This is a genomic window from Mesorhizobium sp. M1078, assembly GCF_040318615.1.
In the GTDB taxonomy this organism is placed as follows: Bacteria; Pseudomonadota; Alphaproteobacteria; order Rhizobiales; family Rhizobiaceae; genus Mesorhizobium.
Window position 1 is genome coordinate 56,356 of sequence record NZ_JAMYMP010000009.1, and the last position, 113,904, is coordinate 170,259.

Below are 113,904 nucleotides of genomic sequence, written 5' to 3' on the forward strand. Positions count from 1 at the left end.
GCGCTTGGAGAACATGCGCCAATAGCCCCCGTGGATGAACATGTGCACCGGCAGGCGGTCCCGTTTGCCCTCGGGAAAGAACAGATCCATGGTTTCGGTGCGTCAGCCCCGTAGGCGACATCGGCGACCACGGGAACGTTCGCCCTGGTCTCCTCGCTTCTGCGAACGATCTCGGCGACGATGTCATCGAACTCGACCACATGATCGCGAATGCGAAACGGATCTTTGGCGTGATGTCCGCTCACAGGGTCACGGCGATGTACTTGGCCTCCATGAACTCGGCAACGCCGTGCTTCTGACCGCCTTCGCGGCCCAGCCCGCTCTGCTTGACACCGCCGAAAGGCGCCGCCGGATCCGACATCAGGCCGCGGTTGAGCGCGATCATGCCGGACTCGATCTTCGATGCCACGCGCATCCCCCGGCCCAGGTCGCGCGTATAGATGTAGGCAGCGAGACCGTATTCGGTGTCATTGGCTTTGGAGATGACATCCGCCTCGCTTTCGAAGCGACTGATCGGCGCCACGGGACCGAAGATCTCCTCGTGAGCCATGGCAACGTCGGCCGGCACGTCCTTGAGCACCGTTGGCGGATAGAAAAAGCCTCTGCCTTCAGATACGCCGCCACCACACAGGATTTTGGCGCCGCGGGCAACGGCGTCCTGCACAAGCCGGTCGATCTTGTGCACAGCCTTCCTGGTGATCATCGGCCCGCATTCTGTGTCTGAGTCTGTGCCCGGGCCCACGGTGAGTGCCGCCATGCGTTTGCTCAAGCCTTCCGCGAAAGCATCATGGATGCCGGCCTGGACGTAAAGCCGGTTGGCGGCCGTGCAGGCTTCGCCGGCGTTGCGCATCTTGGCAACCATCGCGCCGTCGAGGGCGGCTTCCAGGTCGGCGTCGTCGAAGACGATGAAGGGTGCGTTGCCGCCAAGCTCCATGGAGCAGGAGATGACGTGTTTCGCGGCTTCGGCCAGCAGCACGCGGCCGACGCCGGTCGAGCCGGTGAAGGACAGCTTTCGCACGCGTGGATCGGCGAGCATGGCCGCCGTCACCGGCCCGGGGGTCGAGGTCGTCAGGACGTTGACGACGCCGGGCGGCACGCCGGCTTCCTCGTAGAGCGCCGCAAGCGCATAGGCCGTCAGCGGTGTCTCGCTGGCGGGCTTCAGGATCACCGTACAGCCGGCCGCCAGCGCCGGAGCGATTTTACGTGTCGCCATGGCGGCTGGGAAATTCCATGGCGTGATGAGCACGCAAATGCCGATGGGCTGGTAGTCGACAATGATCCGGTTCGCGCCCGAGGGTGCAAGGCCGAACTCGCCGCTGATGCGGACCGCCTCCTCGGCGTTCCAGCGGAAAAACTCCGCGGCATAGGCGACTTCACCCCGCGCATCGCGCAGCGCCTTGCCGTTCTCCAGCGAGATCAGCGCAGCCAACGTCTCCATCCGTTCGGTCATCAGTTCGAAGCAGCGCCGCAGGATTTCCGATCGCCTGCGTGGCGGGGTCTCGCGCCAGCCGGCCGCCGCATTCGCGGCAGCGTCGACGGCGGCGGCGGCATCAGTGAGCGTTGCATCGGGAACCGCAGCGATCACGGCTTCAGTCGAGGGATCGACCACTTCGATCACGCGGCCCTCCGATGAGGGCCGCCAGCGTCCGCCAATGTAGAGACTGTGCGAGACCGTGGCGTAGTCGAACATATCTTGATCCTCGTCGGATATGCCTGCGGCAATGTTCATTGGATGAACTCCTGGTCGATCACATCATGGTGGCGGACATGTCGCCGTCATAGGCAGCCCTGACCAGCCGTCGCATCGCGGCGCGGTCGAACGGACGCGGATTGTTCTTGATCAATCGGTCGATGCCGAGCGCCTGCTCGGCCGTCCAGTCGATCTTGTCTTCGGGAAGACCCAGTTCGGCCAATGTCGGCGTGATGCCGATGGCGCCAAACAGCCGGCTCACCTCCCGGATGGTGGCGTGCGCCAAGGCATCGGCGCCGCCGCCCTGAAGGGAAAGGCCAAGAGCAGTGCCGACTTCCGCAATCTCCGCGGCTGCTGCGGCCAGGTTGTAGGCCATCACATAGGGCAGCATGGTGGCGACCCCCAGACCATGCGGGGTGTGGGTAAGCGCACCGACGGGATACTGCACCGCATGGGCGGCGGCCGTTCCCGCCGTGCCGAAAGCGCAACCGGCGGCCAGCGCTCCCATCATCACGTCGGCGCGCGCATCCTCGTCCGATCCGTCGCGATATGCCTTTTCCAGACTGCGGCCGAGCAGCCTGATGGCCAAAAGCGCGAAATGGTCGGTCAGAGCGCTCTTGCCGATGAACACGTGCTGTTGCGGCAAATGAGGGTCCGCGCCGCGTTTGGCCGCTGTGAAGGCCTCGATTGCGTGCGTCAGCGCGTCGGCGCCGGCGATCGCCGTCAAGGACGGTGGACAGGTCACCGTCAGATCCGGATCGCAAAGCGCCACTGCCGCGATGAGATGCGGACTGGCGATACCCACTTTCAGCGTCCGATCTGGGTCGGAGATCACGGCGACGGGGGTCACCTCGGAGCCTGTTCCAGCCGTCGTCGGCACTGCGATTACCGGAAGGGTAGGGCCGGGTACCTTGAACTCGCCATAGTAGTCCTCGAGCTTGCCGCCATGGCTGAGCAGAAGTGCAGCGCATTTGGCCATGTCGAGGCAGCTGCCGCCCCCGATTCCGATCACCATGTCGGGCTTGAAACCCTTCGCCTGCGCAATGCAGGTGGCGACGCTGTCGCGCGGCACATCCGGCAGCGTTCGGTCGAAGACCAGCGCCTCGATCGCCGCGTTGTGCAAGCCAGCCAGAATCTCGGCGAACTGCGACGTCGCCGCGAAGCGCTCATCGGTACAGACGAACGCACGCCGCCCATATTTGGTGGCAATGGCAGGCAGGACATGGCGCTGGCCTTTGCCAAACAGAATCTCGCTCGGCAGGCGCGCCGCTGCAAACAAGCTCATGCACAAGATCCTGCGAAGACGGATTGGAAGCCGACAGGCTTGGCTTCGTGCCAGAGGCCGACCTCGGCGCTGCAGGTCATGATCATGCGATATCCCCATAAAATCGTATAGGATATAGGATTGAGTTTCGCGAAGCATCATGTTAGTGGGTGGTTCTGTCAAGAGGCAAACGATGCAGAACACGGACCTGACGGTTGACAATGAAGCCCGTGCGACCCGTCGTATTCAGCGCGCCAACAGCCTGGCTGGCGACGTTTACGAAGCAATATTCGCGCAGCTCATGTCTTTGAGGATTGCTCCGGGATCGCGCATCACCGTCGACAATCTCGTCAAGGAATTCAACGTCTCGCATACCCCCATTCGTGAAGCGCTTGGCAGGCTGGAGGGGGAAGGGCTGGTTCTGAAAACCCACCTGATCGGCTATCGCGCCGCCCCACAAATCACCCGCCGGCGCTTCGACGAGCTTTACGAGCTGCGTCTATTGCTTGAACCTGCCGCCGCGGCCAAAGCCACCGCAACAATGGACGGCGAGCGCCTTGCCGCGCTGCAGGAGGCGGCCGGCGTCATGGCTCGGCGGGTGGGGAAAGACGAACGCCTGCGCTATTCGAACTTCGCCCGTCAGGATGCCATCTTCCACGACAAGATCGTCGAGTTCGCCCAAAACGAACTCATTCGCGAGACACTGAATCACCAGCATACCCACTTCCATATCTTCCGGCTGATGTATCACTCCAGGGTGACCGAAGAGGCGCTCGACGAGCACGAGGCTATTCTCGCTGCCTTTGCCGCGGGCGATCCGGACGCCGCCGAAAAAGCCATGCGTGCGCACATCGAAAATTCGCGGGACAGGCTCCTGCCTGCGTTCGAGTAGCCTGGCGATGTTGCTTGTCAGAGGCACCCTCAAGCGCGGCGCGCCGCTGTCCGCCCAGCCTGCCGCCTACGAATTCTATTCCCCGTTCTGAGCCGATTTCGATCCCGGGAAGCGAGGCGCGCAGTGCACCTCGCCCCTGAAACAAGCCGAGAGGAAAAGACATGCCAGCCAAAAAAATCCTGATGCTGACCGGTGATTTCACCGAGGAGTATGAAATCTTCGTCTATCAGCAGGCGATGGAAGCGGTGGGACACACCGTTCATGTCGTGTGCCCCGACAAAAGCGCCGGAGACATGATCAAGACATCGCTGCACGATTTCGAGGGCGATCAGACCTACACCGAAAAGCCCGGCCATAACGCGCTGATCAACAAGACCTTCGCCGACGCCGAGAAGCAGCTGAGCCAGTACGACGCTGTCTATTGCGCCGGCGGTCGTGGCCCCGAATACATCCGCACCGACAGGCGGATACAGGCAATGGTGCGCCATTTCCACGAGGCGAAAAAGCCGATCTTCACGATCTGCCATGGCGTCCAGATTCTGATCGCGGTCGACGGCGTCGTGCGCGGCAAGAAGGTGGCGGCGCTCGCCGCTTGCGAGCCGGAGGTGACGCTTGCCGGCGGCACTTATATCGATTTGTCTCCCACCGACGCCTATGTCGATGGGACCATGGTTTCAGCCAAAGGCTGGACCGCGCTTGCGGCGTTCATCCGTGAATGCCTGAAGGTGCTGGGAACGGAAATCCACCATTCTTGAACCGTTTGTCCCGGCGCATCCCTGAGGGGATGCGCCGGCTCCCTCAACGGCGCGGCGACTTCCGTCATTTCATCAAGTTCAGATCAGGAACCTGCGGCAGGTGTGCTCCAGAACCTTGTGCCATCATCACCTCGGACGCCTTTAAGGCGCTGTCGCATCGCGTGCGTGCACAGCGCGCCATCCTCGTTGACCTTTCCCAGCTTGACGGGTCCGAACCCGAGTTGATGGACTCAATGGGAGGTTGACATGAAGTCGGCGCCCGGGAGCTGTCAGGGCTTCACGAACCGAAACGCGAAGCGATCGGTCTCGCCCTTGATCGCGGGATCGAACACCTTGATCGAGTGCGGGTCATCCTTGTTCGCGAGCACGGTGCTTTCCGCGTCCAGTACGAAGCCGGCCGCCTCCACCTCCTCGCGGACGAATGCAGGGTCGATCCGATGCAGCGACCGGGTGTCGCTCGTGCCCGACCCAGTGGCGGCGGCGTGGTCGACGATAACGTAGGACCCACCGGGTTTCAGCCGCTTGTAGACAGCTCGATTGAAGTCGGCCGCCGTCGCACCCTTCTTCTGGATCAAGGCGGTGTGAAGATCGTGGTAGAACAGGTGCAGCCATAGGACATCGGCTGGCTGCGTAATCTCCGGCATCGCGACGAGATCCGCCGAGGTGGCTTCGACGTTCTCTCGGCTCGGCTCCTTCGCGAGCGTTCGCATGAGGCCGACCGGATCGTTCTTGAAGTGGGCGACTTCGGCCGGCACGAAGCTGTAGACCCGCCCCTCTGATCCGACGATGTCGGAGAAGAGGCGCGTCCAGTCTCCGTCGCCAGGGTAAACGTCGATCACGGTGGAGCCCGCCTCGATTCGTGCGAACCGGATTAATTCGGACACCTTGGATTGGTCGTACATCGAAATCTCCTTAGGAGTGGATATTCTTCTCGGTGCTCATAGTGATTTCTCCATTTGCTCGGATCGGATCGAGCTTGATCCGATCCGAGTTCCGATCGCGTGCGTCGTCTCTTTGCCGAGGACGTCGCGCTCGTCAGTCGAATTTGACCAAGTCCTTGAAGATCAGATGGCCCCATCTGTTTCCGCGCGCCTGGACCAGCAGGCCACCTTCCGACACCCCGCCAAGGTTGATCGGCGCGAAACCGAGATTTTCCGCAAGCTCCCCAATCCGTGTTGCGGCAGCGTCATCGTCGCTTGCCAGGAACACGACCCTCCGGCCACCATGTACGGCCGGATCCTGATCAAGCACCGGGGCGACCAGATGGTTGAAGCCCTTGACCAGTTTTGCGCCAGAGAAGGCCTGCGCGATGAACTTGGAAGAAGGTTGTCCTCCCAGTTCCTCCGGGGGCACGCCATAGGCATTGGTCACATCGATGATCGTCTTCCCCTGCCAGGAAGGGAGCGCCTTCGCGACATTCGGGTGCGCCTCGAAGCGGACAGCCAAAAAGATGATGTCCGCCTTGATGGCTTCCGCCAGTTTTTTGGGGATGATCGTGGGTCCGATCGCGGCCGCATCGGCGGCAAAGCTTTCCGGGTCGCGTGTGGTTGTAACGGAAACTTCGATGCCGTTTCGGGCAAACGCCTTGGCAAGGGCTTGTCCGATATTGCCGAATCCTACGATTGCATAGTTCATAGTACTTCTCCGATCTGGTGCTAATGCCGGGGTCAGACTTGCGCCATGCCTCCGTCGACGGCGAGATCCACGCCGGTGACGAAAGAACTTTCATCGGAGGCGAGGAACGTTACGGCAGCCGCGATTTCCTCTGGTTTGCCCCTGCGACCCATTGGGATCTGTGACGCAAACTGGGCGGCCGCTTGCTCGGCTTGCTCAGGGGTAAGGCCAGTCGTTGTCTCCAAGGCCGGCGCCTCGATTGGTCCCGGACTCATTGCATTGACGCGGATTTTGCGGTCTTTGAATTCCAGTGTCCAAGCGCGCGCGAAGTTGCGTACAGCCGCCTTGCTCGCGGCGTAGGTACTAAACCCTGGAAGCCCCAACACGTTCGACACTGAAGAATTCAGGATGATCGAACCGCCGTCTTTGAACAGGGGAAGGGCCTTCTGCACCGTAAAGAACAGACCCTTCACGTTCACATCGAAGGTCTGATCAAAATGTGCCTCGGTAGCGACGGCGAGCGGTGCGATCGTCCCCGCGCCGGCGTTGGCGAAGAGAATGTCGATATGACCATGTTTCACCTTCACGACGGCATAGAGGCGATCCAGATCTTCCAGGAGCGACACGTCACCCACGACCGTCGTAACGTTTTTCATGATGAAGGCTGCGGCCTCCTTCAACTCCTTCTCTCTTCGCCCGGTAATCACGACGTGCGCTCCTTCTTCTACGAAGCGCTTGGCTGTGGCCAATCCGATCCCGCTGCTTCCGCCCGTGATGACTGCGATCTTGCCTTCGAGTTTTTTCATAATTCTTTGTCTTTCGTTGCGCGCGGCCCAGGTACGGACCGCGCTGGGGGTCAGAGTTGAGCCAGGCCGCCGTCGACGGCGACCTCGCTGGCGGTCATGAAGCTGCTGTCCGGCGACGCGAGGAAGGCGGCCGCGGCGCCGATCTCCGCCGGATCGGCCATGCGCTGGAGCGGGGTCATCGCGCCGTAGGCCTTCTGGCCTTCCTCGCCTAACGCCTCCTTCGCGAGTTCGGTCGCCGTCGCTCCGGGCGACAGCACGTTTACGCGGATGCCGGTGCCCTTCAGGTCTTCCGCCCAGGTCCGCGCCAGGTTGCGCACTGCCGCCTTGCTCGCGCTATAGGCAGTGAACCCCGGAGCGCCCGTGGTGCCGGCGCTCGACCCGGTCAGGATGATCGAACCGCCCTGGCTCATCAGCGGCAGCGCCTTCTGGACCGTAAAGATCGTACCCTTCACATTGGTGTCGAAGGTTTCGTCAATGTGCCTGGCGGTGATCTGGCCGAGCGGAAGCGGGCTTCCCGCCCCGGCATTGGCGAAGACGATATCGAGGCTTCCGCGCTCGGCCTTCACCGCAGCGTAGAGTCGGTCGAGGTCGGCCTCATCCGAGACCGAGCCCTTAACGGCGCGGGCACCAGGCCCAAGGTCGGCCACGGCTGCGTCGAGCGCTTCCTGCCGGCGGCCAAAGATGAAGACGAAGGCGCCCTCCTCGATAAAGCGCTTGGCTGCGGCGCGGCCGATGCCCGTAGCGCCGCCGGTTATCACAGCGGTCTTTCCATTCAGTCTGTTCATGCCATGCATCCTTCGTTTCGCCGTCTCGTGTCTTTGGCTGCACGGGAAAGCCCCGCGAGAGCCTCAAGATGGGTTCGCCGAAGTCGGGCGGTGAGTGCACAATCGCGCACATCGCTGGTGCGAAAACGATCCAGCTAGATGATTGAAGGCCACGATGACCGCACGAACTACGGCTGATCGTGTTAGTATGGGCTTTGCAAGCCGCACTGCGCTGCGCGGGAATGCACCATGATCGACTGGGATGACGTTCGCTACTTTCTTGCCGCCGCGCGCGGAGGCTCGGTACGTGCCGCCGCCGCGCGCCTCGGTGTGAACCACTCGACCGTGCTGCGACGCATCGCTCAGCTCGAGGAACGCCTCGGGGCGCAGGTGTTCGAAAAGCTGCCTTCCGGCTACCGCCTGACGGCTGCGGGCGAAGAGGTCCTCGATCTCGCGACCCAGATGGAAGCGTCGTCGCACCAGCTGGAGACGCGCGTCTTCGGTCGTGACCAGAGCGCGCGCGGACTTTTGCGGGTGACGCTTCCACCGTTCCTCGCCACACACCTGCTCATGCCGGATCTCGCCGACTTCGCGCGTCTGCATCGCGACATCGAGATGGAAATCTTGTCGTCCGGTGAGCTGGCAAATCTGACCAACCGAGAGGCCGACGTCGCGATCCGCATTGTCGCCGACCGCAAGACCCTGCCGCTCAATCTTCACGGCCTGAAGGGACCGGAGCTGTTCAGCGGCGTCTACATGTCTCGCGATCGACTAGCCGCGTGGCGTGCGGGCACGCCTGATCCCATCCGGTGGATAGGCATAGACAATCATGGAATTCCGGACTGGGCGCGCGAGGGAGAAGTTCAAGTCACGGGAGTACCGTTCAGGACACCTGACGCCGAGACGCAGATCATCGCGGCGCACCAAGGGATTGGGATAACGAAACTGCCGTGCTTCGTTGGAGATGCCGACCCCCTGCTGGTGAGGGTGCCGGGGATCGACGTGCCCATGCATGGGACACTGTGGCTTCTCACGCAAGGCGAGACACGCAAGACGAAGCGGGTGCGGCTCTTCACGGAGTTCGTATCCCGCAGGCTCGCCGCGTACGCTCCGCTTCTCTCGGGGCTGTCCATATCGCGCGACTGACGCCCGGCAGGTCCGCCGCCAACGCTTCCCGCAATCCGGGTGGAAGCCGAGCTGCGATCGCCTGAAGCGGCGTGTTCAATCCGCGAATCCAGTGGGAGTAGGGAAACGGCGGGAGTAGCGCAGAGGTACCAGCCTAAGTTCGACCTCTTCCCACACCATGATCAGACAACGATGCCACCGTCTTCAGCGCGCCATCGAGCATGTCGCCTTTCTCGTCTTTCAGCGCAGCTTCGCGCAACCGCCTGATCCAGTCGGCAGCGTCATCGCGGCCCTTGACCAGATCGAGCGCCGACAGCACGCGATCGAATTTGGACTGGGCGCGGAGGTGGGTGTCGCTGTAGCCCTTGATCAGCCGGCGGCAGTTCAAGATTTCGACGGCGAGCGCGTAGTCCTGAGGCGCGTGGCTGAGCGCCAGCGCATACCAGCGCTCCAGATGCGCCGTCTCGACCTTGTGGCGCAACAGGCGCCGCCGCCAGCGGCGCAGGCCGCCAATCAACCAGAGGACCGCAAAGCCGGCAAAGCTGTCGGTGCGGATGCGCCGGCCATGATTGATGCGCCGGTCGAGAAAGCCTGCAAGTTTCGGTCGGTTCTCGATGTAGCTGCCCAACCCCGCCGGCAAAGTGCCGCAGAACTCCTCGATGCGCGGATGGAAATACTCGGTCACCTGCAGGATGGAGCCGTACTTGACGCCCACCTCCTTGCGCACCCGCCGGTCACGCGTCGAACGTGTCTTGAGATCGGCGACGCGGATCATGTCGTCGTAGCACAGCGCGTTGGCCAGATGCTTGGCGGCAGCGATGGACAATGCATGGGCATGGCCGGGATCATCAAGCGCAACGGCCTTGTCCAACCGGTCGAGATAGTCGCGGCCAAAGGCGATGTCCTGGTAGTCGACGACCTTTCTCAGGCCCCGGAGCGCCATGTCGCGCACCGCCGCGGGCATCAGGTCGATGCGGGCGGCCAGCGCCTGCCAACCCTGCAGCAGGTTCTGCGGACCGCTCACGCGCCCTGCACCCGGAGCGGGGTCGACCGTGGCCGGTTCTGCCGGCTCTGGCGCGGGGGCCGTCGTACCGCGCGCGCGGTCGTAGGCTACGGCGAAGGCAGCGAGGCTGGCTTTCGCGCCTCGGCCGCCGGCGCCGATCGCTTGCTCATAGCTTTCACGCCTGAACGGCAATGCGTCGGAGCCGGCCAGCGCGCCAAGCAGGCTGGCGGAAATCATCGAGCCATTGTCGGCGGCGATCTTTTCCATGTCGAAGGCGATGAAGCGTTTCGATGCAGCTTCCGCCGTCGCGTGTACCTTGGAAGACGAGGCCCGGCCGTCACCCGGCTCGATCTTTTCCGACACCGCCGCAATGCGATGTGAAGAAGCAATGAGCGTGGTGCGATCGGGCGTGACGAAGCCCCTGATGATGGCGCGGCCGGCTTCCATCAGCTCGGCGGCGATCAATATGTCGACGTCGCCCTGCGAAGGCGACAGGGCAAAGACCGGCAGCCGGCCGGTGTCGCGGGCCATCTCGACGTAATAGATCGTAGCGCCGGTGCGCTGGGCGACGCCGGCGACGGAGGTCGATTGCGCGACGTAACCATTGCGCTCGGCGACATCGGTGATCCAGTCGGCGAGCACGCCCCCGCCCTGGCCGCCGACCGCGAGCAAAGCGAGTTTGATCACCGGCTCGGTATCGGCGGCACCGGATTTCGGGCGCAAGGGCGAAGCCTGGTCAAGCATCGGCGAACGTCAACCTACGGCTCTCGCGGCGGCGCTGCATCAGGCCGATCACGGCGCGGCGAGCGCTTTCCAGGAAACGGTCCCAGCGGCCCGGATTGTGCACGACATCGGCGCGGTAGAAGGATGGGCACAGCACGGCGGCGTCCGCCACCTCCCCGCAATTGCCGCAGCCGACGCAGCTCTGGTCGATCGATGCCACCGGATCGTCGCGCAAGGGATCGTCGAGCGATTTCACCGACAGCGACGGGCAGCCGGACAGCCGCATGCAGGCGTGGTCGCCGGTGCAGATGTCCTCGTCGACGCCGAATTTCGGCTTGACGACACGGGTCCCTCCCTTGATCGCCTTGTCGACCAGCGGCTTTTCGCGACGCTGGCGGTTGAGCATGCATTCGGAAGAGGCGACGATGACCTTTGGTCCCTTTTCCTCCGTCGTCAGCGCCTCGCGCAGCGTGTCCTGCATCTTGCCGACATCGTAGGTGCGGTCGATGTGGCGCAGCCATTTGACGCCCATGCCCTTCACCGCTTCGGTGATCGGATGCTTGGTCGACTTGGTCTTGTTGCCCGCGCGCGACGACAGGATGTCCTGCCCACCGGTGGCGGCGGAGTAAAAATTGTCGACGATGACGATTACGCCGTCATTCTTGTTGAACACCGCGTTGCCGATCGAGGAGGTCAGGCCGTTGTGCCAGAAGCCGCCATCGCCGACGAAGGAGATCGACCTCCGTTTGGCGTCGGGCGAATTGAACGCCGATGCCGATGCCGGCCCCAGCCCATATCCCATGGTGGTGGCGCCGAGCTCGAAAGGCGGCATGATCGAGAACAGGTGGCAGCCGATGTCGGAGGCGATGTGGTGGTTGCCGAGTTCCTGCTCGACCAGCTTTGTCGCGGCAAAAATCGGCCGCTCCGGGCAACCGATGCAGAAGCCTGGCGGACGTCCCGGCACGACGTTGATCAGGTCGGCGGTGTCGACGCCGTCGCCGACCTTGTTGGGTGCTCGCACCTCGCCAGGCAAGAGATGGGGGGCCTCGGCGCGCAGGAAAGCGCCGATGCCATCGAGCATGACTTGGCCGGTATACTCTCCGGCCATCGGCAGATATTCCTTGCCGACGAGCCTGGTGCCGCGCCCGGCCTTGTGCAGCATGGCGGCAAAGGCTTGCTCGATGTAGTTGGGCTGGCCCTCCTCGACCACGAGCACCGCCTGCTTGCCTTCGCAGAAAGACAGGAACTCATCGTCTATCAGGGGATAGACGGCGTTGAGCACATAGAGCGGCACATCCGTCTCCCCGTAGGTGTCGGCAAGGCCGAGACGCTGCAAGGCGCGGATGACCGAATTGTACATGCCGCCCTGCATGACGATGCCGACCGAACCGTGATCCGAGCCGAAGAATTCGTTGATCTTGTTCCTCGCGATGAAATCGACAGCCGCCGGCCAGCGTTTTTGCACCTTCTCCTTCTCGTGCAGGAAGGAGGCGGGTGGCAGCACGATGCGGCCGGTGTCGCGGCGCGGCGCGTCGAGCGCATCGGCCACCGTCATCGGCGGGCGCTTGTTGTCCTTGGCGATGAAATGGCCGTGGACGTGGCAGCAGCGGATGCGCACCTGCAGCATCACCGGCGTATTGGACGCCTCGGATAGCTCGAAGCCATCCTCGACCGCCTTGACGATCGAAGGCAGGTTGGGGCGCGGGTCGAGCAGCCAGACCTGGCTTTTCATGGCGAAGGCATGGCTGCGCTCCTGCATGATCGAGGAACCCTCGCCATAATCCTCGCCGACGATGATCAGCGCGCCGCCGGTAACGCCACCGGAGGCAAGGTTGGCGAGCGCGTCGGACGCGACATTGGTGCCGACAGTCGACTTGAAGGTCGCCGCGCCACGGATCGGATAATGGACCGAGGCAGCGAGCATGGCGGTGGCGGTGGCTTCCGAGGCGCTCGCCTCGAAATGCACCCCGAGTTCGCCCAGAATGTCCTGTGCGTCGGCCAGCACGTCCATCAGATGGCTGATCGGCGCGCCCTGGTATCCGCCGACATAGCCGACGCCGCATTGCAGCAGCGCCTTGGTGATGGCGAGAATGCCTTCGCCGGCAAATTCCTCGCCATCGCCGAGCCTGAGTTTTTCGACTTCCTTGGTAAAAGACCGTTCGGCCATTTTTCCAACCTTCCGTTGCCGGCGGTGCGGCCGGCGCCTGCGTCTAGATGTCGTGCTTGCGAATGTTCTTCAGCATCTTCTGCAATGTGGCGATCAGAGCCGCGTATTCGGCGTCGTCGACATCGTCGAACATCGCCTCGAACGCATCATGCATGGCCGGCCAGGCGCGGGTGAACTCGGCGCGGCCGTCATCGGTCAGGAAGACATGGCGGATGCGGCTGTCGGTGACGCCTTGCTCGCGCCGCACGAAACCTTGCCCTTCCAACGTGTCGAGCGTGCGGCTCAATGTCGACTGCTCGATGACGGTGTAGACCGAGAGGTCGTTGACGGTGACGCCGTCGGTGACCGACAGCACGGCCAGCGTGCGGACCTGCGGAATGGTCAGGCCCTGCTTGCGGAAATCGTCGCGCAAGGTGGCGTTGTAGCGCCCCATGATGCGGTTCATCAGATAGGGCGCGAATTGCTGCAGGCCGATCTGGCCAAGCGTCGAAATGCGCTGGCGCTTTTCCGGAACCTTCTGCTCCATCAAAGCCTCCCCGCCAGCAGAAAACCGGAACCGCCGCCGAGGCCCGCGCCCGGATGGGTGGACGCGCCGATGTGATAGAGGTTTTTGATGCCGGTCTGGTGGTTGCGGCTGGTCTTGAATGGGCGCCACAGGAACGACTGGTCGAGGGTCGAGGACCCGCCATAAGGATCACCGCCGACCAGATTGATGTTCATCGCTTCCAGATCGGCCGGCGAATAGGCGCGGCGCGCAATCACGCTGCCCTTGAAGCCATCGATGTGGCTGGCGAGAATGGTTTCGACGCGGTCGGCGTAGGCTTCACGCAGCGCCTCGGTCCATTGTCCGTCAGCCGGCGTCTGCAGCTTGCCGGCGGCGTCACCCTTGATGTGCCGGGGCGCCTCGGGCAGTTGCAGCCACAGGATCGCCTTGCCTTCCGGGCAGCGCGATGGATCGAGCGCATGCGGCTGGCCGACGCAGATGGTCGGCACTTCCGGCAGCATCCCGCGCGCCGCCTCGTTGCAGGCTTTCGAGACGCCATCGAGCCCCGGCGTCAGGTGCAGCAGCGCCACCTTGTCGAGGCCTTCGCCGCGCCATGCCGGCGGCTTGGCCAGCGCATAGTGGATCTGGAAATTGCCTTTGCCGTAGCGATATTTCTGTGTCGCCTCGACCTCGGCTTTGGGAGCATCCGCGCCGAGCAGCCGGCCGTAAAGCTGCGTCGGCGTGACCGAGCAGATGACGCTCTTGTTTGCTGTAATCGTTTCGGCGGATGCCAGCCGCACGCCGGTCGCGCGGCCACCGCTCTGGACGATCGAGGCGACATCGGCGCCGGTGCGGATTTCGCCGCCGCGTTCACGGATCAAGGCTTCGAAGGCGGCGAGCAGGTTCTTCGCCCCGCCCTTGACGATCGGCGCGCCGGCCGCTTCCAGCGCGAAGGCAATGACCTTGGCGATCTGCCCTGAGAAAGCATCTTCCGGTCCAAGCCCGGCATGCAGCACCCAGGGCGCCCACAGCGCGCGGATTGTCTCGGACTGATAGGTGCTTTCCAACCAGCTGCGCGCCGGCACCAGTGCCTCACCCAGAAAAGCGGCAAGGCCACGCGGGCTGCGCCGCCAGGCATCGCCGGCCAACAGCTTGGCTGTCGGATAAGACCACAGGCTGCCGCCGAGCAGGCCGAACAGCAGGCCGGCATTGCGCTCGATGCTGCCGACATCGTCGGCGTGCCGGTCGCCATCGCCGGGGGCGATCGCATTGATTGCAGCGACGTTGGCGGCGCGGTCGGTGGTGAGCACGGCATGGCTGCCGTCCGGCCGCAGCACGCCGGTTGGCGTGCCGGTGTGACAGAACTCCAGCCCGTGCCGCGCGAGATCGCTGCCCAATGCCGCAAAGGCCGGCGAGGTGATGAACAGCACGAAGGTGGTCGCCATCACGTCATGGATGAAGCCGGGCGCGGTGATCTCCTCGGTACGCATGCAGCCGCCGATGCGGTCGTTGCGCTCGAGGACGAGCACCTTCGCGCCCTTGCCGCCAAGCATCGCCGCGCAGACCAGCGCGTTGATGCCGCTGCCAACGATGATGTGATCCGGCTGGCTCACCTCAGCGTGCTTTCTCAGCCTTTCGACACCAGCGCCAGCGCGCGGATCGGGCTGCCGGTGCCATGTTCGATCTTGAGCGGTGCGGCGATCAGGATGGCGCCTTTTGGCGGCAACTGGTCGAGGTTGCAGAGGCTGGCAAGGCCATAGCGGTTGGCCTTGTGCATCAGCGTGTGCGCCGGGAATGGCGGCTCCATGCCGCCGGCCTTGCCGGCATCGGTGCCGATCGTCTCCGAGCCCCAGCCCTTGATGTCCTTGCTGATCAGATACTGGATGGCTTCGGCCGTCGGACCTGGCGTATGCGGGCCGGTCTCATTGGCGTTGAGGAACTCAGCCTCCGAACCATTGCGCTTGTACCAGTCGGTGCGCATCACCACCCACTCGCCAGGGCTGATGGCGCCATGCTTGGCCTCCCACGCCTTGATGTGGTCGACGGTGAGCAGGAAATCGTGATCGGCGGCGGCTTCCTTCGAGCAGTCGATGACATTGACCGGGCCGACGAAGTTCTGCGCCGGAATGGTGTCGGTGGCGCCGTCCGGATAATCCTTGCCGCTGATCCAATGCTGCGGCGCATCGAAATGCGTGCCCGAATGCTCCCCAAGCTTCAGCCAGTTCCATGCCCACCACGGGCCGTTCTTGTCATAACGGGAGATGTTATGGATCTCGACCTTTGGCGTGTCGACGGCAAGCTCCGGCGGCAGCTTGATAAGAGGCGTGTCGGGTCCGAGTTGCGCAGAGAGGTCGACCACCCTGATGGCGCCTGAAAGCAGCTGGCCGGCGACTTCGCCGAGGAGTTTTTGCGTGTCCATGGTCTGAAGTTCCCTCTTTATGGTGAAGATCAAGGCTCGTCTCGGCCCTTAATATCCTACTAGACGAAAACATATGCATCTGCAATTATCTTTAAGCATAAAGGAAATGGGAACGGGGCGTGAGCGAGTTTGACGCCATATTCGTCGGGGCGGGCCACAACAGTCTGGCATGCGCCGCGCATCTCGCGCTCAAAGGCTGGAAAACCGGGATTTTCGAGCGCAGCGCAGCAATCGGTGGCGCCGTCCAGACCCACGAATACACGCTTCCCGGCTTCCGGCACGATTTCGGTGCAATGAATCTGAGCCTGTTCGCCGGCTCCGCCTTCCACCGGAAATATGCAAATGAATTGAAAGCACAGGGTCTTGAGTTCGCGCCGGTCGCCGACTGTTTTGCCAGCGCCTTCCCGGACGGACGCTGGTTCGGCGTCAGCAACGATCTGGAAAAAACCACCGGCCGCATGGCCGCTTTCTCCGCCGCCGATGCCGCGACCTGGCGTAGACTGGTCGCCGCCTTTCCGGGTGAAGCCGAGCACCTGTTCCGGCTGCTGGGATCGCCGATGAGTGCGCGTGCGCTTGCCGGCACCGCCTGGAACCTGTGGCGCAAGAAAGGCATGTCCGGCGCGCTCAATACGGGACGGCTGCTGTTGTCATCGCCTCGCGCCTGGCTGGAGGAAAATTTCGAGTCCGCGCATGTGCGGGCAACGCTTGCCACCTGGGGCATGCATCTCGACTTCGCCCCCGACATCGCCGGCGGCGCCGTATTCCCCTATCTTGAATCGATGGCCAACCAGAGCTTCGGCATGGTGCTGGGCAAGGGTGGCGCCGACACCATCATCCGCGCGTTGTCGGGCATGGTGGCGTCGGCCGGCGGCACGATCGTCACCGGGGCGGAAGTTGCCGAGATCACCGTTGCCGGCGGCAAGGCATCGGGCGTGCGACTCGCTTCAGGTGAGACACATACGGCCACCAAGGCAGTGATTGCCGGCGTCGCGCCCAAGGCGTTGAGCGGCAGGTTGCTACCCAACGGTTCGGGCGACGCCGGCTTCGACACGGCGATGCAGAAATTCCGGCACGCGCCGGGCACGATGATGATCCATCTGGCGCTCGACGACCTGCCCGATTGGCGCGCCGGCGCGGAGCTTCGGCAGTTCGCTTATGTGCATCTGTCGCCGTCGCTCGACGCGATGTCGCGCACCTATCAGCAGGCGATGGCGGGCATGCTGCCGGACGAACCGGTGCTGGTCGTCGGCCAGCCGACCGCGATCGATCCGTCGCGCGCGCCTCAGGGCAAACATGTGCTGTGGGTGCAAGTGCGCATGCTGTCTGCCGAAATCCTGGGCGATGCGGCAGGCAGGATACCTCACGCGCATTGGGATCAGGTCAAGGATGCCTACGCCGAGCGCGTGCTCGACATCATCGAGATATACGCACCCGGACTGCGCCCGAAAATCCTCGGCCGTGCAGTGTTCTCGCCAATCGACCTCGAGCGTGAGAACCCCAATCTCGTCGGCGGCGACCAGGTCTGCGGCAGCCACCATCTGGCACAGAATTTCCTGTTCCGCCCGGCGCGCGGTTATGCCGGCTGGAACACGCCGGTCGGCAATCTGCATCTCATAGGCGCCGCGACATGGCCCGGCGCCGGCACCGGCGCGGCCTCCGGCTTCATGCTCGCGCAACAGCTTGGCGGGAGGTAGCTCGCAAGATTTCATGAAGGCGACGAGAGGCAAGGCGCTGCTGCCCCACGAAGCCTGAAGCTATGAACTGGTAGTGCCGCGCAAAGACAACAAACAACAAGGGGAACGACCATGACAATCAACAGACGCGAATTGCTGGGATACAGTGCCGCGGCACTTGGTGCGGCCGCAATCGGCCTGCCGCAGATCGCCAAGGCAGCGGGCGAACTGACCATCGCCTATAACGTCAACCTGCCGTCCTGGGATCCGACCACCGGACCCTCGGCCGTCAACCCGACGATCCAGGGCCTCTACCAGTCAGTGTTCGACCAGTTCATTCCGCAAAAGCCGGACCTGTCCTTTGCGCCTGGCCTGCTCACCGAATGGGGCTGGAACGAGGATCGCACCAAGGTGACGATGACGGTGCGCGAAGGCGTGACCTGGCATGACGGCTCGCCCTTCACGCCCGAGGACGTGGTCTGGTCGCTGCAGCGGGCGGGCGACGAAAAGACCGGCAATCCGATCCAGTTCGTCTGGAAGAACGTCAACAATTTCAAGATCGACGGCAACAAGATCACCGGCGACGTCGTGCAGTTCGATCCGGTCTACTTTAAATGGATGTCGTTCCTGACCGGCTACATCCTGCCGAAGGCCTATTATGAGAAGGTCGGCGCCGAAGGTTTCGAGAAGGCGCCGATCGGCACCGGCCCTTACATGGTGGAAAAATTCGAGCGAAATGCTTTCCTCCGACTGAAGGCCAACCCGCACTATTGGGGCGACAAGCCGGCCTTCGAGAATGTGACGATCAAGTTCGTCACTGATGCGGCGAGCCGCGTTGCCGAAATCGAATCCGGTTCCTCGCAGGTGACGCTGGAGGTCCCCTATGAAGAGTATGACCGGCTGATCGCCAAGGACGGGCTTGCCGGCTCGTGCAAGCCCGTTTCCGACATCGGCATGATCTTCTTCAACGACATCGAAGCGATGCTGGACAAGAACGTCCGCCAGGCCGCCGTCATGGCTGTGGACAAGGAGCTTCTGGTCAAGCGGCTGCTGCGCGGCTATGGCCAACCGATCGCTACGCTGGAGACCCCGGAGTACACGGCCTTCGACGCCTCGATCAAGGTCGAGCACAATCCGGAAAAGGCCAAGGAGCTGCTCGCGGCTTCCGGCTATTCGCCGGAAAAACCGGTCAAGTTCACCATCCAGACGACCAAGGGCTTCAAGCCCAAGGATTATGAGATGATCCAGGCGATCGTCGGCATGTGGCGCAAGGTCGGCATCGAGGCGACGATCGAGGTCTACGAGATCGCCAAGCACTATGAACTGCGCGCCGCCGACAAGCTGGCGCCGGCCGCCTTCTACAATTGGGGCAACGCCATCGGCGACCCGACGACGTCGACGGGTTTTGCCATGTATGGGCCGAGCCCGCACTCGGTGTGGGACAGCCAGGACCTGATCGACATGATCAATCCGCTCTGGGGCGAGAAGGACGAGGCCAAGCGCATCGCCGGCTGGAAGGCTGTCGACAACTATATCGCCGAGCAGGCCTATGTGCTGCCGTTGATTCAGTATGCGCAACCGATCGTGCATGCCAAGGGCGTCAACGTGGTGCAGCATGTGTCCGGCGCGCTGCTGCCGGCGCTGATGACCCCGGCCTGATATCGGCTTGTGGGCGCCACCCTTCGCTGAGCGGCCCCCTCATCCGGCCCTTCGGGCCACCTTCTCCCCGCTGGGGAGAAAAGACCAGCTCAGCTGTCCGTGACCTCTTCTCCCCTTGGGGAGAAGGTGGCCGCGAAGCGGACGAATGAGGGGGCTCTTCGTTAGAAACGCACTGGGCCAACACCAGAATGCTCCTGCAACGATTCCTGATCCGTCTGCTGACGATGCTGATCACGCTGTTCGGCGTGGCTGTCGTCGTCTTCGTCGTGATCCGCGTCGCGCCTGGTGACCCGATCGCCATGATGCTGCCCCCCGGTGCGACAGATGCCGACATCGACCGGCTGCGTGCACTCTACGGGCTCGACAAGACCATCGTGCAGCAATTCTTCATCTGGCTGTCCGGCGTCGTCAGGGGCGATTTCGGCACCTCGATTTCGCTCAGGCAAGATGTGCTCAGCCTTGTCTTCAATCGTTTGCCGGCAACGCTGGAACTTGCCATCATCGCGCTCGTCATGGCGGTTGGGCTCGGCGGCACGACGGCGATCCTCGGAGCCCGCGAGCGCGGCACGGCGGTCGAAGCCGGCATCGATATCGCCAGCGGCGCCGCCCTTTCCATTCCCGATTTCCTGTGGGGCCTCGTGCTGATCCTTTTGTTTGGCGTGCTGGTGCCGATCTTCGATATCTCCGGCCGCGTGTCGCCGCAGCTCGACCTCCCCTTCGTCACCCAGTTCTATTTCTTCGAGAGCTTGCTTCGGCTGCGCCTCGACCTGACCTGGGATCTGCTGAAGCACATGCTGATGCCGGCAGTAGCCTTGGCATTGCCGCTGGCCGCAATCATCGCGCAGTTGCTGAAACAGTCGCTGAAGGAAGTGCTGGACCTCGACTATGTCGTGCTGGCGCGGGTGAAGGGGTTTTCGGAAACGCAGGTTATCCTGCGCGAGGCGCTGAAGAACGCTGCCTTGCCGACACTGACTCTCGTCGGCGTCCAGTTCACCTTCCTTGTCGGCGGCACGGTCATCGTCGAGCGGCTGTTTTCCTACGAAGGGCTCGGCAATATGGCGATCGATGCCGTCATCAACCGCGACCTGCCGCTGATCCAGGGCATCGTGCTGGTGTTCGCGCTGCTGTTCGTGCTGATCAATCTTGCAGTCGACATGATGTATGCGCTGCTCAATCCGAGGCTGCGCCATGGATGAGGCACGCATGGCCCGGCGCGGATTGGGCCCGAGGCTGTGGCTGGCCGGCGGCTGGCTGCTGCTGGCGCTTCTTGCCGCGATGTTCGCGCCGCTGGTGGCGCCGCAGGACCCGCTGGCGCAGGATCTGATGCTGGAGCGGCTGCCGCCCTTCTGGCTCGATGGCACCGAGCCCGGCTATTGGCTGGGCACCGACAGCCTCGGCCGCGACCTCTTGTCCCGGCTTATCTTCGGCGGCCAAATCGCCTTCATCGTCGCCTTCGCTGCGGCGATTGCCGCCTGCCTCGTCGGCTCGACGCTCGGGCTGATTGCGGGCTATTTCGGCGGCTGGGCCGACCGCATCGTTTCGCGCATCGTCGATGTCTGGATGGCATTTCCGCCGGTGCTGTTCGCCATCCTGCTGGTCGCGGTGCTCGGCACTGGTCTCAGCTCCGTCATCCTCGCCATCGCCATCATCGACTGGACGCGCTTTTGCCGGGTGATCCGCGCCGAAGCGATGGGCCAGTCGCGCATGGACTACGTCGAGAACGCCCGCATCGCCGGCTATGGCCGCATCGGCATCATGCTGCGCGAGGTGCTGCCCAATGTACTGCCCTCGATCGTGGCGCTGCTGTCGCTGGAAATGGGCATCGCCGTCATCGTCGAGGCCATCCTGTCCTTCGTCAATCTGTCGATCTCGACCGACGATCCCACCTGGGGCGGCATCATCGCCGAGGGCCGGCTGTCGATACATCAAGCCTGGTGGGTGCTGGTGTTTCCGCTTGTCACGCTGATCCTCACCGTGCTGTCCTTCAGCCAGTTCGGCGAGGCGCTGAAGACACGCTTCGATCCGGTGCTGCGATGAGCGCTTGCCTGGATATTGCCAATCTGAGCGCCGTGCTGCCGAACGGCCAGCGAGTGCTGCGCTCGGTGTCGCTTTCCGTGCAGCGGGGTGAGGTGCGTGCTCTTGTCGGCGAGAGCGGCGCCGGCAAGACGATGATCGGCAAGGCGGTGCTCGGTGTGCTGCCGTCAAGCGTGCGCATCGTCGAAGGCGCCATGCAGCTCGAAGGCCAAGAGCTCGGCAGGCTGCAGCCCAAGGCAAGGCGTACGCTGATCGGCGCCCGCACGGCGCTGATCCCGCAGGATCCGTTGACTGCGCTCAACCCGTCGCGCCGCATCGGTCCGCAGATGACTGACCGGCTGGTGCGCATTCTCGCCTGGAGCGGTGACAAGGCGGACAAGCGGATCCGGCAATTGTTGGATGAAGTGCAGATCCGCGATCCCGACCGGGTGCTGAAATGCTATCCGCACGAGCTGTCCGGCGGCATGCGCCAGCGCGTGCTGATCGCCGCCGCCTTCGCCGCCGAGCCACGGCTGATCGTGGCCGACGAGCCGACAACCGCGCTCGACGTTACCGTGCAAAAGCAGATCCTGCGCCTGATCGCCGAGCTGCAGCGCGAGCATGGCACCGCGATCCTGTTCGTCACCCACGATCTCGGCGTCGTTGCAAAGATCAGCCAGAAGGTGTCGGTGCTTTATGCCGGCAAAGTGGTGGAGGAAGCCGAGACGGCTGCTCTCTTCGGCGCCCCGCAGCACCCATACACGCGGGCACTGATGGCCGCGACGCCGCGTTACACAGATCCTTTCGCCTCGCTGATGCCGGTGGACGAGACCGTGCTGGCCGGGCTTGCCGCTGAGATCGACGCGGCAGACCAGGCGTGGAGGCGGCCGCATGGTTGAGCCGCTGTTTTCCGTGCGCGGGCTGAAGGTGGCGCTGCCCGACATGACCCGCAAGCCGCTGATCGGCCGCGCGCCGCTGGCCGAGATTTTGAAAGGCCTGGACTTCGATTTGCCGAGGGGTTCGGTGACCGGCATCGTCGGTGAATCCGGGTCCGGAAAATCGACGCTCGGCCGCACGCTTGTCAGACTTCTGGAGCCGAGCGTCGGCAGCATCCATTTCGAGGGCCGCGATATCGCCCATCTGCCGGATGCAGAGCTGCGACCTCTGCGCCGCGACCTGCAGATGATCTTCCAGGACCCGATGTCGTCGCTCAACCCGCGTCGCACCGTCGCCCGCATCATTGCCGCGCCGCTCAAGCAGAATGGGCTTGGCGACAGGCTTAGGGAACGCGTCGCCGAGGCATTGCATCGCGTCGGCCTGCCGCAAAGCTTCGCTAGTCGCTATCGTCATGAACTGTCGGGCGGGCAGCGCCAGCGCGTCGGAATTGCGCGCGCGTTGGCGCTTTCGCCGAAATTCGTGCTGGCCGACGAGATCGTCTCCGGCCTCGACGTATCGACGCAGGCGCAGATCCTCACCCTTTTGGAGAGACTGGCCGCGGAGATGGGGCTGACGGTCGCCTTCATCAGCCACGACCTGTCGGTCATCCGGCGGCTGTGCCAACAAGTGATCGTCATGCGCGAGGGCAGGATCGTCGAGGCGAGCGCCACCGATGCGCTGTTCGACAATCCCAGGGAGACCTACACGCGCGACCTGCTTGCCGCCATCCCACTGCCTGAGATCGACGCGGACTGGTTGCGGCCAGCAACGAAAGCGCGGGCATAGGACTGTTCACCCACCACGCCGAACAGCGGGCTTCGGACGTGCATGAGGGCAAAATCAGCCCGCGAACGGAGGGTAATATGAATTACGCAGCCCTCGGCACGATGCTTGCCGCGATCCTGTTCTGCTCGATGGGAACGGCTTCGGCCGATGCGATCCCCGGCATGCGCGGCCACGACCACACCGGCATCACGGTGCCCGACATGAAGCAGGCGGTCGACTTCTTCACCGAAGTCGTCGGCTGCAAGAAGGCGATGTCGTTCGGTCCGTTCGCCGATGACAAGGGCACCTTCATGCAGGATCTTCTGGGCGTCGATCCGAAGGCTGTCATCGAGCAGGTCACCATGGTGCGTTGCGGTTATGGATCGAACATCGAGCTGTTCAAGTACACCGCGCCTGACCAGAAGGATTTGACTCCGAAGAACAGCGATATCGGCGGCTTCCACATTGCCATGTATGTCGATGATGTCGCCGCGGCGAAAGCCTATCTCGACGGCAAGGGGGTGAAGACGCGGTTGGGTCCGCTGCCGGTGAAGGAAGGTCCGGCGGCCGGCCAGACCATCCTCTATTTCCAGGCGCCATGGGGATTGCAACTGGAGGCGATCAGCTATCCCGATGGGATGGCCTATGAGAAGGGTGCCGAGACTGTGCTGTGGAGCCCGAAGAACCCGGACAAGTAATTTCCAGAGCGCGCTTGCGGGGCCAGCCCGCAGGCGCGCCACCCGTGTCCAGCAATCGTTCCAACATGAAACTTTAAGCTTGAAATATTTTATCTCCGGCGCGATACTTGATATGCAGCAAGCGAAGAGGAGATCGCACGGATGAAGGTTGCGGTTCTCGGTGGCGGACCAGCCGGCCTCTACTTTGCCATTTCAATGAAGCTGCGGGACGCCGCCCACGAGGTCACGGTGTTTGAGCGCAACCGCGCCGACGATACGTTCGGCTGGGGCGTCGTGCTGTCGGCCGAAACACTCGACAACCTTGCCAAAAACGACCCGGTCAGCGCTGTATGGATCAAGAAGCATTTCGCCTATTGGGACGACATCGCCGTCATCCATGACGGCGTGCGCACGGTCTCGTCGGGCCACGGTTTCTGTGGCATCGGCCGCAAGCGGCTTCTGATTCTGCTGCAGCGACGCGCGCGCGAACTTGGCGTGAGGCTGATGTTCGAGAGCGATATCGCCGACCCTCAGCACTATATGGAGACGCATGATCTGGTCGTCGCCGCCGATGGGCTGAACTCAAGGGCGCGCAACACCTTCGTCGAAGTCTTCAAGCCCGACATCGACACCCGCAAATGCAAATTCGTCTGGCTCGGCACCAACCAGAAATTCGACGACGCCTTCACCTTCATCTTCGAGAAGACCGATCATGGCTGGGTGTGGGCGCACGCCTATCAATTCGACAGCGAGACAGCGACCTTCATTGTCGAGTGCAGCGAACAGACCTGGGCTGCCTTCGGCTTCGGCGCCATGTCGCAGCAGGAATCCATCGCCGTCTGCGAGCGCATCTTTGAGAAACATCTCGGCGGCCACGCGCTGATGACCAATGCCAATCACATCAGAGGTTCGGCCTGGATCAATTTCCCGCGCGTGCTGTGCGAACGCTGGTCCTACAAGAACCTGGCTCTGATGGGCGACGCGGCGGCCTCGGCACATTTCTCGATCGGCTCCGGGACCAAGCTCGCATTGGAAAGCGCGGTGGCGCTGGCCGAATATGTCAAAACCGAACCGGACCTCGACGCCGCCTTCCGCAAGTATGAGGATGCGCGCCGCACCGAGGTGCTGAAGCTGCAGTCGGCGGCGCGCAATTCGCTGGAGTGGTTCGAGGAGGTCGAGCGCTATCTCGGCCTCGATCCGGTGCAGTTCAATTATTCGCTGCTGACCCGCTCGCAACGCATCAGCCACGAGAATTTGCGGCTGCGCGATGCCAAATGGCTTGAAAGCGCCGAGCAATGGTTCCAGCGCCAGGCGGGGGCAGGCGGCAACAGGCAACGCCGGGCACCGATGTTCGCGCCGTTCAAACTGCGCGACATGCAGCTCAACAACCGCATCGTCGTTTCGCCGATGGCGCAGTACAAGGCCGTCGATGGCTGCCCGACCGACTGGCATTTCGCCCACTATGCCGAGCGTGCCAAGGGCGGCGCCGGGCTTGTCTATATCGAGATGACCTGCGTCAGCCCGGAAGGACGCATCACGCCCGGTTGTCCCGGCTTCTATGCGTCCGAACATGAGGTGGCGTGGAAGCGGCTGGTCGATTTCGTCCACACCGAGACCGAGGCTAAAATCTGCGCCCAGATCGGGCATTCCGGGGCCAAGGGCTCGACCCGTGTCGGCTGGGAGGGCACCGACGTGCCGCTCTCCTCGGGCAATTGGCCGGTCATGGCGGCCTCGGCGATTGCATGGTCGCCTGAGAATCAGGTGCCGAAAGCCATGGACCGCGCCGACATGGACGAGGTGCGTGACCAGTTCGTCGCGTCCACCGAGATGGCAGATCGCTGCGGTTTCGACATGCTCGAGATCCATGCCGCGCATGGCTATTTGCTGTCGTCCTTCATCACGCCGGTCACCAACCAGCGCACGGATGAGTATGGCGGTTCGCTGGAAAATCGCATGCGCTATCCCCTGGAAATCTTCCATGCGGTGCGCGCCGCCTGGCCGCCGCGAAAGCCGATTTCGGTGCGCATTTCGGCCAATGATTGGGTCGGCATCGAAGGTGTGACGCCGGCCGATGCGGTGGAGATCGCGCGGATGCTGCACGAAGCCGGCGTCGACATATGCGACGTCTCGGCAGGCCAGACCTCGATTGCCGCCAAGCCTGTCTATGGCCGAATGTTCCAGACGCCGTTCTCGGACCGGATCCGCAACGAGGTCGGCATGGCGACGATGGCGGTCGGCAACATCTACGAGCCGGATCATGTCAATTCGATCCTGATGGCCGGCCGCGCCGACCTGGTGGCCCTGGCACGGCCGCATCTCGCCGATCCCTACTGGACGCTGCATGCGGCCGTGACGCTCGGTGATCGTGGTGTCAAATGGCCGGATCCCTATCTGCCCGGACGCGACCAGATCTACCGGCTGGCCGAGCGCGATGCGGCGGCGGGGCTGAAAGTATGACGACGGCCTTGGCGATTTCAGGCAAACATGCGCTGGTCACTGGCGGCGGCTCCGGCGTCGGCCGGGCCATCGCGCTCGTGCTGGCCGAGGCCGGCATAGAGGTGACCATATGCGGGAGGCGCGACGCCGAGCTTGCCAAGTTGGCCGGCGAGAACGACCGCATCCACGCCATGTCAGCCGATGTCACCGACGAGGCGGCGATGATTTCGCTCTACGCGCAAGCGGAAGCCGTGCGCGGCCCGTTCGACATCGTCGTCGCCAATGCCGGCATGGCCGGCAGCACGCCGGCGCACAAGACCTCGCTTGCCGACTGGCAGCGCACGCTCGACGTCAATCTGACCGGCGCCTTCCTGACGGTGAAGCCGGCGCTGGCCGGCATGGCCGCACGCAAGGCGGGCCGGATCGTCTTCGTCGCCTCGACCGCAGGGCTGAAAGGCTACGCCTATGTCGCACCCTATGTGGCGGCCAAGCACGGCGTCGTCGGGCTGATGCGGGCGCTGGCCGCCGAGACGGCGAAATCCGGCGTGACCGTCAACGCCGTTTGCCCGGGCTTCGTAGAGACCGGCATGCTGGAGGAGTCCATTCAGCGCGTCGTCGAAAAGACCGGCCGCTCAGTCGAGCAGGCGCGGGCGAGCCTTGCCTCGACCAACCCGCAAGGCCGTTTCATCCAGCCGCAGGAAGTTGCCGCGGCGGTGCTCTGGCTGTGCGGCGATGCGGCTGCGTCGATTACCGGACAAGCAATTTCGATCTCAGGAGGCGAAACATGGTAGCCGGCCCATTGCCCGCGCCGTCGGGACCCGGCAAGGACCGGCTGCGTCTCTGGATCAGGCTGCTGCGCGCCTCGCGCACGATCGAAGCGGAGCTGCGCGAGCGCCTGAAGAAGGAATTCGATACGACGCTGCCGCGTTTCGACGTCATGGCCGCCCTCTACCGCGCGCCGGAAGGCATGCTGATGAGCGATCTGTCGCGCTTCCTGCTGGTATCCAACGGCAATGTCACCGGCATCGTCGACCGGCTGGTTTCGGAAGGGGTGGTCGCGCGCGCGCGCCGCAATGGCGATCGCCGCACATCCATGGTGCGACTGACCGACGAGGGTTCCAAATCTTTTGCCGCAATGGCCGCGGCGCATGAGGGTTGGATCGGAGAATTGCTGGCCAAGGTCAGCGAGGAGGATGCGCGCCGGCTGACCGGCATGCTGACCTCGTTCCGCAGCAACTGGGAGGGACGCGAATGAGTTCGATGGCCGGCCTCAAGCCGAAGCACTTCCTTTGGGAAGTCGAAGGCAGGATCGCCAAGGTGCGGCTCGACCGGCCGGAGCGCAAGAATCCGCTGACCTTCGACAGCTATGCGGAACTGCGCGACACGTTCCGCGATCTCGTCTATGCCGACGACGTCGACGCCGTGGTGTTCCTGCCCAATGGCGGCAATTTCTGCTCGGGCGGCGATGTCCACGACATTATCGGCCCATTGGTCAAGATGGACATGAAGGAATTGCTCGCCTTCACCCGCATGACCGGCGATTTCGTCAAGGCGATGCTCAACTGCGGCAAGCCGATCATCGCGGCGGTCAACGGTGTCGCGGTCGGCGCCGGCGCCATCATCGCCATGAGCGCCGACATCCGCATCGCCACGCCGGAGGCCAAGACCGCTTTCCTGTTCACTCGCGTCGGGCTTGCCGGTTGCGATATGGGCGCGTGCGCGATCCTGCCGCGCATCATCGGCCAGGGCCGTGCCGCCGAATTGCTCTACACCGGCCGCACGATGACGGCAGCGGAAGGCGAGCGCTGGGGCTTCTACAACAGGCTTGTCGATGCCGCAGTGCTCGAGGCCGACGCGCTCGAGATGGCGGCGCGCATCGTCTCGGGCCCGACCTTCGCGCACGGCATCACCAAGACACAGCTCAACCAGGAGTGGTCGATGGGCCTCGACCAGGCGATCGAAGCAGAAGCGCAGGCGCAGGCGATCTGCATGCAGACGCGTGACTTCGAGCGCGCCTACAAGGCCTTCGTGGCCAAGGAAAAACCGGTGTTCGAGGGGAATTGATGGCAGACAGGAGTTTCCTCCGCTGGCCGTTCTTTGAAGATCGCCACCGCGAACTGGCCGAAAGGCTGGAAGCATGGTGCGCGATAAACCTTCCCGTCGATCACCACGACGTCGATGCCGCCTGCCGCGAGCTGGTGGCGAAACTTGGCCGCGACGGCTGGCTGAAGCCGACGGCGCTCGATACCGACAATCCGGGACCGCTCGATGTCCGCACCTTGTGCATCACGCGCGAGACGCTGGCGCGCCATGACGGGTTGGCCGACTTCGCCTTCGCCATGCAGGGGCTCGGCACCGGCGCGCTCAGCCTGTTCGGCACACCCGACCAGCAGCAATGGCTGGCAAAGACCAGGGCCGGCAAGACGATTTCCGCCTTCGCGCTGTCGGAGCCACGCTCCGGGTCGGATGTCGCCAACACCGAAATGACCGCGATCCGCAATGACGACTTCTATATCCTCACCGGCGAGAAGACCTGGATTTCCAATGGCGGCATCGCCGATATCTACGTCGTCTTTGCCCGCACCGGCGAGGCGCCGGGCGCCAAGGGACTTTCCGCCTTTCTCGTACCCACCGACACCAAGGGGCTTGGCATCGCCGAGCGCCTTGAAGTGATCGCGCCGCATCCGCTGGCGCGGCTTTCCTTCGATCAGGTGCGGGTGCCGGCTTCGGCGCTGATCGGCAAACCGGGAGACGGCTTCCGCATCGCCATGTCGGTGCTTGACGTGTTCCGCTCGACGGTAGGCGCGGCGGCACTCGGCTTTGCCCGCCGGGCGCTGGACGAAAGCATCAGCAGGGTGGCCGAGCGCAAACTTTTCGGCGCTCCGATGGCAGAGCTGCAGATGGTGCAAGGCCATATCGCCGACATGGCGCTGGACATCGATGCCGCAGCGCTGCTGGTCTACCGCGCTGCCTGGACCAAGGACATGGGCGCGGCTCGTGTCACCCGCGAGGCGGCGATGGCCAAGCTGTTCGCCACCGACAAGGCGCAAGAGGTGATCGACAAGGCTGTGCAGCTGCATGGGGGGGACGGCGTCCGCAAGGGCCATATCGTCGAGAGCCTCTATCGCGAGATCCGCGCGCTACGCATCTACGAGGGCGCATCCGATGTGCAGAAGGTGGTGATCGCACGGCAGGTGATGGGCGCGGCCTGACAGCGACGTATTTGATTTTGAGATTTGGTTTTAAGAATACCGGGGAGGCTTGAAAATGCACCAGATCCTGCAGCCGGAGGGCTGGGCGAAACCGGTCGGCTACGCCAACGGCATTGCCGCGCGCGGCAGGCTCGTCTTCGTGGGCGGACAGGTCGGCTGGAACGGGCAGTGCCAGTTCGAGACCGACGATTTCGCCGGCCAGGTGCGGCAGACGCTGCAAAACATCGTCGCCGTGCTGGCGGAAGCCGGCGCGGAGCCACGGCACATCACCGCGATGACCTGGTATTTCACCGACAAGGCCGAATATCTCGGCAATCTCAAGGGTATAGGCGAGGCCTATCGCGAGGTGATCGGCCGGCATTTCCCAGCGATGGCCGCCATGCAGGTGGTGGCGCTGGTGGAAGATCGCGCCAAGATCGAGATTCAGGCAACCGCCGTCATTCCGGATTAACGAATTCGCTATTCCCGGATTGATCAGCAGCGCAGCCCCGCCCGCTTCAGCAGCGGCAATACGTGGTCGCAGAAATAGGGCAGTTCCTGGGTGTAGTTGACGAACGACAGCGCGATGCCCTGGTAGCCATGCCCGGCTATTGCCGCCATCTCGGCGGCAATCGTTTCCGGCGTTCCAACCAGCGGGTAGGTGCCGGCGCCGCCGGCGAAACGCTGCCGGTAGCGGTCATAGGCATGCGGGTCATGCGACTGCGAGAACTCCTTCTTGCCTGCCATATGAGCATCGACCGCATCGTGGTCGACCAGATCGACGGCATAGCGCGTGTAGTAGGCCTGCGCCTCTTCCATGGTTGGACGGCAGACGACATGCGCCACCGTGTAGACGCCGACGTTGCGGCCAACCTTGTCGGCCCGCTCGCTGATGTCGGCGACATGCTTGCCGGCATCGCTCATTTCCGAAAAGGTCGTGAACAGATAATCGCATCGGGCGGCGGCGAAATCCCGGCCCGGGCCACCGAAAGCAGCGTTCATGGTCACCGGGCGTGGAACCTGCAGGCTCGCCGGCCGGCTCACCGCCTCCTTGAGGCGATAGTATGTGCCTTCATAGTCCAGAGGCTGGTCCGAGGCGTAGAGCTTTTCCAGGATTTCGATCCATTCGGCGGCCTGGTCGTAGCCCTTCTCGACCAAAGGCGTGCCGAACATGCCGAATTCCTTCGGGTTCCAGCCGCAGACGATGTTCAAGCCGGCGCGGCCCTGGCTGATATGGTCGACAGTTGCCAGCGCCTTGGCGGCATAGAGCGGATGCACCAGCGGCACATGCACGGTCATGAACAGGCCGATCTGCTCGGTGGCCACCGCCAGAGCTGCTGCCCAGGTGAAGGTCTCGAACGACCATTCGCGCACCTTGTTGCGGCCGCCAAAGCCACGCCAGCGCGCGATCGGAAGCATAAATTCCAGCCCGGCGCGGTCGGCGATCTGCGCCGCCGTCAGATTGTCCTGCCAGCTTGCCGTCCAGCGTTCCGGCACATCGGTGATGGCTAGACCGCCATCGGCATTGGTCGAAAAGACGCCGAGCTTCAGTTTGTTCGAGCCGTGCAGGGGATGCGTTTTGATCATCATGGGAACTCGTGGCGGGAGACCGACACGCTAGGCCCGCGCAAAAATATTTCAAGCCTGAAATAGCTTCGCCTCGCCGCCGATTGCGGATATGAATTTGGAGGGGAAAAGGGGATGGATATGAGCGCGTTCCGTCAGAAGTGCATCGGCAAGACCAATCTCGTCGGCTCCTTCGCCGCTATTCCCCATCCCGTCGCCGTCGAAGTGATGGCGCTCACCGGCCTCGACTTCGTCTGCATCGACTGGGAACATGCCCAGATCGCGCGCGACACGATCGAAACCATGGTGCGCGCGGCCGACGTGCATCGCGTGCCGGCCATGGTGCGTGTTCCCGGTCATGCGCCGGAAGCTATCCAGGCGGCGCTCGACAGCGGCGCACAAGGCGTGCTCGTGCCGCGCGTCTCGACCGCTGCTCAGGCCGAGGCGGCGGTGAAAGCCTCGCGTTATCCGCCGCTGGGCGAGCGCGGCGTCGGGCCTGGCCGCGCGGCCGGCTATGGCTATCGCATTCCCGAATATCTGGCCGCGGCCAATGACAGGGTGGTCGTCGCGGTCCAGGTCGAGACATCGGAGGGGCTGGCCAACATCGAGGCGATCGCGGCCATAGACGGCATCGATGTGGGCTTCGTCGGCCCCGGCGATCTCTCCGTGTCGATCGATGCGATCGGGCCGAAAGGCGTGGACAAGCTCAATGAGGCGATCACAAGGATCATCCGCGCGACCGTCGCGCATGGCAGGACATCGGGTATATTTTGCGCCAGCCCACAGACGATCAGCCAGTGGGCCGCTATCGGCGCGAGCTTCTTCGTGCTGGCCAGCGATACGATGTTTCTTGGCGCCGGCGCTGCGGCCAACTGCACCGCTGCGCGCGCCGAGCTGGGGTGAGACGGGCGGGATCGGGCAAAAACTTTTTAAGCTTAAAACTTTTTCCTTGAAAAGCGCAGCACATTGGATAGCATCCAAACTCGATGGCGACTGTCGTGCCGGTGGGGCTTGCCGGGCAGTCCGTCGCGGTGCTCCGGGTGGGAGGGGTTTCAGTCCTTGTCGTTCATACTGCCCCAGTCATCGTCCAGCGCGCGTTATGCTTTCGACGGCGTACGTGCCCAGATCCGTGACCTGCACACCGAAAACATTGCCAACCTTGCCGTGCGCGCCCGAGAACTGGGCGACGTGATCGCGCTCTGGTACGGCGAAGGCGACATGGTGACGCCGGCCTTCATCCGCGATGCCGCGAAGGCCGCCTTCGATGAAGGCCAGACGTTCTACGTCCCCAACATGCGTGGCCATGGGCCACTGAACGAAGCCCTGGCCGAGTATCAGACGCGCATCCACGGCCGGTCGATCCCGATTGCGCGCACCACCGTCACGCCCGGCGGCATGCAGGCGCTGTACCTGGCGCTGGAACTGCTGGTCGATACCGGCAGCAACGTCGTCTATGTCGCGCCGCAATGGCCCAACATCCACAACGCCATCCATCTGATCGGCGGCGAGCCACGGCCGTTTTCGCTCGACTTCAAGGGCGACTGGCATCTCGATCTCGACCGGCTGTTCGCCACTTGCGATGCGCGTACCCGCGCGATCTTCCTGTCGACGCCGTCCAACCCGACCGGCTGGACCGCGTCGCGCGATGAGATGCAGGCGCTGCTCGACTTCAGCCGGCGCACCGGCATCTGGATCATCTCCGACGAGGTCTATGGCCGGCTCTATTTCGAGGGCAATGTTGCGCCTTCCATCCTGCAGATCGCCGAGGATGGCGACCGGGTGCTGTCGGTCAACAGTTTTTCGAAAGCGTGGGCGATGACCGGCTGGCGCATCGGCTGGCTGACGCATCCGTCGGGGGTAGCCGACCAGCTTGGCGCCATGACGCAGTATATCAACAGCGGCACCGCCGCGCCGATCCAGGCCGGCGCTGTCGCCGCCATTCGCCAAGGTGAGCCGCTGGTCGAGGAGATCAGGCAGCGGATCAAAACCGGCCTCGACCTTGCCTATGACAGGCTGGCCCAGATTCCCGGCATCATCCTGCCGACGAAACCGCGCGGAGGCATGTATGCCTTCTTTGCCATGGACGGCGAAAGCGACGCCCGGCAGGCCTGCGCCAGGATACTGGAGACGGCGCGCGTCGGGCTGGCTCCCGGCCACCTCTTTGGAAATTCGGCAGCGGCCTTCCTGCGGATGTGCGTGTGCCGTGAACGCGACCAGATAGCGACCGCGCTCGAGCGCATGGTCGCCGCCATGAATTGACGCCCCGCTGGGAGGTGGGACGGCAACAAACCGTGCGGGAGCAAACCCGCCCGATCACAACCAGAGGGAACACAAAATGAGCTTCACTCGTCGCAACCTGCTTCTTCTCGCCGCCACCATCGGCATCGCTGCCGGCCCGGCCACCGCCTTTGCCGCCGATGTGCTCAATGTCGGCGCCTACCCGACCAATCCGCCCTTCGAATACAAGAACGAGAGCGGCACGTTCGAGGGCTTTGAAGTCGACATCGTCAACGAAGCGGCCAAGCGTGCCGGCATGACCACCGACATTGCCGACCTCGGCTTCCAGGCGCTGTTCGCGGCTGTCAGTTCCAACCGCATCGATGTCGCGATCTCCTCGATCACCATCACGCCGGAGCGACTGAAAACGCTGTCCTTCACCCAGCCCTATTATGACTCCGACATGGGCATTGCGACGAAGACCGATAGCGCTGTTAACACCGAGGCCGACCTCAAGGGCAAGATCGTCGGCGTGCTTTCAGGCTCGACCGGCGAGACCTGGGTCAAGGCGCATCAGGAGGCTGACGGCTACAGCGACGTGAAGGGCTATGACACGCAGCAGAACCTGCTGCTCGACCTCAGCGCGGGCCGCGTGGACGCCGCCGTCAGCGATATTCCGGGCATGGAATACTCCTTCACCAAGATGAAGGACCTCAAGGTCAAGCAGCGCATCAAGACCGGCGAACAGTACGGCCTGATGATGAGCAAGGACCATCCGCTGCTCGGCAAGCTGAACGACGCGCTGACCGCGATGAAGAAGGACGGAACGCTGGCCGCGATCCACAAGAAGTGGTTCGGCAGCGACGCGCCAGCCGATTCCTCGACGGTCAAGGAAATGCCGCTGCCCAAGGCCTGACCGGCAATGCACTTAAATCGTGCCGGCTCCCGGGCCGGCACGATTCATTTCACGCTCCGGCGCCTGCTGCCGCACGGATAGCCTCATGGGAGGCAAGGTCGATTGGTTTTAACTTGAGCATCCTTTGCTCTGGGGTTCGGGAACGCTCCCATGTCGCTGATCGACACCTTCTTCAATCCTGACGTGATCATGTCCAGCCTGCCGGCGCTGTTGCGTGGCTTCCTGAACACGCTGCTGCTCGGCATTTTGAGTATCGGCATCGGCATTCCCATCGGCCTGGGGATCAGCCTGTTGCGGCTCTATGCGCCGAAGCCGCTGCGCTGGCTGGCAGTCGGCTACACCGACATCTTCCGCGCCCTGCCGGTGCTGGTGGTGCTGATCCTGATCTATTATGCGCTGCCCTTCCTCGGCATCCGTCTGTCGTCCTGGGCCTCCGCCGTGACGGCGTTCGCCATCATCATGTCGGCCTATTCAGCAGAAGTGTTCCGCTCCGGCATTGAGAGCATTCCGAAAGGCCAATTCGAGGCAGCACAGGCGCTCGGCCTGCCTTTCCTTTTGACCTTGCGCAAGGTGGTGCTGCCGCAGGCGATCCGCGTCGTCATCCCGCCGATGACCAGCAATTGCGTCTCGATGTTCAAGGACACGTCGCTCGCTTCCACCGTTGCGCTGCCTGAACTGTTGAAGGAAGCGACCAACGCGCAGTCGCTCTATGCCAATCCCTCGCCGCTGATCGGCGCCGCTTTGGTCTATCTCATCTTCCTCTGGCCGATGGTCCGCCTCGTCAGCCTGCTCGAAGACCGCTTCAAGACCGAGAAGACGCGCTGACCTCATCAACCGTGCCGCTTCCCAAGCCATTCGCAGGAGATACAGTTGAGCAATTCCCAAGCCGCCGGCGGCTTTCCGGTCGACACCATCCGCGCCATGTTTCCGGCCTTGCAGCGCGCCGGTGATTTCATCTTCATGGACAACGCCGCCGGCGCGCAGATCCCGCAGAGCGTGCTCGACGCGGTGACCAATCACCTGGTCTCGCACAATGTGCAGCGTGGTGGTCGCTATGGGCGCTCGGTCACGGTGGACCAATCGGTTGCGGATGCTCGGACGAGCGTGGCCTTGCTGATCAACGCCTACAGTCCGTCGGAAATCTGCTTCGGCATGAACGCCACCTCGTTCATTCGCCTGGTCAGCCTCGGCATCGGCCAGATGCTGGCCAAGGACACAGAGCGCGACGAGATCGTCATCACCGATATGGACCACGACGCCAACATCGCCACGTGGCTGGCGCTGGAGCCCGCCGGAGCCAAGTTCAAATGGTGGCGCATGCGCGAGGACGGCAACCTGCATGTCGACGACCTCAAGCCGCTGGTTTCCGATCGCACCCGTCTCGTCGCCTGCACGGTGACCGCGCATTCGATCGGCTCGATCGTCGACGTCGCTTCGGTGGCCGCGATCGCGCATGCGGCCGGCGCCGAAGTGTTCCTTGACTGCGTGCATTACGGACCGCACGGGCTGATCGACGTGCAGGCCTGGGACTGTGATTATCTCGTCTGCTCCGGCTACAAGAATTTCTCGCCGCATATGGGCTTTCTGTGGGGCCGCTTCGAAACGCTGAAGCGGCTGCCGACCTTCCGCGAGGATTTCATCCCCGACGAGCCGCCTTACAAGGTCGAGGCAGGCACCTTCATCTACGAGAACGTCTCGGGCATGGATGCCGCAGTGCAGTACCTGGAACTGATCGGCCGCAATCTGGCGCCCTCCAACAACCGCTCGCGGCGCGACAACATCGTTGCCGGCATGGGCGCCATCCGCGATTACGAAGTGCTCCTGGCGCGTGAGATGCTCGCCGTGCTCAAGGGATGCAATGCCACGATCTACGGCGTCGCCGAGGAAGCCCGCATCAACGAACGCGTGCCGACATTCTGCTTCAACATCGGCAAGCTGTCGCCGCAGCGGATCGTCGAGGAAATGGCTGACATGCAGATCGGCATCCGCGACGGCCATATGTATGCGCCCCGGCTGATGAAGCGTCTCAACCTGTCGATGGACAGCGGCGCCATCCGCGCCTCGCTGGTCCATTACAACACGGTCGACGAGGTCAGGCGTTTCGGCGAGGCACTGCGCGCCGTCATCGCAAGGCTGTCGTAGCTGGTCCTTAAACCTCTCCGGCGCGGAACATCGGCCCGCCCTTGTGGGCCGGGAAGCCATAGCCGTTGATCATCACCAGATCGATGTCGGAGGCACGCGCCGCGATGCCTTCGGCAAGCAAGGCCTTGCCCTCTTCGGCCATTGCCGCCAGCAAGCGCGTGACGATCTCATCGGGCGAAAAGCGGCGCGGCACGATGTCCTTGGCCGCCCGAACGGCCTCGATCAGCGCGGCCACTTGCGGGTCGCTCCTGCGCTCGCCGTCGGAATAATCGTACCAGCCGCGCCCGGTCTTGCGGCCGAAGCGGCCGGCCTCGCACAGCCGGTCGGCGATCTCGACATAACGTGCTTGCGGATCGCGCATCGCCGCCTGTCGCTTGCGCCGCGCCCAGGCTATCTCCAGCCCAGCCATGTCGTTGACCGCGAAGATCCCCATCGGGAAGCCCCAGGCCTCCAGCGCGGCATCCACCTCTTCCGGTGCTGCGCCATCCTCCACCATGAACTCCGCCTCGCGGCGGTAGGCCGAATAGAGGCGGTTGCCGATGAAACCCTCGGTAACGCCGCACACGACAGGCAGCTTGCCGAGCTTCCTGACGAACGCGACAGCCGAGGCGAGCACATCGGGCGCCGTCGCCGCGCAATCCACCACTTCGGTGAGCCGCATGACGTTGGCCGGGGAGAAAAAATGCAGGCCGACGATCCGTTCGGGCCGGGCGGTTGCAGAGGCGATCTCGTCGGGGTTGAGGTAGCTGGTGTTGGTCGCAAGGATGGCGTCCGGGCGGACGATACGTTCGAGCTTCCGGAAGAGTTCGGTTTTTACCGCGAGATCGTCGAACACTGCCTCGATGACCAGATCGGCCTGCACCAGCCTGCCGGCGTCGCTGGCCGCTTCAAACCGGCTCAGCGCCTCCCTGCGCGCATGATCGGTGAGACGGCCGGATTGGACCGACTTGTCGAGAAGCCCGGCGATACGCTCGTATCCTTTTGCCGCGGCGTCGTCGTTCTGCTCGATGCCGATTACGCGATAGCCGGCATTCAAGGCCGAGACCGCGATGCCTGCACCCATCAGGCCGGTTCCGACGATACCGACGGTCTCGACCTTGCGAGGCGTGACACCCTCCAGCCTGTCGACTTTGCTGGCTTGCCTCTCGGCAAAGAAGACGTGGCGCAACGCTGCCGCTTCGCGAGAATCCCGGAGGCGCAGGAAGGTCGCGCGTTCGTCCGCAAGACCGTCCTCAAGTTTGGCCGTGGACGCGGCCTGGACCAGTCTCACGGCTTCTGCAGGCGCGATCTGTCCACGGCTGCGGGAAAGCACCTTTCTTGGGGCTGCCGCTTCGGCTTCGGGTTGCGAGCGTGGGACGGAAAGCGCGCCCGTGCGCCGCAACGGTTGGCCAACGAGACGGCGGGCGACATCGAGCGCGCCTTCGGGAAGATCGTCTGCAATGGCATCGATCAGACCGAGAGTGAGCGCTTCGTCGGCTTTCGCGGGCCGACCCGTGCCGATCAGGTCGATTGCGGCGACCGTGCCGATGAGGCGGGGCAGGCGTTGGGTTCCGCCGGCCCCAGGCACTAACCCGAGCTTGACCTCGGGCAGGCCGAAGCTGGCCGCCTTGCTGGCCACCCGGTAGTGGCAGGCCAGCGCAATCTCGCAGCCGCCGCCGAGCGCCGCGCCGCCAACTGCCGCGACGACCGGTTTCGCGAAGCTCTCGATCGCTTCGATCACTTCAGGCAGTGTGGGCTCGATAGCGGGCTTGCCGAATTCCTTGATATCGGCGCCACCGATGAAGGTGCGCCCAATGGCGGTCAGCACCACGGCAGACACTTCATCCAACGCCGCACGCCCAAGCGCAGCCATCAGTCCGGCCCTGACATGGAAGGACAGCGCGTTGACCGGCGGATTTTCGATCGTGACGACGAGAACGCCATCGACGATCTTGCCTGTGACACTCTCGGAAAATCGTGCTGTGTTCATGGAGTTTTATCCCGGAACGACGGCAAATCTTCCTCCTCCTTCTGCTCTCCGCCAAATGCCGGTGTCCCGGCTCGGACGGATGAAGCGCCATGGGGTTCTTCAAATAATTTCAAGCTTAAAATAATTAGAATTCAAAAAACTTCAAGCCTACCGGAGTCGACTGCAAAAGGCGTCGCTACCACGACGGTGATCGGTCAGACTTGACGGTTGCACTGCGGTGCCGGGTCAAGGCGAGTTTGTGGAAACCTTCGGCAGCAGGGCTTTGAAATAGTCGATCGTCTGTTGCAGCCCGGCTTCCAAAGTCACCGTCGGCTCCCAGCCGACAAGCCTTTTGGCAAGGGTGATATCGGGCTGGCGGTGCCGCGGATCGTCTTGCGGAAGATCGCGGTAAATTATATCCGAACCTGATCCGGTCATCTGCGTCGTCAGTTCGGCCAAGCGCCTGATCGTTACTTCCCTTGGATTGCCGATGTTTACTGGACCGGTCACCTCCGGCCCCGTATCCATGAGGCGCAGCATGCCGCTCACCAGGTCGTCGACGTAGCAAAACGACCTTGTCTGTGAGCCGTCGCCGAAAATGGTTATCGGTTCACCACGAAGCGCCTGCACGATGAAATTTGAGACAACCCTGCCGTCTGCCGGGTGCATGCGCGGCCCGAACGTATTGAAAATCCGCGCGACCTTGACCCACAAGCCATGTTGTCGGTGATAGTCGAAGAACAGCGTTTCGGCGCAGCGTTTGCCTTCATCGTAGCATGAGCGCGGCCCGATCGGGTTTACATTGCCCCAGTAACTCTCGGGCTGCGGATGCACAGACGCGTCACCATAGACCTCACTGGTGGAGGCCTGAAAGACTTTGCATTTCAGCCGCTTTGCCAGTCCAAGAACATTGATGGCGCCGTGCACGGCGGTCTTGATCGTCTGAACCGGGTCGTACTGGTAGTGAACAGGCGAGGCCGGACACGCCAGGTTGTAAATCTCATCGACTTCGACGAAGAGCGGAAAGGTCACGTCATGGCGCATGAATTCGAAGCGGGGATGCTTGGCCAAATGGTCGATATTGCGCTTTGATCCGGTGAAAAGGTTGTCGACACACAAGATTTCGTCGCCTCGTTCCAACAGGCGGTCAATAAGATGCGAGCCGATAAACCCTGCGCCCCCGGTAACGAGAATGCGTCTGCGGCTGTCATAGAGTCTGGCCAATTTCTGCTCCCAGGCAAATGCTGATCGACCAGATATCGGTCGCCACACGCAGGATACGACGTGTCCGCAGCCAATGCACAAGGACCAAACTGAAATTTCGCAGATCCGCTCGGTGCCGATGCGAATTCCGATCCGGGCATTTGGTTTGATCAGAAGGCACGATTGAGGCCGATAGTGGCCTATGGATTGGCAGCAGAGAATATCAGCCCTGTCGTCAGGGCCGCCGCTGCGTAGATGGCCGGCAGAACCTGACGGTTCACCCCAATCCGCAGCAGAGAGTGGCTCGAAACCCGATCCTGCTGGATTTTATCCACAACTTCGATGACATCGGCGGATGGCAACATGAAAAAAACGGTGACGCCTATTTGCGTGAGACATTCCTCTTCGCGATAGAGCATCGTTGAATTGGCCAACAGCCTGCCATACAAGCACGTCGGCTCAACAGGTGGCTCGAGGAACCCCACGGATGTCCGAACGCATTGCAGTTATCGGCCTGGGTTATGTCGGCCTGCCGGTAGCCATTGCCTTTGGGAAGGTTTTCCCCGGCACCATAGCTTTTGACATCAGCGAGCGTCGGATCGGGGAATTGCATGGCGGCGTCGATCGTACGGGGGAAGTTGACGCAACGGCGCTCAAGGAGACCTCGATAGGGCTGACCACCGACCGGGAGATGTTGAAAGGCGCTACTTTCTTCATCGTCGCCGTGCCAACCCCTATCGACGCAAATCGCGCTCCCGATCTAGCTTCTTTGAAACTGGCGTCCGAACTCGTCGGCGAGGCGGTGAGCAAAGGCGCCGTCGTCGTTTTTGAGTCGACAGTCTATCCAGGTGTGACCGAAGATTTCTGTGGGCCGATCATCGAGCAGGTTTCCGGCCTGCGACATCCCCGCGACTTTGCCCTCGGCTATTCGCCCGAACGCGCCAACCCCGGCGATCGAGAACACTCGCTGCAAAAGATCGTCAAAGTCGTCTCCGGCGAGAATAACGAGACGCTGGAGCGCGTCGCGAACGTTTATGGCCGTATCATCGATGCCGGCGTCTACCGCGCCCCGTCGATCAAGGTGGCCGAGGCAGCGAAGGTTATCGAGAACACCCAGCGCGATCTGAACATCGCGCTGATGAACGAACTGGCAATGATCTTCGAGCGGCTCGATATCCGGACGCAGGATGTTCTTGATGCTGCGTCGACGAAATGGAACTTCCTTCCCTTCAAACCGGGGTTCGTCGGCGGCCACTGCATCAGCGTCGATCCATATTATTTGACCGCCAAGGCCGAGGCAGAAGGTTACCATCCGCAGATCATCCTCGCCGGACGTCGCATCAATGACGGCATGGGGGCCTTCGTCGCCCAGCAGGTTGTCAAACGGCTGATTGGTTCTGACACGCCCGTCAAAGGGGCTTCTGTCGGCATTCTCGGGCTGACATTCAAGGAGGACGTGCCGGATTTGCGCAACAGCCGCGTTTTCGACATGGTCAAGGAACTAAGGCAGTTCGGAATTGTCCCCAAAGTCCATGATCCCCTTGCCGATGTCGAAACCGCTCGGCGTGATCACGGCGAAACAATCCTGCCGCTCGATGAGATAAACGATTTGCAGGCGCTTGTTCTGGCGGTGCCTCACAGGCAATATCTCACCAACGAAAGAGCGCGTCTTTTTCAAATGATCAGGCCGGGGGGGACACTGTTCGATGTCAAGTCGGCCATCAAGCCCAATGAAGTTCCCGACAACATAAAATACTGGAGCTTGTAAAGCTCGCCTGAAATTAACGCTAGGATATGCAGTGACATCAAGCAGGCCGATACTGATCACCGGCGCAGCCGGGTTCATAGGGTTTCATCTTTGTCTGAGGCTGCTTGCCGAAGGACGCCAGGTTATCGGCCTCGACTCCATGAACGAGTATTATGACGTCAGCCTGAAGCAGGCTCGTCTCGAGCGGCTGAAAGCGTTTTCGAATTTTTGTTTCGAGCATGCCGATCTCACGGAGCGGGACCGTATTTCGGAGCTCTTCCTCTCGGCCGCGCCGGAGGTTGTCGTCAATCTCGCGGCGCAAGCCGGCGTACGCTATTCGATCAGCAATCCGCACGCCTATGTGGAAAGCAACCTCAGCGGCTTTGTCAACATCCTGGAAGGATGCCGGCAGGCCTCCGTCGGCCATCTGGTCTATGCATCGTCGAGTTCGATTTATGGCGGCAGCACCCGCATGCCGTTTTCCGTGCACGATCCGGCGGACCATCCGCTCAGCCTTTACGCCGCAAGCAAGAAGGCGAACGAGCTGATGGCGCACACATACAGCCATCTGTTTCGACTGCCGACCACCGGGCTGCGTTTTTTCACCGTCTATGGTCCGTGGGGGCGGCCGGACATGGCGCTGTTCATCTTCGCCAAGGCTATCCTCGCCGGCGAGCCGATCGAGGTCTTCAACTATGGCAACATGCAGCGGGATTTCACCTATATCGACGACATTGTCGAAGGTATTATCCGCGTCATGCAGCAACCCGCGACACCCAATCCTGAGTGGAAAAGTGTCGCGCCAGACCCAGCGACCAGCAACGCCCCGTTCAGGATTCACAACATCGGCGGCAATTCGCCCGTTCAACTGAACCGATTGATCGAGGTGCTCGAAGACGCGCTGGGACGCAAGGCAAACCGCAACCTCAGGCCACTTCAGCCAGGCGACGTTCCGGCAACTTTCGCCAATGTCAGCTCGCTCGAGGAGGCGACCGGCTTCAAGCCCAAAATCCCGATCGAAATAGGGGTTCCGCGCTTTGTCGAATGGTACCGGGAGTTCTACCGATCATGATCGGACGCTTCGCCATCTGGAGGCGGCTGGCTCCTGACCAGCCATCGCTGGCGCATGCCGCTCGGAAAACTCAATAAGCCGCAGCCGAACTGGGTGTCGCCTGAAGGCGGTGAATATCTTTCCGGGGCGGCGCACCGAACAGGCGACGATATTCTCGGCTGAACTGCGAAGGGCTGTCATAGCCCACCGCGAACCCGGCCGTGCCTGCGTTTGCGCCGCCGGCAAGCATAATCCTTCGCGCCTCCTGCAGGCGCAGCTGCTTCTGGTATTCGAGCGGGGTCATGCGCGTAATCGCCTTGAAATGGGCATGAAGGGACGACGCGCTCATGCCTGATGCCGCCGCAATGTCTTCGATGCGCAGTTGTGCCTGGAAATGATTGCGGATCGTGGCGATGGCGCGGCTGACCTGGCTCAGGTGGCTGTCCACCGACGCCATCTGGCGAAGCGTGTCACCGTGCGGTCCGGTGAGGAGCCGGTAAAGGATTTCGCGTTCGATCAGCGGCGCCAGCACGGTGATGCTCTCGGGGCGATCGAGCAGCCTGACAAGCCGACAGGCGGCATCAATCAGGTCGGGGTCACTTGGATAGGCAGCTAACACCGGCAGATCCCTGCTGGGGGATGCACGTCCTTCTTTCACAAGCAGCTCGGCCAGCGCGGTGGAATCAAAATCTATCTTGCAACAGAGGTAGGGCGCCGCCGGGCTCGCCTCCAACACATGCCCGACCAGCGGCAGGTCGACCGAGACGAGCAGGTAGCTCGATGCGTCATAGACCACGCTCTGGTCGGCCAGCGAGACGCGCTTCGATCCTTGGGCGATTATGCAAAGCGACGCCTCGTAGACCGCAGGCACGGGTGCACTGGGCTGGTTGGCGCGAATGAGCGACAGCCGCGGCACCGCAGTGCCGGCCATGCCAGATTTCGGCGCAAAGCGGGTGATCAGCTCGGCGAGTTCATTGATTTTCTCCATGCCGCATAAATCTTCATGGCGCGAAATGTTGCAAGGCATTTCGAGTTCATTTGGAGGATCGTGCAAACTGTTTGGACGATCACGCTACCGGCCTTTGCCGGTTCGCGCCATCTATCTCCCCGTCACCGCAGCGAAAAAGGAACGATCATGACGGGACTTAAAGACAAGGTTGTACTCATCACCGGCGCCTCCAGCGGCATCGGCGAAGCGACGGTTCGGGAACTTGCCGGTGCCGGCGCCAGACTGTTCATCGGGGCCCGCCGCACCGAGCGGCTCAAGGCGCTGGCCGCAGAAATAGGCAAAGGCGTCGCGTGGCGCGAACTCGACGTGACTGACGCGGCGAATTTCGACGCCTTTGCCGATGCCGCTCATGCCGAATTCGGGCAGATCGATGTGCTGGTCAACAATGCCGGCGTCATGCCGCTGTCGCCGCTTGCCGCGCTGAAGCGCGATGAGTGGTCTCGCATGATCAATGTCAACATCGGCGGCGTGCTGAACGGGATCGCCGCGGTGCTGCCGCGCTTCGTCGCCCAGAAGAATGGGCATATCGTCAATGTCGCCTCGGTCGGTGCGCATATCGTGCTGCCCACCGCGGCGGTCTATTGCGGCACGAAATATGCCGTCTGGGCAATCACCGAGGGGCTGCGGCAGGAGCATGACGACATCCGCGCCACGATCATCTCCCCCGGAGTGACCGCAACCGAACTGGGCGACGATATCAGCGATCCTCAGGTCGCCACGGCTCTGAAAGAATGGCGGCAGAAGTCGCTCACACCGGACGCCATTGCACGGGCGATCCGTTTTGCGCTTGATCAACCCGATGGCGTCGACGTCAACGAAGTGATCGTACGGCCAACCGCCGCCAATATGTAGAACTTGCTGCCGGATGCCGGCTTTCGGCGAGCTGGGGCGCTCTCCGAGATCCGGCAAACGGCCCACCCCTCAACGCACCCGCCCTCAGCCTCTGGCGTAACTTCCGCGGGCCACATCGTACCGGCTCTCGAACGCGCGCGAAAAATGCGCACTCGAATTGAACCCCCAAGCAAAGGCGATTTCCGAGATCGTGGGCGACGCTCGGGCGGGCGACAACAATTCTTCCTTGCTGCGCTCCAGCCGCCTGTCCCAGACGAAGCGTTCCGGTCTCGCGGCAAGGCCGGTGCGCCGCTGGGAACTTAACCCGCTAATCATCTCCCCTGCGACGGTAGAGATGTCAGGCTTCGCCGGCCAGGCGCGCTGAAATCAGCCGCGCCGCCTTGATCACCGCTTCGCCCTGGCTGGCCGCCATGCTGTCATCGGCGCGTGACACAGGCGAGGCCACCGCCAGAGTGCCTAAAGGACGGCCATCGGAGCCGAGGATTGCCGCGGCTATGCTGTGGACGCCTTCTTCATAGCCTTGGGAGCTCGAGGAATAGCCGCGCTTGGCGGCAAGCCGGATCGCCTTCATCAGCCTGTCGGGCTGCGTCACCGTGTGTGGCGTGAAGGTCGGCAACGGCTTGTCGACATAGGCCTCGGCCGCTTCCCGAGGCGAAGCGGCGAGAAAGGCGATGCCGGAGGCGGTGCCGTGCAAGGGCAGCACCTGGCCGACATCGACATTGACCCGGTTGGCCTTTGCCGACAGCTCGACATGGACCGTCAGCAGTGCGCCGGCGCTGAATTCCGACAGATGCACCGTCTCGCCGGTTTCCAGCGCCAGCTCGCGAACCACAGGTGCTGCCACGCGCACGAAGGGAAAATGCGCGTCGCGAAACCGGGCCAGCCGCGACAGGCCGGCGCCGAGCCGGTAGCGGCGGCTTGCCGGCTCTTGTTCGATCAGGCGGTGGTCGGCCATCGCCATCAGCAGGCGCCGCGCCGTCGCCTTGTCGAGGCCGGTTTTGCGGGCGAGCTCGGACAGGCCGATCTCCGGTTCGCCGAGCGTGAACTGTTCCAACAGCGATATCGCTTTGCCGACTGTGCTCATCGTGCATCCTCAAGATACTTCGCATGGGAGGGAAGCCAATCCACCTTGCAGTCCGCTCATAGCACATAAAATGGTGGTTCAAATAACGAACCGTTTGGAAGCGACAAAAAACACCAGCAAGTTTCGCGGCGACATCAATCTCGATGCGCCGCGCCGTGCGAGGGGTGATGCTGCGCGGCAACACCTATCAACAGGTGGATCAACTCGGCGGCGCTGCGCCTGGCCGGCGTGTCGACCCAAACGCCTGATCCTGGCCGGCGCGGAAGCTTCAACTCTGCCCCAGCTGCGCGCGGCGCCAGGCGGCGGGCGCCTGGCCAACCCGCTCCCGGAAGAAGCGTGAGAAATAGGCCGGATCGTCGAAGCCGATTTCGTAGGCGATGTCCTCGACGGTGCGTACGGTGAACAGCAGCAAGCGCTTGGCCTCCAGCAACCGTCGCTCGCCCATGAGCCGCTTGACGCCGCTGCCAAGCACCCTATGGGCGGCCTTGTCGAGAAGATGCGGTGTCGTGGCCAGCGCCTCGACGTAGCGGTCGACGGGCCAGTTGTCGCGGAAATGCGCATCGACCAGACGGCGCAAGCCGCGCGCCAATGCAGCATCGGAAGAGCCAGTCGCATCCATTACCTCGGGACCAAGACGCGCGACGTGGGAGAGCGCGACGGCAATCAGCGCCGGCAGGGTCTTGTCACTCCCGGCCTGCGCCTCGGCATATTCCGTGGCGATCATCTCCAGCACCGCCGCAAGCCTTTTCCACGCGACGTGCTGAGGAAGGCTATCGGCAAAAACCGGCCGATCCAATGGCAGCAGGCTGTGAGCGGCTATTGCCGCAAGCGCATCATCGGCGACCGAAACGACGATGGCGTCGGTGCCGGGCCCGATCGAGAAGCCATGCACGATGGTGCTCGGCACGAAGCTGACGGCCGGCGCCGAAAAGTGCCAGGATTGATCCTCGATGCGATAAGTGCCGGAGCCGCTTGTCCAGTAGGTGATCTGGCCCATTTGCGGATGCTTGTGCGCGGCAACCTGGCCGAGATGAATGTTGCTGCGCGCAAGCACCGTCTCGACATGCAGGAAGCCGACTTCGAGCGGCCGCACCGGCTCGCCATAGACAAAGAAATCAGGAATGGAATTGAGGCTCATGGCGCCGGAAAAAGTCCAATCGGTTTTGCCGTTACGTCCTAACCGATCCTTGCCAGGAGAGCTAGAGTTGATGCCATAAGTGGAGGAACATCATGCGATCGGAAGACTTTCGTGCCGACAATGGGCGCCCGTTCACCGGGGCCGAGTATCTGGAGAGCTTGCGCGACGGCCGCGAGGTCTACATCAACGGCGAGCGCATTGCCGATGTCACCACCCATCCGGCGATGCGCAATTCGGCGCGGTCGCTGGCGCGCCTCTATGATGCGCTGCACGATCCCAAGCGGCAGGGCACGCTGACCTCGCCTACCGATACCGGTTCGGGCGGCTACACCCACAAATATTTCCGCGTCGCCAAATCCTCCGGCGAACTCGCGGCCCAGCAGACCGCGATCGCCGAGTGGTCACGCATGTCCTATGGCTGGATGGGCCGCACGCCCGATTACAAGGCGGCACTGATGAACACGCTCGGCGCCAATGCCGACTGGTACGGCCCGTTCAAGGACAATGCGCTCGCCTGGCACAAGCGTGCGCAGGAAGCCGTGCTGTTCATGAACCACGCCATCGTCAACCCGCCGATCGACCGCCACAAGCCGGCCGAACAGGTGAAGGATGTCTTCGTCCACATCACCAAGGAGACCGACGCCGGCATCTATGTCTCCGGCGCCAAGGTGGTGGCGACGTCCTCGGCGCTGACCCACTACAATTTCCTGGCGCAGAGCTCGGCGACGGTCACCGAAGATCCGTCGCTGTCGGTCATGTTCATCGTGCCGATGAATGCGCCGGGGGTAAAGATGTTCTGCCGCGTCTCCTATGAGCAGACGGCCAACACGGCGGCGGCTCCGTTCGACTATCCGTTGTCGTCGCGCTTCGACGAGAACGATGCCATCCTGGTGCTCGACAATGTCTTCATCCCCTGGGAGGACGTGCTGGTGCTGCGCGACGCGCAGAAAATCCTGTCCTTCCATCCGGCTTCGGGCTTCATGCATGGCTATTGCTTCCAGGGCTGCACACGCTTTGCCGTCAAGCTCGACTTCCTCGCCGGCCTGCTGGCCAAGGCGCTGCGCGCCACCGGCGGAGATGCCTTCCGAGGCAACCAGGCGGCGCTGGGCGAGGTCATCGCGCTCAGGCACATGTTCTGGAGCTTTTCCAACGCCATGGCTTATAATCCGATCCCCTGGGCGAATGGCGCTGTCCTGCCCAACCTGGAAGCAGCCCTTGCCTACCGGACTTTCATGTCGGAAGCCTACCCGCGCGTCATCGACACGGTGCGCCGGGTGATCGCCTCCGGCTTGATCTACCTGCCGTCATCGGTGCGCGACTTCAACAATCCCGAGATCGACAAATACCTCGCGCAATATGTGCGCGGTTCCAACGACATGGGCCATGTCGAGCGCATCAAGATCATGAAACTGTTGTGGGACGCGACCGGCACCGAGTTCGGCGGCCGCCACGCGCTCTACGAACTCAACTATGCCGGTGCGCCGGAAGAGGTGCGGCTGCAGGTGCTGAAGGGCGCCGAACGCGGCGGCCGGCTGAAGGCCATGGAAGAACTGGTCGACACCTGCATGGCCGACTATGACGAGAACGGCTGGACGGGAGATACCTGGCTCAATCCGCTCGCTTCTACGGCCGGGTGATGTCAGATGGCCACGCAGATTTCGAAGGCCGATTTCCGCGACGCCATGGCAAGGGTCTGCGCGCCGGTCAACATCGTCACGACAGATGGTCCGGCCGGGCGCGGCGGCTTCACCGCCACCGCCATGTGCAGTGTGTCGGACGAACCGCCGACACTGCTGGTGTGCATGAACGGCCGCTCGACCCAGGCCGCCATGTTCCTCGCCAACCGGCGCTTCTGCGTCAACGTGCTGACGCATGACCATATGCACCTGGCCGGCAAGTTCGCCGGCGCGACCAGGGACATGGAGGCACGCTATTCGGCGGCGCGCTGGCAAACGCTGGCCTCAGGCACGCCGGCGCTGTCCGATGCGATCGTCAATTTCGATTGCGAGATCGAGGATGTGCACATAGTCGGCACGCATAATGTCATGATCGGCCGGGTTATCGACGTCAGGCACGGCAGCGGCGGCTCGGCGCTGCTTTATGTCGACCGCAATTACACGCAGCCGACGCGGCTTGGCAGTTTTGGCGGCTGAGCGGGAGCAGTCAGTTCTCGCCGGCGATCAGGCTCTCCAGCAGATCGAGCAATTGCTCGAGCCTCTCATGTCCGAAGCGCTGTTCGATGTCGCGGTAGATGACGAGGCGTTCCGGCGACAAGGCATCGATAAGGGCGGAGCCCGCCGGGGCGATCGTCAGCACGACACGGCGGCCATCGCCTTCCGCCCTGTTGCGGGTGATGAATTTTCGGCCCTCGAGCGTCTTGATGATGCGTGTCAGGCTGGGCGGCAGCACCGAAGCGCGATCGGCAAGTTCCGTCGCCTCGACAGGGCCGGCCTCGCTCAGAACGCGCAGCACACGCCATTGCTGTTCGGTCACGTCATGCGCCGCCAGCATAGGGCGAAACCGCGCCATCACCACTTCGCGGGCATGGAGCAGCGCCATCGGCAGAGAACGACGGGTGTTTTCAGGCAGCAAGAAGCAGCGTCCCCAATGATGCGGGCGGTCGGCGGGACCGCACGCCAAAACCTGACCTTTCCATCCCGTATCGTCGCCTCAACTTGGATGCAAGGCTTGACTTCAGTGATGCTGCATGTAATTAACGCGTTAACTACAGCAGCGCAACAATCCGGGAGGCGAGACGCGGTGCCTCACTTTTCCATCGAGTATTCGGCCAACCTCGATGCCAAGGTCGACATGAGCGAATTGTGCGCGCTGGTGTTGCGCACCGTGCTCGGCACCGGGCTGTTTGAAACCGGCGCGGTGCGGGTGCGGGCCTTCCGTGCGGAAGCCTATGCCATCGCCGACAGCCTGCCGGAAAACGCTTTCCTCGACATGTCGTTTCGCATTGGAACCGGGCGCAGCGCCGAGGACAAGAAACGAACCGGGGAGGCGGTCTTCGCCGCGGTGAGCGAATACCTTGGCCCCCTGTTCGATACCCCGCATTTCGCTCTTTCCCTGGAGATCAGGGAGATCGACCCGGTACTGAGCTGGAAGAAAAACGCAATCCATCCGCGACTGCGCGGCAAGTGACGGAAGCTGATATGTCCGACCTCGAAGGCAATCTGAAAAAGGCCGAGGCCTATCTGGCCCGTTTCAAGCGCGACGGCGTGCTGAACCAGATCGGCGGCGAAGCGGTGCCGGCGGTGGATGGCTCGACCTTCGAGAGCATGTCGCCGGTCGATCTCAAGCCGCTGGCCAAGGTCGCGCGTGGCAGTGCCGCCGATATCGACCGCGCCGCCAAGGCGGCAAAGGCGGCGTTCCCGGCCTGGGCCGCCATGCCGGGCGACGGGCGCAAGAAGCTGCTGCACAAGATAGCCGATGCGATCGAAGCGCGCGCCGAGGAGATCGCCTTCGTCGAGTGCATGGACACCGGCCAGGCGCTGAAATTCATGGCCAAGGCCGCGCTGCGCGGCGCCGAGAATTTCCGCTTCTTCGCCGACCGCGCGCCGGAAGCGCGCGACGGCGAGACGCTGCGCACGACAGGCCAGGTCAACATCACCACGCGCGTGCCGATCGGCCCGGTCGGCATCATCACGCCGTGGAACACGCCGTTCATGCTGTCGACATGGAAGATCGCGCCGGCGCTGGCGGCAGGCTGCACCGTCGTCCACAAGCCGGCCGAATTTTCGCCGCTGACCGCTCGCCTGCTGGTCGAGATCGCCGAGGAGGCCGGCCTGCCGAAAGGCGTGTGGAACCTGGTCAACGGCCTCGGCGAGCACGCCGGCAAGGCGCTGACCGAGCACCCTGACATCAAGGCGATCGGTTTTGTCGGTGAGAGCCGCACCGGCTCGATGATCATGAAACAGGGCGCCGATACGCTGAAGCGCGTGCATTTCGAACTGGGCGGGAAGAACCCGGTGATCGTCTTCGCCGACGCCGATCTCGAACGTGCGGCGGATGCGGCCGTGTTCATGATCTACTCGCTCAACGGCGAACGCTGCACCTCATCGTCGCGGCTGCTGGTCGAAGCCTCGGTCTACGACACATTCACGGATCTGGTCGCGGAGAAGGCAAAGCGCATCAAGGTTGGCCATCCGCTCGATCCCAAAACGGTGGTCGGTCCGCTGATCCATCCGGTGCACGAGGAAAAGGTGCTGTCCTATATCGAGATCGGCAAATCGGAAGGCGCGGTGGTAGCCGCCGGCGGCGGCAAGTTCGCCGGTCCGGGCGGTGGCTGCTATGTCAGCCCGACGCTGTTTACCGGCGCCACCAACAGGATGCGCATTGCCCAGGAAGAGATTTTCGGGCCGGTGCTGACTGCCATTTCCTTCAAGGACGAGGCCGAAGCGCTGGCGCTGGCCAACGACACCCAATACGGCCTGACCGGCTATCTCTGGACGTCGGATGTTACCCGCGCCTTCCGCTTCACCGATGCGCTGGACGCCGGCATGATCTGGGTCAATTCGGAGAATGTGCGGCATTTGCCGACGCCGTTTGGCGGCGTCAAGAATTCCGGCATCGGCCGCGACGGCGGCGACCATTCCTTCGATTTCTACATGGAGACGAAGAACATCGCCTTCGCCACTTCAGCGCACGCGATCCAGAAACTCGGCGGCTGACCGGAGGACATCGGATGCCACTGCCCAAACCAAACCTCTATCCCGCCTTCAACATCGTGCGCCTCAGCCATGTCGAACTGGCGGTCACCGACCTTGCGAAATCCCGCGCCTTCTATGTCGACACGCTCGGCCTGCAGGTTACCGACGAGACATCGGAAGCCATCTATCTAAGGGCGTTGGAAGAGCGCGGACACCACTGCATCGTGCTGAAGAAGGCCGGCAGCGCCGAAGCCCGCGATCTCGGCTTCAAGGTTTTCTCGGATGAGGATCTCGACAAGGCCGAGCACTTCTTGAAGGCAAAAGGCCTGCCGGTGGAGTGGGTCGAGCGACCCTACCAGTCGCGCACCTTCCGCACCCGCGACCCGCACGGCATTCCGCTCGAGTTCTTTGCCCAGATGGAAAGGCTGCCGCCGATTCATCAGAAATATGCGCTCTACAAGGGCGTGAAGCCGCTGCGCATCGACCACTTCAACTGCTTCTCGCCCAACGTCGACGAGTCCGTCGCCTTCTACAACGAGCTTGGCTTCCGCGTCACCGAATACACCGAGGATGCCAGTAGCGGAAAGCTGTGGGCGGCCTGGACGCACCGCAAGGGCGGCGTCCACGACATCGCCTTCACCAACGGTGTGGGTCCGCGCCTGCATCACGTCGCCTTTTGGGTGCCGACACCGCTCAACATTATCGACCTGCTCGACCTGATGGCGACGACCGGTTACCTCGCAAACATCGAGCGCGGCCCAGGCCGGCACGGCATTTCCAACGCCTTCTTCCTCTATGTTCGCGATCCCGACAATCACCGCATCGAGATCTACTGCTCGGACTACCAGACGGTGGATCCGGATCTGGAGCCGATCAAGTGGGACCTCAAGGACCCGCAGCGCCAGACGCTGTGGGGCGCGCCGGCGCCGAAAAGCTGGTTCGAGGAGGGCAGCACCTTTGCCGGCGCGGCCGCACGCCAACCGGATTTGACGGCGTCGCCGATCATCGCACCGTGACCACAGACGCGAACCTGACGAGACCGGGATGACTGCACATGGGCGGCTCGCCACCTTCACCGTCGGCGGCAAGACGCGCTATGGCGTGGTCACAGATAAGGGCGTCGTCGACCTGTCGGCGCGGCACAGCCAGTGGCCGACGCTGCGCGAAGTGATCGAGGCCGGCGTGCTACGGCGGCTGGCGGAAGAGGCCGAAGCCTACGCCGTCGATTTTCCATTCGACGCTATCGCTTATGAAATCCCTGTGCCGTCGCCGGAAAAGATCATCTGCGTCGGCGTCAACTATCCCGACCGCAACGAGGAGTACAAGGACGGCCAGGCCGCGCCTTCCAACCCGTCGCTGTTCATCCGCTTCCCCCGCTCCTTCGTCGGCCACCACGCGCCACTGGTGCGGCCGCCGGAATCGCCGCAGCTGGATTATGAGGGCGAGATCGTCATCGTCATCGGCAAGGGTGGACGACGCATCGCCGAGAGGGATGCGCTTGACCATATCGCGGCACTATCCCTGTGCAACGAAGGCACCATTCGCGATTGGGTACGGCACGCCAAGTTCAACGTCACGCAGGGCAAGAATTTCGACCGCACCGGCTCGCTCGGTCCGTGGCTGGTGCCGTTCACCGACGAGGCGCAGATTGCCGACATCGCGCTGACCACCCGCGTCAATGGCGAATTGCGCCAGCAGGACCGCACCGGCCGGATGATCTTCTCGTTCCGCAAGATCATCGCCTATGTCTCCACCTTCACCACGCTGGTGCCAGGCGATATCATCGTCACCGGTACGCCGACCGGCGCCGGCGCCCGCTTCGACCCGCCGATCTGGCTGAAACCGGGCGACGTGATCGAAGTCGAAGCCGACGGCATCGGCGTGCTCCGCAACGGCGTCGTCGACGAGGCAGCATCGTGACCCCCGAGCAAGTTGAAGATGCCGCGGCAAGGCTGTTCGAAGCCGAGCGTTCGCGCCGCCAGATCCGTCTGCTCAGCCTCGATTTTCCCGACGCGACGATGGAGGATGCCTATCGCGTCCAGGCAGCGCTGGTGAAACGCAAGACCGATGCCGGGCTGACCCCGAAGGGCTGGAAGATCGGCCTGACATCGAAGGCGATGCAATATGCGCTCGCCATCGACACGCCGGATTCGGGCGTGCTGTTCGACGACATGTTCTTCAACGACGGCGCGACGATACCCGTCGGCCGCTTCATCCAGCCGCGCGTCGAGGCCGAGATAGCCTTCGTCATGAAGGCGCCGCTGAGGGGCCCAGGCGTGACCATCTTCGACGTGCTCAACGCCACCGATTATATCACGCCGGCGCTCGAAATCCTCGACACGCGCATCGAACGCGTCAATGCCGAGACAAAGAAGGCGCGCACTTTCTTCGATACGATTTCCGACAACGCCGCCAATGCCGGCATTGTCATCGGCGGCCGGCCGCAACGACCCGATGAAGCCGATATGCGCTGGATCGGCGCCATCGTCTCGCGCAATGCGGAGGTCGAGGAGACCGGGCTTGGCGCCGGCGTGCTCAACCATCCGGCGATGGGCATTGCCTGGCTGGCGGACAGGCTCGCCCGCTACGGCATGTCCATCGCGGCCGGCGAGGTGGTGCTGTCCGGATCGTTTGTGCGCCCGGTCGAGGCGCGGCCCGGCGATACCATCGTCGCCGACTTCGGCAGCTCGGGAACGGTCAGCATCCATTTCGCCAAGAGCTGACGGCTCTCATCGGCTCGTCAGTTGGGCTGTTCGCCGCGCAGGTAGTCAATCACCACATCGGCTGCGATGGTCGACATCCGCAAGCCGACATCCCTGGTGATGTCGCCTTCGACGCGGCTTTGCACCCAGCCAAGAAAGGCGAAGGCACGCAACGCGGCGAATAGAGGCAATGCGGCGATGTCCTGCGGGATCAGCGCACGCTCTTGCTGGTAGCCGTCAAGCAAAGCGGTTTCGATCAGCGGGTAGATCGCCTCCTCGCGGTTCTGATAGAGGGCGACGGCAAGGTCGTACATGTGCCAGCCATGGCCGCAATCGTCGAAATCGATGATGCGCACCGCGCTGTCATGGATGAGCACATTTTCGCGCACCAGATCGGCGTGGATGATGCCGAAATTGCGCGCGCTGCGCTCATGTTCCGACAGCGCCTTCACTGCCTTGTCGCGCGCCTGCAAGACCAGCGCGCGGCGAGGACCATCGAGAAAGGGCGAGGTCTCGAACCGGCCCCAGACCGGGTTCGCACCGAAGAAGCCGTCGAAGTCCCAGGCATGGCGGACGAAGCCCGCGGGCGGCGTCCACGAGGCAGTGACATTGTGCATATGGGCGATGGTCCGCCCGATCGCCGTGAAGATCTGGATCGACTGGTCGGCCGTGTAGGCCAGTGGCACGCCGCGTGCGCCCACGGCGCGGCCCTCCAGCCAGCTCAGGCAATCGGCCTGCCGGGGCTGCGCCGAGGTGGCCGTTCTGACAAGCACGAACGGATCGCCGGCCTGTGTTGCGACGCAAGACGGCGTGGCGACGCCGGCGGATTGCAGGAAGCCCATCCATTGCAGTTCCGAACGCAGCGCGGCGTCCGTGTGGTAGCCGAGCCGGTGGATGCGCATGGCTGCCGGCTGGCCATCCGGCAGCCGCACGCGGAAGACGGCGTTCTCGCGGTGCTTCAGAAGTTCCGGCTCAGAGTTGCGGACGCCCCAATGTTCGAGCGCACGCCTGGCGAGCTCCGTGACATCGGCTGCCGTTTCGGGCTGGGATTGGGTGGAAACAGAATTCACGCCGGCACTCCGCCGACTTGGCCCAGCACCTCGTCCAGCAGGCCGATCAGGAACTCGGCATTGTCGCGCGAGAACGGCATGGGCGGGCGGATCTTGAGCACATTGCCGTGGATGCCGGTCTTGCCCATCAGCACGCCGCGATGGCGCATGCGATTGGCGACCTGCTCGGCAATGTCGGGCGCCGGTTCGCGCGTGTCGCGGTCGTGGACCAGCTCGGCGCCGAAGAACAGTCCGGCCCCCCTGACCTCGCCGATGCACTCATGCCGATCGGCCAGCGGGCGCAGCAGGCCAAGCGCATAGGCGCCGACGTCTTGCGCGTTGGCGACAAGGTTTTCCTGTTCGATGACGTCGAGGACGGCATTGGCGACTGCGCAGGAGACCGGGTTGCCGCCAAAGGTGTTGAAGTAGCGGAAAGCGTCGCGGAAGGTCGCCAGTATCTCCTTGGTGGTGACCACGGCCGCGATCGGATGGCCATTGCCCATCGGCTTGCCCACGGTGACGATGTCGGGGACGAAGCCGGCGCGCTGATGGCCCCAGAAATGGCTGCCGGTGCGGCCGAAGCCGGGCTGCACTTCGTCGGCGATGACCAGACCACCGGCTTCGCGCACGGCCCCCAAGGCGTCGTCGAAAAATCCGGTGGGCAGAGCCGGGAAACCTTCATTGGCGAGCAGCGGACACAAGATGATGCCAGACAGGCCAATGCCATCCTGTGCCAGCGAGGCGATCGCTTGACGCACGGCGTCGCCAAAGGCCTTGCCATTGGCCATCGCATCGGGATGGCGATAGCTGTCGGGGGCCGGCACCAGCCTGACATGGGGGGCGCGGCCGCGGATCGGAGGCATGCGCGTGCTCAGCTGCGAAACCGCCGTCGTGTTGCCATGATAGGTGGCGTCGGTGGCGATGATGCCCATATTGCCGGAGGCGGCCTGCGCCATGCGCAGCGCGATGTCGTTGGCCTCGCTGCCGGTGCAGGTCAGGATTGCGGTGGCGAGGCTTGCATTGAAGGTCGCCGTCAGCCGCTCGACATAGTCGAGAATTGCGGTGTGCAGATAGCGTGTGTGGGTGTTGAGCAGGCTTGCCTGACGGCACAAGGCCTCGACCACATGCGGGTGGCAATGGCCGACATGGGCGACGTTGTTGTAGGCATCGAGATACTTGCGGCCGTCGGCATCGTAGAGCCAGACGCCTTCGCCGCGCACCAGGTGCACGGGCTCGTCGTAGAACAATTGCGATTTCGCGCCGAGCAGGCGGGCACGCCGCTTGACGAGCGCTTCCTCGCTCGGGTTCTTCTCAGATTGGGTCATTGCGTACCAAACTCCATTGCGTCAGCGGGTCTATCAGGCCCTCGACAGACCTGCATCGATGGCCTCGCCGATCTTTGCCACGTCGGCGGCGCCGATGATCAGCGGCGGCGACAGGATGATGTTGTTGCCGGACACGCGCAGCATGACGCCGGCGTCATAAGTGGCTTCCGAAACCACGGCCATGGTCTTCTTGTCCACCGGCTTTTTCGTCGTGCGATCGGAGACCAGCTCTAGCGCAGCCATCAGGCCCTTGTACCTGATGTCGCCGACGATCGCGTGCTTGGCTTTTAGCCCCTCCAGCGTCGCCGCGAGCTCGATGCCGCGCGCGGCTGCGTTCTCGTCCAGGTGAAGCCGCTTGGTCTCGGCAAGTGCAGCCAGCCCTGCCGCGCAGCCGACAGGATGGCCGGAATAGGTATAGCCATGACCGATCGCCCCGAAGCTGGTCTTGTCGGCCTCGAAGACGTCGGCGACCTTGGCGCCGATCAAGGTGGCGCCGAGCGGGAAATAGCCCGAGGTGATCGCCTTGGCGATGGTCATGAAATCCGGCTTCACGCCGGATAGCCGCGAACCCGACCAGGCGCCGGTGCGACCGAACCCCGTGACCACCTCGTCGGCGATCAGCAGGATTTCGTGGCGGTCGCATATCTCGCGGACCAGCGGCATGAAGCTGTCATGCGGAACGATGACGCCGCCGGCGCCGAGAACCGGCTCCATGATGAAGGCGGCAATGGTGTCGCCGCCCTGGAAGGCGATCTCATCCTCCAGCGCTTTGGCGCACAGTTTGGCCAGCCGCGCCGGATCGGTCTCATCGAACGGATTGCGGAAGGTCCAGGGTGCGGGAATGTGGAAGACGCCGGGCATAAGCGGCTCATAGTTGCGGCGGAAATTGGCGTTGCCGTTGACTGACGCGCCACCGAAATGGGTGCCGTGATAGCCCTTCTTCAGCGCGAGGAATTTTGTCCGGTCGCCCTGGCCGCGGATCTTCCAGTATTGGCGGGCGAGCCGCAGTGCGGTTTCGACCGAATCCGAGCCGCCCGAGGTGAAGAAGGTCCGCACCATGCCTTCCGGTTCGAACCATTCGCTGAGTTCGTAAGCGAGCTCGATCGACGGGCCGGTCGACGTGCCGCGAAACCCGGAATAGTAGGGCAGGGCGCTGAGCTGGTCGGCGATGGCCTTCTTGATCGGGTCGCAGGAGTAGCCGAGATTGACGTTCCACAGTCCGCCAACCGCATCGAGCACGGTGTTGCCGTCGATGTCGGTGACCATCACGCCTTCGCCTTTCAAGATCACCTTTGGCGGGTTGGCCCGCATCTCGGCCGGGTGTGCCATCGGATGCCAGATCGGCTTGGCGTTTTTCTCGGTGAGGAAATTGATGTCGCGCATCGCAAGGCTCCGCAAATGTCTCAGGAGATGAGGTCGAAATGGCCGAGGGCCTCGGCATAGGAAAGTGCCGGCCGCGCGACGTCGAAATGAACGGTGCGCATGCCGACGGCACGGCCGCCATCGACATTGCGCTGCTGGTCGTCAACGAACACACAGGCGCGGGCAGGCAGGCCAAGCGCCTCGGTCACCAAGGCATAGGCGCGCGGATCGGGCTTGAGGATGCGGGTATAGGTGGCGTCGACGATGGTGTCGAACAGCTCGAGCAGCGGCAGCCGCTGACGGAAGCCGGCGCCATAGAACAGATCTAGCTCGTTGGACAGGATCGCCAGGCGAAATCCCGCCGCATGCACGGTCCGGATGGCGCGGACGGCTTCGGGCCGCACGATCTTTTCCGGCTCGGCTCCGCGTGCGCGCTGGACGAATGTCTCCATTGCCTCCCAGTCCTCGCCGACGAGCCGGCCGACTTCGCTGGTGCGGGTGCGCCAATAATCGCGCTCGCTGATGTCGTTGGCCTGCATGGAGCGCCACAGCGGATCTGAATCCGGGTCGAACGGCCCGTGCCATTGCAGCGTTCCCGGCGCGAGGCCGAGCGCCTGTTCGGTCAAGGCATGGGTCTCGAAAAGGGTCCGGGTGACGACGCCGCCGAAATCGAGGACGAGCGCCTGGGCAGGAACAGCGCTCACGCAGCCACTCCCTTGGCCGGCATGCCGCGCGGGATGATGCCTTCCTCGACCCAGCGGTCGAAGATTTCGAGCGCCTTGCCGACGAACTCGTCGCTGTTGATGTGGGCGTCGATCTCGTGGAACTCGACGCCGGCGGGAATGGCCTTGCGCATCTCATCGGTGAACGCCGCGAGGGCTTCGGGTTCGTACAGCGGCTCGCCCTGCGCATCCCATTCCTGGATGCCGCCGGAGGGCAGGATGAAAGCGGAGCGCCCCTTCGACGCACCGAGCTTGGCGGCGATGGTCCTGGCGACTTCACGGCGGTCGGCGGCATCGACGGTGATCGAGCCGATCAACCTGTTATGAGCATGGAATGGCCGCTGCGCGAACTTTGTCGGCAGCGCCTGCCAGGTCGGCAAATCGACCATGTCTACGGCGCCAGGGGCTGCGATCTGCGGAATGCCGCGGGCGCCGGCATTCTCGAGCCGGTCGGCGCCGGAGCTGACGACCGAACCGGCAAGATGATTGGTGATCTCCTGCAGGCTGAAGTCGAACACCGCGCAGAAATGGTCCTGGCTGGCGATCGATTCGAAGGCCCGGCCCCCCATCCCGGTGGTGTGAAAGACTGCGACGTCATAGCCGCGCTGCTCCAACGCCGGCTTCAGCGTCTTCATATAGCGCAGGCAACTGCTGCCCAGCGAAGTCATGCCGATGGTCGGTCCGACCGCCGGGGCCGAAGCACGGGATGCAAGCACGATCCTCGCCGCACCGACCACCGCGCCGCAGGCCTGGGAAAGGACCAGCTTGCAGATGGTGTTGAGGCCGTAGAGCCCGCCTGCCCACAGGATCATCATCAGGTCGGGCGCGACGCGCTCGGGCGGAATGAGATGCGAGTAGGCGATGGTCGAGACGACGAATTTCGGCACGCCGAGCGGCAGGCACAGCGCGACATCGAGCGCCAAATCGGTTCCCATCGAACCACCGATGGCGATGAAGGCGTCGATCTCGCCGCGCTGGTGAAGCTGGCGCACCAGCTGAACGGCGCCGACGGCCATCAATGTCATGGCGGTGTTTTCGTCGCCGCTCGAGACGATTTCGGCCATCGTCACGCCAGCGGCCCGCGCAACGGCATGCTTGTCGTGATCGGGACTATAGGCGGGGGCGCCCAGCACGCTGACATCCATCATCACGGCGCGGCCACCGGATGCCTCGATACACGCTTTCATGAACAGCAGTTCGTCGGTCTTGGTGTCGCCCGTGCCGATGACCAGGATGCGGGGCGTCGCCATATCTGCAGACATTAGGCCTGCCTCCTCAGGGTTTGCAGGTTTTCGCCATTGAGGCGCATCGAAATCTCCCGTGCCGCGGTCACAACCGCAAGCCCTCGTTCCACGATCGTAGCCGGTGTCGTCCTGGCCTTCGGGGCTGCCACCGCAATTGTCCCCAGCGCAAGACCATCGGCGGCGCGGATTGCAGCCGCGACGCCGATCACGCCGTCCTCATGGCCCTGGTCGCAGATCGAATAGCCGCGGTCGCGCGCCTCGCCGATCGACTTTGAAATGGCGGCCGGCTCGACGAGGGTATGATCGGTGAAGGCCTCAAGCGAACCTGTCAGGCATGCTTTCACGGTCGCGTTGTCGGCGAAGGCGAGATAGGCGATGCCGGAGGCGGTGGAATGCAGCGGCAGAAGCTGGCCGACATCGATGTTCACCCGGTTTGCCCAGCTTGAATGCTCGACATAAACGGTGATCAGCCTGTCGACGCCGAATTCCGACAGATGCACCGTCTCGGTTGTCGAACCCGCCAAATCCTGCGCCACGGGAATTGCCGTTTGCAGGAACGGGAAGCAGGCTTCGCGGATACGCGCCAGCCGCGACAGGCCGGCGCCGAGGCGATAGTGCCGCGTGCCGGCATCCTGCTCGACGAAACCATGGCCGCCAAGCGCCACCAGCAGCCGCCGCGTCGTCGCCTTGTCGAACGCACACCGCCGCGCGAGATCGGAAAGTCCGAACTCGGGTTCGTCCACCGTGAACAGCTCCAGAAGTGAAATCGCCTTGCCGACCGTACCCATCCAGCCTCCCGCTCGGATAGAAACTTAATGTGTGAATTAACTTGACAGGCATCGGCATTCTTTGCAAGTCTATATTCAAAATAAGGGTTCAAATAATGAACCGATGGAATTCAGGGAACAGGCCGAGCGGCCGCGAACCCACGGGTTCGTAAAACTGGAGGGACAAATGTCAGCAGTTTCGGAACAGGCGCCCGCCAACAGGCTGCGCAAGAACAGTCTTGGCGTCGGCGCTATCACCTTCATGGTGATTTCGGCGGCGGCGCCGCTCACCGCGGTCGCCGGCGGCACGCCGCTCGGCATGCTTATGGGCAATGGGGCGGGCTTTGCCGGCACCTATCTTATCGTGACCGTGTTGCTGCTGCTGTTTGCGGTCGGCTACGTCGCCATGTCGCGCCATGTCGGCAATGCCGGCGCCTTCTATGCCTATGCCGCGCGCGGGCTGGGCGGTTTTGCCGGCGGCGCAACCGCAATCATCGCGATCCTGTCCTACAACGCCATGCAGATCGGGGTCATGGGCCTGCTGGGGGCCGCGACCGCCGGCCTGTTCGCCGGCTGGGGCATCGACCTGCCCTGGTGGGTGTGGAGCTTCATCGCCGTCGCCATCGTCGCGGTGTTGGGCTACCGCCAGGTCGACCTCTCGGCCAAGATCCTGACGGTGCTGGTGCTGTGCGAATACATCGTGGTGCTGGTGTTAGACCTCGCCATCCTCAAGACCGGTGGCGACAGCGGCCTCTCGGCGGCGCCGTTCAGCTGGAGCCAGATCGTCAGCGGCTCGCCCGCCATCGCCATCCTGTTCTGTTTCGCCGCCTTCATCGGTTTCGAGGCGACGACGATCTACGCCGAGGAAGCCCGCGACCCCAAGGTGACCATTCCGCGCGCCACCTATTTCTCCGTGCTGCTGATCGGCGTCTTCTACATGGTCACGGCCTGGCTGATGGCGGTCGGCGCCGGCGTCGACAAATTGTTGCCGGCACTGCAGGCGCTTCAGGATCCGACGACTTTCCTGTTCGGCCTGTCCGACCGCTACGCCGGAACCATGCTGTCGCACGCCATGGGCATCCTGTTCGTGTCGAGCCTGTTTGCCGGCGTGCTGGCGTTCCACAACGCGGTTGCCCGCTACATCTACGTCTCGGGCCGCGAGAAGCTGTTGCCTGAAGCGATCGGCGTGACGCATTCAGTGCACCAGAGCCCGCATGTCGCTTCCGTCATCCAGAGCGTGTTGGCAGCGATCGTCATCGGACTGTTCGCGATACTCGGCCTCGATCCGGTTCTGGCGCTGTTTTCCTGGCTGACCAATGTCGCGACGCTGGGAGTCATCGTCATGATGGCGGTGGCCTCGCTCGCCGTGGTGATGTACTTCCGCGCCAACCCGTCGACGCAGGAGAATGCGCTGAAGACCACCATCCTGCCTGGGCTGGCCTTCATCGCTTTCGTCGTCATCATCTACCTGATCGTCATTAATTTCGGTGGCCTGTCCGGGGCCGGTGGCTTCCTTGGCGTGTTGCTGCCGGGGCTGGTGCTGATTGCCGCGGTGGTCGGCCTGCTGCTTGCCGGTGCGTTGAAGAGCCGGGATCCGGTTGCCTTCGAAAATCTCGGCGTGCCGCTGAAGGACTAGGACAAAGGACAAGGGGGTAGCGCGTTCGGCGCCGCCCCTTTCCATCGCAAGGGAGTAACGGCGTTGAGCTTTGCCGAGAGCATCACCGTTGAGGCGCTGGAAGCCGATCCGTATCCGATCTATGCGGAACTGCGGCGCAGTGCGCCTGTCGCTTTCGTGCCGGCGGTCAATCTCTGGTTCGTCACCCGCTGGAAGGACGTCGAGACCGTCGCAAAGTCACCCGACATCTTCTCCGCCGTCGTCGGTACGTCTCCGGTCGAACGCTCGTTCGGCAAGCCGACCATCCTGACCACCGACGGCGAAACGCATAGACAGCTGCGCCAAGGCGTCGATCCGAAATACCGGCCGCGCACCGTCGCCGCCTATGCCGGCGATCTCGTACGGTCGATTGCCGAACCTTTTCTAGACCGGATCGCCGAACAAGGCTCCGCCGAGCTGATGGCGGATTATTTCGAGCCGGTGTCGACGCTCAGCCTGGCGCGCTCGCTTGGCCTTGCCGACATCGACATGCCGACGCTGCGCCGCTGGTTCTATGGCCTTGCGCAGGGCGCCATCAATTTCGAGAACGACCCGAAGCGGCAAGAGATCGCCGACGCGATCAGCGCCGAGGTCGGCGCAGCCATCCGGCCGACTCTGGATAGACTGGCGCGCGCCCCCGACGGCTCGGCGCTGTCGCATATGCTGCATGACGGCATGCCGGAAGGCACGACGCGGCCGATCGATTTCTTGATGCCAAGCATCAAGGTCATCCTGCTTGGCGGCATGCAGGAGCCCGGACATGGTGCCGGTTCGATCCTCGCCGGCCTGCTTGCGCATCCCGAACAATTGCGGCAGGTGCTCGCCGATCCCGAGACGTTTGTGCCCAGGGCTGTCGATGAAGGCTTGCGCTGGGTGGCGCCGATCGGCACCCAGACGCGGCAGACGACGCGGGCGGTCGAGCTTGGCGGCGTAACGATCCCTGCCGGCGCCGCGGTCGCTGCACTTGTCTCCTCGGCAAGCCGCGACGAGAGCCGCTTTGCCGATCCAGACCGCTTCGACATCAACCGCAGGGAAGGCAATCATGCCGCCTTCGGCTTTGGTCATCATTTCTGTTCGGGCCGGTTTTTCGCGCGCGAGCAGATGTGCCTTGCATTAAGGCTGCTGCTCCTGCGCTTCCCCGATCTCAGTCTGGTGCCGGGCAAGGTGCCGGTGTTTCGCGGCTGGGAATTCCGCGCGCCAACCACGTTGTATGTTTCCCTGGGAGTCCGCCACCAATGATCAGCCAGAATGCCATCGACGCGCTGCGCAAGACGGAGATCGGCGAGCGGGGCTTGTTTATCGATGGCGTACAGGCCGCAGCGACGAGCGGCGCGACGCTGGCGGTGATTTCGCCGATCGACGGCCGCGCTTTTGCCAGCATCGCCGACGGCAATGCCGCCGACATCGATCGCGCGGTCCGATCGGCGCGAAACGCATTCGAGAAGGGTTTATGGTCACGCGCCGCCCCTGCCTTTCGCAAGAAGGTGCTGACGAAATTTGCCGAGCTGATCGAAAAACATGTCGATGAGCTGGCCGTGCTTGGCGTGCGCGACAACGGCACCGAGATCGGCATGGCCTACAAGGCCGAGCCGCTGTCGGCGGCCGGCACCATCCGCTACTACGCCGAGGCGATCGACAAGGTCTATGGCGAGATCGCGCCGACGGCCGACAATGTGCTCGGGCTGATCCACAGGGAGCCACTCGGTGTCGTCGGCGTCATCGTGCCGTGGAACTTCCCGCTGATGATCGGCGCCTGGAAGATTGCGCCCGCACTGGCCACCGGCAACAGCGTCGTCGTCAAGCCGCCGGAGATCGCCTCGCTGACCTTGCTGCGGCTGGCCGAACTCGCAAGCGAGGCTGGACTTCCCGAAGGCGTGTTCAACGTCGTTACCGGGCATGGTGCTGTCGCCGGCGAAGCGCTTGGCCTCCACATGGATGTCGACGCCATCGCCTTTACCGGATCGGGGCCGGTCGGCCGGCGGCTGCTCGAATACTCCGCCCGTTCCAATTTGAAGCGGGTCTTCCTCGAGCTTGGCGGCAAGTCGCCCAACATCGTCTTTGCCGACGCTCCGGACCTGAAGCAGGCGGCGGTCGTCTCGGCCAACGGCATCTTTCGCAATTCAGGCCAGGTCTGCGTGGCGGGCTCGCGTCTGCTCGTCCAGTCGTCGGTCTATGATCTTTTCATGGACGAACTTGTCTCGGCAACCACGCGGCTCAAGGTCGGCGACCCGCTCGATCTCGCCAGCGATATCGGTGCGGTATCGAGCGCCGAACAGCTGGACAAGAATCTCGGCTTCGTCGCCATGGCGCAAGCCGAAGGCGCCCGTCTCGTCGCCGGTGGCGAACGGATACTGACCGAGACTGGCGGCAGCTACATGGCGCCGACGATCTTCGAGAACGTGACGCAACAGATGCAGTTGGCGCGCGAGGAGGTGTTCGGACCGGTGCTCGGCGTGATGCGCTTCGGGACCGAGGAGGAGGCGGTGCATCTCGCCAACTCCACTGTCTACGGACTTGCCTCGGCGGTGTGGACCGCCAATCTTTCCACGGCCCATCGCATGGTGCGCGCCATCAACGCCGGTGTCGTCCACGTCAACACCTATGGCGGAGCCGATATCACCGTCCCGCTTGGCGGCGTCAAACAGTCCGGTTTCGGCCGTGACAAGTCGCTGCATGCGCTGGAGAAATTTGTCGACCTCAAGACCGCCTGGATTGCGCTCTGAGCCTTGCGGAAAGGCCAGCGTATCTGCTCTTTTCGTCAAGCTTGGCCTCAGAAACGCCACGCTGGTGCTGGTTGGCGGCGATCGCGTCACCGCTATCGGCAGTTCCGACTAGCGTGGTGTCGTGGGTCCTGGTTTTGCGCGGAAAGCCGTGTTGCGGCCGGCCGGTATCACGGCGTCCTACTCCGTTGTGCTCGCTTTTTTTCTGCGCCGATTGGTGTGCGACTGGGCGACGGCCATTCGTAATTCGGGTGTGATCTCCAAAGGCGCATTCTCTGTCCCATGCGGGTCTTGCAGCCCCTGGACGTGGACGGTCGGGAATGGGAGTTCGATGCCCTGCTCCTTGAAGGCCTGGCGGAGGCGCAAAAAGAACCTGCCTTTCATGCTGAAGGCGCCTCCAGGTCTGGTCGTAACCTTGACCCTCAAGACGATGCCGTACTCGCCGAACTCCTGCACGCCCTGCATCTTGATCGGTTCGATCACCCAGTGTTTGAACTCCGGATCTTCGGCCAGTTCCAGGCCAATTCGCTTGATCAGTTTGCGAGCAAAGTCGATATCGGTGTCATAGCCAACGGTGATGTTGAATTTGTCGGTGACCCAGTCACGGCTCTGGTTCTGCACGGCGCCGAGTTCACCGAAAGGTATCGTGAACAGCGGACCACGATGGTGGCGCAGCTTCACCGAGCGCAGCGAAAAGCTCTCCACCGTACCCCTGTAGCTGCCCGATGAAATGTATTCGCCGACACGGAAAGCATCGTCGAGCAGATAAAACACGCCAGAGATCACGTCCTTGACGATGGTTTGCGCGCCAAAACCCACGGCGACGCCGACGACGCCGGCGCCGGCGATCAGCGGGCCGATCTGGATTCCGATCGAAGCGAGCATCATCAGCACCGCCATCACGATGATCACCGCGAGCAGAATGTTCTGAATGATCGGCAACAGCGTGTGCAGCCGCGCCTGATGCGGATCGAGGGTGAGGATGTCCTCCTCGCCCATCACGGCTTGCGGTATCGCGACGCCCAGCTTTCGTTCGATCAAGGCTTTGATGATCGACCAGCCGAAATCGGCAGCAAGGGCAATGACCACGACGTTGATCAAGCCGCGCAATATGAGCATGGTGGTCGTATCGCTGCCGCGCATGGATTGCATGTCCAGGCCCAGTACGCGTGCGAGAAGGTAAGCCGCCGCGAGGATGAAAATCATCCGGATACCGCGATCGATGACAGCGATCGTCACCGCCGGGATCGTCGGCCGGCCCGCATCTTCCGAACCGGGCCGCAGGACGAAATTAACCCCGCGCTCTGTCAGCACAATTGCCAAAGGCAGGAAGAATGCGGTGAAGGTAAACCAGAAGAATGTGTAGAGGCCGGCAATGCGTTCGAGGAACAGAACGACGAAATAAGCCGTCAACAACCATGTCACTGCCGTGTGACCGCTGTGGCGCGCGCCGTCTCGCTGCGTTCTTGGCCGACGCCAAATGGCCAGCAGGAAGAGCAACAGCAATATGAAATCGGCGCCGACGGACAGGACCATCATTCCGTCCTGGTCTATGCCGAGACCCGGCAAGAGGACAAACGCGGCGGCGAAGAAGGCGAAAACGCCGACGATCCGGGGCAGCCAATAAGCCCAATGGTCAGCAGCTCCGTCGGTGATCGGCAGGGCACGAACCTCGATGGCGTGCTCGACCTCCATGAAAGAAGGGACGAGTGTGGCCATCACGTATAGGCGCACAGCCCACGTAAGGACCGCAGCCATCAGAACTGTCAGCACAATCTCGCGGATGAGCGCTGGCCAGTCGAACAGCATGAACGCACCGGCGCTGCCCAGCGCGAACGAGCCGATCATCATGCTGGAATAAAGCGTGCGGCCGCCGATCTTCTTGGCCCGCCCGATGGGCGTATCTCTGGGTTGCGCGATGATCCAAAGACGAAATGGACGGGTGAGCTTGTATATTGCCCAGGTGAGCGCCAGGCCGGCAGCGATAAAGATCGCAATCAGCACCAATATGCTGACGGGGCCCTTGCTGGACATATCGTCCATGGTATTGGCCCGGACGCGCGCGAACTGGTCCGGCAGCGAAGGCAAGGTTCGCACGATCTTTTCGATGTGATGCTTGATCCGATCGAGCGTCGAGGATGCCATAGTATTCATCTGGCCCGGTGCGGCCACGGCGTCGGCCGGCGGAGCGCTAGTCTCGGCAGGCGCTTCCGTCGATCCTGCGCCCTGATTTCGTTGCTCGGCCACCCAGGCCTTCACCGACGGATCGTCGAGAAGCTCGAACAGCTGTTTGACCTTGTCGGGCGTGACGGCGGCCGGTGCCTGGGCCTGTGCCGGACCAGCCAACAGGAGGGCGATGCCAAGGACGAGCGGCCCGGCTATCAGGACGAACATCGCCGTCAGGTTCCCGGGACGCCGTGCCGGGCGCGCCGGCTCCCTGGCCCCCAATCGTCGTTTCATGAGCAGCATCGTGCGGTAACCTTCCGGTCAGATCGGCGAGCAAGGACAGCTATGTCCGTCGTTGCCCCCACCTTTAACAAGCCGATGTTGCGGTGCAAGTCTCATCGCACCTAGACCGTTGGGTAGGGCACCAGGCGACCGGCAAGGCTGTCATCACCAGTGCCAGCGTTGCGCTGCATTCCTTGTCCCGACCACCTAGACCGGGTCATTGTCGGTCGTCGGTTGCTCCGCGGCGGGAGCCTGTGACCATGCCGCATTGCACAATTTTGCGACCTTGCCCACAATGCACGCATGGTCCGCAGCTCACTCGCCGTCCTGGTCATCGACGAAAACCGTATCCGCGCCGCGATCATCGAGGCAGGTTTGCGCGAGGCCGGCCATGAGCGGGTCACCGTCATCCACGACGTGACCGGCATTGCGCGGCGGATCGCCGAGATCGAGCCGGACGTCATCGTCATCGACCTGGAAAACCCGAACCGCGACATGCTGGAAAACATGTTCCAGCTGTCGCGTGCGGTGAAGCGGCCGATCGCCATGTTCGTCGACCGATCGGACCAGGCATCGATCGAAGCGGCGGTCGATGCCGGCGTTTCGGCCTATGTCGTCGACGGCCTCAGGCAAGAGCGCGTCAAGCCGATTCTGGACATGGCGGTCAGCCGCTTCAACGCTTTCTCGCGCATGGCGCGCGAGCTGGAAGAGGTTCGAGGCGAGCTTGAGAGCCGCAAGGTGATCGACCGTGCCAAGGGCATCCTGATGAAGTCGCGCGGCCTGACCGAAGAGGCCGCCTACACGCTGCTGCGCAAGACGGCGATGAACCAGAACCGCAAGATCGGCGACATTGCCCAGAGCCTGGTGACTGCCGCCGGGCTGCTCGGGCCGTCGGAGGACGAATGAGCATGAGCGCCGAGCACCAGATCACCGCCGGCTTCATGCCGCTCTTCGACAGTGCCGTGCTGGTTGCGGCGGGTGAGCTTGGATTTGCCGCGCGCGAGGGCATCGATCTCACACTGCACCGCGAGACCTCCTGGGCCAACATCCGCGACCGCATCGCCATCGGCCATTTCCACCTGGCGCACATGCTGGGGCCGATGCCGCTCGCCTGCAATCTCGGGCTGACGCCGCTTGCTTCCGAGACCATCGTGCCGTTTTCGCTCGGGCTGGGCGGCAATTGCGTCACCATCTCCAACGCCGTCTGGGAAGGCATGGCGGCACACGGCGCCATACCCGATCTCGAGCCCGCGCGCGCGGGCGCAGCCCTTCGTGCCTTCATTCGCGAGCGCGCCGGGGCTGGCGGCGATCCGCTGCGCTTTGCCGTGGTGCACCCGCATTCGGGGCATAATTACGAACTGCGCTACTGGCTTGCCGGATGCGGCATCGATCCGGAGCGCGAGATCGAGATCGTCATCGTGCCGCCGCCCTTCATGGCCGATGCGCTGGCCGCTGGGCGGATCGACGGCTACTGCGTCGGCGAGCCCTGGAACAGCGCCTCGGTCGCTGCCGGCACCGGCCATATCGTCACCGTCAAGGCGCTGCTGTGGCGCAACAGTCCGGAGAAGGTGATCGGCGTGCGCAAGGCCTGGTCGCAGGAGAACCCGGTCGCGCTGGCAGCATTGCTGCGCGCGCTGCATCATTCGGCGCGCTGGTGCCAGGATCGGGGCAACCACGCCCAACTGGCTGGTGTGATGGCTCAAGCTGGCTTCCTCGGCCTGCCACCAGCTGTCCAGATGCCGATCCTGACCGGCCATCTTGAACTGGGCGGCGGCGCCGAACTGGATGTCGACGACTTCTTCCTGCCCTTCGACAAGGCGGCGAACTTTCCGTGGAAGAGCCATGCGCTGTGGTTCTATACGCAGATGGTGCGCTGGGGGCATGTCGAGCACACGCCGGAAAACCTTGCTATCGCCCGTGACTGCTACCGTCCCGACCTCTACCGCTCGGCGCTAAAGCCGCTTGGCGTTGCACTTCCCGGCGCCAATGCGAAGGTCGAGGGCGCGCTTAAGGTCGCCACGGCTGTCGGTGCGACCGGGGCAGGCTTGGTGCTTGGGCCGGACGGCTTCTTCGACGGTCAGACCTTCGACCCCGACGAGATCGACGGCTACATAGCGCGCCAGAAAGCGGCTCGCGCGGAAGCCTGATCATTCTCGCGCCATTCTTGTGCATTGCACAAAAAATGTGCGTGCGATTGCTCTAATGAACAATCTTTGACCTGCTTGCGATGTCGCCTCGCGTGCCGGCGTCTGGCACGTAATGTTGATTTCATTTAGGTTTTTCGTTTCACTCAGAACTGGCACGGTTCCTGCTTTGAATTAGCCAGGCCCTTCGCGGGTCACGGAACAGGCGTCCAATGGCGGGCGCCACAGGCAAAGCTGCCGCTCAGGTCAACGACGCGATCCCGGATGTACGGACGCGCGAGGCCTGGACGGCGGCTTTTTTGTTTTGGCCACTCGACGAAGCCCTCGCGTTCAACCGGAGATCACGATGAAAGAAAAAATAGGGAAATGGATCGGGACGGGAACATCGCTCAAGGATGTGACGCGCCGCGATTTTCTTGTCAGCAGCGTCATGACGGCCGGCCTGTTCGTGGCGGCCCGCAAGCTCTTCCCCTCGGGCGCCTATGCCGCCACGACCGCTCCGGAGGTCACCGGCGCCAAGCTCGGCTTCATCGCGCTGACCGACGCGGCGCCGCTGATGATCGCCAAGGAGAAGGGGCTGTTCGCCAAGTTCGGCATGCCCGACGTCGAGGTGCTCAAGCAGGCCTCCTGGGGCGCGACGCGCGACAATCTGATGCTCGGCGGAGAAGCCAACGGCATCGACGGCGCTCACATCCTGACGCCGCTGCCCTATCTCATGCACACCGGCAAGGTGACGCAGAACAACCAGCCGATGCCGATGGCTATCGTGGCGCGGCTCAACTACGACTGCCAGGGCATTTCGGTTGCGCAGGAATACGCCGGCACCGGTGTCGGCCTCGACGCCTCCAAGCTGAAGGACGCCTTCGCCGCCAAGAAGGCGGCAGGCAAGGAAATCAAGGCCGCCATGACGTTCCCGGGCGGCACCCATGATTTGTGGCTCCGTTACTGGCTGGCCGCCGGCGGCATCGATCCCGACAAGGACGTCTCGACCATTGTCGTGCCGCCGCCGCAGATGGTCGCCAACATGAAAGTCGGCAACATGGACGTGTTCTGCGTTGGCGAACCGTGGAACGAACAGCTCGTCCACCAGGGCGTTGGTTTCACCGCCGCCACCACCGGCGAACTGTGGAAGGGTCATCCCGAAAAGGCGCTCGGCCTCCGCGCCGAATTCATCGACAAATACCCGAACGCCACCAAGGCGATCGTGATGGCCGTCATGGAGGCCCAGCAATGGTGTGAGGCCACGGAGAACAAGGACGAGATGGCCGCCATCATCGGCAAGCGGCAATGGATGAACGTGCCTGTCGCCGACATTATCGGCCGCCTCAAGGGCGACATCAACTACGGCAATGGCCGCGTGGCCACCGGCACTGACCTCTACATGAAATTCTGGAAGGGTGGCGTCTCCTATCCCTACAAGAGCCACGACAGCTGGTTCCTCGCCGAAAACATCCGTTGGGGAAAATTCGCGCCGACCACCGACATCAAGACGCTGGTCGATCAGGTCAATCGCGAGGATATCTGGCGCGAGGCGGCGAAGGATCTCGGCGTTGCCGCAGCCGATATTCCGGCCTCGTCGTCGCGTGGCGTCGAGACATTCTTCGACGGCAAGATTTTCGACCCGGCCAACCCGTCGGCCTATCTCGACAGCCTGAAGATCAAGGCATCGGCTTGACCGGCGCAAACGGCGCGTTGCGCCGTTTGTCGCCCCCGGCGCAACGGCGCTTCGCCGCTTGTCGCCCGCATCGACCCCGGAGTTATACTCAGACATGTCCATCCAAGCCATTGAGGAAACCACGGTGAAGGCGTTCCCCGCGAAGCCTGCCGCGGTCATCGCTTTCACCGCCAAAGCGCGGCGCCGCTTCGACCCGATCGCGATCGCCGGCAGGCTGGCCACCGCCCTGGTGCCGCCGGTCATCGTTATCGCCTTCATGCTGGTCGTGTGGCAGATCGCCTGCTCGTCGCCGACCGCCAGCCTACCGCCGCCCAGCCAGGTGTGGAACGAGGCCTATGACCTGATCGCGCATCCGTTCTTCAACAACGGCCCGCAGGATATCGGCCTTGCGTGGCGGGTGCTGATCTCTCTGCAGCGCGTCGCCATCGGCTTCGGCCTGGCGGCGATCGTCGGCGTCGCGCTCGGCGCCCTGGTCGGCCAGTCGATCTGGGCCATGCGTGGCCTCGATCCGGTGTTCCAGATACTGCGCACCGTGCCGCCGCTGGCCTGGTTGCCGCTGTCGCTGGCTGCTTTCCGCGATTCCAGCCCGTCGGCGCTGTTCGTTATCTTCATCACCTCGATCTGGCCGATCATCATCAACACCGCCGTCGGCGTGCGAAACATTCCGGAAGACTACCGCAACGTCTCGCGCATCCTGCGGCTCAACCAGTTCGAATTTTTCGTCAAGATCATGGTTCCGGCAGCTGCACCTTACATCTTCACCGGCCTCAGAATCGGCATCGGCCTGTCCTGGCTCGCCATCGTCGCCGCCGAAATGCTGACCGGCGGCGTCGGCATCGGCTTCTTCATCTGGGACGCCTGGAACTCGTCGCGGCTGCCCGACATCATCGTCGCGCTCGCCTATATCGGCGTCACCGGCTTCTGCCTCGACCGCCTGGTCGCTGCGGTCGGCGCTTTCGTCACCCGCGGCACAACGGCAAAGTGAGGAGAGGGCGATGACGGCCTATCTGAAGCTCGACCATATCGACAAATCCTTTGCCCGCGGCAGTCAGGTCAGCGAGGTGCTCAAGGACATCAGGCTGACCATCGACAAGGGCGAATTCGTCTCCATCATCGGCCATTCCGGCTGTGGCAAGTCGACCTTGCTCAATCTGATCGCCGGGCTGACCAAGGTTTCCGCCGGCGCCGTGCTGCTTGAAAACAAGGAGGTCGACAGCCCCGGACCCGAGCGCGCCGTGGTGTTCCAGAACCACAGCCTGCTGCCATGGCTCACCGTCTACGAAAACATCAGCCTGGCGGTGTCGAAAGTCTTTGGCCGTTCCAAGAGCAGGACCGAGCGACATGACTGGATCATGCGCAATCTCGATCTCGTGCAGATGGCCCATGCCAAGGACAAGCGGCCGGCCGAAATATCGGGCGGCATGAAGCAGCGCGTCGGCATTGCCCGGGCGCTTGCCATGGAGCCGAAGATCCTTTTGCTCGACGAGCCGTTCGGGGCACTCGACGCGCTGACGCGCGCCCATCTGCAGGATGCGGTTATGGACATCCATTCCAGGCTCGGCTCGACGACGATCATGATCACCCACGATGTCGACGAGGCGGTGCTGTTGTCCGACCGCATCGTCATGATGACCAACGGTCCGGCGGCGACAATCGGCGAGGTGCTTGCGGTGCCGCTGCTGCGGCCGCGTCGACGCGTCGAACTCTCTTCCGACCGCACCTTCCTGCGCTGCCGCGAAGCGGTGCTGAAGTTCCTCTATGAACGCCACCGCTTCGTCGAAGCCGCGGAGTAACGCCATGACCGAAAAACTCGTCATCATCGGCAACGGCATGGCCCCCGGGCGCATGCTGGAGCATCTGCTCGAACAGGCGCCGGGCCGCTACACCGTGACCATTTTCAACGCCGAGCCGCGGGTGAACTACGACCGCATCATGCTGTCGCCGGTTCTCTCCGGCGAAAAGGCCTATGAGGAAATCATCATCCACGGCGACGGCTGGTACATCGCCAACAACATCACCCTCTACAAAGGTCACAAGATCGTCGCCATCGACCGGGCGGCCAAGACAGTCACCTCCGATCACGGCGTCACCGAGCCTTACGACAAGCTCGTCATCGCCACCGGATCGGTGCCCTTTATCATTCCGGTGCCCGGCCATGATCTGCCGGGGGTGCTGACCTATCGCGACCTCGACGATGTTCAGGCCATGATGCTTGCCGCCCAGTCGCGCGCCAAGGCCGTGGTCATCGGCGGCGGCCTGCTCGGGCTGGAGGCGGCAGCAGGTTTGAACGCCCAAGGCATGGACGTCACCGTGCTGCATGTCATGCCGACATTGATGGAGCGTCAGCTCGATCCAGCCGCCGGCTATCTCCTGCAGCGCGCGGTGGAACAGCGCGGCATCAAGGTCATCACCAAGGCCAACACCCAGGCGATCACCGGCAACGGCAAGGTCGGGCAGGTGGAGCTTGCCGACGGCACTATTATCCCGGCAACGCTGGTGGTGATGGCGGTTGGCATCCGGCCGAATGCGGCGCTGGCCAGGGAGGCCGGCATAGCCGTCAATCGTGGTATTGTCGTCGATGCCGGCATGCGCAGCAACGACCCCGACATCTACGCGCTCGGCGAATGCGCCGAGGTCTACGGCCAGGTCTACGGGCTGGTCGCGCCGCTCTATGAGATGGCGCGCGTTGCCGCGAACCAGTTGGCCGGCAACGAGGCAGCGGCCTTCGTCCACATGGACACGCCGACCAAGCTCAAGGTCACCGGCATCGACCTGTTCTCGCTTGGCGACTTCGCCGAAGGCGAGGACCGCCAGGAGATCGTGCTGCGCGATGCCGCCGCCGGCGTCTACAAGCGCCTTGTGCTCAAGGACGACCGCATCATCGGCACCGTGCTTTATGGCGAGACGGCGGATGGGGCCTGGTTCAACGATCTCAAGAAGAAGCAGACCGACATATCGGAGATGCGCGACACGCTCATCTTCGGCCAGTCCTACCAGGGGGGTGCCCCGCTGGACCCTATGGCGGCCGTTGCAGCCTTGCCGGATGATGCGGAAATCTGCGGCTGCAACGGCGTTTGCAAGGGCAAGATCACCGGCGCGATCACGGCCAAGGGCCTGGCTTCGCTCGACGACGTGCGCGCCCACACCAAGGCATCGGCTTCCTGCGGTTCGTGCACCGGGCTGGTCGAGAAGCTGATGGTGCTGACCATCGGCGACAAATACAACCCGGCCGCCGTGCAACCGATGTGCGGCTGCACCACGCTCGGCCATGACGAGGTGCGCCGGCTGATCATCGCCAAGAGCCTGAAGACCATTCCCGCCGTCATGCAGGAGCTGGAATGGACGACCTCCTGCGGCTGCGCAAAATGTCGGCCGGCGCTCAACTACTACCTCGTCTGCGACTGGCCGAACGATTACGCCGACGACTATCAGTCGCGCTTCATCAACGAACGCGTCCACGCCAACATCCAGAAGGACGGCACCTATTCGGTGGTGCCGCGCATGTGGGGCGGCGTCACCAACGCCGCCGAACTGCGCGCCATCGCCGACGTCGTCGACAAGTTCGAGATACCGATGGTCAAGGTCACCGGCGGCCAGCGCATCGACATGCTGGGCATCCGCAAGGAGGATCTGCCGGCGGTGTGGGCCGATCTCGGCCAGGCCGGCTTCGTCTCAGGCCATGCTTACGCCAAGGGCCTGCGCACGGTGAAGACCTGTGTCGGCTCCGACTGGTGCCGCTTCGGCACGCAGGATTCGACCGGCCTCGGCATTCGCATCGAGAAATTCATGTGGGGCTCGTGGACCCCGGCCAAGGTCAAAATGGCGGTGTCGGGCTGTCCGCGCAACTGCGCCGAGGCGACCTGCAAGGATGTCGGCGTGATCTGTGTCGACAGTGGCTACGAGATCCATTTCGCCGGCGCCGCCGGCCTCGACATCAAGGGCACCGAAGTGCTTGGCCTGGTCAAGACCGAGGACGAGGCGCTGGAGCATATCGTGGCGCTGACGCAGATGTATCGCGAGCAGGGCCGCTATCTCGAGCGCATCTACAAATGGGCCAAGCGCATCGGCATCCCCGAGATCAAGCGCCAGATCATAGACGACGGTGCAAAGCGCAAGGCCTATTACGAGCGCTTCGTCTTCAGCCAGAAATTCGCCCAGGTCGACCCCTGGTCGGAACGCGTCTCCGGCAAGGACAAGCACGAGTTCCGGCCAATGGCTTCTGTCGGGTTTGCGCAGGCTGCGGAGTGATCAAGATGGACTGGATATCGATCGGCTCACTCTCCGACATCCCGCGGCGTGGCGCGCGCTGCGTCGACACACCCGAGGGTAAGATCGCCGTCTTCCGCACGCAGGACGATCAGGTCTACGCCATCGACGATCATTGCCCGCACAGAGGTGGGCCGCTGAGCCAAGGCATCGTCCACGGCACCGCCGTCACCTGTCCCTTGCACAATTGGGTCATCTCGCTGGAGACGGGCAAGGCGCTCGGCGCCGACGAGGGCGCCGTGCGCACCATTCCTGTGCGGATCGAGGGCGAGCTCCTGTTCATTGCGCTGAAAGCGCTGGCCAGCCGCGCGGCCTGAAGCATGGAACTGGGCGAAGCGCGCGAGGTGAGGACCACCTGCCCCTATTGCGGGGTGGGTTGCGGCGTGCTGGCGAAAGTCGCCGCGGGCGGTGAAGTGAGCGTGCGCGGCGCCCCCGCCCATCCAGCGAACATAGGCCGGCTCTGCTCCAAGGGCTCGGCCCTGGCCGAAACCATCGACCTCGACGGCAGGCTGCTCTACCCCGAAATCCACGGTCGCCGTGCCGGCTGGGACGAGGCGCTCGACCGCGTCGCTTCGACCTTTTCGCAAACCATCGCCGAGCACGGTCCTGACTCCGTCGCCTTCTATGTCTCCGGCCAGTTGCTGACCGAAGACTACTATGTCGCCAACAAGCTGATGAAGGGCTTCATCGGCTCGGCCAACATCGACACCAATTCGCGGCTATGTATGGCCTCCTCGGTTGCCGGCCACCGCCGCGCCTTCGGCTCCGACACCGTGCCCGGCACCTACGAGGATCTCGAGCTCGCCGACCTGATCGTGCTGGTCGGCTCCAATCTCGCCTGGTGCCATCCCGTGCTCTTCCAGCGCATCGCGGCGGCCCGGGAAAAACGACCGGAGATGAAGGTCGTGCTGGTCGACCCGCGCCGCACCATGACCGCTGATATCGCCGACATTCACCTGGCGATCGCGCCGGATGGCGACGTTGCTTTGTTCACTGGTCTGCTCGCCTGGCTCGGCCAGCACAACGCACTCGACCGCGCTTACATCACCGCCCACACGACCGGCTTCGGGCAAGCGCTCTTCGCTGCCTCGAAACTCGATCTTGCCGGCGTTGCCGCCGCCACCGGCTTGAGCGAAGAGGAGCTTGCCCGCTTCTATAGCCTGTTTGCCACCACCGCAAAGACAGTGACGGTCTACAGCCAAGGCGTGAACCAGTCGTCTTCGGGCACTGACAAGGTCAACGCCATCATCAACTGCCATCTCGCCACCGGCCGCATCGGCAAACCTGGGGCAGGACCGTTTTCAGTGACCGGCCAGCCCAACGCCATGGGCGGCCGCGAGGTCGGCGGCATGGCCAATATGCTGGCCGCCCATATGGAGATCGAAAACCCCGAGCACCGTGACCGCGTGCAGCGTTTCTGGAATGCGCCGGCCGTCGCCCCAAAGCCCGGTCTGAAGGCGGTCGAGATGTTTCAGGCGATCGCCGCCGGCCGCATCAAGGCATTGTGGATCATGGCCACCAACCCGGTCGATTCGATGCCGGACGCCGATGCCGTCGAGGCAGCGATCAAGGCTTGCCCGTTCGTCGTGGTGTCGGACGTGCTGGCGAGCACGGACACCGTGCGCCACGCCCATGTGCGGCTGCCCGCCGCCGCATGGGGCGAGAAGGACGGCACCGTGACCAATTCAGAGCGCCGCATCTCGCGCCAGCGCAGCTTTCTTGCTGTGCCCGGTGAGGCGCGGCCGGATTGGTTGATCGTCGCCGAGGTGGGCAAGCGGATGGGGTTTGACGAGGCGTTTTCCTATTCGTCGCCAGCGGAAATCTTCGCCGGACACGCCGCGCTGTCCGGGTTCGAGAATGACGGCGCACGGGATTTTGATGTTGGCGCTTATGCTGGTGTTGATAAGGAGGCCTATGCAGCGCTTGAGCCTTTCCAATGGCCGGCGCCGAGCACAGCCACCCCCCTCTGGCCTGCCGGCCATCTCCCCCGCAAGGGGGGAGATCAGCCGTCGCCTCGGCCTTCGCCAATTACCAACGATGCAGAAGATATGCCGGCGTCAAAGCTGCCAATCTCCCCCCTTGCGGGGGAGATGTCCGGCAGGACAGAGGGGGGTGTTCAAGCGGGACTTGACCCTTCCAGCACCCGCTTCTTCGCCAACGGCAATTTCTACAATCCCGACCGCAAGGCCCGCTTCATCGCCATTCGTCCCATCGTCGAGACACGCACCAGCCCGGACTATCCGCTGATCCTCAACACCGGCCGTGTTCGCGACCATTGGCACACGATGACCCGCACTGGGAAAAGCCCACGTCTCTCCCAGCACATGGCCGAGCCCTTCGTCGAGATCCACCCGGCGGATGCCACGCATCACGGCATTGGCGACGCCGACATCGTGCGCGTCTCCAGCCCGCGCGGCGATGTGCTGGTGCGCGCGCTGGTGACGGCACGCCAGCGCCAGGGCAGCGTGTTTGCGCCGATGCACTGGACTGACCAGTTTTCGGCAAAAGGCCGGCTCGACACGCTGACCGCGCCTCTGACCGATCCGGTTTCCGGTCAGCCTGCGCTGAAACATGTCGGCGCCCGCATCGAGAAGTTCGCCGCGAGAGCCTTCGGCTTCGCCGTGGTGCGCCGCAAGCCGGTGGCGGTCGCAGCAGATTACTGGGCCGTGGCCAAATGCAAGGGCGGCTGGCGGGTGGAGCTTGCCTTTGCTGACGACGACATCGACTGGGCTGGTTTTGCTGGTTCGCTTTTCGATGTTCCCGTAGCCGATACGCTCGCTTATCACGACCGCGATACCGGCCAGCATCGTATTGCTGCCTTCGACGACCAGCACCTCGCCGGGGCTTTGTTTATCGCGTCGGGACCGGTGGCGGTTTCGCGGGGTTGGGCGGCACAGCAACTCCAGGAGGTTCACACCAGCCAGCGCGAACGCTTCAGGATCGTCGCCGGTCGCGCCGGCGCCGATCGGCCCGATGCGGGCGCGACCGTCTGCTCCTGTTTCAGCGTCGGGGTCAACCAGATCGCGGCGGCAGTGGCAGCCGGGTGCGCGACAGTCGAAGCCATAGGCGGCGCCCTGAAGGCCGGCACCAATTGCGGCTCCTGCCGGTCCGAGATCCGGGCGGTCATCCAGGCCAATCGGGTTCAGGCTGCGGAGTAGATGCGGCTGGATGGGGAGGGGATCTGACGATATCCTCTTGGGCCAGTGTGGCGGTCCTTTTCGGGTCGCTGTGAGCGCGCCGGCAGGAGGATCACCTGGCTTGGCTGTCTAATCCAGCCGGTCGCGCAGGATGCTCCAGGGGAGCAGCATATTCGGTGCATAGCGCACGAGGTTGTGCAGCGGGATCGGCGCTGGCGGTGCGAAGGGGAGCGGCAGATATCGGGCGTCCGTTCCGCTCGCCCAGTCCGCCAGCACTCTGCCCATTACCGTGGTCATGGCGATGCCGCGGCCGTTGCAGGCGAAGCCGGCGATCAGGCCCGGGCGGAGGTCGATGAGGCGCGGCAGGAAATCCGGCACCACCGCCGCCACGCCTGTCCAGCTGTAGGCAAGCGGCGGCAGGTCAGGCAAATCGAGATGCCTGGCGAGCCGTCGCCAGATCGTTTGCGGCATGCGCGTCTCAGCGCCGGCTCCGACGACATGCATGCCGCCGCTGATCAGCCGGTTCTGGCCATCGAAGCGGCACGTGAACAGGTTTCGCCTGGTGTCGCCGACGCCCTGGCCGCCGGGCAGCAGGCGCGCGCGTATGGCCCGCGACAGCGGCGCAGTGGCGATCTGGAAGACTTTCAGCGGGATATAGGTCCGCGCCAGTGTCCGGTTCAGTGCCCCGCCATAGGCGTTGGTGGCGATCACCACCTTGCCCGCACGCACGGCGCCGGATGCGGTCGTCAAGGTCCAGCCATCCGCAGCGCGGTCGATGGAAGCGACGCGCGTCTGCTCGAAGATCCGCGCGCCGGCTTTTTCGGCGGCATCGGCCAGGCCGCGCGCATACTCGACCGGATTGAGGACGCCGCCCGAGTTATCCATCCAACCGCCGGCGTAGCCGCCGATACCGGTGAGCGTCGTGACCGCCTTGGCATCGAGCGTTACGGTCGGCCTGCCCCGCGCCGCCCATTGCTCGGCGCGCGATCGCGTCTTTTCCAGCGCGGCGGACGAATGCGCCGGCTGGATCCAACCATTCTGCACAGCGTCGCATTCTATGCCATGCCGCTTGATCAGCCCGAAGACCAGGTCGGCGCTGCCGGCGGCGAAGTCAACCAGGCACCCGCCGCGCTCGGGTCCGAGTTCGGCGATGATGTCGTCTGGATCCCGCTTGGCGAAGTTCGGAACGACGAAGCCGGCATTCCGGCCGGTCGCACCCCAGGCAATGAATTCGGCTTCGAGGACCGCGACCGAAAGCCCCTTCTCGGCGGCATGCAATGCCGTCGACAGGCCGGAAAAGCCGCCGCCAACGATTGCGAGATCGACGTCGAGCCCGCCTTGCAGCGTGCCCCGGTCGCAGCGGTTGCGGCTGACGGCATGCCAGAGTGAAACGCCATGCACGTCTTGCCGGATCATGGCATTCATGGTCCGGCCTCGTTCTCGCTGGCCGCTGCCTTTTTCTGTTTGCCGGGCTTCGGCCGGCGCGGCCGATCGCCGAACAATCCGTTCGGCCGGATCAGCAGGATGACGCACAGCATGACGCCGATGGCGACGATCTGCAGCGAGGCCGCGCGTGCTTGCTGCTCGGGCGCAAACAGCACGCTGGTCAGCGTGCCCGACCCCGCCCATATCGCCCAGACCAGGATGCTGCCGGCAATGGCGCCGGCATTGCTGCCCGAGCCGCCGACGATCAGCATCACCCAGACCTGGAAGGTCAGGATCGGCAGATAGTTATCGGGCGCGATGAAGCCGGTGAAATGCGCCTGCAAAGCGCCGGCCAGCGCCATGATGGCGCCGCCGACGGCAAAGGCCTGGACGCGGTAGAAGCGCGCGCTCTTGCCCAGCGAAATCGCCGCTCGCTCGTCCTCGCGCAGCGCCTTGAGCACGCGGCCCCAGGGGCTGCGCGACAGGTGCTCCAGAGCGAGATAGGCGATCAGCGTCACAGCCGAAACGACGGCGAGGTTCGACAGGTTGAACAACAGCGGCGTTTCGGCAAGGCCGCCGAACGGGCGCGGGATGAAACCGATGCCGAACGGGCCGCCCGTGAGTTTTTGCGCGTTGAGCGCGACCAGCTGCACGACGACGGCGACGCCGAAGGTGGTGATCGCCAGGTAGTCTGATCGCAGACGCAGCGTGGCCATGCCGGTAATTGCTGCGGCGATACCGCCGACGATCATGGCGCCCGCCCAGCCGGCCAGGATCGGCAGACCGAAGCCGCCGAAGCGCGCGGCATCGTCCGGGGTCGTGAGCAGCGCCGATGTATAGGCGCCGATGGCGACGAATCCGGCAAGGCCGACATTGAAAAGGCCAGTCAGCCCCCACTGCAGATTGAGCCCCAGTGTGACCAGCGAAAAGATCAGTGCGGTGGTCAGGAAGAAGGCGCCGTAGCCGAGCAGGTCCATCAGCGTTCCCTCACACCAAACAGGCCGATCGGCCGCACGAACAGCACCGCCATCAGGATGATGAAGGAGATTGCGGCGCGCCATTCGGCGCCGATCAGCTGCACCGCACCGGCTTCGGCAAGGCCAATGATCAGGCCGCCGAGCACGGCGCCCGGTATGCTGCCGATGCCGCCCAGGATGGCGGCTGCGAACATCGGTAGCAGCATGTCGAAGCCCATGAACGGGCGGATCTGCACCAGAATGCCGATCATCACGCCGGCCACGCAGGCCAGCGCCCCGCCGATGATCCAGGTGACGCGCACCACGGAGGCAACATCGATGCCGACGATGAGGGCCAGGGCCGCATTTTGGCTCAGCGCCTGCATGGAGCGGCCGGTCTGCGTGCGTGTCATCAACAGATGCACGCCGAGCACCAGCACTGCGGTCAGCAGCAGCAGCGCGATCTGATCGGGCGTGATGCGGATGCCGAAGCCGACCGGCATGGCGATCTGGATCGCCCGGCTGAAATAGGTCGGGCGTGAGCTGAAGGTGAATTCGAGCAGGCTGCGCAGCGCCATCGAGGCGCCGAAGCTCGCCATCACCACGATGATGGCTTGCCCCTGCGAGCGCAGCCGCGAAAACAGCACCTTGTCGAGCAACAGCGCCAGCAGGGCGGTGAAAGTCATGCCGACAACCAGCGCAACCAGCAGCGGCCAGCCGAAAGACAGCGGTCCAATGGGGGCCACCTTGCCGAACATCGCGCCGATGGCGCTGACGACGGCGAGCGTCGCATAGGTGCCCCAGGCCATGAAGTCGCCATGGGCGAAGTTCGAGAAGCGCAGGATCGAGTAGGTCAGCGTCACGCCGATGGCGCCAAGGCCGATCATCGAGCCGGTCAGCAGCCCATCGACGACAAATTGCTGGCTCATGCCGCGCCTCCCTTGCCGACGGGGGACGGGCGTTGGCCGAGATAGAGTTCGGCGACGACAGGATCGTTCCACAGTTCGGAAGCAACGCCCTCGTGCCGGTCCTTGCCGTCGACCAGCACATAGGCGCGGTCGCCGATGGCAAGCGCTGCCTTGGCGTTCTGTTCGACCAGCAGGATGGTGACGCCGGACTTGCGGATGCCGGCCAGCATCTCGAACACCGTCGATACGAATTTCGGCGACAGGCCGGCCGACGGCTCGTCGAGCACCAGCACCTTGGGATGGACGATTAGGGCGCGTGCGACGGCAAGCATCTGCCGTTGTCCGCCCGACAGATTGCCGGCGGCGGTGCGGCGCTGGCGGACGAGGTCGGGGAAGGCCGCATACATTTCCTCGATGCGGGCAGGGATTTCGCGTCGCTCGAGGATGCCGCAGGCGACTTTCAGATTGTCCTCGACCGACATCAGCGGAAAGATGTTCTCCGTCTGCGGTACGAAGGCGAGGCCGAGCCGGACCATGGTGTGGGCCGGCGCGGCGGTTATGTCCTTGCCGTCCAGGAACACCGCGCCGCCGGTGATCGGGACAAGGCCGGCGATCGCCTTGATGAAGCTCGACTTGCCGGCGCCGTTGGGGCCGAGCACGACGACGATCTCCCCCTTGCCGACGGTGATCGAGGCGCCGCGCACAATCGGCACGCCGGGCTCATAGCCGGCCTCGAGATTGCGGACGTTGAGGACAGTTTCGCTCATGCCGCACCTCCGAGATAGGCCTCGATGACGCGCGGGTCGCGGGCGACCTCTTCCGCAGTGCCTTCGCTGAGCAACTGACCGCTCGCCATGACCAGCACGCGGTGGCAGAGCCGCGTCACCATGTCGATATTGTGCTCGATCAGCAGAAAGGTGATGCCGCGCGCGTTGATGTCGCGGATGCGGTCGATGATGATCTCGAGCAGCGTTGCGTTGACGCCGGCCGCCGGCTCGTCGAGCAGGATGATCGCCGGATCGGCCATCATGACGCGGGCGAGTTCGAGCAGCTTGCGTTGGCCCCCGGAAAGCACGCGCGCCGGTTCGTGCGCCAGCCGAGCGAGCGAGACGAGCTCCAGCAGCTCGAGTGCCTTTGCCCTGGCTGCTCTTTCCTGTGCCGCCACTCGCCACGGCGTGACGAAGTTGGCGAGCAATTTTTCGCCGGCTTGGCCCTGCGCCGCCAGCATGATGTTTTCGATCAGCGTCAGATTGGGCAGGGGGCGCGGGATCTGGAAGGTGCGGCCAAGACCACGGCCGATACGCAGATGAGCGGCTTCGCCGGAGACGCGCGTGCCATTGAGCAGGATATCGCCGCTGGTTGGCAATATGCTGCCCGCCAACAGATCGAACATCGTCGTCTTGCCGGCGCCATTCGGCCCGATCAGGCCGAGGATTTCGCCCGCTTTGACATCAAACGAGACATCGTTGACGGCGACAAGGCCGCCAAAACGCCTGACGACGTTTCGTGCCGTCAGAACTGGCGCACGGGTCTCCTGCCGTTGGCGCTCCGCTGCATCGCTCATCAAACCCTCTGGCCGAAGACGATCGTTGTCGCCTCCTGATTTTTGATTTGTGATCACACTTGCGTTGATCACGCTATTCGGCTTTAATTTCATTCGCAAGCCGAAAACGGGGCAAATGCCGGTAATGCAGAAGGCTGCCATCGACAAGAACAACGGGACGATCGCAGCCCAGCTTACGCCGGTCGGCCGCGAGACGGTGCAGGATCGCGTCTATTCCGAGTTGCGCCGTGCTCTGATCGGTGGCCTTTTCGAGCCAAACCAGGTGCTGACTATCCGCGGTCTCGCCGATGCGCTGGTCACCTCGACCATGCCGGTACGCGAAGCGCTTGGACGGCTGATCACGGAAAAGGCGCTGGAGGCGCTGCCCAACCGCTCGGTGCGCGTGCCGCCGATCACGCTGGAGCGCATCGACGACCTCCTGCGCGCCCGCTCACTCATCGAAGGCGAAGCGATCGCGCTTGCCGCCACGCGTATGAGCCCGCGCCAGATCGCTTCGATCGAAGCCATGCTGGGCGAGTGGGACGAGATGCGGGCCCTGAAGCACAAGAAGGATATCGACCGCGAAGCGACGCTCAACCAGAGCTTCCATTTTGAGATCTACCGCTGCTGCGGCTCGGCTGTGCTGATCCCGATGATCGAAAGCCTCTGGCTTCAATCGGGACCCTGCATCCGCGTCGCCATATATGCCTTCTCCGAGGCCGGGGAGGTCGATACCGCGCACTATCACCGCGGCATTGTCGCGGCACTTGCCAAACAGGATGCGCTAGCGGCGCGCGAGGCGCTGGTAGCCGACATCAGCCGCCCCTTCGCCTTCCTGCGCGACAAACTTCAATCGGCGAAGGACTGACATGCCCAAGCCCGCCATCGGCATCACAGAACCACGCTCGAAGCTTTCCGTGACGGCGCTGCTATTGCCCGAAAAGGCGCCGGAGAATGCCGCCTTCCTGCTGGCTTATCTGGCGCAGCCACGCATCATCCCAGGCATCCATGCGATGTGGACAGGACCGGAAATCTCGTGCCCGGTTCCGTCAGCCGATCTCCACGGCCAGGCCTATGCCCAGTCTTTGCCACCGGAGAATGCAACGCTGACGCCGCAGCCCGGCGATATCGTGCTGTCCTATGTGCCGCCACGCGTGTGGGGCGGCAATCCCAATGCCATCTTCGATATCGGCCTGTACTACGGGCAGGGGGCGCGGCTGCTGTTCCCGATCGGCTGGCTGGCCGGCAGCGTGGTCGCGCAAGTGCTTGCCGGAGAGCGCGATCAGTTTGCCGCCGCCTGCGGCGTTATCCGCCGCAACGGCGCCTGTGACATCACCTTCAGCCTGGTGGAGGCCTGAATGGCCGACGACAGTTTCGAGCTCTTCGATCTGCGCGTCGAAGCGGTCATTCCCGAAGGCAAGCCGGTCTATTGCGGCGCCAGGGCCGGCGACTATTTCGAACTGAAGGGCGAAATGCTCTCGCTGCCGGCAGGGCAGGGTTTTTCGATCTATTCGATCTCGGCCGTGTTGCCGCTCCTGGCGGCAAAGCAGCGCCCGACGCATGCAAATGACTGGATGACCTCGGATGCCGAGATCGCCTGTCCCGATCCCAATTGCGCCAGCCGGCTCCGCATCGTCAGGCTTGCCAAGCGGCGGTTCAGCCATGCCGAAACCACGGCCGTGCCGCTGCCGAAGGAGACCGACAAGGGATGACCGCCAGGACCGTCGAACTCAGCCCCGGCTATGCGATCTCGCGAGTCATCCGCGGTGGCTGGCAGCTTGCCGGCGGGCATGGCGCCGTCGACCGCAGCCAGGCGGTGACCGACCTCATCGCCACTTTCGATGCCGGCATCTGGACCTATGACTGCGCCGACATCTACACCGGCGTCGAGGAACTGATCGGCGCCGCGCGCCTGCGGCTGGCCGGCGAGCGCGGTCTCGATGTTGCGGCCAGGATGAAGGTGCACACCAAGCTGGTGCCGGACCTCGAACGACTGGCAGGCATCAGCCGCGACTACATCAGGGGCATCGTCGATCAGTCGCTTCGCAGGCTCAAGACCGAGCGGATCGACCTCGTGCAGTTTCACTGGTGGGATTATGACCAGCCTCGTTACGTCGAGGCGATGGGTTGGCTCGACGAGCTTCGGCTGGAAGGCAAGGTGCGCAATCTCGGCACCACCAATTTCGATACGCCGAGGCTAGCCGAAATCCTCTCCGCGGGCATCCCGCTGGTCAGCCAGCAACTGCAATATTCAGTGCTCGACCAGCGGCCGGCAAACAGCCTTGCGGGCCTTGCCGCTAAGAACGGTGTCCGCTTCCTCTGCTACGGCTCGGTGGCGGGCGGCTTCCTCAGCGACAAATGGCTTGGCGTGGCCGAGCCCTCCACGCCGCTCGAAAACCGCTCGCTGGTCAAATACAAGCTGATCATCGACGACTTCGGCGGCTGGGAGCTGTTCCAGTCCCTGCTCAAGGCGCTGAAAGCGGTCGGCGATCGCCACGGCGTCGACATCGCCACCATCGCCTCGGCATGGGTGCTCGAGCAGCCGCAGGTCGCGGCCGTCATTGTGGGTGCGCGCAACCAGGCACATGCGCTGGCCAATACGAAAATCATGGACGTCGCGCTCGACGCCGACGATCGCGCGCGGATTGCTGCCGCCATCGCACAAGGCACCGGCCTCGCGGGCGATGTCTACGCGCTGGAGCGCGACCGTCATGGCCGCCACGGCTCGATCATGCATTACAACCTCAATGCGGGGAAGAAATGAGCGGAGAGCCTTCCCTTTTTTCGCGTGCCAGCGCTGAAATCATCGACCTGCATCGCTTCTTCGTCGACTGGTTTGTCGCCGCGCGAGCCGACGCTGTGGAGTTCGGCCGCTTCGAGGCTGTCATGGGCGAAGGCCTCACCATGGTGGCGCCGAATGGCCAGATCCTCGATCGCGACGCGGTCGTAGATCATGTCCGGACAAGCCGCGCCACTTGCGACAACGGTTTTGCCATATCGATCGAGGACATCAGGCCGGGTTGGCAGGACGCGGACACGATCGTCGTCTTCTACGTCGAGGCGCAACTGCGCGCCGGCAAGCATAGCCGCCGGCAGTCCAGTGCGGTCTTCACCACCAGTTCATCGGCACCAAACGGCGTCGAATGGCGGCATCTGCATGAGACCTGGCTGCAGGCGCCGGAAGGCTGAACAGGCAAAAGTTCAAACAAGAAAAGGGGAACGGCAATGAAGAAGACGATACTTCAAATCACCACAGCACTGGCTCTCGTGACGATGGCCGGCGCCGCACACGCAGCGGACTGCAAGATCACCGTCGGCCTGGTCATGGAGCTCACCGGTCCGGCCGGCGAATACGGCCAGGCCGGCGCGAAGTCCGTCGAAATGGCCTTCCGCGACATCAATGAAGCCGGCGGTGTTCGCGGCTGCGATCTCGTAACCGACACGCGCGACAGCCAGAGCCAGGGCAATATCGCGGTCGATGCCGCGACCCAGCTTGTACATGTCAAGAAGGTGCCGGTGATCATCGGCGGCATCATCTCCTCGGTGTCAATCCCGATCCTGACCTCGGTCACCGGGCCGGCCAAGATCGTGCAGGTGTCGCCGGCTTCATCCTCGCCGACGCTGACCGCCCTTGGCCGCGACGGCAAGACCAACGGCATCTTCTTCCGCACCATCACGTCGGATGCGCTGCAAGGCGTGGCCGCCGCCAAATACGCCATCGACAAGGGCTTCAAGAAACTGTCGATCATCCATGTCAACAACGACTTCGGCGTCAACATGGTGGCCGAATTCTCGCGTGCCTACAAAGCGCTCGGCGGCACCATCGTCTCCGACACGCCCTATAATGAAAAGCAGTCGAGCTATGCTTCGGAAGTGACGGCGGCGATGGGAGGCGAGCCGGACGGACTCTACCTCGTCAGCACGCCGGTCGACGGCGCAACGGTCGCCCGCACCTGGATATCGCAGGGCGGCGTGCAGAAATTCCTGCTCAATGACGGCATGAACAGCCCGGACTTCATCGAATCCGTCGGCGCCGACTATCTCAAGGATGCCTATGGCACCTCTTCCGGCACCAGCCCGACGGCCTCCACCGACTACTTCCTGAAAAACTACAAGGAGTTTTCGGGTATCGAGCCGTCGAACCCGGCAGCCGACCGTTCCTATGATGCCGGCGCCATTGTCGGCCTCGCCATTGCCATTGCCGGCTCCGAGGATCCAGCCAAGATCAAGGATGCCATGTACAAGGCGGTCGATCCTGCCGGCACACCGATCTATGCCGGCAAGGACGAGTTCGCCAAGGCGCTCGGCCTGATCAAGGACGGCAAGCCGATCCGCTATGAAGGCGTCATCGGTCCGGTCAGCTTCGACAAATATGGCGACATCACCGGTCCGTTCCGGCTGTGGAAGATCGTCGACGGCAAGGTGACGACCGACGGTGAAATGACAACCGACGACGTCAACGCGCTGCAGGCGAAATTGCAATAGGCGCTGGTACATTGTCCGGCGCGATCTCCGTTCGATCTCTGGGAGATCGACGCCGGACAAGCAGTCCAACATCGGCGCTAGTTACGCGGTCAAGCGCGAAATCAGCCGGGTCAATATAACGACAGGCGGCTGGCCGGGCATGAAGACCTGCGGATTGGAGAGGGCGCCGACGATATGACCCACAAAGTCTGATTTGTCGTAGCCGATTGACGATATCGGGTAGGCGTCGAAATTGGTCAGGGACACATTGTCGAAGCCATAGAGGCGGAAGCGGCTGGGCCGGTTGTCGGGGAAATCCGCCCGGCAGACATCCAGAACACCCATGGCCATCGCGTCGGACGTACAAAAGACCGCATCTGGACAGCCGCGTTCCGTCAGGCCGACTGCCGCCGCATGACCCGACTCGTAGGAATAGTCTCCCTGGATCGTCTGCAGCAGTTCAATTCCATGATGCCGGAACGCTCCGAGGTAGTGGCCGATGCGCAGCTGTTCGACCCGCGAGGACGAACGGCCGGTCAGCAGGCTGGCCGTGCGCGCGCGCTTGGCCGCCGCATCCGCCACGGCCTCGGCGATGCCGACGCCTTCATCGGGAATGACGGTGGGTGACAGATCGTCATGCAGTCCGTTCAGCATGATGACCAGGTCCGAGCGAAACATGCGCCGCACCGTCGCTGCATCGGCAAAGTCGGAGAACACCACGGCGGCATCGACATGATAGGCAACGCCGTTGCGCAGAAAATCCTCGACCCCTTCCGCCGAGCCGATGCGGATGAGAATGACCTGCTTGCCGATCGACTGGATTGCGTCGAGCAGCCGGTCGAACAGGTCGAGATCTGAAAGGTCGTGAATGTGGTTGACCACGACGGCAACCAGATTGACGGTCTTGGTGGTCAGGCTTTGCGCCAGGAGATTGGGTTTGTAGCCGAGCTGCGCGGCGGCCTGCACGACACGTTCGCGTTTGTCCGCCGAGACCGGTCGCGGTCCGCTCGACAGCGCACGGCTGGCCGCGGCACGCGACACGCCTGCCAGCCGCGCGACATCGGCGATCGTTGCGACGGCGCCTCGAGTGTGCGCCGATGGGTTACCGGTAGTGGGTGTCACCACAGCGGGTTGAGCGCCGGCGGGTTGGAGTCCGGCCCCCACCACTTCTTGTAGGTCGTCTCATAGGTGCCCGACTGGATGAAGTCGGACACGAACATGTCGAGCCAGCGGACGAATTCGGGATCGCCCTTGGCGACCGCGATGCCGATCGGATCGTTGGAATAGAGGCCAGGCAGCGTCACCAGGCTCGGTGTCTTGGTTGCGAGGTAATCGAGCAGCGAGGAATCCTCGATCGCCGCATCGACGCGCTTCTGTTGCAGCTGCAGAACCCCGTCGGGCGCGAACTGGTCGACATAAACGAGCTCTGCGTCCGGCACGGCTGCCTTGAGGAAGGTTTCGCCCGTGGTGCCGCGGCCGACGACAACCTTCTTGCCGGCGAGCCCCTTGAGGTCGGTTATCCCGGCATCCTTCTGGACGATGACGCGCAGCCCGGCCCGGTTGTAGGGGATGGTGAAGTTGACGGTCTTGGCCCGCTCGAGCGTTGCCGAGGTGTTTGCGACCGCGACATCGATCTGTCCCGACACCAGCATGGAAATACGGGCATCGCCCGAGACGTCGACGAACTCGACCGACACCCCGAGCTTTTGCGCCAGCAGCGTCGCGACATCGACATCGTAGCCGACAGGGTTGTTTTGTGCATCGCGAAAGCCGATCGGCTCGCCGCCGAGCGATACGCCGATGCGAATGGTGCCGCGTGAGCGGATGTCGTCAATCATGCCGGCAAGGGCCGGAAAAGCCGAACCGGCCACGATGGCCAGCGCGGCGAAGGCACGCAGTACGGTTTTCATGGTTCCTCTCCTTATTTTCAAGTGACGCGTCTTGCCGCCCGCAATTCGGGTGCGGACATGGAATCCTTCCAGAGCCAGTAGCGGACCTCGCCCTCGCATCTGAAATTCACCACCTCGTGGTTCTGCTCGGCGTCGACGGCGTGGATGACCACTGCGGCCAGGAAGCCGGTGTCGAGTTCAGCCAGTTCCTCGACCGCCAGCGCGACCGCATCCGACAAGGATCGGCCAAGCTTCATGGCCAGCACGACGGTCCGTGCGGTGGCGCAGCGCATCGTCATCTCGCCGGTATGGGTGCACGCCGCCGCGCCATAGCGGCTGTCGGCGTAAAAGCCTGCGCCGGGAATGGGAGAATCGCCGAGCCGGCCCGGATATTTCCACGCCCAGCCCGAGGTCGAAGTCGCGGCATGGATGCCGCGCCGCGCATCCGCCGACAGGAAGACGGTGGTGTCGCGGACGCGCTCGGGATCGGTTATAGTACGGCTGAGCGGCGCCAGATCGATATTGGGGAATTTCGCCAGCTGTTGCGGTGTGAGTTCCTGTTGCAGCCGCTCCCACCAGACGCGCCTGGAGTCCTCGAACAAGGCTTCGTCTTCGGCAAAACCGATTTCGCTGGCAAAGCGCCGCGCCCCTTCGCCGGTCAGCATCACATGCGGCAGGCGCTTCATCACCTGCTGCGCCAGGGCAGCGACCGCCAAGGTCCTTGGCACAGCGCCGACTGAACCGACCTCTCTTGTATTGCCATCCATGACGCCGGCGTCGAACTCCATCTCGCCCAGCATGTTCGGCCAGCCGCCATAGCCGACGCTGCGAACCTTGACCTCTTTCTCCACCATGCCGATGCCGGCAACCATCGCGTCCAGGCTGACGGCGCCATCGCGCAGCATTTGCACCGAGGTCTCGAATCCCGGCCATGCTTCGTTGTTGGCTAACAGCAGCATTCCTAGTCCTTGCGCATCCTGGAGAGAAACTGCGCAACCCGCGGCTGCGCCCGGCCGCCGTCCGCGGCGAAGAAACGATCCGTCGGCAGATCGACCACCAGCCTGCCCTTGTCGAGGAAGACGATGCGGTTGGAAATCTCGCGCGCGAATTCGATCTCGTGGGTGACGAACAGCATGGTCGTGCCTTGCGCGGCGAGATTAGCCAGGATGGCCAGCACCTCGGCCGTCATTTCCGGGTCGAGCGCACTGGTCACTTCATCGAGCAGCAGATAGCGCGGCTGCATGGCGAGCGCCCGGCAGATGCCGACACGCTGGCGCTGCCCGCCCGACAACTGCGCCGGGTAGGCGTTGGCCCGATCGGCAAGGCCGACGGACTCGAGCAGCTTGCGCGCCAGCGCCTCGGCCTCAGGGCGCGGCATCTTCAGCACCTCGATCGGGGCGAGCGTAATGTTCTGAAGCGCGCTCATATGCGGATAGAGGTTGAACAGCTGGAAGACGGTGCCTGAGCGCTTGCGCGCCTCGGCCAGCTCCTTCGGCTTGCTGACATCGAAATCGTCGACCGTGATGCGCCCCGACTTCAGCTTTTCGAGGCCGTTGATGCAACGGATCAATGTCGACTTGCCGGACCCTGACGACCCGAGGATCGAGACCACTTCGCCGGGCGCGATCGTCAGGTCGACGCCGTCCAGCACAGTGACCTCGCCGAACGCTTTGTGCACGTTTTCGATCTTGAGCATGTTAAAGCCCCCGCCAGGCGCTGTGCGCCCGCAGGCGGTTTTCAAGACGCTCGCCAAGCAGGGCGACCAGCTTTGCCGCGCCATAGTAGAGCAGCCCGACGACGGTCCAGACCACGAACGGCTTCAAGGTTCGCATGTTGAGGATGTGGCCAATCTTGGTCAGGTCGACGACGCCGATGACAGAAATCAGCGACGTCACCTGAAGCTGGTTGACCAGCAGCGCGACGAGCGGGCCGACCGCGAAGGCGGCAGCCTGGGGCGAAACGATATGGCGCAGGACCTGCCACCGGGTCAGGCCGAAGACACGCGCGGCCTCGACCTGCTCGCGTTCGATCGACTCGATCGCCGAGACCGCGATGACATAGACGAATGCCGCGGTGTTCGCCGACAGAGTGATGGTCGCTGCGGTGACCGGCGTCACCCTTATATGCAACAGCGCCGGCAGGCCGAAGAACGCCAGGAACAGCTGCACCAACACCGGCGAGTTCTTCAACAGCTCCGACAGGAAGGTGACGACCTGGGCCAGAACCGGCACACGGTAGAACCGCACCAACGCCCAGCTCAGGCCAATCAGCAGTCCGATCAGAGAGGTGACGAGAAACAGCGCGATGTTGGTGCCGAGACCTTGCGCCAGCAGGATCAGGTCGTAGGAGGTGAAGTCGCTGAACCGCATCAGTCGACCGCCTCCATCATGTCCCGATTGAGATGGCGGTGGAGCAGGGTGACGCCCAGCGAGACCAGATAGGTCAGGGCCGCATAGGCACAGAGCAGCACCATATAGACCTCGAAGGGCCGATAGGTCTGCGAGACCACGATCTGGGCTGAGCCGGTGAGCTCGTTGAGAGTGATGGTCGAGAGGATCGAGGACGTAAGGATCATGTTGATGAGCACGGATCCGAGCGGTCGCACGGAGGTGCGCAGCGCAATCGGCAGCACGATGCGGGTGAAGATCTTGCGCCTGGACAGGCCGCTCACTTCAGCGGCGTCGATGATGCCCTGGTCGATGGCGAGGATGCCGGCGCGAATGATGTCGGAGGCATAGGCGCCGCCGGCAATCGAAAGCGCCACGACGCCGGTGGTGAAGGCATCGATGTAAATGCCGAGCTCGGGCAGGCCGTAATAGAAGAAGAACAGCTGGACGATGAACGGCACATTGCGGAACAGATCGACATAGACGAAGGCGATCCGTCGAAGCAGTGCCGAGGCGGAGGTGCGTGCGATCGCCACTAACGCGCCCATGACGACGCTTCCTACCAGCGACAGCGCGCAAGCCGCGGCCGTGAGTTCGGCGCCGCGCGCCAGAAAACCCAGATGCGGGAGCAGAGTGGACAGATCGAAATGCACCGGCGGTCCCCAGTGAAACCGGTTTCACTCTTTTGGCTTTTGCCTCGTCTGTCAAGATGCAGGGTCTGGTTGCCGGCCTGTGGCTTGCATTCGTTGCGATGATTCCGGTTCGCCTCATGCGCGCTATGTCTCAAGCGCCGGCAATTCGCCGCCGGCTTTCAGCTCGAGGACGCCGCCTATGCCAGCCGCGCGTCGCTGCGATGGCGGCTGGGGCGGCGCCCTCGGTTTGCCGATCCCGGCGCCGGCGTCGGATTCGGCTACGTCACCAACCGCATGCTGGGTTTCGACGACGTCGATCCACGCCGCAAGGTATTGATTGATGCCGTTTACGACGCGCTCTGACGTAGGAGCGTTGGGAGCCGTTATGCGCGGATGTTCCACATGGCGTCCGGCACAACCACCAGCTTGCCGACGAAATCCTTGGCGATGAAGTCGGCCTGCGCCTTGTGGAAATCGGACAGTTTGTAGACACCGCCGACCAGCGGCCGGATTTTCTTCGCTTCGATGTATCCAACGATGCGGCGGAAGTCGGCGCGCGTGCCCTGGCTCGATCCGTGCAGTTGCAGCTGCTTCAGATACATGGTCCGGAGATCGAGCTGCACAACCGGACCGGCAATCGCGCCGGCGGTGGTGTAACGGCCTTCAGGTCGCAGGATGCGCAGCAGGTCGTTGAAGATCGCGCCGCCGACGAGATCGGCGACCACATCGATCGGCTGGCCGCCAGTGGCTTCATTCACGGCGGCGGGAAGATCGGCAACCCCACGGGTAATAACCGCTTCGGCGCCGATGTCGCGCACCGCCTGCTCCTTGCCCTTGCCGACGACAGCGTAGGGAACGGCGCCGCGCGCCCGCGCCAGCTGCACGATGCCGGAACCGACGCCGCCCGAGGCGCCGGTGACCAGCACGCGTTCGCCGGCTTGCAGCCCGGCGCGCTCCAACATCTGCTCGCCGGTGAGGTAGGCGCAGCAGAAGGTGGCGAGTTCGACGTCGCTCATGTCAGTATCGACGACATGCGCATTCTCGCCCGGCACCGTCTGGTACTCGGCGTACCCGCCGTCGCGACCGTGGCCCATATAGTCGATGTCGGCGAGGGAATCGTCGTCGCGGTTGTAGATCGAAAAATCGACCATTACCCGTTCGCCGATACGGCCCGGGGAAACGCCTTCGCCGACGGCAGCGATGGTGCCGACCGTGTCGGTGCCCTGGATGCGCGGGAAGGTAAGCGTGTTGCCTTGCCGCCGCCACGTCGACACGGCGGCAGCGTCCTCCTCCGTGCCATAGGCGCCCTGGCGTACCCAGACATCGGTGTTGTTCATACCGCAAGCGCTGACCTTAACCAGCACCTCGCCGGCGGCAGGCACAGGCACTTTCACATCGCTGCGATAGACGAGCTTTTCCGGTCCGCCATGCCCGGTGAGCAGCACGGCGGCCATGGTGGCGGGGAGGGTCTTGGTCATGGGGGTCGATCTCAGAGATTGGAAAACACGCTGTTGACGGCATCGGCGGTTTTCGAAACGACGATGTCGGCTTCCTCACGCGTCAGGCAGAGCGGCGGCGCGAAGCCTAGTATGTCGCCCTGCGGCATGGCGCGGCCGATGACGCCGCTGGCGGCAAGTGCTGTCGCCACATGCGGCCCGATCTTGAGCGAGGCGTCGAAGAACACCCGGTCGTCCTTGTCGGCGACAAATTCGACCGCCGCCAGCATGCCATCGCCGCGCACGTCGCCGACGTGTCTGTGCCCGCCGACAGCCTTGGTCAGTTCGGCGCGGAAATAAGCGCCGGTCTCACCGGCGTTCGTCACCAGGTCCAGTTCGTCGATCAGTTCGAGATTTGCGACACCTGCGGCGACGCAGATCGGATGCGCGGCATAGGTCCAGCCATGGCCGAGCGAACCGAGCTTGTCGGAGCCCTGCACCAGCACCTGCCACATCTTGTCGGCAACGATGACGCCCGATAGCGGCGCGTAGGCCGAGGTCAGCCCCTTGGCGATGGTGATGAGGTCTGGCTTGATGCCGTAATGGTCGGAGCCGAACATGGTGCCGAGACGGCCGAAGCCCGTCACCACCTCGTCGGCGACCAGCAGCACGTCATACTTCTTCAGCACCGCCTGGATCTTCTCCCAGTAGCCGGCCGGCGGCGGCACGATGCCGCCGGTGCCGAGGATCGGCTCGCCGATGAAGGCGGCGACCCTGTCGGGACCCTCGGCCAGGATCATTTCTTCGAGCTTGTCGGCGCAATGCTGCGAGAACTGCTCCTCGCTCATCGAGCGGTCGGCGCGGCGGAAATAGTAGGGCGCTTCGGTGTGCAGGACCGGCGCGCGCGGCAGGTCGAAGGCGTTGTGGAACAGGTCGAGCCCGGTCAGTGATCCCGTCATCACGCCCGAACCGTGATAGCCGCGCCAGCGCGAGATGATCTTCTTCTTCTCCGGCCGCCCAAGCACGTTGTTGTAGTACCAGATCAGCTTGACGTTGGTTTCGTTGGCGTCCGAACCGGAGAGCCCGAAATAGACCCTGCTCATGCCCTTCGGCGCGCGGTCGATGATCATCTTGGCCAGCGTGATCGAGGCCTCGGTGCCGTGGCCGACATAGGCATGATAGTAGGCGAGGTTCTTCGCCTGGGTGGCGATGGCATCCGCGATCTTTTGGCGGCCATAGCCGACATTGACGCAATAGAGACCGGCAAAGGCATCGATGCTCTTCTTGCCATTGTTATCCCACACGGTGACGCCTTCGCCGCCGGCCATGATGCGGGTGGGCGATTCACCGCGCGCATGCGTGCCCATATGGGTCGAGGGATGGAAGAAGTGGTCGCGATCCCAGGCGTTGAGTTCGTTGGACTGGTCGAGCATTTTTTGACTCCTTGAGGGATGGCCGGACGGACTTATGCGACGTCCAGGCAGAGGTACTTCAGATCGGCGAAAGCTTCGAGCCCATGGCGCGAGCCTTCGCGACCGATGCCGGATTGCTTGACGCCGCCGAATGGGATCGGCGCGCCGGTGATCTTGACGCGATTGATAGCGACCATGCCGTAGTCGAGCGCGCGGCCCAGGCGCTGCTGGCGGGCGCCGTTCTCGGTAACGACATAGGCGACCAGGCCATATTCTGTGGCGTTGGCACGGGCGATCACTTCGTCCTCACTGTCGAACGGCGTGACGGCGGCGACCGGCCCAAAGGTCTCCTCGCGCATGATCAGCGCTTCGTCGGGCACGTCGGCCAGCAGCGTCGGCTGGTAGAACAGCGGCCCGGCCTGATGCCGCTTGCCGCCGGTGAGGCAGCGCGCGCCATGGGCGACGGCATCGGCGACCTGTTCCTCGACCTTCGTCACGGCGCGCTCATGCATCAACGGTCCGATATCGATCTTGTCGCCAAGCCCATTGCCGGTCCGCAGCGCCTCGATAGGCCTGGCGAAGGCGGCGCAGAAGCGATCGTAGATCGGGCGCTGGACGTAGATGCGGTTGGCGGCAAGGCAGTCCTGGCCGGAGGTGGCGAATTTGGCATCGATGGCGATGCTCACCGCCTTGTCCAGATCGGTATCGGCAAAGACGATCAGCGGCGCGTGGCCCCCAAGCTCCATCACCAGCCGCTTCATCGTCGGCGCGCTTTGCGCCGCGATCAGCCGGCCGATCTCGGTCGAGCCGGTGAAGCTTATGGCGCGAACGCGCGGGTCTTCGCACATGCGGCCGACGATGATTGCAGCCTTTCCGGTGATGACGTTGAAGACACCGGCGGGGATGCCGGCGCGCTCGCCGAGTTCGGCCAGTGCCAGCGCCGACAGCGGCGTCTCGGATGAAGGATGCGCGACGATGGTGCAGCCGGCGGCAAGGGCGGCCGCCGCCTTGCGGGTCAGCATGGCCGCCGGAAAATTCCAGGGCGTGACGACGCCGACGACACCGAGCGGCTCGCGCCGCACCATCATCTCGGCATTCGGCAGATGGCTGGTGACGCTCTCGGCGTTGAGGCGCTTTGCCTCTTCGGCATACCATTCGACGAAAGAGGCGGCATAGTCGATTTCGCCGAGCGATTCCTGCAGCGGCTTGCCCTGTTCCAAAGTCATCAGCAGAGCGAGATCGTCTTTCGCACCTATAATCAGCTCGAACCATTTTCGCAGAATTCTGGACCGCTCCTGCGGCAGCAGTGACCGCCAAGTCGGGAAGGCACGCGCGGCGGCACCGATTGCCCTTGTCGTTTGCTGCGCATCGAGCGCGGCGACAAACGCGACCGTCGCGCCTGTGGCCGGATCGGTGACTTCAAAGCTTTCGGCCGCTTCGCTCGCGGTCCAATGCCCATCGACATAGGCAAGCTCGCGCAGCAGCCGGCGGTCGGAGAGGCGGTCGAGCGCCTCATGGCGATGCGAGCGGGCAAAATGCGCGGACATGGTCGAGGCCTCCCGGTTCGGACGATGCGGGAAGACTATCGGTCACATGCAGACAGAGAGACTGTTTCGACGCCCTGAAGGAGAGAGAGTCTCTCTATTGTGCCGTCCCGACAGACATTCTCTCCGGGCTTATGCCGACGCCGGCAACAGGTCGGCTATCGGTAGCACGATTTCGTCCTTCACCGTCTTGGTGACGATGTAGGTGAAGTAGCGGTCGATGCCGATCTCGCGCTCCAGCAAGCCGTCGACCAGCCGCTGATAGGCGTCGATGTCGCGCGCCATCACCTTCACCACATAGTCGACGCCGCCGCCAACCGACCAGCAGGCGACGATCTCGGGGATGTCGCGGACGACGCGTTCGAAGCGGTCGAAATCGGCCTGGCGATGGCTGGCCAGCGTCACCTCCATCAGCACCGTTGCGACCGGCGCCACGACGCGCATGGCGATCCTTGCGTGATAGCCCGAGACGATGCCGGCCTTCTCCAGCTTGCGCAACCGCATCCAGCACGGCGTCGGCGACAGCCCGACCTGTTCGGCCAGCGCCAGCTTGGTGATGCGCCCGTCGCGCTGGATGACGTCGAGTATCCTGAGGTCGATCGCGTCGAGTTTCGCTGATGTCATCGGCGTCCGCTTTTTTGTCGGCATCACCATGACGGCGCATTATTTCGATTGTCAATTGCACTGATTTCGATCTCTAATAAGTCATGACATTATGGCAACCCGACCCCGCGCTCCTCCGCCGGCCAGCCTATCAATCGCTGGCCGACCAGTTCGCGCGCGCCATTCATGACGGGCGGCTGGCCAATGGCGCGCGGCTGCCGACGCATCGCCGGCTGGCCGACGATCTGAAACTGTCGGTGCAGACCGTCAGCCGCGCCTATGAGGAACTGATCCGGCGCGGCCTCATCTCGGGCGAGATCGGCCGCGGCAGCTTTGTCCAGACGCAGCGCCGCGAGCCGGAACCGCCCTATCTGCCGGAGCGCCTCGGCGAGGTCATCGATCTGTCAATCCTGAAGCCGGTCTGCGAGCCGATGCATTTGGAGCGGCTGAAGCAGGCGCTGGGCTGGCTGGCCGAAAACCTGCCATCCAGTTCGGCGTTGTCGTTCCGGCCCAACATGGTGTTCCCGCGTCACCGCGCGGTGGCTGTCGAATGGCTGAAACTGTGTGGGCTCGACACCTCCGCACAGAATATCAGCCTGACCAATGGCGCGACCGCCGGGATGACCGTGGCGCTGATGAGCGTTGCGCCGCCGGGATCGACTGTCGCCACCGAGGCTATCGGCCACCACACGCTGGTGCCGCTGGCGCGCTATCTCGGCTTCAACCTGGAAGGCCTGCCGATCGACGGCAATGGCCTGATCCCGGAGGCGTTGGACGAGGTCTGCCGGCTCACCGACATTCGCGCGGTATTCGTGCAACCGTCGGTGATCAACCCGACGGCGACGCTGATGGACGCTCGGCGGCGCGAAGAGATCGCCGCGGTCGCGCGCAAGCACGACATCGCCATCATCGAGAACGATGTGCTGGGTCCGCTGGTCGAGGACCGGCCGCCGCCGGTCGCCGCCTTTGCGCCGGAGCGCACGCTCTACGTCACTTCCTTCACCAAGATCACCGTACCTGGCCTGCGCATCGGCTATCTCGCGGCGCCCGACCGCTATGTCGCCGCCGTTGCCAACCGGCATCTGGTGTCGAACTGGATGGCGACGCCGCTGGTGGCCGAGATCGCCACCAAATGGGTGACCGACGGCACGGCGATGGAACTCGTTCGCTGGCAGCGCGCGGCATTGCGCCGCCGCCAGGACATCGCAGCCGAGGTGCTGGGCGGGGTTGGTTATCGCGCCAGGCGCGACGGGCTGCATGTCTGGTTGCAACTGCCCGCGGACCGTGCCGAGGAAAGCTTCGTCGCCCAGGCCCGCCTGCAAGGCGTGGCGATCGCGCCCGGCACCTCCTTCCGCATCTCGGATGCGCCCTGGCATCCGGCGGTGCGCATCTCGCTAGGCTCGACCACCGAGGGGGAACTGCGCGCCGGCTTAGGCGTTGTCACCAAGCTGCTGCTTGGCGATCCGGAGCATCTGTTGCTCGCAATCTAAGCGGGAATTGCTCTGGAATCACTCAGCGCCGGAAATATTGTCATGATTTTATTTTCCCAATTGACATGATTTGGCGCGTTCCGCATCGTTAAGGGCACAGGCTTCTCCAGTAGGGGAAATTCATTTGTCCGCACCCATCATCAAGGTCGACGCCATTTCGAAGAGCTTCGGCTCGTTCAAGGTGCTGGACGGCCTGTCGATGCAGGTCATGCCCGGCGAGAAGCTGGCGCTGATCGGCCCGTCCGGCTCGGGCAAGACGACGATCCTGCGCATCCTGATGACGCTGGAGAAGATCGACGGCGGCCATATCCAGATCGATGGCGAGCAGCTCTACCACATGGAGCGCAATGGCCAGCTGCTGCCCGCCGACGAGCGGCACCTGACCAAGATGCGGCAGAAGATCGGGATGGTCTTCCAGCTGTTCAATCTGTTTCCGCACAAATGCGTCATGGACAATGTCACGCTGGCGCCGATGCTGACCAAAGGCACGCCGCGAGCCGCTGCCGAGAAGCGGGCGATGGAGCTGCTCGACATGGTCGGCATGGCCGACAAGGCGAAGTCGATGCCGGCGCAGCTGTCCGGCGGCCAGAAGCAGCGCGTGGCGATTGCCCGTGCGCTGGCATTGTCGCCGAAGATCATGCTGTTCGACGAGGTGACGTCGGCCCTCGATCCGGAGCTGGTCGAGGAGGTGATGAACGTCATGCGCAAGCTCGCGGCCGAGACCGACATGACCATGCTGCTGGTCACCCACGAGATGGGCTTTGCCCATGACTTCGCCGACCGCGTGCTGTTTTTCGACCGCGGCAAGATCGTCGAAGAGGGCAAACCCGACGAGATTTTCCGCCATCCCAAGCAGGAGCGCACGCAAGGCTTCCTGAAGAAGATCATCGCGGCCGGACATCGTGTCTGACCGCTTTGCGGGGCGGAAGACCGCCCCAGACAAAACCAAGAAGACAACAAGGAGTTGGGAACAATGAAGAAACTTGGCATTCTGGCCGGCGTCGCCGGTCTCGCACTGACGGCGGTGCTCGCCGCGTCGAGCACCGGTTCGGCCGATGACAGCAAGCTCGAGCAATTGAAGGCGCAGGGCTTTGCCCGCGTCGCCATCGCCAACGAGCCGCCCTACACTGCGGTCGCCGCCGACGGCAAGGTTTCAGGCGCGGCGCCGGACGTGGCCCGCGAGGTCTTCAAGCGTCTTGGCGTTGGCGACATCGTCGCTTCGATCTCTGAATATGGCGCGATGATCCCCGGCCTGCAGGCCGGCCGCTTCGACGTCGTCACCGCCGGCCTGTTCATGAAGCCAGAGCGCTGCGCGGCGGTGGTCTATTCGGAACCTGTGCTGTGCGACGCCGAGGCGATGCTGGTCAAGAAGGGCAATCCGAAGGGCTTCAAGAGCTACGAGGATGTCGCCAAGGACATGTCGGCCACCATCGGCGCGCCGGGCGGCGGCACCGAGGAGAAGCTGGCGCTCAACGCCGGCGTGCCGCGCGAGCGCGTCATCGTCGTGCCGGACGGCCAGAGCGGCCTGAAGATGCTGCAGGACGGCCGCATCGATGCCTATTCGCTTCCCGTCCTGTCGATCAACGACCTCGTCAAGAAAGCCAACGATCTGAACCTCGAAGTCATCGCCCCGGTGGTCGGCGCGCCGGTCTATTGCGACGGCGCCGCCTTCAAGAAAGGCGATGAGGCCCTGCGCGATGCCTTCGATGTCGAGCTCGCCAAGCTGAAGAAATCCGGCGAGTTCGCCAAGATCATCGAGCCCTACGGCTTCTCGGCCGCAGCCGCGATGTCGACAACGCGAGACAAGCTCTGCGCGGCGAAATAGCGCCGTTTTTGCCTTCTCCCTGTTCACGGAGAGAAGGTGGCCCGAAGGGCCGGATGAGGGGCGGCGCCAGGTTCTGAGAATTTAGCGCTGCCCCTCATCTGCCTGCCCGTCCTCCGCAGCAGCTGCGCTGCAGCTTCGGAGGGTCGACTGGCATCTTCTCTCCGTGAACGGGAGAAGGAAGCTAACCGCCAACGTTGGAACCCGAATGACCCAGTGGTCCGGCTACCTCGGCCTGATATTGCAGGGAGCGCTTGTCACCATCGAGCTGACGCTGATGGGGTCGGTGCTCGCCCTGATCATGGCCTTCCTCGCCGGCATGGGCCGCGTGTCGCGCTTCTTTGCGCTGCGCTGGCTGGCCACCGCCTATATAGAATTCTTCCGCGGCACCTCGATCTTCGTGCAGCTGTTTTTTGCCTATTTCGTGTTGCCGTTGATCGGCCTCGAACTGACCCCGCTGCAGGCGGGTGTGCTGGCGCTGGGCCTCAATGTCGGCGCCTATGCGGCCGAGGTGGTACGCGGCGCCATCCAGTCGGTCGGCCGCGAACAATATGAAGCCTGCATCGCGCTCAACCTCGGCCGCTGGCAAGGCATGCGCCACGTCATCCTGCCGCAGGCGCTGCTGGTCATGCTGCCGACCTTCGGCAACAATGCCATCGAACTGCTCAAGGCGACCTCCGTGGTGTCGCTGATCTCGCTCGCCGATCTCACCTTTCAGGCGCAGGTCGTGCGCTCGCAGACCGGCAACACGCTGGCGCCGTTCACCACCATCCTGATCATCTATTTCGCCCTGGCGCTGATCATCTCCTGGGGCGTGCGTTCTCTGGAACGCCGCATGGCGCGCGGCCTCGACGGGGTGCGCGTCTGATGGCCGGAGCTTCCTGATGGATTGGGATTGGAACTTCGTTTGGGAAATCCTGCCAACGCTGATCCAGGGCGTGAAGATCACCATCCTGGCGACGCTGCTCGGCTCGGTGCTGGCCGCGATTGTGGGTCTGGGCATCGCGCTGGCGCGACGCTCGCCCAACAAGGTCCTGTCACGCAGCATCGGCTGGGCGGCCGAATTCATCCGCGGCACGCCACTTCTGGTGCAACTTTATTTCATCTTCTATGTCCTGCCGGATTTCGGCATCCTTTTGCCGCCCTTGGTCGCCGGCGTCATCGGGCTCGGCCTGCACTACGGCACCTACACGGCGGAAGTCTATCGCGCCGGCATCGACAACGTGCCGCGCGGCCAGTGGGAGGCGGCCAAGGCCTGCAATCTGAGCGCCACGCAGACCTGGACCAACATCATCATTCCGCAAGCGATCCCACCGATGATCCCGGCTTTGGCCAACTATTTCATCGCCATGTTCAAGGAGACGCCGCTCCTATCGGCGATCACCGTGCTGGAGCTGATGAACCAGGCCAAGAGCGTCGCCAACACCTACTACCGCTACATTGAGCCGATCACGCTGGTCGGCGCTTTCTTCCTCGTCATCAGCCTCTTCTCGGTCGTGCTGCTGCGCTGGCTGGAACATCGCTACGGCAAGATCGAAAGGTAATTCTCAAGATGAAACCGCTGCCCGAGATCAGGCTGATGCCGACAAGGCCGGCGCTCGATGCGCGCCCGCTGGAAAAGCGCGTCGGCCTGATCATCCTTGCCACCGACCACACCAGCGAACCGGATTTCCGCCGCATGGTGGCGAGCGAGCGGGTCGGCGTCTATGTCGCGCGCATTCCCTACAAGAATCCGACCACACCCGAGAATCTCCGCAAGATGCAGCCCGAGCTGGCGGCGGGTGCTGCCCTCATCCTGCCCGATGAGCCGCTCGACGCGATCTGCTACTCCTGCACCTCGGCCTCGGTGGTGATTGGCGACGCTGAAATCGAGGCCGCGATCCAGTCTGCCAAGCCGGGTGTTCCCGTCGTCACGCCGCCGATGGCCGGCGTGCGCGGGCTGCAGGCGCTGGGCGCGAAAAAGATCAGCATCCTCACCCCTTACACCGTCGAAACCTCCAGGCCGATGGCGACGTATTTCGGCGAGCGCGGCTTTGAGATCGTCAGCTTCACCTGCCTCGGCTTCGAGGACGATCGCGAGATGGCGCGCATTGCGCCGGCAGCGATCGTCGACCTAGCTCGTGAGGCGACGCATGCGCAGGCCGATGCACTGTTCGTATCCTGCACCGCATTGCGCGGAGCGCTCGCGGTTCCCGGCATGGAACAGGCGATCGACCGTCCGGTCGTCACCAGCAATCAGGCCAGCGCCTGGAATTGTTTGCGGTTGTGTGGCGACGGGACGTCGCATCCCGAATTTGGCCGTCTGATGACGCTGCCTTTGCCGCGCGATTGACGATCATGACGAGAGTTACCCTTAGCGATATCCGTGCCGCCCGGGAGCGAATTGCCGGCAAAATCGAGCGCACGCCAACCGTGCCATCCCCTAGTCTATCCGGGCACCTCGGCGTCCCCGTCCATCTCAAGCTTGAACACCGCCAGACCACCGGCAGCTTCAAGCTGCGCGGCGCCTCGAATGCCGTTGCTTCGCTGAGCACCGAGGAGAAGGCGCGCGGCATGGTCGCGGCGTCGACCGGCAATCATGGCCGTGCGCTGGCCCATGCCGCGAAGCTGGAAGGCATGCGCGCGGTGATCTGCATGTCGCGACTGGTGCCGGGCAACAAGCTCGACGAAATCCGTCGGCTTGGCGCGGATGTCCGCATCATCGGCAACAGTCAGGACGAGGCGCAGCAGGAGGTCGAACGGCTGGTGGCGCAGGAGGGACTGGTGATGCTGCCGCCCTTCGACCACCCGGCCATCATCGCCGGGCAAGGCACGCTCGGACTGGAGATGATCGAGCAGGTCCCGGACGCCGCTCTCGTCCTGGTGCAACTCTCAGGTGGCGGACTCGCCTCGGGCATCGCCGCCGCTGTCAAGGGCGTCAGCCCCGGGACAAAAATCATCGGCGTTTCGATGGCACGTGGTGCTGCGATGAAGGCCAGCCTCGACGCCGGCCGGCCGGTCGAGATCGAGGAGTTGCCGACACTGGCGGATTCGCTCGGCGGCGGCATCGGTCTCGACAACCGGCTGACCTTCGCCATGTGCCGCGATCTGCTCGACGACGTCATCCTGCTCAGCGAGGACGAGATCGCCGCCGGCATCCGCCATGCCTATGAACAGGAGCGCGAGATCGTCGAAGGCGCCGGAGCGGTCGGCATCGCTGCGCTACTCGCCGGCAAGGTCAGGGCGACGGGGCCGGTGGTCGTTCTTCTCTCGGGCCGCAATATCGACATGAACACGCATCGCAAGATCGTCTGCGGTGACGCAATCGCGGAGCGCGCGGCATGAAAACTCTCCCACGCCGAATTCCCGCCCACCCCCCTCTGCCCTGCCGGACATCTCCCCCGCAAGGGGGGAGATCGGCAGCTTCGATGCGGTCGCTGTTCTTGCTGCGCTGGAGATTGGCGAAGGCAGGAGTGCAGTCCAATCTCCCCCCTTGCGGGGGAGATGGCCGGCAGGCCAGAGGGGGGTGTGACGGAACACTATCCTTCGTGGTGCGCGCTAGTACGGAGCGCGTCGCATGAGCCGGATGACGATCCTCACCGAGAATGAACTGCGCACAATCGTGACGCTCGATCTTGACGCGGTCGCCTGCGTCGAAAACGCTTTCCGCGCGCTCGCCACATTGCCGGTGGCGATGCCGCCGATTCTGCGGTTGGACATTCACGAGCAGCGCGGCGAGGTGGATGTGAAGTCCGCCTATGTGCCTGGAATAGACGGTTTCGCCGTCAAGATAAGCTCCGGCTTCTTCGACAATCCGAAGCTCGGTCTGCCCAGCGGGGGCGGCATGATGGTGTTGCTCTCGGCAAGAACCGGTGTGGTCGAGGCGCTGCTGCTGGACAATGGCTATCTCACAGATGTCCGCACCGCTGCTGCCGGCGCCGTCGCGGCGAAGCATCTGTCGCGGCCGGATTCGTCCGTCGCCGCAATCTTCGGCGCCGGCGTGCAAGCCGGGCTGCAACTCGAAGCACTCATGTTGGTGCGGCCGATCGCCGAGGCACGTATCTGGGCGCGCGATGCGGTCAAGGCGCAGACGGCCGCAGGCGCGCTGCGCGAAAAGCTCGGCATTCTCGTGCGCGCCGAGCCGGATGCAGCCAAAGCAACCATCGGCGCCGACATCATCGTCACCACCACGCCGTCGACCGAGCCGCTGATCAAGGCCGGCTTTGTCGTTGCCGGGCAGCACATCACCGCCATGGGCTCGGATGCCGAACACAAGAACGAGATCGCGCCGGCGATCCTGCGCATGGCCGATCTCTATGTCGCCGACAGCGCCAAGCAGACACGGCGTCTGGGAGAACTGCATCACGCCATCGCATCGGGCGTGATGGGAGCCGATGCCGCGGTCACCGAACTCGGCCAGATCATCGCCGGCGAACGGCACGGAAGGCGCTCACCCAGCGATATCACCATCGCCGACCTCACCGGCACCGGCGTGCAGGATACGGCGATCGCCACGCTCGCTCGCAACCGGGCGCGGGCGGCCAATGCCGGAACCATTTTTGAAAGCTGATGCTGGCCAAAGCGTGATCCGGAAGTGGAACCCGGTTTTTCCCAGAGATCACGTTCAAACAAGAACGACGAGCCTGTTTCCAACAAAGTTGAAACAGGCTCCAGGCCCAACAAACGAGGACCAAGAACAATGCAGCCGAACCTAAAATTCTCGCGTGGCGAATTTGCGGATCGCCTCGCCAAGACGAGAAAAGCCATGGAGGGGAAAGGCGTCGATCTGCTTGTTATCAGCGACCCATCCAACATGGCCTGGCTGACCGGCTATGATGGCTGGTCGTTCTATGTGCATCAGGCGGTGATCGTGCCACCATCGGGCGAGCCGGTCTGGTACGGTCGCGGCCAGGATGCCAATGGCGCCAAGCGCACCGCCTATCTCGCGCATGACAACATCGTCGGCTATGCCGACCACTACGTGCAGTCGACCGAGCGCCACCCGATGGATTTTTTGGCCAGAGTGCTCAGTGATCGCGGCTGGGGCAAGCTGACCATCGGCGTCGAGATGGACAATTACTGGTTCTCGGCTGCCGCCTTCGCCGCGTTGCAGAAGCACCTGCCCAACGCCCGCTTCGTCGACGCGACAGCGCTGGTCAACTGGCAGCGCGCCGTGAAGAGTTCAACCGAGATCGACTATATGCGCAAGGCGGCTCGGATCGTCGAAGCCATGCACCAGCGCATCGTCGACAAGATCGAAGTAGGCATGCGCAAATGCGATCTGGTCGCCGAGATCTACGATGCCGGCACGCGCGGTGTCGATGGCATCGGCGGCGACTATCCGGCGATCGTGCCGCTGCTGCCGTCGGGCGCCGACGCCTCGGCGCCGCATCTCACCTGGGACGACCAGCCGATGAAGTCGGGCGAGGGCACCTTCTTCGAGATCGCCGGCTGCTACAACCGCTACCATTGCCCGCTGTCGCGCACCGTCTTTCTCGGCAAGCCGACACAGGAATTCCTCGATGCCGAGAAGGCGACACTGGAAGGCATGGAGGCGGGGCTGGCGGCGGCAAAGCCCGGCAATGCCTGTGAGGACATCGCCAACGCCTTTTTCGCCGTGTTGAAGAAATATGGAATCGTCAAGGACAACCGCACCGGCTATTCCATCGGTCTCTCCTATCCGCCGGATTGGGGCGAACGCACCATGAGCCTGCGCCCCGGCGACCGCACCGAACTCAAGCCTGGCATGACCTTCCATTTCATGACCGGTCTCTGGCTGGAGACCATGGGACTGGAAATCACCGAATCCATCCTGATCACCGAAACCGGTGTAGAGTGCCTCGCCAATGTACCGCGCAAACTGGTGGTGAAGAATTGAGCCCGATGCCTAGCCTTCGCCCATCCCCGATCGCCCCGACCGTCGATTTCGACAAGGACGGCGTGCAACATGGTTTCCTGCGCCTGCCCTACAGCCGCAACGACTCGGCGTGGGGCTCGGTGATGATCCCGATCTGCGTCATCCGCAACGGCAAGGGGCCGACTGCCCTGCTCACCGGCGGCAATCATGGCGACGAGTATGAGGGGCCGCTGGCGCTCTACGATCTCGCCCGCACGCTCGATCCCAAACAGGTCAGCGGCACGGTGATCATCGTGCCGGCGATGAACTATCCGGCCTTTCGCGCCGGCACCCGGACATCGCCGATCGACAAGGGCAATATGAACCGCAGCTTTCCCGGCCGTCCCGACGGCACGGTGACGGAAAAGATCGCCGACTATTTCCAGCGCGAATTGCTGCCCCGCGCCGACCTCGTCTTCGACTTCCACTCCGGTGGCAAGACACTGGATTTCGTGCCCTTCTGTGCCGCCCACACGGTGCCCGACAAGGTGCTGGAGCAGAAAGCCTTCGATGCGGTCGCGGCGTTCTCTGCCCCGTTCTCGATGCGCATGATCGAGATCGACTCCGTCGGCATGTACGACACGGCGGCGGAGGAAATGGGCAAGGTCTTCGTCAGCACCGAGCTTGGCGGCGGCGGCACCTCGCGCGCACAGACTGTGCGGATCGCGCGGCGCGGCATCAGCAATGTGCTGCGCCATGCCGGCATTGTTGATGGTGCGGTCGAGAAGGGCAGAACTCAGTGGCTCGACATGCCGTCAGGCGATTGTTTCTCCTTCGCCGAGGAGGACGGCATGATCGAAACCATGGTCGATCTCGGCGAGCCTGTGAAAGAAGGCTCGGTGCTGGCGCGCATCCATTCCACCGGCCGCACCGGCATCGCTCCGCAGGAAATCCGGGCAAAAATGTCCGGCATTCTGGCGGCGCGGCATTTCCCCGGCCTGGTCAAAGCCGGTGACTGCGCCGCCGTCCTGGCCGTTGTGGTTTCATCGTGATTCGCAGAGTACGCCGCGCGAATATCAGTCGGTCTGGATCCAGACCGACTTGGTCTCCAGATACTCGTGCAGATGCTCGATGCCGCCCTCGCGGCCATAACCCGACATCTTCGTGCCGCCGAACGGCACCGCCGGGTCGATGGCATGGTACATGTTGACCCAGACCGAGCCGGCCTTGACGCGGCGCGCAAGCTTGTGCGCGGTGCCCAGATGTGTCGTGAAGATGCCGGCGGCCAGGCCATAGGGCGTCGCATTGGCACGCGCCACCGCTTCGTCGAGCGAGTCGAAGGGCATCGCCGAAATGACCGGGCCGAAAATCTCCTCGCGCGCGATGGTCATCTGGTCCGACACGGCGCCGAAGACCGTCGGCGCAATGAAGTTGCCGCCATCGTAGAGCTCGCCGGTCAGCCGCGAGCCGCCGGCGACCAGTTCGGCGCCTTCGTCGCTGCCGGCCCTAATATAGCCCTCCACCTTGGCTGCCTGCTTGGCATTGATGAGCGGTCCGATTTCCGTCTCTGCCTCGATGCCATGGCCGATCCGCAGTCTGCCGGCGAAATCGGCGAGCCGGCGGACGAACTCGTCATGGATTTCGCGCGCCACGAACAGCCGCGAGCCGGCAATGCAGATCTGGCCCGAATGCACGAACACCGCCATCGCCGCGATCGGAACAGCCTTGTCGATGTCGGCGTCGCGGCAGACGATGATCGGCGACTTGCCGCCGAGCTCCAGTGAAACGCGTTTGAGGTTGGCCACGGCTGCCCGCGCGATGGCCTGGCCGGTCAGCGTCGATCCGGTGAAAACGATCTTGTTGACGTCTGGATGTTCGGCGAGCCGCGCACCGGCTTCGGCCCCGGTGCCGGTGACGACGTTGACGACGCCGTCGGGCACGCCGGCTTCCTGCATCAGTTGCGCGATCAGCAGCGGCGTCAGCGACGCATCCTCGGACGGTTTCAGCACGATGGTGCAGCCTGTCGCCAGCGCCGGCGCGATCTTCCAGATCGAGGCGGCGGTCGGCGCGTTCCAGGGAATGATCGCACCAACGACGCCCACCGGCTCGCGCCGGGTGAAGGTGACGATCTCGCCGGGAATCGAATTGTCGATCGCCTCGCCATGCAGCGCCGTCGCCATGCCGGCATAGAAGCGCAGCATGCCGATGACGCGGCGCCGGTTGGAGAGCGTGCGCGTGATCGGCAGTCCCATATCGAGCGTGTCGGAAACGCTGAGCTCTTCCCAATGCGTCTCGAACAGATCGGCGATCCTGAGCAGCACGCACTGCCGCTCGTAGGGCGAGAATTTGGACCATGGGCCTTCGAAGGCCGCGCGCGCGGCGGCCACCGCCGAGTCGATATCGGCAGCCCCGCCGCGCGGCACTGTCGCCAGCACCTCGCCTGTTGCCGGATTGATTGCCTGCATGCCCTGGCCGGACTGCGCGGCGACCCACTTGCCGCCAATGAACATCGGTCGGAATTCGCCATGGTACAACGCCGTGGCCTTCGCCTTCGGGTCGAAGTTCAGCGTCATCTCTTCCTCCTCGCAATTCCTTGGCGACTATTACTCCCGCCGCCGACCTCAAACAAGGAAAGCTAAAGGGCGCTCAGATAACCAGGTTGTGCGGGTGACTTCCGAATCGCGCCAGCAACAAGAAACAGACAGCCGCTAGAGCATGGTCCCGAAAAGTGGAAACCGGCTTTCGGAAAAGATTGTGCTTCGACAAATGGCATCTAGAAAAATCATCGCGAGTTGTCGGAGCGCGTCGCTAAAAGCTCAATGAGGCAAGCCGATCATTGCCCACGGCGACCGTGATGCCGGCATTGCAGACGAGAGCGCAACAGGCAGTCGCCAGCCGCCACCCAGCGCTCACCCGTGGCCGGATCGATCGTGGCCGTTCCAGCCGGCTTCACCGTGACAGAGGTTTCGCGCGCCGCTTCGCTGCAATCGCTGTTGGATGACTGCTCGCGGAAGCAAGATCGGTCGAGCGGCCTCGCGACGTGCAAACATTGGCAGGATTGATCCGCAACCGACGGTGCCTGGCATCGATCGAGCACGCCGGTCCGTCACTCCGGAAGGCCGGCCTTTCGGAAGCCATCGACGAAATGGTCGAGCGTGGCAGTGTCGCGGAACGGCTCCGTCTCGACCCAGTGACGGGTGGTGAAATGTGGGTTCGCGACAAGGAACAAGTCGACCTCGGCGCGCGCCTCGTCGATCCGGCCGAGTTGCGCAAGGCTTGCCGCAAGGAAACGGCGCGAGCTTGTCCGATACGTCTCGTCCCGGCGCGTCGTCTCGACGGCGGCTTCATAGTCGCGCGCCGCATATTGCGCCTGGCCGAGCGTCAGATAGTACCAGCTTGCCGGAAACGGGTTCAGCCGGAACGCCTTGCTGATATAGTCGAGGCCCTCCTCGACGCGCCCGGCCAGGACCGCGATGTCGGACAATGTCGCCCAGGCATCGGCCTCGTTCGGGTCGAGCTCGAACGCCTTGGCAAATCCCACATCCGCTTCGTCGAATCTGCGCTCATAGGCAAGCAGGTTAGCAAGCACCCAGTGGCAGCCGGCATCGTTGGGATCGATCGCCACAGCCTTGAGCGCCAGTTCCAGGGCAAGGCCGCGGGCAGGCTCAATGGGCTCTCCCCAATGCACCCATCCCATCCAGTGGTTCATGGCAAGCCAGCGATAGGCTTCGGCATAGTCCGGATCGAGCGCAAGCGCGCGCGTCAGCAACAGATGCGCTTCGCGCGCCGTCTCCGGCGAGACGTCGATCAGGTTGCGGGCTCGCACGCACAGATCGTAGGCCTCGAGATTTCGGGGCCGGTTGCGCGGCAGCGGCGCGCGCAGCCGGCCAAGCAGCGCCTCGACGATCTTGGCCGTCACCTCGTCCTGAACGGCAAAGATATCTTCCAGGCCGCGATCGAAGCGGTCTGCCCACAAATGCTCGCCGCTCAGCGCGTCGACCAGCTGGGCGTTGATGCGCACGCGCCCGGCGGCGCGTCTGGCGCTGCCCTCCAAGAGATAGCGCACGCCTAGTTCTCTGGCGACCTCGCGCACATCCACCGCCTTGCCCTTGTAGGCAAAGGTCGAGTTGCGCGCGATGACGAACAGGCCGCCGATCCTCGACAGGTCGGTGATCAGGTCTTCGGTCAACCCGTCGGCGAAGGCTTCCTGCTCGGGGTCGTTGCTGAAATTGGCAAAGGGCAGCACGGCTATCGACGGTTTGGCGGGCAGCGGCAAAGCCTGTCGCTTCTCGTCGCCGAGCTGTTCGATGGCGCCGGCGAAGCGATAGCCGACGCGCGGAACGGTCGATATCCATTCTCCGCCGTTCGTGGCCGGACCCAGCAGCTTGCGCAATTGCGCAATCTGGACGGTGAGGTTGCCTTCCTCAACGGCGGTGCCTGGCCATGCCGCATCCATCAACTCGGCCTTGGCCACGATCTCGCCGGGCCGGGCGACGAGCGCCGCCAGCAGCTGCAGTCCGCGGTGGCCGGCGGCGACGGGAACTTGGTCCCGAAGGAGCGTTCCCGCACCCGGATCGAGCACGAACGGACCAAAGGCAAAGCGCGATCCCTGCATAACGCGCATCTATAGAGCAATTCCAGGAAAGGTGTGAAGGCGGTTTTCCCACGGGAAAGCGCAGAGCGCTTCACGGACGTATGGCGTCAAAACAAAGAGTTGAGCACCTCGTCGTTTCGATGAATCGGCGAGGTGCTCTAACTGCTTTGGAACTTTTGAGAACTATTTGGCCGCGCTTAATTACGGCGCCGTCCGCATGCGGCAGAATTCAACCTCTTTCAAGCCGAGGGCTGTCGCCCCTCAAACCGAATGGAGGTTGCCATGAACGATACCCTTGCTTCTGCTCGTGCAGCCTTGCCGGAAAAGGCGGTGTCATCGGGCCGGCGTCCGACGGGCCCGCGGGGCATGATCGCGGCCTGGCGCGAGCGGATACGCTTTCGCTGGGACCTCAAGCAGATGGCGGAGACCAATCCGCACCTGATCGACGATATCGGTCTGACCAGACGCCAGGTCGAGGCCGAAATCGTCAAACGCTTCTGGCAAGTGTGAGCTGATGTCGCGGATAAGACCCGCCCGCCTGTTTGGGCGTACCGCGGCGTTTTGCCGGCATTTGCACTTGCCGGAACGTGCCGATCCTGCTTCGAAGTCGGCATGAGCGCCGAAGACGCGACGTCACCGCCGGAGAACCACATCGCATGGGCCGCGATGGCCGGCATCATCGCGACAGTTACGGTGTTCGCCATAGCACAGGGGCTGACGTATCCGCTGCTCAGCTTCATCCTGGAACGGCAAGGGACGACACCGGGCCTTATCGGCCTCTCGGCCGCGATGACGCCTCTGGGTTTCATTATATCGTCGCTCTTCACGCCGGCGCTGGTCCGGCGGGTGGGCGCGGCGCGCTTTGCGGTTGTGTGTTCGATCCTGGCAGCAACCGTCCTGATCGCGATTGCCTGGACGCAGGATGTATGGGCCTGGATGCCGTTGCGCTTCCTGCTCGGCTTCTTTGCCAATCCGCTTTACGTGATCAGTGAAACCTGGCTGGTCTCGATCACACCCGCCGCACGCCGAGGCCGCATCATGGGCCTATACTCCTCCATCGTTTCCGCCGGCTTTGGCCTCGGCCCGCTGTCGCTAGGCTTGGTCGGCACGCAAGGATGGCCACCATTCATCATCGGCAGCGCGGCCTTCCTTGTCTGCGGCCTGATCGTGCTTGCCGTCGCGCCACGCCTGCCCGACATGCCGCGTGAGGGCGAAGCGGTGTCGGTCGGCGGCTTCTTCGCGCTGGCGCCGCTGCTCTTGTTCGCAGTCTTCACGGCTGCCGCCTTCGAGCAAGTCCTGCTTTCGCTGTTCGCGGTCTATGGTGCCGCGCTCGGCAGCACTGAGCAGCGCATCGCTTCGCTCATCACCTGTTTCATCGCCGGCAATGCCGTGCTGCAGGTCGTGCTTGGGCGCGCCGCCGAACGGTTTGGCTCGAAGCCGATGATGCTGTTCTGTGTCCTGGCTTGCCTGGCCGGTTGTTTGCTGTTGCCGTTGCTCTTCGCTACATGGCTTGTCTGGCCGCTCTTCTTCGTCTGGGGCGGGGTCTCGTTCGGGATCTACACGCTGTCGCTGATCCAGCTCGGCGAGCGTTTCACCGGTCAAGCCTTGATCGCCGGCAATGCCGCCTTCGCGTTCGTATGGGGGGTAGGCGGCATCGTCGGCTCACCCGTGGCCGGGCTGGCGATGCAACTGACCGGACATCAGGGACTGCCATTGTCGCTTGGCCTGCTGTGCTGCGTGCTGGTGGTGTTTCTGCTGGCGGAGTTACGGCGGGTTGACCGCGTTCAGGCGTAAGGCGTGCCTACCATTGCGGCCTTCAGGCCGATGCTGCCCTTGTCGACAATAGCGAGAAAGGCCGGACCCGCCTCGTCGCCGTCCTGGGTTTCTCGAAGCGTCCGATCCGCCTCGATGAACGCCACGGCCGCCAGGCGGGTGTCGGGGTCTGCAGCTTACGCCCGCCGCCTTCGGATAGTGCCACCATTAGGATATCCCAGCTCGTCGCGTTCGCTCTCGCTCGCGCCGACGCCGGCCCAGTCCGGACCAGCAATGTCTTCAGCTGCCATGTCTTCAAACCTCGATGTCAGGCGAAAACGCGGCCGCCGTAGAAACTCGGCGGCCGCCAATGGCGACGCTATATTCGCCCGAGAACAACCAGAATGATCACGATGATCAGCACCAGCCCTAGGCCACCGCCGCCATAGTAACCAGTGCCGTAGAACGGGCCGCCGCCGAGGCCGCTGAAGCCGCCGAGCAACGCGATGATCAGGATGATAATAAGAATGGTACCCAGGCCCATATGCCGTCTCCTTCGCTGCCGCGCCGTTCACGGCGCGGCTCGAAGAACTAAACTCCCAGCAAGCCTTCCTGTTCCCCGGCGATTTTCATCCGACGGCTAAGGAACGAAAGCCATCATGACGGCGTTTGCTGAGGTTCAGGCGCAAGCTGCGCGTGCATCGCGCGCCAGGCGGCGCGTAGAATTCAGAATTTACGCGGGATTGCCCTTTAGGCGGCCGGCCGCTCCTCCACCTGAACGCGCGGCAGGCGTGACGCCGGGCTTACGCTGGAAGGCGAGCTGAAACGTGTCGCCATCTGAAGCCGAATTGGTCGACGACGAGTTTTGGCCCCGCACCATTCCCAGTCGAGCTGAACCGGCAGCAGCTCACGTCGCCTTGCCGGCCGGCGCGCCTATGTCTTCCTCGGCAATATCGTCGAACGATGCGTAGTTCATGTTGTAGAGCCTGGCATAGAGGCCCTTGGCCGCCATCAGCTGCTCGTGATTTCCGCTCTCGACGATCTCGCCGTTCTGTAAGACGATGATGCGGTCGGCGCCACGTATGGTCGCCAGCCGGTGCGCGATGACCAGCCCGGTGCGGCCTTCCAGCAGCGTGACCAGTGCCTTCTGGATCAGCATCTCGGTGTAGGAATCGATGCTCGCCGTCGCCTCGTCCAGCACCAGGATTTTCGCATCCGCCACCAGTGCGCGTGCAAAGCTGATCAGCTGGCGCTGGCCGAGGGACAGATTGCCGCCGCGCTGTTCGAGCTCGGTGTCGTAGCCGTCAGGCAAATGCTCGATGAAGTCGTGCGCGCCAACGGCTTGCGCGGCGCGCACAACCTCTTCGCTGGTAGCCGATGTCTTGTGGTAGCGGATGTTCTCCAGCACCGTGCCGGAAAACAGGAACGGCTCC

The 113,904-nt window shown here is 63.5% G+C and carries 108 protein-coding genes and 1 pseudogene (2 of these 109 cut by a window edge); 61 read left to right on the forward strand and 48 right to left on the reverse strand.

All coding sequences use genetic code 11. From position 1 onward, the window contains the following. The 3 genes from NKH38_RS14505 to NKH38_RS14515 all read right to left on the reverse strand — a co-directional run. A protein-coding gene (locus NKH38_RS14505) for an alpha/beta hydrolase (protein ID WP_502896634.1) crosses the window boundary here: on the reverse strand, positions 1–90 show its 5' end (the start). It extends 582 nt beyond the left edge of the window; the window shows 90 of its 672 coding nt (coding positions 1–90); it begins with the start codon at positions 88–90; its stop codon lies off the left edge, out of view. 151 nt (positions 91–241) lie between these two features. After that, entirely contained in the window at positions 242–1,690 is a 1,449-nt protein-coding gene (locus NKH38_RS14510; protein ID WP_352763169.1) for an NAD-dependent succinate-semialdehyde dehydrogenase, read from the reverse strand. Between the two features lie 58 nt (positions 1,691–1,748). Then, entirely contained in the window at positions 1,749–2,975 is a 1,227-nt protein-coding gene (locus NKH38_RS14515; RefSeq protein WP_352763115.1) for an iron-containing alcohol dehydrogenase, read from the reverse strand. A gap of 172 nt (positions 2,976–3,147) precedes the next feature. Here NKH38_RS14515 and NKH38_RS14520 point away from each other — a divergent pair, with 172 nt between their 5' ends. Both NKH38_RS14520 and NKH38_RS14525 read left to right on the forward strand, forming a co-directional pair. Continuing rightward, positions 3,148–3,846 carry a GntR family transcriptional regulator gene (locus NKH38_RS14520; RefSeq protein ID WP_023710074.1) on the forward strand — a complete coding sequence of 233 codons (699 nt, stop codon included), beginning with the start codon at positions 3,148–3,150 and terminating at the stop codon, positions 3,844–3,846. A gap of 161 nt (positions 3,847–4,007) precedes the next feature. Next, positions 4,008–4,601: a DJ-1/PfpI family protein gene (locus tag NKH38_RS14525; RefSeq protein WP_023732292.1), complete on the forward strand. Its 594-nt coding sequence runs from the start codon at positions 4,008–4,010 to the stop codon at positions 4,599–4,601. A 269-nt stretch (positions 4,602–4,870) separates the two neighbouring features. Here NKH38_RS14525 and NKH38_RS14530 read toward each other — a convergent pair whose 3' ends face one another. From NKH38_RS14530 to NKH38_RS14545, 4 genes are all read right to left on the reverse strand, one after another. Further along, entirely contained in the window at positions 4,871–5,503 is a 633-nt protein-coding gene (locus tag NKH38_RS14530; protein WP_352763114.1) for a class I SAM-dependent methyltransferase, read from the reverse strand. 133 nt (positions 5,504–5,636) lie between these two features. Then, the gene (locus tag NKH38_RS14535) at positions 5,637–6,236 is read right to left on the reverse strand and encodes an NADPH-dependent F420 reductase (RefSeq protein WP_352763112.1); all 600 of its coding nucleotides are present in this window, start codon (positions 6,234–6,236) and stop codon (positions 5,637–5,639) included. Between the two features lie 32 nt (positions 6,237–6,268). Beyond that, a complete protein-coding gene (locus NKH38_RS14540) occupies positions 6,269–7,021 on the reverse strand; it encodes an SDR family NAD(P)-dependent oxidoreductase (RefSeq protein WP_352763110.1) in 753 nt (250 codons plus the stop codon). A gap of 50 nt (positions 7,022–7,071) precedes the next feature. Continuing rightward, positions 7,072–7,806: an SDR family NAD(P)-dependent oxidoreductase gene (locus NKH38_RS14545; protein WP_023740542.1), complete on the reverse strand. Its 735-nt coding sequence runs from the start codon at positions 7,804–7,806 to the stop codon at positions 7,072–7,074. Positions 7,807–8,034: 228 nt separating this feature from the next. Here NKH38_RS14545 and NKH38_RS14550 point away from each other — a divergent pair, with 228 nt between their 5' ends. Further along, on the forward strand, positions 8,035–8,931 hold the full coding sequence (locus NKH38_RS14550; RefSeq protein ID WP_023729147.1) for a LysR family transcriptional regulator: 897 nt from the start codon (positions 8,035–8,037) through the stop codon (positions 8,929–8,931). A gap of 133 nt (positions 8,932–9,064) precedes the next feature. Here the strand turns inward: NKH38_RS14550 and NKH38_RS14555 are convergent, their stop codons facing one another. The 5 genes from NKH38_RS14555 to NKH38_RS14575 are packed head-to-tail and all read right to left on the reverse strand — an operon-like array spanning position 9,065 to position 15,706. Next, positions 9,065–10,657, reverse strand: a complete 1,593-nt coding sequence (locus tag NKH38_RS14555) for an indolepyruvate oxidoreductase subunit beta family protein (protein WP_352763106.1) — start codon at positions 10,655–10,657, stop codon at positions 9,065–9,067. Next, on the reverse strand, positions 10,650–12,803 hold the full coding sequence (locus tag NKH38_RS14560) for a thiamine pyrophosphate-dependent enzyme (RefSeq protein WP_352763104.1): 2,154 nt from the start codon (positions 12,801–12,803) through the stop codon (positions 10,650–10,652). The genes NKH38_RS14555 and NKH38_RS14560 overlap by 8 nt, the downstream gene beginning before the upstream one ends. A gap of 43 nt (positions 12,804–12,846) precedes the next feature. After that, entirely contained in the window at positions 12,847–13,329 is a 483-nt protein-coding gene (locus tag NKH38_RS14565; protein WP_023682744.1) for a MarR family winged helix-turn-helix transcriptional regulator, read from the reverse strand. After that, on the reverse strand, positions 13,329–14,900 hold the full coding sequence (locus NKH38_RS14570; protein ID WP_352763102.1) for a phytoene desaturase family protein: 1,572 nt from the start codon (positions 14,898–14,900) through the stop codon (positions 13,329–13,331). Before NKH38_RS14570 ends, NKH38_RS14565 begins: the two co-directional genes overlap by 1 nt. Before the next feature lie 14 nt (positions 14,901–14,914). Further along, positions 14,915–15,706, reverse strand: a complete 792-nt coding sequence (locus tag NKH38_RS14575; protein ID WP_023682742.1) for a cyclase family protein — start codon at positions 15,704–15,706, stop codon at positions 14,915–14,917. Between the two features lie 119 nt (positions 15,707–15,825). On the opposite strand from NKH38_RS14575, the gene NKH38_RS14580 reads away from it, so the two are divergent. The 14 genes and pseudogenes from NKH38_RS14580 to NKH38_RS14640 all read left to right on the forward strand — a co-directional run bounded on the left by NKH38_RS14580 (position 15,826) and on the right by NKH38_RS14640 (position 29,528). Beyond that, on the forward strand, positions 15,826–17,400 hold the full coding sequence (locus NKH38_RS14580) for a phytoene desaturase family protein (RefSeq protein WP_352763099.1): 1,575 nt from the start codon (positions 15,826–15,828) through the stop codon (positions 17,398–17,400). A gap of 111 nt (positions 17,401–17,511) precedes the next feature. Further along, entirely contained in the window at positions 17,512–19,038 is a 1,527-nt protein-coding gene (locus NKH38_RS14585) for an ABC transporter substrate-binding protein (RefSeq protein ID WP_352763098.1), read from the forward strand. Positions 19,039–19,071: 33 nt separating this feature from the next. Continuing rightward, a pseudogene (locus NKH38_RS33355) lies at positions 19,072–19,184 on the forward strand (endonuclease domain-containing protein); the annotation flags it as partial. Between the two features lie 42 nt (positions 19,185–19,226). Further along, positions 19,227–20,234: an ABC transporter permease gene (locus NKH38_RS14590; protein WP_352654993.1), complete on the forward strand. Its 1,008-nt coding sequence runs from the start codon at positions 19,227–19,229 to the stop codon at positions 20,232–20,234. Continuing rightward, on the forward strand, positions 20,227–21,075 hold the full coding sequence (locus NKH38_RS14595) for an ABC transporter permease (protein WP_023695185.1): 849 nt from the start codon (positions 20,227–20,229) through the stop codon (positions 21,073–21,075). Before NKH38_RS14590 ends, NKH38_RS14595 begins: the two co-directional genes overlap by 8 nt. After that, on the forward strand, positions 21,072–21,950 hold the full coding sequence (locus tag NKH38_RS14600; protein WP_352667775.1) for an ABC transporter ATP-binding protein: 879 nt from the start codon (positions 21,072–21,074) through the stop codon (positions 21,948–21,950). Before NKH38_RS14595 ends, NKH38_RS14600 begins: the two co-directional genes overlap by 4 nt. Beyond that, on the forward strand, positions 21,943–22,773 hold the full coding sequence (locus NKH38_RS14605; RefSeq protein ID WP_352763096.1) for an ATP-binding cassette domain-containing protein: 831 nt from the start codon (positions 21,943–21,945) through the stop codon (positions 22,771–22,773). Before NKH38_RS14600 ends, NKH38_RS14605 begins: the two co-directional genes overlap by 8 nt. A gap of 77 nt (positions 22,774–22,850) precedes the next feature. After that, on the forward strand, positions 22,851–23,450 hold the full coding sequence (locus NKH38_RS14610) for a VOC family protein (RefSeq protein ID WP_352763094.1): 600 nt from the start codon (positions 22,851–22,853) through the stop codon (positions 23,448–23,450). A gap of 141 nt (positions 23,451–23,591) precedes the next feature. Continuing rightward, complete coding sequence (locus NKH38_RS14615; protein ID WP_352763093.1) at positions 23,592–25,886, forward strand: bifunctional salicylyl-CoA 5-hydroxylase/oxidoreductase; 2,295 nt, start codon at positions 23,592–23,594, stop codon at positions 25,884–25,886. Continuing rightward, a complete protein-coding gene (locus tag NKH38_RS14620) occupies positions 25,883–26,656 on the forward strand; it encodes an SDR family NAD(P)-dependent oxidoreductase (protein WP_352763092.1) in 774 nt (257 codons plus the stop codon). The genes NKH38_RS14615 and NKH38_RS14620 overlap by 4 nt, the downstream gene beginning before the upstream one ends. Further along, a complete protein-coding gene (locus NKH38_RS14625; RefSeq protein ID WP_023667803.1) occupies positions 26,650–27,120 on the forward strand; it encodes a MarR family winged helix-turn-helix transcriptional regulator in 471 nt (156 codons plus the stop codon). The genes NKH38_RS14620 and NKH38_RS14625 overlap by 7 nt, the downstream gene beginning before the upstream one ends. Beyond that, complete coding sequence (locus tag NKH38_RS14630) at positions 27,117–27,929, forward strand: enoyl-CoA hydratase family protein (RefSeq protein WP_352763090.1); 813 nt, start codon at positions 27,117–27,119, stop codon at positions 27,927–27,929. The genes NKH38_RS14625 and NKH38_RS14630 overlap by 4 nt, the downstream gene beginning before the upstream one ends. After that, on the forward strand, positions 27,929–29,077 hold the full coding sequence (locus NKH38_RS14635; RefSeq protein ID WP_352763088.1) for an acyl-CoA dehydrogenase family protein: 1,149 nt from the start codon (positions 27,929–27,931) through the stop codon (positions 29,075–29,077). The genes NKH38_RS14630 and NKH38_RS14635 overlap by 1 nt, the downstream gene beginning before the upstream one ends. A 55-nt stretch (positions 29,078–29,132) precedes the next feature. Then, positions 29,133–29,528 (forward strand): RidA family protein, encoded by a 396-nt coding sequence (locus NKH38_RS14640; protein WP_023753961.1) that lies wholly within the window; start codon positions 29,133–29,135, stop codon positions 29,526–29,528. A 23-nt stretch (positions 29,529–29,551) separates the two neighbouring features. Here NKH38_RS14640 and NKH38_RS14645 read toward each other — a convergent pair whose 3' ends face one another. Next, positions 29,552–30,643, reverse strand: a complete 1,092-nt coding sequence (locus NKH38_RS14645) for an LLM class flavin-dependent oxidoreductase (protein ID WP_352446560.1) — start codon at positions 30,641–30,643, stop codon at positions 29,552–29,554. Positions 30,644–30,763: 120 nt separating this feature from the next. Between NKH38_RS14645 and NKH38_RS14650 the strand changes: the two genes are divergently transcribed. The 5 genes from NKH38_RS14650 to NKH38_RS14670 all read left to right on the forward strand — a co-directional run bounded on the left by NKH38_RS14650 (position 30,764) and on the right by NKH38_RS14670 (position 35,897). Next, positions 30,764–31,525, forward strand: coding sequence for an HpcH/HpaI aldolase family protein (locus NKH38_RS14650; protein ID WP_352763085.1), 762 nt, complete (start codon positions 30,764–30,766; stop codon positions 31,523–31,525). Between the two features lie 156 nt (positions 31,526–31,681). Then, a complete protein-coding gene (locus NKH38_RS14655; RefSeq protein ID WP_352741414.1) occupies positions 31,682–32,881 on the forward strand; it encodes a pyridoxal phosphate-dependent aminotransferase in 1,200 nt (399 codons plus the stop codon). A 76-nt stretch (positions 32,882–32,957) separates the two neighbouring features. Beyond that, entirely contained in the window at positions 32,958–33,755 is a 798-nt protein-coding gene (locus NKH38_RS14660; RefSeq protein WP_023682726.1) for an ABC transporter substrate-binding protein, read from the forward strand. 150 nt (positions 33,756–33,905) lie between these two features. Continuing rightward, positions 33,906–34,580 (forward strand): amino acid ABC transporter permease, encoded by a 675-nt coding sequence (locus NKH38_RS14665; RefSeq protein WP_023667812.1) that lies wholly within the window; start codon positions 33,906–33,908, stop codon positions 34,578–34,580. Between the two features lie 45 nt (positions 34,581–34,625). Continuing rightward, positions 34,626–35,897, forward strand: a complete 1,272-nt coding sequence (locus NKH38_RS14670) for a cysteine desulfurase-like protein (protein ID WP_023682725.1) — start codon at positions 34,626–34,628, stop codon at positions 35,895–35,897. 7 nt (positions 35,898–35,904) lie between these two features. Here NKH38_RS14670 and NKH38_RS14675 read toward each other — a convergent pair whose 3' ends face one another. The 3 genes from NKH38_RS14675 to NKH38_RS14685 form a co-directional block, all read right to left on the reverse strand. Further along, on the reverse strand, positions 35,905–37,866 hold the full coding sequence (locus NKH38_RS14675; RefSeq protein ID WP_352763082.1) for a 3-hydroxyacyl-CoA dehydrogenase NAD-binding domain-containing protein: 1,962 nt from the start codon (positions 37,864–37,866) through the stop codon (positions 35,905–35,907). A 225-nt stretch (positions 37,867–38,091) separates the two neighbouring features. After that, on the reverse strand, positions 38,092–39,069 hold the full coding sequence (locus NKH38_RS14680) for a UDP-glucuronic acid decarboxylase family protein (RefSeq protein WP_023729167.1): 978 nt from the start codon (positions 39,067–39,069) through the stop codon (positions 38,092–38,094). Between the two features lie 179 nt (positions 39,070–39,248). After that, a complete protein-coding gene (locus tag NKH38_RS14685; RefSeq protein ID WP_023692281.1) occupies positions 39,249–39,467 on the reverse strand; it encodes a hypothetical protein in 219 nt (72 codons plus the stop codon). 68 nt (positions 39,468–39,535) lie between these two features. On the opposite strand from NKH38_RS14685, the gene NKH38_RS14690 reads away from it, so the two are divergent. Continuing rightward, complete coding sequence (locus NKH38_RS14690; RefSeq protein ID WP_023692280.1) at positions 39,536–40,816, forward strand: nucleotide sugar dehydrogenase; 1,281 nt, start codon at positions 39,536–39,538, stop codon at positions 40,814–40,816. Positions 40,817–40,847: 31 nt separating this feature from the next. Beyond that, the gene (locus tag NKH38_RS14695) at positions 40,848–41,867 is read left to right on the forward strand and encodes an NAD-dependent epimerase (protein ID WP_023807560.1); all 1,020 of its coding nucleotides are present in this window, start codon (positions 40,848–40,850) and stop codon (positions 41,865–41,867) included. 70 nt (positions 41,868–41,937) lie between these two features. Here the strand turns inward: NKH38_RS14695 and NKH38_RS14700 are convergent, their stop codons facing one another. Next, a complete protein-coding gene (locus NKH38_RS14700; protein WP_023692278.1) occupies positions 41,938–42,834 on the reverse strand; it encodes an AraC family transcriptional regulator in 897 nt (298 codons plus the stop codon). A gap of 147 nt (positions 42,835–42,981) precedes the next feature. Between NKH38_RS14700 and NKH38_RS14705 the strand changes: the two genes are divergently transcribed. Beyond that, positions 42,982–43,707: an SDR family oxidoreductase gene (locus tag NKH38_RS14705; RefSeq protein WP_023682721.1), complete on the forward strand. Its 726-nt coding sequence runs from the start codon at positions 42,982–42,984 to the stop codon at positions 43,705–43,707. A gap of 84 nt (positions 43,708–43,791) precedes the next feature. On the opposite strand, the gene NKH38_RS14710 is transcribed toward NKH38_RS14705, so the two are convergent. From NKH38_RS14710 to NKH38_RS14720, 3 genes are all read right to left on the reverse strand, one after another. Next, a complete protein-coding gene (locus tag NKH38_RS14710; protein WP_023710046.1) occupies positions 43,792–44,022 on the reverse strand; it encodes a helix-turn-helix domain-containing protein in 231 nt (76 codons plus the stop codon). A 22-nt stretch (positions 44,023–44,044) separates the two neighbouring features. Further along, entirely contained in the window at positions 44,045–44,791 is a 747-nt protein-coding gene (locus NKH38_RS14715; RefSeq protein WP_023686930.1) for an IclR family transcriptional regulator, read from the reverse strand. Positions 44,792–45,059: 268 nt separating this feature from the next. Further along, on the reverse strand, positions 45,060–45,929 hold the full coding sequence (locus NKH38_RS14720) for a helix-turn-helix domain-containing protein (protein ID WP_023692273.1): 870 nt from the start codon (positions 45,927–45,929) through the stop codon (positions 45,060–45,062). A gap of 92 nt (positions 45,930–46,021) precedes the next feature. Here NKH38_RS14720 and NKH38_RS14725 point away from each other — a divergent pair, with 92 nt between their 5' ends. Both NKH38_RS14725 and NKH38_RS14730 read left to right on the forward strand, forming a co-directional pair. Then, the gene (locus NKH38_RS14725; protein WP_023710044.1) at positions 46,022–47,566 is read left to right on the forward strand and encodes a 4-hydroxyphenylacetate 3-hydroxylase N-terminal domain-containing protein; all 1,545 of its coding nucleotides are present in this window, start codon (positions 46,022–46,024) and stop codon (positions 47,564–47,566) included. A 6-nt stretch (positions 47,567–47,572) separates the two neighbouring features. Then, positions 47,573–48,082 carry a flavin reductase gene (locus tag NKH38_RS14730; protein ID WP_023692271.1) on the forward strand — a complete coding sequence of 170 codons (510 nt, stop codon included), beginning with the start codon at positions 47,573–47,575 and terminating at the stop codon, positions 48,080–48,082. Positions 48,083–48,092: 10 nt separating this feature from the next. On the opposite strand, the gene hpaR is transcribed toward NKH38_RS14730, so the two are convergent. Further along, positions 48,093–48,488 (reverse strand): homoprotocatechuate degradation operon regulator HpaR, encoded by a 396-nt coding sequence (hpaR, locus tag NKH38_RS14735; protein WP_023714916.1) that lies wholly within the window; start codon positions 48,486–48,488, stop codon positions 48,093–48,095. A gap of 201 nt (positions 48,489–48,689) precedes the next feature. On the opposite strand from hpaR, the gene NKH38_RS14740 reads away from it, so the two are divergent. The 5 genes from NKH38_RS14740 to hpaH are packed head-to-tail and all read left to right on the forward strand — an operon-like array spanning position 48,690 to position 53,307. After that, positions 48,690–49,076: a 5-carboxymethyl-2-hydroxymuconate Delta-isomerase gene (locus NKH38_RS14740; protein WP_023667827.1), complete on the forward strand. Its 387-nt coding sequence runs from the start codon at positions 48,690–48,692 to the stop codon at positions 49,074–49,076. Positions 49,077–49,087: 11 nt separating this feature from the next. Then, entirely contained in the window at positions 49,088–50,605 is a 1,518-nt protein-coding gene (hpaE, locus tag NKH38_RS14745; protein ID WP_023667828.1) for a 5-carboxymethyl-2-hydroxymuconate semialdehyde dehydrogenase, read from the forward strand. Positions 50,606–50,619: 14 nt separating this feature from the next. After that, positions 50,620–51,600 carry a 3,4-dihydroxyphenylacetate 2,3-dioxygenase gene (hpaD, locus tag NKH38_RS14750; protein WP_352763074.1) on the forward strand — a complete coding sequence of 327 codons (981 nt, stop codon included), beginning with the start codon at positions 50,620–50,622 and terminating at the stop codon, positions 51,598–51,600. Between the two features lie 28 nt (positions 51,601–51,628). Further along, positions 51,629–52,504 carry a fumarylacetoacetate hydrolase family protein gene (locus tag NKH38_RS14755; protein ID WP_352763071.1) on the forward strand — a complete coding sequence of 292 codons (876 nt, stop codon included), beginning with the start codon at positions 51,629–51,631 and terminating at the stop codon, positions 52,502–52,504. Further along, complete coding sequence (hpaH, locus tag NKH38_RS14760; RefSeq protein WP_023710038.1) at positions 52,498–53,307, forward strand: 2-oxo-hept-4-ene-1,7-dioate hydratase; 810 nt, start codon at positions 52,498–52,500, stop codon at positions 53,305–53,307. Before NKH38_RS14755 ends, hpaH begins: the two co-directional genes overlap by 7 nt. 17 nt (positions 53,308–53,324) lie before the next feature. Here the strand turns inward: hpaH and NKH38_RS14765 are convergent, their stop codons facing one another. Genes NKH38_RS14765 through NKH38_RS14790 form a run of 6 tightly spaced genes read right to left on the reverse strand, consistent with a single transcriptional unit; the run spans position 53,325 to position 59,776 of the window. Next, a complete protein-coding gene (locus NKH38_RS14765; protein ID WP_023667832.1) occupies positions 53,325–54,356 on the reverse strand; it encodes a phosphotransferase enzyme family protein in 1,032 nt (343 codons plus the stop codon). Beyond that, on the reverse strand, positions 54,353–55,660 hold the full coding sequence (locus tag NKH38_RS14770) for an aminotransferase class III-fold pyridoxal phosphate-dependent enzyme (protein WP_352763069.1): 1,308 nt from the start codon (positions 55,658–55,660) through the stop codon (positions 54,353–54,355). Before NKH38_RS14770 ends, NKH38_RS14765 begins: the two co-directional genes overlap by 4 nt. 33 nt (positions 55,661–55,693) lie before the next feature. Beyond that, positions 55,694–57,043, reverse strand: coding sequence for an aminotransferase class III-fold pyridoxal phosphate-dependent enzyme (locus tag NKH38_RS14775; protein WP_352763066.1), 1,350 nt, complete (start codon positions 57,041–57,043; stop codon positions 55,694–55,696). Positions 57,044–57,063: 20 nt separating this feature from the next. Then, entirely contained in the window at positions 57,064–57,726 is a 663-nt protein-coding gene (locus NKH38_RS14780) for an HAD family hydrolase (protein WP_023704730.1), read from the reverse strand. Then, on the reverse strand, positions 57,723–59,006 hold the full coding sequence (locus tag NKH38_RS14785) for a Tm-1-like ATP-binding domain-containing protein (protein ID WP_023686943.1): 1,284 nt from the start codon (positions 59,004–59,006) through the stop codon (positions 57,723–57,725). Before NKH38_RS14785 ends, NKH38_RS14780 begins: the two co-directional genes overlap by 4 nt. Beyond that, positions 59,006–59,776 (reverse strand): IclR family transcriptional regulator, encoded by a 771-nt coding sequence (locus tag NKH38_RS14790; RefSeq protein ID WP_023704732.1) that lies wholly within the window; start codon positions 59,774–59,776, stop codon positions 59,006–59,008. Before NKH38_RS14790 ends, NKH38_RS14785 begins: the two co-directional genes overlap by 1 nt. 166 nt (positions 59,777–59,942) lie before the next feature. Here NKH38_RS14790 and NKH38_RS14795 point away from each other — a divergent pair, with 166 nt between their 5' ends. The 3 genes from NKH38_RS14795 to NKH38_RS14805 all read left to right on the forward strand — a co-directional run bounded on the left by NKH38_RS14795 (position 59,943) and on the right by NKH38_RS14805 (position 64,132). After that, positions 59,943–61,391: an APC family permease gene (locus tag NKH38_RS14795; protein WP_023692262.1), complete on the forward strand. Its 1,449-nt coding sequence runs from the start codon at positions 59,943–59,945 to the stop codon at positions 61,389–61,391. Positions 61,392–61,454: 63 nt separating this feature from the next. Beyond that, the gene (locus NKH38_RS14800; protein ID WP_023738356.1) at positions 61,455–62,648 is read left to right on the forward strand and encodes a cytochrome P450; all 1,194 of its coding nucleotides are present in this window, start codon (positions 61,455–61,457) and stop codon (positions 62,646–62,648) included. Further along, a complete protein-coding gene (locus tag NKH38_RS14805) occupies positions 62,645–64,132 on the forward strand; it encodes an aldehyde dehydrogenase (protein WP_352762875.1) in 1,488 nt (495 codons plus the stop codon). The genes NKH38_RS14800 and NKH38_RS14805 overlap by 4 nt, the downstream gene beginning before the upstream one ends. Before the next feature lie 177 nt (positions 64,133–64,309). Here the strand turns inward: NKH38_RS14805 and NKH38_RS14810 are convergent, their stop codons facing one another. Continuing rightward, complete coding sequence (locus NKH38_RS14810; RefSeq protein WP_352904348.1) at positions 64,310–66,598, reverse strand: mechanosensitive ion channel family protein; 2,289 nt, start codon at positions 66,596–66,598, stop codon at positions 64,310–64,312. Between the two features lie 282 nt (positions 66,599–66,880). Here NKH38_RS14810 and NKH38_RS14815 point away from each other — a divergent pair, with 282 nt between their 5' ends. The 8 genes from NKH38_RS14815 to NKH38_RS14850 all read left to right on the forward strand — a co-directional run bounded on the left by NKH38_RS14815 (position 66,881) and on the right by NKH38_RS14850 (position 77,820). Continuing rightward, positions 66,881–67,483, forward strand: a complete 603-nt coding sequence (locus NKH38_RS14815; protein WP_023667842.1) for an ANTAR domain-containing response regulator — start codon at positions 66,881–66,883, stop codon at positions 67,481–67,483. 2 nt (positions 67,484–67,485) lie between these two features. Further along, positions 67,486–68,724, forward strand: coding sequence for a CmpA/NrtA family ABC transporter substrate-binding protein (locus tag NKH38_RS14820; protein ID WP_352763164.1), 1,239 nt, complete (start codon positions 67,486–67,488; stop codon positions 68,722–68,724). Positions 68,725–69,067: 343 nt separating this feature from the next. Beyond that, entirely contained in the window at positions 69,068–70,396 is a 1,329-nt protein-coding gene (locus tag NKH38_RS14825; RefSeq protein ID WP_502896633.1) for a CmpA/NrtA family ABC transporter substrate-binding protein, read from the forward strand. A 94-nt stretch (positions 70,397–70,490) separates the two neighbouring features. Further along, on the forward strand, positions 70,491–71,381 hold the full coding sequence (gene ntrB, locus NKH38_RS14830) for a nitrate ABC transporter permease (protein WP_023682697.1): 891 nt from the start codon (positions 70,491–70,493) through the stop codon (positions 71,379–71,381). 10 nt (positions 71,382–71,391) lie between these two features. After that, positions 71,392–72,189, forward strand: a complete 798-nt coding sequence (locus tag NKH38_RS14835) for an ABC transporter ATP-binding protein (protein ID WP_023751804.1) — start codon at positions 71,392–71,394, stop codon at positions 72,187–72,189. A gap of 4 nt (positions 72,190–72,193) precedes the next feature. Further along, positions 72,194–74,644, forward strand: a complete 2,451-nt coding sequence (gene nirB, locus NKH38_RS14840; RefSeq protein ID WP_352763059.1) for a nitrite reductase large subunit NirB — start codon at positions 72,194–72,196, stop codon at positions 74,642–74,644. Positions 74,645–74,649: 5 nt separating this feature from the next. Then, the gene (nirD, locus tag NKH38_RS14845) at positions 74,650–74,979 is read left to right on the forward strand and encodes a nitrite reductase small subunit NirD (RefSeq protein ID WP_023686954.1); all 330 of its coding nucleotides are present in this window, start codon (positions 74,650–74,652) and stop codon (positions 74,977–74,979) included. Between the two features lie 3 nt (positions 74,980–74,982). Beyond that, the gene (locus NKH38_RS14850) at positions 74,983–77,820 is read left to right on the forward strand and encodes a molybdopterin-dependent oxidoreductase (RefSeq protein ID WP_352904350.1); all 2,838 of its coding nucleotides are present in this window, start codon (positions 74,983–74,985) and stop codon (positions 77,818–77,820) included. Between the two features lie 108 nt (positions 77,821–77,928). Here the strand turns inward: NKH38_RS14850 and NKH38_RS14855 are convergent, their stop codons facing one another. The 5 genes from NKH38_RS14855 to NKH38_RS14875 are packed head-to-tail and all read right to left on the reverse strand — an operon-like array spanning position 77,929 to position 82,652. After that, positions 77,929–79,224, reverse strand: coding sequence for an NAD(P)/FAD-dependent oxidoreductase (locus tag NKH38_RS14855; RefSeq protein ID WP_352762631.1), 1,296 nt, complete (start codon positions 79,222–79,224; stop codon positions 77,929–77,931). Beyond that, on the reverse strand, positions 79,221–80,204 hold the full coding sequence (locus tag NKH38_RS14860; protein WP_023830392.1) for a branched-chain amino acid ABC transporter permease: 984 nt from the start codon (positions 80,202–80,204) through the stop codon (positions 79,221–79,223). The genes NKH38_RS14855 and NKH38_RS14860 overlap by 4 nt, the downstream gene beginning before the upstream one ends. Continuing rightward, positions 80,201–81,109 carry a branched-chain amino acid ABC transporter permease gene (locus NKH38_RS14865; RefSeq protein WP_352652791.1) on the reverse strand — a complete coding sequence of 303 codons (909 nt, stop codon included), beginning with the start codon at positions 81,107–81,109 and terminating at the stop codon, positions 80,201–80,203. The genes NKH38_RS14860 and NKH38_RS14865 overlap by 4 nt, the downstream gene beginning before the upstream one ends. Beyond that, complete coding sequence (locus NKH38_RS14870) at positions 81,106–81,855, reverse strand: branched-chain amino acid ABC transporter ATP-binding protein (protein ID WP_352652790.1); 750 nt, start codon at positions 81,853–81,855, stop codon at positions 81,106–81,108. Before NKH38_RS14870 ends, NKH38_RS14865 begins: the two co-directional genes overlap by 4 nt. Beyond that, positions 81,852–82,652: an ABC transporter ATP-binding protein gene (locus tag NKH38_RS14875; protein WP_023682688.1), complete on the reverse strand. Its 801-nt coding sequence runs from the start codon at positions 82,650–82,652 to the stop codon at positions 81,852–81,854. The genes NKH38_RS14870 and NKH38_RS14875 overlap by 4 nt, the downstream gene beginning before the upstream one ends. A 124-nt stretch (positions 82,653–82,776) precedes the next feature. Here NKH38_RS14875 and NKH38_RS14880 point away from each other — a divergent pair, with 124 nt between their 5' ends. From NKH38_RS14880 to NKH38_RS14905, 6 genes are read left to right on the forward strand one after another with little or no spacing between them, the layout of a single operon-like run. Then, complete coding sequence (locus NKH38_RS14880; RefSeq protein WP_023682687.1) at positions 82,777–83,499, forward strand: GntR family transcriptional regulator; 723 nt, start codon at positions 82,777–82,779, stop codon at positions 83,497–83,499. Position 83,500: 1 nt separating this feature from the next. After that, positions 83,501–83,989 carry a DUF3830 family protein gene (locus tag NKH38_RS14885; protein WP_023667857.1) on the forward strand — a complete coding sequence of 163 codons (489 nt, stop codon included), beginning with the start codon at positions 83,501–83,503 and terminating at the stop codon, positions 83,987–83,989. Beyond that, on the forward strand, positions 83,990–84,343 hold the full coding sequence (locus NKH38_RS14890; RefSeq protein WP_023667858.1) for a TIGR04076 family protein: 354 nt from the start codon (positions 83,990–83,992) through the stop codon (positions 84,341–84,343). Further along, positions 84,340–85,395 carry an aldo/keto reductase gene (locus NKH38_RS14895; protein ID WP_023834906.1) on the forward strand — a complete coding sequence of 352 codons (1,056 nt, stop codon included), beginning with the start codon at positions 84,340–84,342 and terminating at the stop codon, positions 85,393–85,395. The genes NKH38_RS14890 and NKH38_RS14895 overlap by 4 nt, the downstream gene beginning before the upstream one ends. Next, a complete protein-coding gene (locus tag NKH38_RS14900; RefSeq protein WP_352762626.1) occupies positions 85,392–85,820 on the forward strand; it encodes a hypothetical protein in 429 nt (142 codons plus the stop codon). The genes NKH38_RS14895 and NKH38_RS14900 overlap by 4 nt, the downstream gene beginning before the upstream one ends. Positions 85,821–85,856: 36 nt before the next feature. Further along, a complete protein-coding gene (locus NKH38_RS14905; protein WP_352762624.1) occupies positions 85,857–87,116 on the forward strand; it encodes an ABC transporter substrate-binding protein in 1,260 nt (419 codons plus the stop codon). 81 nt (positions 87,117–87,197) lie between these two features. On the opposite strand, the gene NKH38_RS14910 is transcribed toward NKH38_RS14905, so the two are convergent. The 10 genes from NKH38_RS14910 to NKH38_RS14955 all read right to left on the reverse strand — a co-directional run bounded on the left by NKH38_RS14910 (position 87,198) and on the right by NKH38_RS14955 (position 97,019). After that, positions 87,198–88,220, reverse strand: coding sequence for a LacI family DNA-binding transcriptional regulator (locus tag NKH38_RS14910; protein WP_352762622.1), 1,023 nt, complete (start codon positions 88,218–88,220; stop codon positions 87,198–87,200). After that, positions 88,214–89,005: a transporter substrate-binding domain-containing protein gene (locus NKH38_RS14915; RefSeq protein WP_352762621.1), complete on the reverse strand. Its 792-nt coding sequence runs from the start codon at positions 89,003–89,005 to the stop codon at positions 88,214–88,216. The genes NKH38_RS14910 and NKH38_RS14915 overlap by 7 nt, the downstream gene beginning before the upstream one ends. A gap of 17 nt (positions 89,006–89,022) precedes the next feature. Further along, positions 89,023–89,943, reverse strand: coding sequence for an isoaspartyl peptidase/L-asparaginase (locus NKH38_RS14920; protein WP_023695229.1), 921 nt, complete (start codon positions 89,941–89,943; stop codon positions 89,023–89,025). A 2-nt stretch (positions 89,944–89,945) separates the two neighbouring features. Next, positions 89,946–90,680 carry an amino acid ABC transporter ATP-binding protein gene (locus tag NKH38_RS14925; RefSeq protein WP_023682682.1) on the reverse strand — a complete coding sequence of 245 codons (735 nt, stop codon included), beginning with the start codon at positions 90,678–90,680 and terminating at the stop codon, positions 89,946–89,948. 1 nt (position 90,681) lies between these two features. Beyond that, on the reverse strand, positions 90,682–91,353 hold the full coding sequence (locus NKH38_RS14930; RefSeq protein WP_023804425.1) for an amino acid ABC transporter permease: 672 nt from the start codon (positions 91,351–91,353) through the stop codon (positions 90,682–90,684). After that, positions 91,353–92,024 (reverse strand): amino acid ABC transporter permease, encoded by a 672-nt coding sequence (locus tag NKH38_RS14935; protein WP_352762619.1) that lies wholly within the window; start codon positions 92,022–92,024, stop codon positions 91,353–91,355. Before NKH38_RS14935 ends, NKH38_RS14930 begins: the two co-directional genes overlap by 1 nt. Before the next feature lie 362 nt (positions 92,025–92,386). Beyond that, on the reverse strand, positions 92,387–93,481 hold the full coding sequence (locus NKH38_RS14940) for an alcohol dehydrogenase family protein (protein ID WP_352762617.1): 1,095 nt from the start codon (positions 93,479–93,481) through the stop codon (positions 92,387–92,389). Positions 93,482–93,492: 11 nt separating this feature from the next. Beyond that, positions 93,493–94,872: an aspartate aminotransferase family protein gene (locus NKH38_RS14945; RefSeq protein ID WP_352762615.1), complete on the reverse strand. Its 1,380-nt coding sequence runs from the start codon at positions 94,870–94,872 to the stop codon at positions 93,493–93,495. Positions 94,873–94,904: 32 nt separating this feature from the next. After that, complete coding sequence (locus NKH38_RS14950) at positions 94,905–96,398, reverse strand: NAD-dependent succinate-semialdehyde dehydrogenase (RefSeq protein ID WP_352762613.1); 1,494 nt, start codon at positions 96,396–96,398, stop codon at positions 94,905–94,907. A gap of 129 nt (positions 96,399–96,527) precedes the next feature. Beyond that, positions 96,528–97,019 (reverse strand): Lrp/AsnC family transcriptional regulator, encoded by a 492-nt coding sequence (locus NKH38_RS14955; protein WP_352762612.1) that lies wholly within the window; start codon positions 97,017–97,019, stop codon positions 96,528–96,530. 83 nt (positions 97,020–97,102) lie between these two features. Here NKH38_RS14955 and ehuR point away from each other — a divergent pair, with 83 nt between their 5' ends. The 10 genes from ehuR (at position 97,103) to doeB (ending at position 107,177) form a co-directional block, all read left to right on the forward strand. After that, entirely contained in the window at positions 97,103–98,488 is a 1,386-nt protein-coding gene (gene ehuR / locus NKH38_RS14960) for a MocR-like ectoine utilization transcription factor EhuR (RefSeq protein WP_023729200.1), read from the forward strand. 124 nt (positions 98,489–98,612) lie between these two features. Beyond that, positions 98,613–99,398, forward strand: a complete 786-nt coding sequence (gene ehuA / locus NKH38_RS14965; protein ID WP_023729201.1) for an ectoine/hydroxyectoine ABC transporter ATP-binding protein EhuA — start codon at positions 98,613–98,615, stop codon at positions 99,396–99,398. Positions 99,399–99,461: 63 nt separating this feature from the next. Then, entirely contained in the window at positions 99,462–100,313 is an 852-nt protein-coding gene (gene ehuB / locus NKH38_RS14970) for an ectoine/hydroxyectoine ABC transporter substrate-binding protein EhuB (protein WP_023729202.1), read from the forward strand. A 205-nt stretch (positions 100,314–100,518) separates the two neighbouring features. Then, the gene (gene ehuC / locus NKH38_RS14975) at positions 100,519–101,178 is read left to right on the forward strand and encodes an ectoine/hydroxyectoine ABC transporter permease subunit EhuC (protein ID WP_023667875.1); all 660 of its coding nucleotides are present in this window, start codon (positions 100,519–100,521) and stop codon (positions 101,176–101,178) included. A gap of 16 nt (positions 101,179–101,194) precedes the next feature. After that, positions 101,195–101,854 carry an ectoine/hydroxyectoine ABC transporter permease subunit EhuD gene (gene ehuD / locus NKH38_RS14980; RefSeq protein WP_023729203.1) on the forward strand — a complete coding sequence of 220 codons (660 nt, stop codon included), beginning with the start codon at positions 101,195–101,197 and terminating at the stop codon, positions 101,852–101,854. Between the two features lie 8 nt (positions 101,855–101,862). Next, on the forward strand, positions 101,863–102,642 hold the full coding sequence (eutA, locus tag NKH38_RS14985; protein ID WP_023686971.1) for an ectoine utilization protein EutA: 780 nt from the start codon (positions 101,863–101,865) through the stop codon (positions 102,640–102,642). A gap of 5 nt (positions 102,643–102,647) precedes the next feature. Further along, complete coding sequence (eutB, locus tag NKH38_RS14990) at positions 102,648–103,634, forward strand: hydroxyectoine utilization dehydratase EutB (RefSeq protein ID WP_023729205.1); 987 nt, start codon at positions 102,648–102,650, stop codon at positions 103,632–103,634. A 232-nt stretch (positions 103,635–103,866) separates the two neighbouring features. Then, positions 103,867–104,859 carry a cyclodeaminase gene (locus NKH38_RS14995; protein WP_023729206.1) on the forward strand — a complete coding sequence of 331 codons (993 nt, stop codon included), beginning with the start codon at positions 103,867–103,869 and terminating at the stop codon, positions 104,857–104,859. Between the two features lie 129 nt (positions 104,860–104,988). Continuing rightward, the gene (gene doeA / locus NKH38_RS15000; RefSeq protein WP_023729207.1) at positions 104,989–106,167 is read left to right on the forward strand and encodes an ectoine hydrolase DoeA; all 1,179 of its coding nucleotides are present in this window, start codon (positions 104,989–104,991) and stop codon (positions 106,165–106,167) included. A 5-nt stretch (positions 106,168–106,172) separates the two neighbouring features. After that, positions 106,173–107,177, forward strand: coding sequence for a N(2)-acetyl-L-2,4-diaminobutanoate deacetylase DoeB (doeB, locus tag NKH38_RS15005; RefSeq protein ID WP_023682666.1), 1,005 nt, complete (start codon positions 106,173–106,175; stop codon positions 107,175–107,177). Positions 107,178–107,201: 24 nt separating this feature from the next. Here the strand turns inward: doeB and NKH38_RS15010 are convergent, their stop codons facing one another. Continuing rightward, positions 107,202–108,698 carry an aldehyde dehydrogenase family protein gene (locus tag NKH38_RS15010; RefSeq protein WP_352762605.1) on the reverse strand — a complete coding sequence of 499 codons (1,497 nt, stop codon included), beginning with the start codon at positions 108,696–108,698 and terminating at the stop codon, positions 107,202–107,204. Positions 108,699–109,231: 533 nt separating this feature from the next. After that, entirely contained in the window at positions 109,232–110,749 is a 1,518-nt protein-coding gene (locus tag NKH38_RS15015) for a winged helix-turn-helix domain-containing tetratricopeptide repeat protein (protein ID WP_352762603.1), read from the reverse strand. A 252-nt stretch (positions 110,750–111,001) separates the two neighbouring features. Between NKH38_RS15015 and NKH38_RS15020 the strand changes: the two genes are divergently transcribed. Both NKH38_RS15020 and NKH38_RS15025 read left to right on the forward strand, forming a co-directional pair. Next, positions 111,002–111,229: a DUF1127 domain-containing protein gene (locus NKH38_RS15020; RefSeq protein WP_023729208.1), complete on the forward strand. Its 228-nt coding sequence runs from the start codon at positions 111,002–111,004 to the stop codon at positions 111,227–111,229. Positions 111,230–111,331: 102 nt separating this feature from the next. Next, on the forward strand, positions 111,332–112,513 hold the full coding sequence (locus NKH38_RS15025) for an MFS transporter (protein ID WP_023704772.1): 1,182 nt from the start codon (positions 111,332–111,334) through the stop codon (positions 112,511–112,513). On the opposite strand, the gene NKH38_RS15030 is transcribed toward NKH38_RS15025, so the two are convergent. The 3 genes from NKH38_RS15030 to NKH38_RS15040 all read right to left on the reverse strand — a co-directional run. Further along, a complete protein-coding gene (locus NKH38_RS15030) occupies positions 112,504–112,638 on the reverse strand; it encodes a hypothetical protein (protein WP_352762602.1) in 135 nt (44 codons plus the stop codon). The two genes, NKH38_RS15025 and NKH38_RS15030, sit on opposite strands and share 10 nt — an antisense overlap. A gap of 212 nt (positions 112,639–112,850) precedes the next feature. Next, positions 112,851–113,015, reverse strand: a complete 165-nt coding sequence (locus NKH38_RS15035) for a DUF3309 family protein (RefSeq protein ID WP_023667887.1) — start codon at positions 113,013–113,015, stop codon at positions 112,851–112,853. Between the two features lie 363 nt (positions 113,016–113,378). Further along, positions 113,379–113,904 carry the end of an ABC transporter ATP-binding protein gene (locus tag NKH38_RS15040; RefSeq protein ID WP_352762600.1) on the reverse strand. It continues 1,103 nt past the right edge of the window, so 526 of the gene's 1,629 nt are visible here — the last part of the coding sequence; the start codon falls outside the window, past its right edge; the stop codon is at positions 113,379–113,381.

Bases quoted from the DNA above. Each gene is read 5' to 3' on its own strand.
- doeB (WP_023682666.1), top strand. From the start codon at position 106,173: ATGCCTAGCCTTCGCCCATCCCCGATCGCCCCGACCGTCGATTTCGAC.
- NKH38_RS14625 (WP_023667803.1), top strand. From the start codon at position 26,650: ATGGTAGCCGGCCCATTGCCCGCGCCGTCGGGACCCGGCAAGGACCGG.
- NKH38_RS14630 (WP_352763090.1), top strand. From the start codon at position 27,117: ATGAGTTCGATGGCCGGCCTCAAGCCGAAGCACTTCCTTTGGGAAGTC.
- NKH38_RS14770 (WP_352763069.1), bottom strand. From the start codon at position 55,660: ATGACCCAATCTGAGAAGAACCCGAGCGAGGAAGCGCTCGTCAAGCGG.
- NKH38_RS14700 (WP_023692278.1), bottom strand. From the start codon at position 42,834: ATGGAGAAAATCAATGAACTCGCCGAGCTGATCACCCGCTTTGCGCCG.
- ntrB (WP_023682697.1), top strand. From the start codon at position 70,491: ATGTCCATCCAAGCCATTGAGGAAACCACGGTGAAGGCGTTCCCCGCG.
- NKH38_RS14805 (WP_352762875.1), top strand. From the start codon at position 62,645: ATGATCAGCCAGAATGCCATCGACGCGCTGCGCAAGACGGAGATCGGC.
- NKH38_RS15015 (WP_352762603.1), bottom strand. From the start codon at position 110,749: ATGCGCGTTATGCAGGGATCGCGCTTTGCCTTTGGTCCGTTCGTGCTC.
- NKH38_RS14870 (WP_352652790.1), bottom strand. From the start codon at position 81,855: ATGAGCGAAACTGTCCTCAACGTCCGCAATCTCGAGGCCGGCTATGAG.
- NKH38_RS14755 (WP_352763071.1), top strand. From the start codon at position 51,629: ATGACTGCACATGGGCGGCTCGCCACCTTCACCGTCGGCGGCAAGACG.
- hpaR (WP_023714916.1), bottom strand. From the start codon at position 48,488: ATGGCGCTGCTCCATGCCCGCGAAGTGGTGATGGCGCGGTTTCGCCCT.
- NKH38_RS14565 (WP_023682744.1), bottom strand. From the start codon at position 13,329: ATGGAGCAGAAGGTTCCGGAAAAGCGCCAGCGCATTTCGACGCTTGGC.
- NKH38_RS14710 (WP_023710046.1), bottom strand. From the start codon at position 44,022: ATGATTAGCGGGTTAAGTTCCCAGCGGCGCACCGGCCTTGCCGCGAGA.
- eutA (WP_023686971.1), top strand. From the start codon at position 101,863: ATGAAACCGCTGCCCGAGATCAGGCTGATGCCGACAAGGCCGGCGCTC.
- NKH38_RS14540 (WP_352763110.1), bottom strand. From the start codon at position 7,021: ATGAAAAAACTCGAAGGCAAGATCGCAGTCATCACGGGCGGAAGCAGC.
- NKH38_RS14545 (WP_023740542.1), bottom strand. From the start codon at position 7,806: ATGAACAGACTGAATGGAAAGACCGCTGTGATAACCGGCGGCGCTACG.
- NKH38_RS14825 (WP_502896633.1), top strand. From the start codon at position 69,068: ATGAAAGAAAAAATAGGGAAATGGATCGGGACGGGAACATCGCTCAAG.
- hpaE (WP_023667828.1), top strand. From the start codon at position 49,088: ATGTCCGACCTCGAAGGCAATCTGAAAAAGGCCGAGGCCTATCTGGCC.
- NKH38_RS14885 (WP_023667857.1), top strand. From the start codon at position 83,501: ATGCCCAAGCCCGCCATCGGCATCACAGAACCACGCTCGAAGCTTTCC.
- NKH38_RS14715 (WP_023686930.1), bottom strand. From the start codon at position 44,791: ATGAGCACAGTCGGCAAAGCGATATCGCTGTTGGAACAGTTCACGCTC.
- NKH38_RS14955 (WP_352762612.1), bottom strand. From the start codon at position 97,019: ATGACATCAGCGAAACTCGACGCGATCGACCTCAGGATACTCGACGTC.
- NKH38_RS15010 (WP_352762605.1), bottom strand. From the start codon at position 108,698: ATGACGCTGAACTTCGACCCGAAGGCGAAGGCCACGGCGTTGTACCAT.
- NKH38_RS14775 (WP_352763066.1), bottom strand. From the start codon at position 57,043: ATGCGCGACATCAATTTCCTCACCGAGAAAAACGCCAAGCCGATCTGG.
- NKH38_RS14560 (WP_352763104.1), bottom strand. From the start codon at position 12,803: ATGGCCGAACGGTCTTTTACCAAGGAAGTCGAAAAACTCAGGCTCGGC.
- NKH38_RS14790 (WP_023704732.1), bottom strand. From the start codon at position 59,776: ATGGGTACGGTCGGCAAGGCGATTTCACTTCTGGAGCTGTTCACGGTG.
- NKH38_RS14675 (WP_352763082.1), bottom strand. From the start codon at position 37,866: ATGAACACAGCACGATTTTCCGAGAGTGTCACAGGCAAGATCGTCGAT.
- NKH38_RS14900 (WP_352762626.1), top strand. From the start codon at position 85,392: ATGAGCGGAGAGCCTTCCCTTTTTTCGCGTGCCAGCGCTGAAATCATC.
- NKH38_RS14610 (WP_352763094.1), top strand. From the start codon at position 22,851: ATGAATTACGCAGCCCTCGGCACGATGCTTGCCGCGATCCTGTTCTGC.
- NKH38_RS14855 (WP_352762631.1), bottom strand. From the start codon at position 79,224: ATGAATGCCATGATCCGGCAAGACGTGCATGGCGTTTCACTCTGGCAT.
- NKH38_RS14930 (WP_023804425.1), bottom strand. From the start codon at position 91,353: ATGCGGTTCAGCGACTTCACCTCCTACGACCTGATCCTGCTGGCGCAA.
- NKH38_RS14835 (WP_023751804.1), top strand. From the start codon at position 71,392: ATGACGGCCTATCTGAAGCTCGACCATATCGACAAATCCTTTGCCCGC.
- NKH38_RS14620 (WP_352763092.1), top strand. From the start codon at position 25,883: ATGACGACGGCCTTGGCGATTTCAGGCAAACATGCGCTGGTCACTGGC.
- NKH38_RS14890 (WP_023667858.1), top strand. From the start codon at position 83,990: ATGGCCGACGACAGTTTCGAGCTCTTCGATCTGCGCGTCGAAGCGGTC.
- NKH38_RS14705 (WP_023682721.1), top strand. From the start codon at position 42,982: ATGACGGGACTTAAAGACAAGGTTGTACTCATCACCGGCGCCTCCAGC.
- NKH38_RS14795 (WP_023692262.1), top strand. From the start codon at position 59,943: ATGTCAGCAGTTTCGGAACAGGCGCCCGCCAACAGGCTGCGCAAGAAC.
- NKH38_RS14510 (WP_352763169.1), bottom strand. From the start codon at position 1,690: ATGTTCGACTACGCCACGGTCTCGCACAGTCTCTACATTGGCGGACGC.
- NKH38_RS14535 (WP_352763112.1), bottom strand. From the start codon at position 6,236: ATGAACTATGCAATCGTAGGATTCGGCAATATCGGACAAGCCCTTGCC.
- NKH38_RS14785 (WP_023686943.1), bottom strand. From the start codon at position 59,006: ATGTCTGCAGATATGGCGACGCCCCGCATCCTGGTCATCGGCACGGGC.
- NKH38_RS14590 (WP_352654993.1), top strand. From the start codon at position 19,227: ATGCTCCTGCAACGATTCCTGATCCGTCTGCTGACGATGCTGATCACG.
- NKH38_RS14515 (WP_352763115.1), bottom strand. From the start codon at position 2,975: ATGAGCTTGTTTGCAGCGGCGCGCCTGCCGAGCGAGATTCTGTTTGGC.
- NKH38_RS14575 (WP_023682742.1), bottom strand. From the start codon at position 15,706: ATGGACACGCAAAAACTCCTCGGCGAAGTCGCCGGCCAGCTGCTTTCA.
- NKH38_RS15025 (WP_023704772.1), top strand. From the start codon at position 111,332: ATGAGCGCCGAAGACGCGACGTCACCGCCGGAGAACCACATCGCATGG.
- eutB (WP_023729205.1), top strand. From the start codon at position 102,648: ATGACGAGAGTTACCCTTAGCGATATCCGTGCCGCCCGGGAGCGAATT.
- NKH38_RS14880 (WP_023682687.1), top strand. From the start codon at position 82,777: ATGCAGAAGGCTGCCATCGACAAGAACAACGGGACGATCGCAGCCCAG.
- NKH38_RS15020 (WP_023729208.1), top strand. From the start codon at position 111,002: ATGAACGATACCCTTGCTTCTGCTCGTGCAGCCTTGCCGGAAAAGGCG.
- NKH38_RS14915 (WP_352762621.1), bottom strand. From the start codon at position 89,005: ATGAAAACCGTACTGCGTGCCTTCGCCGCGCTGGCCATCGTGGCCGGT.
- NKH38_RS14925 (WP_023682682.1), bottom strand. From the start codon at position 90,680: ATGCTCAAGATCGAAAACGTGCACAAAGCGTTCGGCGAGGTCACTGTG.
- NKH38_RS14660 (WP_023682726.1), top strand. From the start codon at position 32,958: ATGAGCTTCACTCGTCGCAACCTGCTTCTTCTCGCCGCCACCATCGGC.
- NKH38_RS14850 (WP_352904350.1), top strand. From the start codon at position 74,983: ATGGAACTGGGCGAAGCGCGCGAGGTGAGGACCACCTGCCCCTATTGC.
- nirD (WP_023686954.1), top strand. From the start codon at position 74,650: ATGGACTGGATATCGATCGGCTCACTCTCCGACATCCCGCGGCGTGGC.
- ehuC (WP_023667875.1), top strand. From the start codon at position 100,519: ATGACCCAGTGGTCCGGCTACCTCGGCCTGATATTGCAGGGAGCGCTT.
- NKH38_RS14605 (WP_352763096.1), top strand. From the start codon at position 21,943: ATGGTTGAGCCGCTGTTTTCCGTGCGCGGGCTGAAGGTGGCGCTGCCC.
- ehuB (WP_023729202.1), top strand. From the start codon at position 99,462: ATGAAGAAACTTGGCATTCTGGCCGGCGTCGCCGGTCTCGCACTGACG.
- NKH38_RS14585 (WP_352763098.1), top strand. From the start codon at position 17,512: ATGACAATCAACAGACGCGAATTGCTGGGATACAGTGCCGCGGCACTT.
- NKH38_RS14645 (WP_352446560.1), bottom strand. From the start codon at position 30,643: ATGATCAAAACGCATCCCCTGCACGGCTCGAACAAACTGAAGCTCGGC.
- NKH38_RS14640 (WP_023753961.1), top strand. From the start codon at position 29,133: ATGCACCAGATCCTGCAGCCGGAGGGCTGGGCGAAACCGGTCGGCTAC.
- NKH38_RS14720 (WP_023692273.1), bottom strand. From the start codon at position 45,929: ATGAGCCTCAATTCCATTCCTGATTTCTTTGTCTATGGCGAGCCGGTG.
- NKH38_RS14810 (WP_352904348.1), bottom strand. From the start codon at position 66,598: ATGCTGCTCATGAAACGACGATTGGGGGCCAGGGAGCCGGCGCGCCCG.
- ehuR (WP_023729200.1), top strand. From the start codon at position 97,103: ATGACATTATGGCAACCCGACCCCGCGCTCCTCCGCCGGCCAGCCTAT.
- NKH38_RS14685 (WP_023692281.1), bottom strand. From the start codon at position 39,467: ATGCTCTATCGCGAAGAGGAATGTCTCACGCAAATAGGCGTCACCGTT.
- NKH38_RS14665 (WP_023667812.1), top strand. From the start codon at position 33,906: ATGTCGCTGATCGACACCTTCTTCAATCCTGACGTGATCATGTCCAGC.
- nirB (WP_352763059.1), top strand. From the start codon at position 72,194: ATGACCGAAAAACTCGTCATCATCGGCAACGGCATGGCCCCCGGGCGC.
- NKH38_RS14520 (WP_023710074.1), top strand. From the start codon at position 3,148: ATGCAGAACACGGACCTGACGGTTGACAATGAAGCCCGTGCGACCCGT.
- NKH38_RS14940 (WP_352762617.1), bottom strand. From the start codon at position 93,481: ATGACCAAGACCCTCCCCGCCACCATGGCCGCCGTGCTGCTCACCGGG.
- NKH38_RS14555 (WP_352763106.1), bottom strand. From the start codon at position 10,657: ATGCTTGACCAGGCTTCGCCCTTGCGCCCGAAATCCGGTGCCGCCGAT.
- NKH38_RS14815 (WP_023667842.1), top strand. From the start codon at position 66,881: ATGGTCCGCAGCTCACTCGCCGTCCTGGTCATCGACGAAAACCGTATC.
- hpaD (WP_352763074.1), top strand. From the start codon at position 50,620: ATGCCACTGCCCAAACCAAACCTCTATCCCGCCTTCAACATCGTGCGC.
- NKH38_RS14905 (WP_352762624.1), top strand. From the start codon at position 85,857: ATGAAGAAGACGATACTTCAAATCACCACAGCACTGGCTCTCGTGACG.
- NKH38_RS15035 (WP_023667887.1), bottom strand. From the start codon at position 113,015: ATGGGCCTGGGTACCATTCTTATTATCATCCTGATCATCGCGTTGCTC.
- ehuD (WP_023729203.1), top strand. From the start codon at position 101,195: ATGGATTGGGATTGGAACTTCGTTTGGGAAATCCTGCCAACGCTGATC.
- NKH38_RS14690 (WP_023692280.1), top strand. From the start codon at position 39,536: ATGTCCGAACGCATTGCAGTTATCGGCCTGGGTTATGTCGGCCTGCCG.
- NKH38_RS14725 (WP_023710044.1), top strand. From the start codon at position 46,022: ATGCGATCGGAAGACTTTCGTGCCGACAATGGGCGCCCGTTCACCGGG.
- NKH38_RS14730 (WP_023692271.1), top strand. From the start codon at position 47,573: ATGGCCACGCAGATTTCGAAGGCCGATTTCCGCGACGCCATGGCAAGG.
- NKH38_RS14650 (WP_352763085.1), top strand. From the start codon at position 30,764: ATGAGCGCGTTCCGTCAGAAGTGCATCGGCAAGACCAATCTCGTCGGC.
- NKH38_RS14595 (WP_023695185.1), top strand. From the start codon at position 20,227: ATGGATGAGGCACGCATGGCCCGGCGCGGATTGGGCCCGAGGCTGTGG.
- NKH38_RS14895 (WP_023834906.1), top strand. From the start codon at position 84,340: ATGACCGCCAGGACCGTCGAACTCAGCCCCGGCTATGCGATCTCGCGA.
- NKH38_RS14530 (WP_352763114.1), bottom strand. From the start codon at position 5,503: ATGTACGACCAATCCAAGGTGTCCGAATTAATCCGGTTCGCACGAATC.
- NKH38_RS14875 (WP_023682688.1), bottom strand. From the start codon at position 82,652: ATGAGCGATGCAGCGGAGCGCCAACGGCAGGAGACCCGTGCGCCAGTT.
- NKH38_RS14920 (WP_023695229.1), bottom strand. From the start codon at position 89,943: ATGCTGCTGTTAGCCAACAACGAAGCATGGCCGGGATTCGAGACCTCG.
- NKH38_RS14950 (WP_352762613.1), bottom strand. From the start codon at position 96,398: ATGTCCGCGCATTTTGCCCGCTCGCATCGCCATGAGGCGCTCGACCGC.
- NKH38_RS14615 (WP_352763093.1), top strand. From the start codon at position 23,592: ATGAAGGTTGCGGTTCTCGGTGGCGGACCAGCCGGCCTCTACTTTGCC.
- NKH38_RS14995 (WP_023729206.1), top strand. From the start codon at position 103,867: ATGAGCCGGATGACGATCCTCACCGAGAATGAACTGCGCACAATCGTG.
- NKH38_RS14945 (WP_352762615.1), bottom strand. From the start codon at position 94,872: ATGCTCGACCAGTCCAACGAACTCAACGCCTGGGATCGCGACCACTTC.
- NKH38_RS14525 (WP_023732292.1), top strand. From the start codon at position 4,008: ATGCCAGCCAAAAAAATCCTGATGCTGACCGGTGATTTCACCGAGGAG.
- NKH38_RS14600 (WP_352667775.1), top strand. From the start codon at position 21,072: ATGAGCGCTTGCCTGGATATTGCCAATCTGAGCGCCGTGCTGCCGAAC.
- doeA (WP_023729207.1), top strand. From the start codon at position 104,989: ATGCAGCCGAACCTAAAATTCTCGCGTGGCGAATTTGCGGATCGCCTC.
- NKH38_RS14820 (WP_352763164.1), top strand. From the start codon at position 67,486: ATGAGCGCCGAGCACCAGATCACCGCCGGCTTCATGCCGCTCTTCGAC.
- NKH38_RS14635 (WP_352763088.1), top strand. From the start codon at position 27,929: ATGGCAGACAGGAGTTTCCTCCGCTGGCCGTTCTTTGAAGATCGCCAC.
- NKH38_RS14550 (WP_023729147.1), top strand. From the start codon at position 8,035: ATGATCGACTGGGATGACGTTCGCTACTTTCTTGCCGCCGCGCGCGGA.
- NKH38_RS14865 (WP_352652791.1), bottom strand. From the start codon at position 81,109: ATGAGCCAGCAATTTGTCGTCGATGGGCTGCTGACCGGCTCGATGATC.